Source organism: Nocardioides imazamoxiresistens (assembly GCF_032378595.1).
Lineage (GTDB): Bacteria > Actinomycetota > Actinomycetes > Propionibacteriales > Nocardioidaceae > Nocardioides > Nocardioides imazamoxiresistens.
The window spans coordinates 153,465-265,324 of the sequence record NZ_JAVYII010000006.1 but is presented as its reverse complement, the minus strand read 5'-3'; the positions used below and the strand labels follow the sequence as shown (position 1 = coordinate 265,324).

Here is a 111,860-nt window from a genome sequence, read left to right as displayed (position 1 = left end):
CGACCCTGCACGCCGAGATGCTCGGCAAGGCCCTCGACGCCTACGCCGCACCCGGTCACAAGAACGCCAACCCCGACGAGGCGGACCGGTTCACGACCGGGACCCCGTCGCCGCTGCGCCGAGGGGAGGCGTTCGTCGAGCTCATCGAGGCCCTGGACGCCCGCGACCTGCCCGAGGTGGGCGGCACGAACGCCACCGTCGTCATCAATCTCGACCTCGACGCCCTCCTGCGCGACCTCGGCGTCGCCACGCTCGACACCGGCGGACGGATCAGCGCCGCCGAAGCCCGCCGGCTCGCCTGCTCGGCCCATCTCGTGCCGGCCGTCCTGGGCGGTGCCAGCGAGATCCACGACCTCGGCCGAGCGCAGCGCTATCACTCTAAGGCCCAACGGCTCGCCATCGGCCTGCGCGACAGGACCTGTGTCACCGACGGCTGCGACCGCCCAGCCCACCAGTGCCAGGTCCACCACTGGACCCTCTGGTCCGCCGGCGGTGGCACCTCGACGAAGGACGCCGGACTCCTCTGCGGCCACCACCACCGCACCGTCCACGACCCCCACTACGAGACCCGCCGCACCCGACACCCCCTCGGCCACACCACCGTCAGGTTCGTCCGACGGCCCTAGACACCACGCGCCCGGCCTCGCCTTCGTCGAGCTCGACCTCGACCTCGACGCCTGCGTCGCTCCCGTTCGGTCCCGAAGCACAGCCGGAGTTCCGCGCGCCGGCGGGTCGAGCCGGGTCTTGCCGCGTCACTGCGGGCCGATCCACCACTCGAGCAGCGCGTCCAGGTCGCCGTCGGGTCGCAGCGCGAAGCCGTAGCAGAGGCACTCCTCGTCCTCCCAGTAGACGTACGCCCGGTCGGCCTGGCGGTAGTGGATCCAGGCGCCCGGCACGTCGCCCGGCGAGCCCGGCCGCATCCAGACGTCGACGGTGCCGTCGCGGTCGGCGCGCGCCGCGGTGAGGATGCTGTTGCGGTACGCCTCTTGCGCCTGGGCGTCCGCCGAGCGCACGAGGAAGACCACGAGGGAGCCGTCGGCGCTCGCGCACCGGTTCTCCTCGAGCTCGCCCGGGTCGAAGTGCTGGCCCCGGACCGCGCACGAGGCGAGGTCGAGCGAGTCGTCGCGGGTGAAGTCCTCCGCCAGCTGCGCGACGCCCTCGTCCTCGATCGCGTCGGGGTACTCCACCGCCGACCCCGCGCCCTCGAACACACCGACCAGCGACTCCAGCGCGTCGACCGGCTCGAACGACAGCTCCGCGCTGCTGCCGGGGGCGTAGGTGCCGACGAGGTGCACCGACTGCAGCGCCTCGACGTCGTCCCACCACACCTGCACCGCGCCCGTGCGGACGTCCTGGAAGCTCCAGAACACCCCCGCGTCCTGCGCGCTGTACCGCGTGCCGATCTCGTGGTCGACGACCTCGTCGCGGCCGTCCTCGAGCGCCGCCTCGTCCTCGTAGGTCACGAGCGTCGCCGTCGCCTCGTCGGCGTCGCCCGGGTCGCTCACCACGCAGGCGAGCCGGCCGGACTCGCCGCCGGCGGCGTCACCCTCGGCGCACTCCGCGAGCGAGTCCCCCAGCCGTGGGCCCAGCGCGGCGTACGCCTCGACCCCCTCGGCGTCCGGGGAGCCGGAGGAGGTCGAGCCCGACGACCCCGACGCCCCAGGGTCCTGTCCCCCGGCGTCGTCGCGCGCCAGCAGGTACGTCGCCACGCCGCCGGCCGTCACCAGCACGACGGCGAGCGCGGCCGCGAGCACCCAGCGGAGCCGGTCGCCGCGCGGCCGGGTCGCGGGCGACCGGGGATCCGGTCGGCGGGCCGCCCAGGACGGTGCGGGTGGCCCGGTGGGCGCGGGCGGCGGCACGACCACGGCGCCGGTCCACGTCGAGGCGCCCAGGGAGCCGCGCGCCGCGGCGTACCGCTGCACGGTCGGCTCCTCGAGCCACCCGGCGGCGTACGCCAGGGCGGCGCACGCCCACGCCGGACCGGCGGGGTCCCGACCCACCCCCGGGCCGAGCGCGCGGGCGAGGTCGGCCCCGGCGGCGTCGACGGCCGCCTCCGCCGGACGGCCGCGTCGCACCTCCGCCCGCAGCCGCGCCATCGTCCGGTGCCGTGCCGCCTCGACGACCAGCGCGACGTCCGCGGCCGCCATCGCGTCCTCGTCGAGCAGGTCGTCGAGCAGCGCGCGCAGCGTCGGGGCGTCGTCGAAGGCGGCGAGACCGATCTGCTGCGCGAACCGGCGCAGCTGCTCGTGGGACGGCAGCACGCGGCACTGCCTTCCCCGGCCCCGGCGGATCCACACCCGGGGCCGGGGAGGCGCTCACGGCACGAGGATCGCGCGGCCCCGCACGCGCCCGGCGTCGAGGTCGCCGACGGCGGTGGCGAAGTCGTCGAGCGCGTACTTCTGCGTGTGCAGCGTGACCGCCCCGCGCGCGGCCAGCGCCATCAGGTCCTGGAGGTCGTCGTAGGAGCCCACGAGGTTGCCGATGACGTTCTTCTCCGCCGAGACCAGGTCGATGGTCGGGACGTCGACGTTCTCGCCGTAGCCGACCACGTGGTAGTCGCCGGCCTTCCGCGTCATCGCGATGCCCTCCGACGTCGAGCCGCCCTCGCCCACGAAGTCGAGCACCACCTCGGCGCCCGCCCCGTCGGTCAGCTCCAGCACCTGCTCGACGTGGCCGCCGTCGGCCACCACCCCGTGGTCGGCGCCGACGGCCAGGGCCAGCTTCACGGCGTCGGGGTTGCGGTCGACGACGACGATCTCCGCCGGCGCGAGCGCCCGCAGCACCTGGATGCCGATGTGGCCCAGACCCCCGGCGCCGATGACGACGCACCGGTCGCGCGGGGTCAGTCGCCGCGCCGCCTTCGCCGCGGCGTGGTACGCCGTCAGCCCGGCGTCCGCGAGCGCCGCGACGTCGGCGGGCTCGAGCGCGTCGTCCAGCTTCACCACGGAGCGGGCCGAGGTGCGCAGGTACTCCGCGTACCCGCCGTTCGTGTCGATCCCGGGGAACTGGTTGGTCGCGCAGTGCACGTCGTCGCCGGACCGGCAGGCGCGGCACAGGCCGCAGGTGATGAGGGGGTGCACGATCACCTTGTCGCCCTCCGCCACGTTCGTGACCGCGCTGCCGACCGCGTGCACCCAGCCGGCGTTCTCGTGCCCGATCGTGTAGGGCAGCGTGACCTGGGACTTCTCGGCCCACTGACCCTCGAGGATGTGCAGGTCCGTGCGGCACACCCCCGCGCCGCCGATGCGGACGACGACGTCGAAGGGCCCCTGCGGCTCGGGCACCGGCACCTCGGTCATCTGCAGCGGCTGGTGGTAGCCGACCACCTGGACGGCGCGCATCGTGCTGGTCATGCGGAACGCTCCTGGATCTCGGAGAGGGGGATGAAGGTGGTCGCCGACCCGTGGTCCGGGTCGTCGGCACGGTCGGTCTGGTCGACCTCGGAGCCGGGGTAGCGGGTGCGCAGCAGCCCGCGGCAGAAGTGCGCGTTGCCGTCCACCGAGATGCGCGTGGAGCGCGCCCGGCGCAGGGCCAGCGGCACCTGGTCGGTCGCCGGCTCGACACCGTGCTCGTCGACCAGGACGCGCGCGTCCCGGTGGTTGCCGAGACCCACGGCGCGGCGGCGGCGGTGCAGCGCGGCCGTCAGGTCGTCGTCGGGCAGGTCGCGCAGGCGGACCTCGCCGACCGCCGCCACGGCGAGGTCGGGGTCGGCGCGCAGCAGCGCGGTCAGGCAGCGTTCGAGGGCGGCCGTGTGCGCCTTGACCCGGAAGGTCCGCCTCAGGTCGTCGAGGTCGCGCTCCGCCTCGTGACCGAACGTGCCGCGGTAGCCGGCGTCGGCGGCGAGCCCGGCGTTGATGATCGGCGAGTCGTGGTGGTCGTCGAGCTCGACGACCACCTCGGCGGCGCCGGGCAGCGCGGTGACGACGTCCTTGGCGTCGGAGGCCATGAGGTACGCGAAGTTCGGCGAGCAGAACGACGTCGGCAGCCGCAGGTGCACCTCGACCCGTCCGCTGGTGGCGTCGACGTCGACGCTGCGCACGAAGCCGAGGTCGGTGATCGGCTCGTCCAGCTCCGGGTCGAGGACGACATCGAGCGCCCGGCGCACGTCGACCTCGGCGAGGGTGAGGGTGGCCGCCGACATCACGCGACCGCCGTGGCCTCGACAGGGGCCTGCGGGCCGGCCGGCTCGGGCAGCCGCAGGTGCTCGGGCACCTCGATGTCGTACATGGCGGCCGCGTTGAGGCCGAGGATCTTCTTGCGCTGCTCGGTGGTGATCGGTGCGTACTCGCCCTGCATGTCCTCGGGGATCTGGAAGTCCACGAAGCGCTCCACCAGCCACCGCGGCGTCCACAGGCCGTAGTCCGAGGAGAACTGGATGCGGTTCTCGTCGAGCCAGTACAGGAGCTCGCCGATGATCTGGGCGAAGTAGCGCGGCCGGGTGTGCATGAACGGGATCGCGACCGCGAGGCCGGCGTGCACGTTGGGCTCCTGCGTGGCGATCCAGCAGAAGTCCTCGAGCCGGGGCAGCCCGCAGTGCTCGACCACGAAGTTGAGGTCGGTGTAGTCGCTGGCCACCTTGTCGACGTCGGCGACGTCGAACGCGTCGCGGTCGAGCGGGCGGATGGTCGGGCCCTTGTGGATGTGGATGTTGCGGATGCCCAGGGCCAGGCACTCCTCGAGGTAGCGCCGCGACCAGGGGTCGTCGAGCTTGTAGCCGCGGGACTCGCCGTGCCACTCGGCCGTGTAGAGCTTGACCCCCTTCAGGCCGAAACGCTCCGCGTCGAGCCGCAGCTGGTCGAGGCCCGTCTCCCCGTTGCGGGGGTCGAAGTGGTGGTTGTACGTCAGCCGGTCCGGGTGGGCCTGGGTCAGCGCCCAGGACTCCTCGGTCTGCCCGAAGCCGTTGCGGTAGAACTCGCCGAGGTGAGCCGGCTGGAAGATCGCGTGGTCCACGTGGCCGACCTCGAAGAGGTCATGCACCAGCCGCTCGCCGCCGTAGTACAGGTACTCCTCGTAGGTCCACACCTCGCTCTCGGGCGAGAGGTTGCGGTGGTAGTCGTAGAAGCAGTCGATGAACTGCTTGCCATGGATGTTGCGCTGGTTCTCCGGCCGCGCGTCCCACAGGGCCACGTGGGCGTCGACGATGAAGTAGTCCTCGCCGTCCTTGCTGTACACGATCGTCCTCCGTCCTCCCGTGACCTGCGTCACGGATCGCCCCGACGCTAGGGCGGGCGGGAGTCGGCGGGAGGGGGTCGCGCGTCTCAATGTGACACGCCCCGGCGTCTCAATCTGAGACGCCCGCGCGGCGGCACCGAGAGGCGGCGGATGTAACGTGGATCACCCGCCCACCGCCCTTGGAGGCACCGTGGAGACCCCCGGACGATCGCCCGAACGGCACGCTCCGCGCACGGACCACGCCGTCGGCTCGCCGGCCACCACGGCGCCGGGTCGCCTGCGCGCCTCCTGGCAGCGCAGTCACGACTACGGGGTGCCCGCCGACGAGGTCCAGCCCGTCTTCGCCGGCACCAGCGAGCAGGAGTCGCTCTTCGTCGAGTGCGGCCGGGAGGTGCTCGCCGACCTGCACCGCACCCTCGCCGCCGAACCGGTCAGCCTCATGCTCACCGACGCCGACGGCCTCGTGATCAACCGGCTCAGCGGCGACGTCGAGCTGCTGCGGGCCCTCGACCGCGTCCACCTGGCCCCCGGCTTCTCCTACGCGGAGCGGGACGCGGGCACCAACGGCCTCGGGCTCGCGCTGGCGGACCGCCAACCCAGCCTGGTGCGGGCCGAGGAGCACTACTCGCTCAGCCTGAGCGGCTACACGTGCGCGGCCGCCCCGGTCCTCGACCCGCTCAGCGGGCGGCTGGAGGGCAGCGTCAACCTGACCACCTGGTCCCGGTCCTCCCACGAGCTCCTGCTTGCGCTGGCCCAGTCCGCGGCGAGCAGCACCGCGGCGCTGATGCTGGCCCGCGCGCACGGGCGGCGGGGGCGCCCCGCCCCGCGGGGCACGGTCTTCCGGGTGGAACCACCGCGCCTGGAGCCCGGGAGCGGACGTCTCGACGACCTGTCCGGGGCGTGGCGCGACTCCCTGGCCCAGGCCGCGGCCGCGCTCGCCGCCGAGCACGTGCTGGTCGTCGTCGGCGAGCCGGGGTCGGGGCGCACGACGCTCGCCGCGCAGGCCCAGCGCTCCCGGCGGGGTCGCGACCGCATCCTCGCCGCGAGCGTGCCCGAGCCGCACGACGTCGGGGCGTGGCTCGCCCTGTGGACCCCCGAGCTCGCCAAGGCCGACACCTCGGTCGTGGTGCGCGACGTCGACGCCCTGCCGGCCTGGGCCGCCGAGCGGCTCGTGACGATGTTCGCGGCGGGCACGCCGGTGGCCGTGACCGTCGAGCAGTACGCCGACCTGCCCGCCGCCATCGGCGCGCGGCCGCACGCCGTGGTGCAGGTGCCGGCGCTGCGCGAGCGGCCCGACGACGTGCTGCCGCTCGCCCACCACGTCGCACGACGGGTGCGCGGGCGGGAGGTGCCCCTGTCCCCCGCCGCGGCTGCGGCGCTACGGGCGTACGCCTGGCCCGGCAACGTCCGCGAGCTCGCCGAGGTGGTGCGCGACGCGGTCGTGCGCGTCGACGTCGTCGACGTCCAGCACCTGCCGCCGCACGTCCTGTCCTCGCCGGGGCGCCGGCTCTCGCGGATCGAGTCGTTCGAGCGCGACGAGATCGTCCGCGTGCTGACGACCCCGGGGATCACCATGGCGGACGCGGCGAGCCGCCTGGGCATGAGCCGGGCCACCGTCTACCGCAAGGTCGCCCAGTACGACATCCGCGTGCCACGCCACCCCTGAGCGTCGACGGCTCAGCGGCCGCGCGGCGGTCCCTTCACCAGCAGGTGCGCCCGCGCGACCCGCAGGCGCAGGCCGACCTGCAGCTCGACCGTCCCGCCGGGGGCGACCGCGCGCTCGAGGTCACCGGCGTACACGGCCGTCCACGGCTCGTCGCCGACGTTGCGCAGGCCCCACCGGTCGGGGTCCTCGGGGTGCACGACCACCCGTCCGACGACGTCGCTGTCGTGGGCGGCGAGGGCGGCGTCGGCGACGTGGTCGGTGCGCAGCGTCGCGAGCGGGCTCAGCGCCACGGTGCGGCTGCGCCCGACGGCCAACCGCATCCGCGGCACCACGGTCGCGTCGCAGGTGCGGCAGGTCCGCCCCGGCTCGTCGGGGTCCCAGAAGCAGGTCGTGCCGCACCCTGCGCAGGCGACCAGCAGGTCGCGCAGCTGGTCCATCGCCCGCACCCACTCGCCCTCGGTGACCCGCTCCAGCGGGGCGCGGGCGCCGGCGACGAACGCGCGCTCGCACAGGTCGAGCAGCAGCCGCGGGTAGATCCCCGCGTACGTGCGGACCAGCTCCGGCGGCCGGTTGTCGTCGCGCGACGGGTCGAGGCAGTAGACGGGGTCGGTGCCGAAGTGCCGCGTCAGCCAGCCCTGGTCGCGCAGGCCGGACCCCGTGCGCTCACCCTCGAACGGGTGCCCCATCATCAGCGTGTAGAAGATCAGCACGGCCAGCGAGTGCCGGTCGGTGTCGGTGGAGGGCAGGGTGGCGTACGCCGGGTCCGCCACGACCTCAGGGGCCATGAAGAACGGCGTTCCCAGGACCCGTCCGCCGCCGTCGTCGACGCTCACGTTGTCGTTGTCGCAGACCAGGGTGTCCCCGGTGGCCGGGTCGAAGAAGACGTTGCCGAACGAGATGTCGCGGTAGACCAGGCCGTGGGCGTGCAGCTTGAGGAACGCGAGCGCGAGCTGGCGGCAGATCACCAGGGTCGACGCGAACGTCACCTCGAGCGGCTCGCCGTCCGGGCCGCGGCCCGAGAGGAGGTGGGTGAGCTCCAGGTAGTGCGGCGCCCGCAGCGGCATCACGTACCCGAACCCGTCGCGCTCCGGCGAGCGCGCGATGGCGATCGGCCACAGGAAGCGCGGGTGCGGCGGCCCGGTCTCGACGAGGGCGCGGACGTCGCGGTACTGCTCCGCGGTCGCGCTGTGCGGGTGGTACCACTTCAGCGCCAGGGTCTCGCCGTCGTCGGTGCGCACCTCGTGCACGACGCCCTGGCCGCCCCGGCCGATGAGCCGCACGACCCGGGCACGGCCACGCCGCGCGACCTCGATCTCCGCCCCGTCGGCCAGCACCCGCGACACCTCCCCCGCCCGCAGCGCAGGGTATATCGTCGCGCGGGTGACCGACCGGCTCGGCGGCGCGGTCGGCCGCCGACCGCTGCACCTCGTCCTCGTGCTCGACCTCTCCGGGTCGATGCGCCGCGGGGGCCGCATCCAGGCCCTCAACACGGCGCTGCGCGAGGTGCTCCCCCGCCTGCGCGACGAGGCGCGCGCCAACCCCCACACGCGGCTGCTCGTGCGCGTGCTCGGCTTCGCGACGCAGCCGTGGTGGGTGCTCGCGACGCCGACGCCCGTCGAGGAGCTGACCTGGCAACCGCTCGAGGCCGTGCCCCAGGGCCTCACCGAGCTCGGCTCCGCGCTCGTCCTGCTCGCGGACGCGATGGCCGACCTCGACGCCGAGGCGGCGAGCGGTCACGGCGCCTACCCGCCCGCGATCGTGCTGGTCTCCGACGGCAGGCCGACCGCGACCACCGGCACCGACGTCGCGACGGGGATGGCGCGCCTGCTCGCCACCCGTGCCGGCGCTGGCGCGGTCCGCCTCGCGCTCGGGGTCGGCCGCGACGCCGATCTGCCGAGCCTGCGGCGCTTCATCGGCGACGACGAGGTCCCGGTGCTGCGCGCCGACAACCCCGAGCAGCTCGTCGAGTGCATGGCCTGGGCCTCCCGCGCGGCCAGCCGCGGCGCCTCCATGCCGGCGCTGACCTCGACGGGGATCTCGGTGCTGCCGCCGGAGCTCACCGGCGAGGACGTCTGGGGCTCCGCGTGACCTGGCGCGCCGTGGCCGCCACGCGGCGCGGCGCCTCGCACGTACGCCGCGACCTGCCCAACCAGGACGCCCACCGCACGTGGACCGACGGCACCGCCACGGTCGTCGCCGTCGCCGACGGCCACGGGGCGGCCCGGCACGCCCGCTCGGACGTCGGGTCGCGCCTCGCGGTGGACGCCGCGGTGGCCGCGCTGCGGGCGTACCTGACCGAGGTGGAGCCCGCCGGGACCGCGGACGTGCACCACCACCTCGTCACCGTCGTGGGCCCGGAGCTCGTCACGCGCTGGCGCGAGGCCGTGGCCGAGCACGCCGACCGGCACGACGGGCGGCAGGACGCGCAGCAGGACGCGCAGCAGGACGCGCAGCAGGACGCGGCGGCCGACGGCGCGGTGGACGTCCTCGCCTACGGCTCAACCGTGCTCGCGCTGGTCGCCACGCCGAGCTGGGTCGGGGCGCTGCAGCTCGGCGACGGCGAGGTCGTGCTCGTGGACCGCGGCGGTGCCGCCCGCCGCCCGATGCCGCTCGACCCGCTGCTCGACGGTGCGACGACCACGTCGCTGTGCCAGGACGACCCGCTGGCCTCCCTGCGGTACGCCGTCGTCCCGGCCGCCGAGGTCGACCTCGCGCTCGTGTGCACCGACGGGTTCGGCGTCAGCCGCGTCGACGGCCCGGACTGGTGGCGCCCCGTCGGCGAGCAGCTGGCCCACCACGCCGCGACCGGAGGGGCGGACCACGTCGCCGAGCGGCTGCCGGGCTGGTTGGAGGAGCCCGCCGACGTCGGGGGCGACGACGTGACCGTCGGGATCGTGCTGCGTTCCCCCGCTCAGCCCGACGAGCGCTCGGCGTAGTCGGCGGCCGCCGCGTAGACGGCGTCGACGTAGGCCTGGTCGTGGTTGTAGGAGAAGACGGCCGCGGCCCACCCCTCGGCGGTGGCGAGGTCGTGGCCGTCGTGGCACAGGTAGCGCGCCGCCGCGTACGCCGCGTCGTCGACGTCGTTCGGGTCCATCGTGCCGTCGGCGTCGCCGTCGGAGCGCCAGCGCGCCCAGGTCGAGCCGATGAACTGCATGGGGCCTACCGCGTGGTCCCACTCCTCGTCGCCGTGGAACTCGACGAGGTCGGGGTGGGCGGGCAGGGCCGCGAACCCACCCGTGCCGTCGAGGGCCGGTCCGACGATCGGCGGCAGGGCGCGCCCGTCGAGGTGCAGGACCGCGCCGTCGATGGTGCCGTGGCGCGACTCGACCCAGCCGATCCCGGCCAGCGTCGACCACCCCATCGAGCAGGCGGGGTCCTCGTCGTTGATCCGCAGCTCGGCCACCGCGTAGGCGTTGAGGGCCGTCGGCGGGATCCCGGTGCGGGCCGCGACGTCGGCGGTCCAGGCGGCGTCGACCACCGGCACGGACGTGGCGCCCGCGGGCACCAGCGGGGAGGCCTCGCTCACCGGCGGCACGTTGCCGCCCAGCGCCGACGGACCGCGCCGGGGCTCGACGACGGCGTCGTCGCGCTGCAGCCACCACGCCCCGCCCAGGCCCACGGCCGCGACGGCGGCGAGGACCGTCACGACCGCGAGGGGCCGGCCGCCGCCGGCGGGCCTGCGGGCAGCGGGCCTGCGGGCGGCGGGTTTGCGCGCGGCGGGTTTGCGCGCGGCCGGCTTGCGGGGTGCCGGCTTGCGGGGTGCCGGCTTGCGGGACGCCGGCTTGCGGGGCGCCGGCTTGCGGGGCGTGGGCCGGCCGCTCACGTCGCGACGGCGGCCAGCACCCGGGCGGCGAGCTCGGGCCGCGCGACGACGAGGTCGGGGAGGTAGACGTCGGGCTGGTTGTAGCGCAGCGGGCTGCCGTCGAGCCGGCTCGTGTGCAGACCGGCGGCCCGGGCGACGGCCACCGGGGCGGCCGAGTCCCACTCGTACTGCCCGCCCGCGTGCACGTAGACGTCCGCGACGCCGCGCACCACCGCCATCACCTTGGCGCCGGCCGAGCCGAGGGGCACGAGGTCCGCGCCGAGGGCCTCGGCTACCCGGTGGGCGACCTCGGGCGGGCGGGTGCGGGACACGACGACCCGCGGGGCGCCCGCGCGGGCCGCGGGGAGCACCGGCGGCGCGCCGGTGCTGAAGGTCTGCTCGAGCGCGGCCTGCGCGACGGCGCCGGCGACCAGCTCGCCGCGCTCCCACAGCGCCACGTGGACGGCCCAGTCCTCGCGGGGCGGCTCGCCGTACTCCCGCGTGCCGTCGAGCGGGTCGACGATCCAGACCCGCTCGGCGTCGAGCCGGGAGCGGTCGTCCTTGCCCTCCTCGGAGAGCACCGCGTCGTCGGGACGCTCCTGCGCCAGCCGCGCGACGATCAGCTCGTGGGCGCGGCGGTCGCCGGCGTCCTTGAGGTCCGTCGGGTCCCAGCTCTCGGCGACCGCCCGGACCCGGAGGTCGAGCAGCAGCTCCCCGGCGAGGTCGGCGAGCTGGGCGGCGAGGGCGTGGTCGTCGTTCGGCACGGGCCGAGCCTAGGCGAGCGGGCCCGCCGCCGTCCCGGGTCCCTCAGCCCAGGTCGTCGGCGAGCACGCGCAGCAGCTCGTCGGCCGCGCGCCCGGACCCGACCTCCCCCGCCGCGGCCAGCGCGAGGCGACGGGCGGCCATGTCGAGGAGGAACAGGCGCGTCGTCAACGGCCCCGTCGCGACCTCGCCGCGCCGCTGCGGGCGCGCCTCGGCGAGCAGGTCCGCGGCGGCGTCGGCGGCCGCCTGCCCCCGCACGCTGGTCGCGCGGGCGTAGAACCAGTTGTGGCGGTCGAGCGACAACGGCGCCCACTGCTCGCCGTACTCCCAGTCCCAAACCGTCAGCCGCCGTCCCTGCCACGCCGGCGCCCAGCCGAGGTTCCACGACGACCAGTCGCCGTGGCGCAGGCCGTGGGCGAGCACCTCGGCGCCGTGCCGGGCGCGGTAGCCCACCACCAGCCGGCGCAGCCGCTCGGCGTCGGCCACCAGCGACAGGTCCCGGTGCGGCCCGTCCCGCAGGTCCTCGGCGACCCGCTGCAGCCGCACCAGCCACGGCGAGGCGGCCAGCGCGAGGTCGCAGCGCGGGTTCGCGGCGACCAGGGCGTCGAGCGCCGGCCAGGTCGCGTCGGGGTCCGCGGACGAGACCGGCGCGACGTCGGGGCGCAGCGGCTCCGTGCCCAGCACCGTGACGTCCCCGGAGCGCAGCCACAGCCGGCGCCGCGGCACCTGCACGGCCGCGGGCACGGCCCGGGTCGCACGGTCCAGCGCGTCGCGCTCGCGGGCCAGCGCGGCGGCACGCGCCGGTCCCGCGCCCAGCTTGAGGAACAGCAGCGGCGTGCCGTGGCGGTCCACGGCGAGCACCGTGGGGCGGGGCGCGCCGTCGCGCTCGAGCACCGCGAACGTCAGGTGCACCTCGGCCTCGGGGCGGCGCAGCGACCGGGCCACGCGTCCGCGCAGGTGCAGCAGGTCGGCCTCGGCGACCACCCGGGCCGCCGGACGGGGCCGCCGCAGCAGGTAGCTCGAGGCCACCGCCGACCGCGCGAGCCGGCGCGCCGGCGCCCGCAGCCGGTTGCCGTAGAGCAGCACCCGGCGCCGCGCCCGCGGGGACAGCGCGTCCGAGACGACGTAGCGCACGCGCCCGGCGAAGCGCACCAGCTCGTACGCCTCTCCCCCGGCCACCGCGGGACTTCCGACGGCCTCGATCGCGCACCCGCCGCCGTGGGCGGCGGGCCACACGACGCCGGCGACGTCGCTCCACGTGCGGTCCCGGGTCACGGGGCTCATCCCGCCCCGAAGCGCACGAGGTTGGCCTGCTGGCGACCCTGGGCCCACGTGAAGCCGCCGCCCATGACCAGGTAGTGACCGTCGGTGGCGAGGCTGCGCGAGAGGAGCAACGAGTCGGGGTCGTTCGACGTCCCGTTGGTGAGGACCTGGAAGCCCGACTTCACCCGCCCGGTGCTGCGGTCCAGCACGTGCATGGCCACGTAGCGCCTGGGGTTGGTCTCCCCGAAGCCGCCGGCCCGGCTGCAGTCGTGGGCGTGCGAGGCCACGTACAGCTCCTGGCCCACGGCCAGCACGTCGAACGTGTCGCCGTAGCACTGGGAGTACCACTGCCGCGTCCCCGTCGTGGTGCTGATCGCGGAGACGCCCTCGCGCCGGTCGGCCGAGCCCGAGTAGTCGTCGCGTCCCGCCAGGTAGAGGGTGGTCCCGACGACCTGCAGGGTGGTCGCCCAGTTGTAGGGCGCGAGCAGGTAGTCGCTGCGGAACGAGCCGACGTTGCGGCCGTCGGTCGCGTCCACGGCCGCCACGCCCTGGTAGCTCGCGCCGTTCATCCGCCGGAACGGCCCGCCGACGAAGACGCGGGAGCCGTCCGAGGAGACGGCCAGGGCGGTGATCCGCAGCGCCTCGTTCTGCACCGGCAGGCTCGCGACCGGCGCCCACGGCGTCACCGCGTTCGTCGTGAGGTCGAACGCGGCGAGGCGGTCACGGGCCTGCCAGCTGGCGACGCTGAAGGCGCCGCCCACGTAGAGCCGTCGCCCGTCGGGCGAGAACGCGAGCGAGCGGACGGTGCCGTTGACGCCGTTCCAGCCCACCTGGCCGAGGAACGCCCCGGTGGCCGCGTCGAAGCGGGCGAGGTGCTCGGCGCGCTTGCCGTCGACGAGGTTGAAGTCACCGCCGACCACGAGCGTGCGCCCGTCGGGCGAGACCGCCATCGCGTGCACGGTGCCGGGCGAGCCGTCCCAGTCGTTCGTCAGGCGCGGCGCGAACCCGGCGATGCGGGCGCCCGTCGCGGGGTCGAAGGCCGCGAGCTGCGCCTGGTTCGTCTCCCCCGTGCCCGCCGGGCTGCCGGAGGGGCGGGTCGAAGTGAACGAGCCACCCGCGTAGATCCGGCCGCCGGCCATCTCGACCGTCCAGACCGGACCGTTCGTCTGCGCCATCGGCAGCGGCGCGTCCGAGAACGTCGTCGCCGCATGCGCCGCCGGCGCCCCCGTCATCTGGCCCACGAGCAGCGCGGCGAGCACCGCCGCCACCGCCCCGGCCCCGCGCCAGCGGCGCCCCTGCGTGCGTGTCATCGAACCTCTCCTCGTCCCGTTCTTCTGCGTCCCGTCCCGCACGGCCCTCACCACCACTCCCCGGTGCCGAGCAGCCGGGCCAGCTCGTGCGTGTGCGGCGCGAAGTGCTCGCGCAGCCGCTCCTGCGCGGCGGGCGGCAGGTCGGCGCCGGGCACGGCGTTGCGCCGCGTCGACGTGGGCGCGTGCACGTCCAGCCCGGCGAAGGACTGCACCCGGGCGAGGGTGGCGGCGGGGTCGGCGTACAGGTCCTCGCTGCGCAGCACCAGGACCTGCTCGGACCCGAACGTCTCCTGCCAGCGGCGCACCTGCGGGGCGTACTCGCCGCGGGCGCGGTAGGAGTACCAGTCCCAGGCCCGCGCGTAGTAGCGCGCGTCGGCCATGCGCTCGGGCTCGCCGGCCAGCCGGGCGTCCTCCGCGTCCAGCGCGGCGAGGAAGTCGAGGCGCTCGACCCCGGCCTTGACCCGCTCGCGGTAGTGCGAGTGGGCGCGCGCGACGGGGTCGCGCAGCAGCACGACGACGCGGGCGTCGGGCACCGCGTGCCGGGCCCGCTCGGCCACCCGCGGGTCCCACAGGTAGAGCGGGTCGGCCTCGACGGTGAACGCGCCGCCGTGGCGCGCGCGGTGCCGCTCGCGGGCGGCGACGGTCGGGAAGTGGCCCCGGTACCACGCCTCCGGCATCCCCTGGTGACGCGTGAACCAGTGCGGGCTCTTGATGTGCTGCGCGGCCGGCAGCATCGGCATCACCTGCGGGTGGGCCAGCAGCGCCGACCACAGGAACGTCGTGCCGCTGCGCTTCGCGCCGACGACGAGCAGGTCGGGGCCGGGGCGCAGCGCGGCGGTCGCGGCGCCGCCGAGGCGTACGCCCGCACCCACCGCCCGCTTGACAGGTCGCGGCGCGAGGGCCTTGGCGCGCCGCAGCACGCCGGAGTCGTCCAGGCTGCTCATGGGTTCCTCCCGGGGTGGGACGTCGGATCGGTCGTGGGATCGGTCGAGGGGCGCCGGCGGTGCGGGACCAGCCGGCGCAGTGCGGGGGCGAGGTCGAGCCGGTCGAGCTCGAGCCGTCGGCGCAGGGCGGCGAGGAGGGCCGCGTACACCACCGCGCCGACCGCGACGTGCGCGAGGAGCCAGCCGGCGGTGGGGGCGGCGAGGACGCGGACTGCGACGCCCGGGACCCCGAAGGCGAGGAGCGCGGCGCCGCCCGCGGCCAGGAGCTGGCGCCCCGGCAGCACGAGCGGCAGGTCGACGCCGCTGCGCAGCAGGCACAGCAGGGAGTCCAGGGTCAGCGCGACGGCCCAGGCCACGGCCGCGCCGAGCAGGCCCAGAGCGGGCACCAGGAGCAGGTTGAGCCCGATGTTGACCGCCAGCGCGACGCCGGTGTTGCGGGCCGTGGCGACGCTGCGGCCGGCCATCAGCAGGGCGGCGTTGACGTTGCCGAGCGCGACGTAGCCGAGCATCCCGAGCGCCATCACGCTCAGCGGCGTCGCCGCGACCGTGAACTCCGGCCCGACCAGCGCCAGCACGAGCGGGGCGTGGGTTGCCAGGAGCAGGAACAGCGGCCAGGACGCGAGCACCAGCCACACGGCGGTCACGCCGTAGACCTCGCCGAGCCCGCGGCGGTCCCCCCGCGCCCAGGCCGAGGCCATCGCCGGGGCGCTCTGCAGGCGCAGCGCCTCCATCGCCATGGTGCCGGTCGTGACGAACCGCGACGCCGCGGCCCAGGCGCCGGCGGCGGCCGGCCCCAGCAGGATCCCGACGATGATGACGTCGGCCCAGACCAGGCCCAGCTCCAGGCACGAGGCGACGCCGCGCGGCAGGTTGAACCCCCACAGCTCACGGGCCTCGTCGGCGCGGGAGGGCTCCGGCGCGGCGCTGCGGTCCGGGGACGCGGCGTCACGACGGCGCAGCGCGCGCACCAGGATCGCGACCGCGGCGGCGTCCATGAGCACCAGGGGCACCGCGTAGCTCAGCAGCAGCCAACCCGCCGGCGCGTCGGTCCACCACAGCGCACCCACGGCCAGCAGACGCGTGAGCGGCAGCGCGACCTGGTAGAGGCCCACGAAGGGCCCGACCGTGCCGAGCGAGCGGGTGCCGTTGAGGGCGGCCTGCCCGCAGGCAGAGACGACGAGGGTGCCGACGAGCACCCACAGGTACGCCGTGACCACCTGGCGGTCGGCCGCGGGGAACGTGGCCGCGAGGTCGTCCACGAGCACCGCCAGCGTCGCGGCGACCACGACGCTCCACAGCAGGACCGGCGTGAGGGTCAGGCGCAGCGCGAGCCGCGCCCGGTCCGGGCGCCCCAGGGCGAGGCGGGCCGAGAGCGCCCGCACGATGCCGGTGTCGCTGCCGGCCAGCGCGACGCCGTTGAGGATCATGAAGACGGCGACGGCCTGGAAGTACAGCCCGGCGGTGTGCGCGCCGAAGAGCCGGCCGACCACGATCGTCAGGGCGAAGCCCCCCACGGCCGCGACCAGCGACCCGACGAGGGAGACGGCGCCGCTGCGCGCGAGCTCGCGACGACCGCCGTCCGGGGACGGCCCCGCCTCCCGCGCCGGGCGCGCGACGACCTCAGACACCGCGGCCGCGGGCCTGCAGCGCCGCCTGGATGCGCCCGGCGCTGACGCCGGCGAGCACGAGGGCCGTCAGCGGCACCCGCGGCTCGCGCCGGTGGTCGGTCCACGCGCGGCGCATCCAGCGGCGGGCGCCGCGACGGTCGCCGACCGCCGCATGGGCGAAGGCGATCTGGCCGCTGATCCGGGCCCGGCCGCGCGGTGAGGCCGCGTACTCCGGGAACCGCTCGAGCAGCTGGGTGAGGGCGGCGGCGTTGGTGCGCCAGCGCGAGAAGAAGTACGAGCCGCCGTTCCAGTGGATGTCCGCCACCACGTCGGGCACCAGCCCGAGCGGGCCGGTGCGCGCCAGCCGCAGGAGCAGGTCGTAGTCCTCCGCGTAGCCGCCCGGCAGGGTCTCGTCCCAGGCGCCGGCCAGCGCCAGGGGACGCCGCCGGTAGAGCATCGCCGACGGGGCGAGCTCCATCACCCGGGAGTCGAGGAGGTCCTGCAGCAGCACCCGCTCCTGCGGGGCGCGCCGCACCACGTGGACGTCCCCGCGCACGACGCGCACGCTGCCGCCCACGGCGAGCAGGTCGGGCTCCGCGCGCAGCCGGGCCACCTGCGCCAGGAGCCGGCCCGGCAGCCAGACGTCGTCGTCGTCGCAGGTCGCCACGAGGTCGTGGCGGGCCAGCCCGAGGCCGGTGTTGCGGGCACCCGCGACGCCGGAGGCACGGTCGTTGGCCACGACCCGCAGCCGCTGCCGTGCCGGGTCGTCGGGACCCGGCACCTCGACGTCGGCGGGGTCGCGGCCGTCGTCGACCACGACGACGAGGTCGAGCTCGCCGGAATAGTTCTGCTCCCACACCGAGCGCACCGCGCGGGCCAGGGTGCGGTCGCGGTCGTGGGTGGCGATGACGACGCTCACGCCGGGGTTCTCGTGGGTCGGCTCAGGCACGCGACCCACCCCCGACCCGCACCAGGCCGAGCACCTCGACTTCGACCAGCTCCAGGTGCATCCGGGCCACGGCGACCGACTCGTCCGACCAGGCGCCGTCGCCGGTCACCAGGAGCACACCGCGGCAGGCCTCGAACTCGCGGCGCCAGCCGGCCAGGCTCGCGTCGACCTCCTCGATCTCCAGCCGGCCGTCCGCGCCGACCGCCCGCAGGGCCCGGCGCACGAGCTCGGTCGAGCGCTCGGGGGCGTCGGGCGTCGCGTACACACCCAGACGCAGCACGCCCGCCTCCGGGCCGGTGCCCCCGTTCCCCGGGCCGCCCGCGTCCTCGCGCTGCAGGATCCAGCGCACGACCGAGCGACCCAGCGGCGCGAGCGCCGCGTCGGTGGCGTCCAGGCGCAGCTCGCCGAGCACCGGCATCCGGGGGTCGGCGTGCTCGACGGGACCCGTCGGGGTCGCCGCGGCCGAGCCCGAGCCGCGCTCGCGGAAGCGGGCCAGGATGCCGCCCTCCGTCCTCGCCGCGGGCTCCTCCGGTCCCGCGGTCGGGGACGCGGAGGCGGTCACCGGGGTGGCCGGGGTGGCCGGGGTGGGCCGCTTCCCGGGAAGCGGCGGCAGCAGGGGCGCGCGGTCGGGCGCGGGGCCGCCGACGGGCGCGACGCGGTCGACGGGCTCGACGGCGACGTCCCTGCGCCGCACGAACCACAGGTACGCCGACACCGCACCCAGCACGAGCCCGCCCAGGCCGCCGGCGAGCAGGTGCGAGGGCGTGCCGAGCGAGGTCTGCCGCGCGGTGCCCTCGGCCCGGCCGGCGATCTTGCCGGGGTCCACGACCGTCTCCTCGAGCTGCACGCGCTCGGCGCGCAGGTCCTCGGCGCGCGGGTCGTCGTCGTCGAGCTGCTTGATCAGGGAGACGAGCAGCGTGTCGTGGCCCTGCCAGCGCTGCTCGGCCTCCTCCTTGGCCTGCCAGATGTAGACGAGGGCCGCCAGGTCGGCACCGCGCTCGGCGGCCGCGGGGTCGTCGTCGGTCCAGGTGAAGACCAGGTAGTTGCTGTTGGTCTCGGCCGTGACCGCCAGGCTGTCGGCGACGTCGTCGGCGTCGATGCCGCCGCCGATCCGGGCCGCCATCGCGTCGCGCACCGGAGCGGTGCCGGCGAGCGCGACCTGGTCCTCGGCCCAGAGGGTGTCGGGCCGGAAGTCGCCCACCGGCACCAGTCCCCCGCCGACGCGCACGGTGGTGGTCGCCTGGTAGACCGACGGGCTGGTCGCCGCGACGAGACCGCCGGCCACGACGCCGAGCACGAGGCCGACCACGAGGTGGCGCCAGCCCGTGCGCAGGGCCGTCCCGAGCGCGGGGAGGGTCCGCAGCCGGGAATCGTCGGTGCTGCGGTCGGCGCTGCGGTCGGTGGTGGCGTCGGGGCGGGGGGCCTCGTCCACGGGGTCACCCCCGCCCGGGGCGACGTCGGGCCTGACGTTCTCAGTCATCGTTCGTGACCAGCCTTCCTGCGAGGGAGTGGGACGGGAGCGTGGGTCGGCGGCGCTGCGTGCCGCACACGGCGAGCGCGAGCAGGGCCACCGCGAGGGGCACGGGCAGGACCTCGTAGAAGGCGATCTGCACGAGCAGCGCCGGCCCCAGGGCGTGCAGCCACACCTCGGGGGCGCCGCTCGCGGGCCGCGCGTGCCACCAGACGAGGAGGACGGCGAGCACGAAGAGGCCGAGCCCGACCAGGCCCTGGGAGACGAGGATCGTCCAGAGCTGGCCGTGGGTGCCGATGGAGACGTCGTTGCTGTCGGCGAGGCCCTCGGAGCTCTGCGGCGCGCCCCAGCCGAGCAGCGGCGAGCGCAGCGCGAGGTCCCAGGAGGCCTCGTAGAGGGTGGCGCGGGTGCTGGTGTTGCCGTACTCGAACCGGGCGGTCAACGCCCGGCGCAGCGGCTCCACGAGCACGACGGTCGCGCCGATCGCCGCGACCGTGGCGCCGACGGCGGCCACGGGACGCAGGTCGCCGCTGAGCGCGCGCTGGACGACGACCCACGCGAGCGCGACCCCGATCGTGATCCAGCACCCGCGGTTGAGCGAGACGAGCACCGGCGGGACGGAGGCCAGCAGGAGCAGGCCGAGCAGCACCTTCTCGCGGCGTCCGGCCGCCGTGACGAAGGCGTACATCCCGACCGGGAGGAGGATGCCGACGGCGGCGCCCCAGTCGTTCGTGTAGGCGAACAGGGGGCTCGGCCGCGGTGCGCCGTAGAGCTGGTCGTACTCCGAGAACTCCGGGTGGGTCAGCGACGTCAGGAACGGGTCGTCGATGCCGAGCGCGCGCAGGAGGGCCTCGAGGGGACTGGTGAACTCCAGGTTGCTGACGAGGATGCCCGGGTAGGCCAGCAGGATCGCGGCCGCCCAGAACGCGACGAGCCAGGTCACCACCCGGCGGGCCGGGTAGCCGTGGCGCAGCGCGTTCCACACCGCGATGCCGATGGCGACCACGGCGACGTAGAGCACGAGCCGCAGGCCGTACGCCATCGCGTAGCGCACCGTGGTCAGCGTCAGGCCGGAGGCGAGCACCCAGCCGAGGAAGAGCAGCAGCGCGCCGTAGCCGGGCGGCAGCACGATCGTGCGGCGGTTGAGCCACAGCCAGACCAGGACCGGCGCGGCCGCGAGCGCCCAGAACGGCAGCTGGACGCCGAGCGCCCACCACAGGGGGTAGCCCAGCAGCAGCACGGCCACCGGGCGCACCCCGGCGACCACTCCCGCTGCCGGCCCCGCTGCTGCACCGTCCTGGACCCGGGTCATGCCGCCGCCACCTCGCCGATCCGGCGCGCGGGCACCCCGGCGTACACCCCGCCCTCGGCCAGCCGGCCGGTCACGACCGCACCGGCCGCCACGACGCAGCGGTCCTCGACGACCGCCCCGGGCAGCACCGTGGTGCGCGCGCCGAGCCAGACCCGGTCGCCGATCCGCGTGGTCGCGTACTCCGACGACCGGTCGGCGCCCGCGTCGCCCACCCGGTGGGAGGCGGTCAGCACCATCACCTGGGGCCCGAGGTGGCAGCCCTCGCCGATCTCGACGCGGCCCCGGGCGACGTCGAGGTAGCAGTCGTGGTTGACGAAGGTGTCGCGGCCCACCGCGAGGTGGCGGCCGGTGATGCGCACGCCGGAGAAGACGTTGGGGGTACGCACGTCGAGGCCGGCCAGGCGGTAGATCGCCCAGCGCACGGGGCGCGGCACCAACGCGGACCCGGCGACGGACACGAGGACGAGGTGGCGCAGGCCCATGCCGAGGTCCAGGCGCAGGGCGGCGGCGAGGCGCCGCAGGCCGCTCATCGGCTCACCCGCGAGAGCAGGGCCCGGCGCACCGAGCGGATCCGCCGCACGCGCCGGCCCACGACGGGGTCGACGTGGTGCGCGAACCGCGCGGCCGCCGCGTGGGCGGAGGCGTCGCTCGCCACGAGCTGCGCCGAGGCCTCGAGGCTCTGCTCCACCCGCGCGAGCGCGTCGTCGCGGGAGGTGGCGAGCTGGACCATGCCGGCGCCCTCGGCGACCTCGGCGAAGCGCAGCTGGTGGCCGTCGACGTGCTCGCCGCGCTCGGGGTCGCGCGGCACGCAGACGGGCACGTGGCCGACGCGCCGCGCGTCCATGATCGTGCCCGGCCCGCCGTGGCACACGACGACGCCGGCGGCGCCGACCAGCTCGACCAGCTCGTCGTGGCCGAGGAACGCCCGGCCCTCGGCGACCGAGGGTGCGGCCGAGTGGCCGTGCTGCACGACGACGCGGGTCCCCGCCGCGGCGTGCTGGCGCGCGAAGGCGTCCATCCAGCCGACGAGACGGTCGAACGGGTGGTGGTCGGTGCCGACGAGGGCCACCACGAGGCCGCTCACAGCAGCGGTCCCACGACGACGGCGTCCGGGTAGACGTCGAGCTGGGTGTCCCACTGCACGACCCGACGGGTGGTGAACGGACCGCACAGGCGCCCCGTCATCGTGGGGCTGTCGACGCGGTCGTAGACCTCGACGAACACGGTCGGGACACGCATCAGCCACGCGACCACGAAGAAGGGCACGGCCACGCCCGCGCCGGCGCTCACCACGACGTCGGGGCGCTCGCGTCGCAGCACGCGCCAGGCGAGCGCGACGTTGCGCAGCAGGTTCGGCACGTTGCGCGTCGTCGGCGAGTACGACGTCACCACCCGCTCGTCGGCGAGGCGGTCCCGCACGTCGGCGGTGTCGGGGCACACCCACGTGCGTCGGCGCGGCCCCCACCACTCGCGCAGCGAGAGCAGCTGGGCGAGGTGACCGCCCTGCGTGCTCACCAGGAGGACGTGGTCGTCCGGCATCAGTACGCTCCCTTCGCCCGCACGACGGCGGACACGGTCCGGGCGCAGATGACGAGGTCACCCGCGACGGAGTGGTTGTCGGCATAGGCCACGTCGAGGTCGACCGCGACGGACCACGGGAGGTCCGAGCGGCCGCCGACCTGCCAGGGGCCGGTGAGCCCCGGCTTCACGGCCAGGCGGCGCCGGGCCTGCTCGTCGTAGGCGGCCACCTCGCCCGGCAGGGCCGGACGGGGGCCGACGAGCGACATGTCGCCGCGCAGCACGTTCCACAGCTGGGGCAGCTCGTCGAGCGAGGTGCGCCGCAGCCACCGGCCCACGCGCGTGACCCGCGGGTCGCTGCGCAGCTTGAACAGGGCGCCGTCGGCGTCGTTGCGCGCCGCCAGGCGTGCGCGCTGCGCCTCCGCACCCTGGTGCATCGTGCGGATCTTGAGCATGACGAACCGGCGTCCGTGCCGACCCACCCGCTCCTGGCGGAACAGGGCGGGGCCCCGGCTGTCGAGCCGCACCAGGACGAGCGCCCCGACGAGCAGCGGGGCGCTCAGAACCAGCAGGAGCGCGCCGAGCACCCGGTCGAGGACGGCGCCCGTCCAGCGCGTGGCGCGCGAGGGTCCGGGCGGGGTGACGCTGACCAGGGTGCGGCCGTACGCCCCCCGGGCGGCGCCGACGCGCACCCGACGACCGGCGATCCGGTCCAGCACGAGCACGACGGGCACGTCGGTGCCCTCGAGCCTGCGCGCCAGGGCGGCCAGGTCCGTGCGGGCCAGGAGGCCGGGCGCGACCGCCACGGCGTCGGCGCCGGCGCTGCGCACCAGGCGGGCGAGCACGTCGCGGTGCCGGTCGAGCGCGACGTCGACGGCCAGGGTCGCGACGACCTGCGCGCGACCCCGCAGCCGCACGGTCTCGGACGCGCGGGCGCCGACGAGCACGACCACCCGGGGCCGCCCGCGCAGGGCGTGGACCAGGAGGCGTACGCCCGCCACCACCGCGGCGAGGAAGCCGGCGACCAGGCAGACCTCCTCCACCGATCCCGGCACCGGCGTGAGCGCGAGGACGAGCGTCCCGGCGCCCAGGGCGGCGGCCCCGGTGGTCGGCAGCCCGGCGAACGGGCCCGAGCCGCCGTGGCGGGAGGAGACCACGAGCCACGCGAGTGCGACCACAGCTGCGAGCACCGGGCTCGCGCCCGGCAGCGCGACGGCAGCCGTGCCCGCGACCGCGACGGCGAGCAGCTCGAGCCGCGCCGACGCCCGGACGAGCGAGCGGCGCCACGGGTGGGCGGGCTCCGGCGGCACGGCCAGTGCCGCGGCGTGGGCCTGCTCCCCGGGCCCGGCGGCCTCGAGCGGAAGGGGCGTCACCGAGGTGCGCGGGAACGAGGGAGCCGGAGCGTTGCCGAGCAACCGGGCCACGAGCTCTCCTCCATCGACTTCAGGGTGGACTAGACCAGCGAGAACACTGTTCACAAATATGAACACCGTTGTCAAACGAGAACAGGGAAGTTTTACTTGGGGGCGGCATGTCGCGCGCCGGTGCGTGGTACTGGGGTCCCAGGACCAAGGTCGGGACCCCACAGGGAAGCCGAGGCTGAGTAGGGTGAGCGCAATGGACTCGGAAAGCGGACCTCAGAGCGCCCTGCCGCTCTCCGCGGGCGCGGCCGCCCGGGGGGCGGCGCTCCCCCGGCGCGAGCGGACCCGGCTGGCGACGACCGACGAGATCAAGGCGGCGGCCCACGACCTGCTGGCGCCCTCACCCGACGGTGGCGACCTGTCCCTGCGGGCGGTCGCGCGACAGGTCGGGATGACCCCCTCCGCCATCTACCGCTACTTCGAGTCGCGGGAGGACCTCCTCGAGGCCCTTGCCCGGGACGCGTTCGACTCGGTCTCGGCGACGCTCGCCGCCGCGGTCGAGGCCGACACGTCGGCCGGATCGGTCGACCGCGCCGTCGCCGTCGCCCACGCGTACCGCCGCTGGTGCCTGGAGCACCCCGCCGACTTCGGCCTGATCTTCCGCACCGACCGTCCCGACACGCGCGCGTCGGAGGCCTGGCGCGCCCACCTGCTCGAGTTCTACCGCGTCCCGTTCGAGGTGCTGCTGCGCGACATGGCCGCGGGCGAGGTCGCGATCACCCCGGGCGCAGCGACGCCCGCCGTCCGCGCGGACGTGCTGGAGGCGGCGCGCCTCGTCGCCCAGGACGCCGAGGTCATGCCGGAGATGGTCTCGCTGCTCGTCTCGCTGTGGGCGAGCGTGCACGGCTTCGTGTGCCTCGAGCTCTTCGGCCACGTGGGACTGCTCATGGAGGACGCCGACGCCGCGTTCGACCAGCACGTGCGCGCGGCGCTCGTCGCGGTCCGCCGCACCGGCTGAACCGGGCCCCGGGGCGGGCCGGCCGCCTCAGGAACGGGGCGAGCGGGGGAAGCCCATGGCCACCTGCACGGCGGCCGAGAGCGCGGCCTGCGCGTGGCGCAGGTCCGGGGAGGTCCGGTCGCCGAACAGCACCACCAGCCACTGCCGTGCGTCGAGGTCGTAGCCACCGGCGGCCACCAGCGTGACGACGCCGCCCCACGACTCCATCTCGGCGGCCATGCCGGCCGAGTCGCCGGCCCACGCCACGTAGGACCCGCCCTCGAGCAGGACGGCGGTCCGTTCGTCGCGCCACGTCACCTCGGGCACGGAGAGGACCTCGGCCAACCGGGCCGCCGGAGCACCCTGCACGCCGCGGACGTCGCTCGCGGCGCGCTGCAGGACACCGTCGACGGGATTCTGACCCACCCACCAGGCAGCGGCGCCGAGGTGACGCGAGAAGTGCCGGGCCACCGTCGTGAGCCGCTCGAGGACGGACGCGGCCACCAGCTCGTCGAGGGCGTGCAGCACCCGCTCGAGCGTGTCGGCGACGACCGCCGGGGCCAGCGCCTCGGGGCGACCCAGCGCTCCGTCGCGCACCATGTGGTCGAGCGCACCGACGATCCGTTCGGCGATCTCGCGCTCGTCGGGGGCGAAGGGACGTCCCGGGCGGGACAGGCACATCACCACTCCGTCGTCCCCGCCTCCGCGGCTGCGCACGACGATCTGCAGCTCGTCACCGCCGACGCTCAGGCCCGTGGCGGAGCCGTCCTCGAGACCGACGGCGCGCGGCGCGACGCTCACCTCGGTCACGTCGATCGCACCCCGCAGCGTCCGTTCGATCAGGTCGGTCCAGGCATCGCCGGACCGCCCGTGGTCGCGATCAACCATCGGGCTCTCTCCCCCCTACGTCCCTGTGACGAGCCCCCCGGCTCGCGCACCACCCACGGTGCTGCGGGCACACTGCCCACTCCGCCATGGTGCAACCACGTTCAACGACCGCCGAGGGGGAAGGTGCTGTCGACGTGACCGACGCCACGAGGCGTGCGAGGCGACGGGGTCAGGAGTTGAAGCGCTGCTGCGTGCGCTCGAGGCCGTCGCTGACGAGGGACTCGACGGCGTCGGCGGCGTCGCCGACCTGGAAGGGCAGCTCCTTGGCCTCGGCCCGGGAGTAGTCGGAGAGGACGAAGTCGGCGACGTCCTGGCGGCCGGGCGGGCGGCCGATGCCGGCCCGCAGCCGGTGGAAGTCGCCCGTGCCCAGGGACGAGCGCATCGACTTCAGTCCGTTGTGCCCGTTGTCGCCGCCACCCAGCTTGACGCGCAGGGTGCCGAAGGCGATGTCCAGCTCGTCGTGGATCGCGACGATCCGGGCGGGCGGGACCTTGTAGAAGGTGGCGAGGGCCTTGACCGGCCCGCCGACCTCGTTCATGTAGGAGCGGGGCTTGGCCAGCACGATCCGCGGCCCCGCGGCTCCCGGCAGGCCCACGCGACCCTCGACCACGTCCGCGCGTCCGGTCTTGTGCGCGCGGAAGGCCGCGCGCTGCCGGGAGGCGAGCTCGTCGACGACGAGGTAGCCGATGTTGTGCCGGTTGCCGGCGTAACGAGGGCCGGGGTTGCCGAGCCCGACCACGATCCAGACCTCGGCGGTCGGCGTGTCGGACATCGGCTTCCCCGGCCCTTCGTCGTCGTGCGGTGGAGGACTCAGATCACTCGGAGTCGGAGTCCTCGGAGGCGTCGTCCGAGGCGTCGGCGTCGGCGTCGGCCTCGGCGTCGTCGGCCTCGTCCTTCTCGATGCCGGCCTCGGCCTCGGCCTCGGACAGCTCGGCGTCGAGCTGCTCGGCGGTCAGCGCGGCGGTCACGTTGACGACGAGGACGTCGCCCTCGGTGACCAGCGTGCTGCCCTTCGGCAGGTCGAGGTCGGAGGCCTGGACCTGGGTGCCGGCCTCGGCGCCCTCGACCGAGACCTCGATCTGCTCGGGGATGTGCGTGGCCTCGGCCTCGAGCGTGACGGTGGCGTTCTCGGTGACGACGAGCGTCTCCGGAGCGGCCTCGCCGACGACGTGGACGGGGACGTCCACGGTGACCTTCTCGCCGCGCTTGACCGCGACGAAGTCGACGTGCTCGATCACGCGACGGATCGGGTCGACCTGGACGTGCTTGGTCAGCGCGAGCTGGTTCGAGCCGTCGATGTCGAGCTCCAGCAGCGCGTTCGCGCCACCGTGGCGCAGGGCCAGCATGGTCTGGTGGCCCGGCAGGGTCAGGTGGATGGGGTCGATGCCGTGGCCGTAGACGACGGCGGGGATCTTGTCGGCACGACGGATGCGGCGGGCGGCGCCCTTGCCGAACTCGGTGCGCTGCTCGGCGGCGATCTTCTCGCTGGACATGCGGGACTCCTCGAGGGTGGTGCTGGTGCGCCGTGGCGGCGCCAGGTCGGTCGGCCGCGGCGTGACAGCGCGGCGGACACGGGAGTCCGGCCGGCCCTGTCGATCACGGAGACCCGATGACGGGCTCCCTCGCCGAGGCAACCGCACAAGGATAGCGCCGTGCGTACGCACGGACCAATCGGCCGGACAGTGCCCCGTCAGCTGGACAGGCCGGTGATCGTGACCCGCACCGGGGGCGCCGCGAAGCGACCGACCTCGGCCACGACGTCGCACCCGGTCGAGGCGAAGCGGGCGTACAGGGCCTGCCCGGCCGTGACCTCCAGCGCGTCGCAGGCGTCGAGCCGCGGCAGGGTGCCCCCGGTCAGCTGGAGCAGCTCGGGCGAGGCCTGGGCGCCCGAGCTGAAGATGGCCGTCGAGCCGCCCGGGTGCTCCGCCTGCACGGTGACCCCCGCCCGCTGCTGCTGGCCGAGCGTCGTGGGCTGCACGAGCAGGGCGACGCCCTCCACCCGCTGGGCGGGGAACACCAGGTTGGTGTTCGTCGTGTCCGCGACCGCCGCTGCGAGCAGCTGCTCCGACGCGTCCTCCCACGACTCCAGCGCGGCGTCGGTGGTCCCGAGGTCGACGACGACGCCGGCCGTGACCTGCACCGTGCGCGACTGCGAGGGCACCGACACCGACCAGCCGCAGGCCTGCTGGACCCCCGAGCTGTTGGCGCTCACGCGCTGGGCGGTGGCGCCCTCCCACGTCACGTCGGAGGGGCAGGTCCCGGGCTCCTCCGCGCTGCCGGGCAGGAAGACGAGGACCGAGACCGCGACCCCGGCCGTCGCCGCGGCCCCCGTCGCGGTCGGCGGCGTGACGGCGAGGTCGACGTCGACCCTGGTCGCCGCCGGGTCGTAGACCGCGGACCGCGACACCACGAGCCCGCTCGGCGACGTCGTCGGCGGCGTGCCCACCCGCTGCAGGGGCAGGTCCGCGCGCAGCTCGGAGACCGCGGCGGTCGGGTCGGGGTCGTCCGAGCCTCCGGGCAGCAGGGCGAAGGCCGACACGGCGATCACCACCGCGGCCACCGCGGCGACGGCCGCGGCGATCCACAGGCGACGTCGGGCGGGATCGGTCGGGGCGGGGTCGGTGCCCGCGCGTGCCGGGAGCGCGTGGCGGCCGCCGGGCGCAGCCTCGGGCGAAGGCGCGGCGGAGGGCTCGGTGGAAGCCGCGGGGGGCGGCGCCGGGACGGGGGGCGTCTCGCGCGGCGCCTCGGGTGCGTACGCGGCGAACGGCGCGGCGAACGGCTTCGGCTCCGTGCCGCCCGGGGCGACGGCGTCGCCGGCCCCGCCGACGGCCGGGCTCGCGGCGTGCGGTCGCACGACGGTGCGCTGCGCGGTGTCCCAGGACTCGGGCTCGCCCTGCGGGGGGAGCGCCGGCGCGTCGAAGGCCTCGACGGGCAGGTCCCGCAGCGCCTGGGCCGTCGCGGCGGCGGACAGCCGCGTGGACGGATCCTTGGCCAGCATGATCGCGATGACGGTCCACAGCAGCGGGTGCACGGGCAGCCGCGGCGGGTCGACCGTGACGTGCCGGTTGCCGATCGTGTGCACGGTGCCCTTGCCCGCGAACGGCGTGCGGCCTCCGAGCAGCTCGTAGAGCAGGATGCCGACGGCGTACACGTCGGAGGCCTGGCTGAAGCGGCCGTACTGGAACAGCTCCGGCGGCATGTAGCCCGGCGTGCCGATCAGGCCGGTCGACTGCACCGTCGAGTCGTGGGCCAGACGCGCGATCCCGAAGTCCGAGAGCCGCACGCCCGTACCGTCACCCGGCACGCCGCCGACGAGCAGCACGTTGTCGGGCTTGATGTCGCGGTGCAGCACGCCCGCCGCGTGCGCGGCGGCGATCGCGTCCAGCACCTCGCAGGTCACGGCGACGGCCTCGGCGGCCGGCACCGTGCGGACCTCCTTGAGGTGGGCGCGCAGGTCGCGTCCCTCGACCAGGTCCATCACGATGCCGAGCTGGTCGCCCTCGACGACCAGGTCGCGCACCTGCACGATCCGCGGGTGGCGCAGGTTCAGCAGGATGGAGCGCTCACGCACGAAGCGCGTGACGATCTCGGTGTCGTAGGAGTACGCCTCGCGCAGCAGCTTGGCCGCGACGGGCGCGCCGGTGGTCCGGTCGACGGCACGCCACACCTCCCCCATCGCGCCCGACCCCAGACGCTCCAGCAGCTCGTAGCGGCTGCCGAGCGAGCGGCGTCCCTCGTGCTGGACCACTCACTCGCCGCCCGGAGCCGCGAACCAGTAGAGCCGGCCCCCCGCGGCGGGCGTCGCCGTGGCGGCGGGCCGCACCCCCGGGTCGTCGGTCGTCGCCGTCAGCAGCACGACCGAGGCGTCGGGCAGGGCCTGCGCGTCGGTGAAGTCCAGCGGGGCGCCGGCGAGCCCGGACGAGGAGTCCAGCGCCAGCCCGCCCAGGGCGTCCGCCACCGCGGCCGGCTCGGTCGTGCCGGCCTCCTCGACGGCGCGCACCAGCGCGACGACGGCGTCGTGGCTGGCGAGGTCGGCGGCGTCCGCGGTGGCGCCGAACGGCCCGTCGCCCAGCAGGTTCGCGACGTCGGTGTCGGCGGCCGCGGTGCGCAGGGCGGCGAAGTACGCAGCCGCGCTGTCGCCGGCGGTGCCCCCGGACAGGGTGGTGGCGTCGGTGGCGTCCGGCCCGGCCGAGAGGAACTGGCCGCCGAGGACGCCTCCCGCCTGGGCGAGCTCGGTCGCGAACGACGGCGCGAGGGCCTGGGGCGTGAGGGCCACGGGCAGAGCGTCGACGGTCCCCTGGGCCGCTCCGCCGCCGTCGCTCAGCGCCTGCACGGCGGCGGCCACCTGGGCCTGGGCCCGGGGCGGGCCGGCCACCACGACGCTGTCGACGGTCTCCGCGCGGGCCGCGGCCTCGATGCGACCGACCGCCGCGGCGAGCGCGTCGGACGTGGTGCTGAGGCTCTGGGCGCCCTCGACCCCGTCGACGAGTGCGCCGTCGACGCTCACGACGTAGGGACGGGTGAACCGCAGGTCGGCCAGACCCGCGGTGAGGGTGGCGCCGACGGCCGCCGGGGACGGCGCCGTGCTCCACGCGCCGGTCGGCAGGTCGCCCGGCGCGCCGTAGGGCAGCACCACCGGCAGGCCCTCCGCCGCCGCGGCCGCGACCGCGTCGACCACGTGGGGCCCGGTCGTGGCGAGCACGATCCCCGCCACACCGGCGTCGGCCAGCTCGCCGACCGCGTCGAGCGCCGTCGCGGCGTCGCCGCGGTCGTCGCGCACGACCAGCTCGAGCTCGCCGCCGCCCGCGCGTACGCGCTCGCGCGCGACCACCGCACCCTCGGCGGACGCGGCGAGGTCGCCGCCCTCCGCCGACGGCGCCCCGGTGCTGACGAGCACGCCCAGCGAGACCGGCCCGTCCACGTCCGCCAGCGCGCCGCCGAGGGCCACGGGTGCGGGTGCGACCGGGTCCTGCGGGTCGGGCGCCGGTGACGCGTCGTCCCCGTCGCCCGTGCAGGCCGACGCCGCCAGGGCCAGCGTCAGCGCGAGGGCCACGAGGCGCCCGGCGCGGCGGCGCATCAGCGACCGCCCACGTGGAACGTGAAGACCGTCCGGACCGTCCCCGCCGTCGCGTCGACGCCGTCGCGGGAGAGCTCGTCCTCGCGGTCCTTGGCCCGCAGGAACTGCTGCTGCGAGCGGTCGATCGCCCGCAGGTCCAGCGCCCGGCGGGCGCCGAACTCGGCGGTGGAGCCGTTGGCCTCCGTCACCTCGCCCAGCGAGCTCGACGCGGCGACCGAGTTGCGGCCGAGGGCGCCGATGATGCCGGCGCCGCCCGTGCCGTCGGCGGCGATCGGCGCGCCCAGCGCCGCGAGCACCCGGGCGAGGTCCGCCGCGAGGGACGCCTGGGTCCCGCCGAGGTCGGCCTGGGTGGCGCCGAGGTCGGCGGTGAGGGTGCGTCGTGCGCCGTCGAGTGTGCCGGTGAGCCGGTCGCGGGTGCCCTGCGTGCTGGCGGTCGCGTCGGCGTCGATCCGCTCGGCCTGGGCCTCGCCCGCCGCCTGGGCGGTGGTGCCGGTGGCGTCCAGCCCCGCGACGAGGTCGCCGAGGAAGCCGTTCAGGCTCCCCGTCGCGCGACCCCGGACGGACTCGAGCCCCCGGGCCGTGGTCACGAGCGAGCCGTCGGCGTCCGCGAACGACTGGTTGGCCGCGGCGACGTAGCCGCCCACGGCGGTCTCGGTCGCGTCGAGGCGGCACTGGGCGCGCTCCCACAGGGCGTCGAGGTCCTCGAAGGAGGCCGGGGTGCCCACCGGGGTGTCGCAGGTGCCGGTCGCGACCGGCGCGCCGACGATGCTCTCGACCGTGCCCGTGAGGGCGTCGAGCTGGCCGGCCAGACCGGCGAACGCCGCCGTGACGGCACCGTCGTCGGCGGTGGCCGCCTCGAGGGAGCCCACCACCGCGTCGAGGCTGCCGAGCAGCGGGAGCAGCGCGGCGTCGATCTCGGCCAGCAGGGCGGGCAGCGCGGACGTGCCGGTGCCGACCAGCGCGGCGACGGCACCCCACGCGTCCTCGACCAGGTCGAGGTCGGCGACCACGGACTCCGACTCCTCGGGGCAGACCTGCAGGTCGACGACGGAGGCGAGCAGGTCCAGGAGGTCCTGCGAGACTGTGCCGACCGGCGTGCCGCACACGAGGCCGAGGAGCGCATCGATCCCGGAGCGCAGCGAACCGCCCGGGCCGACCAGCGCGAGCTGCGCGGTGGCGGTGTCGGCGAGCTCGCCGATCCCGGCGGCGAGGCTTCCGTTGGCGGCCGTGAGGCCTTGCAGGGCGACGAGCTGGTCGCGCAGGTCGCCGAGCGCGCCCGTGGCTTCGGCGACGACGTCGTCGACGGCCGTCTCGACGCCGTCGACCCCGGCGCCGCCGATCCCGTCCAGGCTGGTGCCGACCGCGGCGACCGCGCTGCGCAGCCCGCCGATGGTGTCGACGACGTCGCCCAGCGCCGCGTCGGTCGAGACCTGCGCGTCGGTGACCGCGGTGGCGAGCCCGGCGAGCTCGGCGAGCGCGCCGTCGATGCCGCCCCGGGCGTCCGCGAGGACGCAGATGGCCGAGCGGCCCGCGCCGCTCGCGCAGCCGGCGCCGTCGACCTGGCTCAGGTCGCCGACCGACGCCCGCAGGTCCGCGACCAGGGTGGCGCGGCACTGCTCGGTCGCGCTGCCGTACGCGTCCAGGCTGCCCCGGATGCTCGCGAGCAGCCCCAGCAGCGTGTCGGCGGGCTCCAGGGCGCCGCCGCCGGTGCAGGCCGAGGGCGTTCCCGGCGTCGGGACGGCGCCCGGGCCGGCCGGCCCCGTGCCGAGGACGCCACGGATCTGCTCGAGCGAGTCGGCCAGCGAGGTGACCCCGTCCGCGCGAGCCGCGGAGATGGTGGCGTCGAGCGTGGAGGAGGCCGAGCCCAGCTCGCCGATGGTGCCGTCGATGCGCTGCTCGAGCGAGCCGCTGGCGGTCTCGAGGCCGGCGCGGGCGTTGGTGCCGAAGGAGGTGGCGGTGGCGCTCAGCGCGGTGCTGATCTCGTCCAGCGAGGTGCCGACCGTGTCGAGGGTGGCGTTGACGTTCGAGATGGTCGCCAGGGTCGCGAGCTGCAGCGTGCGGCTGCTGCCCGGGCGCTCCGCGAACGCGGAGGTCAGCAGGGCCTCGACGGACGGGTCGGTGACCAGACCGGGCTGGACGGCGAGGTCGAAGGTCGGGACCTCGAAGTCGTCGACGTCGAGGGCGAGCCGGAAGGTGGCGGTGGCGGCCAGCTGGGGCGGCGCGAGCAGCGCGGACCACTGCACGACCTGGGTGCCCTCGGCGTCCTGGCCGAGGACGCCGTTCGTGCCGGTGCCACCCGTGTCGCCCGTGCCACCGGTCCCGCCCGCGTCGCCGGTGACGACCCGGGTCGCGCCCGGCAGCGCGACGCCGCCGACGACCGTCAGGGGGCTGCCGATCTGGGCGTACTCGCGCACCCCGGCGCCGTTGGAGGTGTACTCCAGGGACTCGGTGCGCACGGTCGTGTTCTGCACCGTGACGTCGATCGTCAGCGGACCGGAGTAGCCGGCGAGGTCGGACAGGTCGGTGCCGGCCCCGTCGTCGGAGCGGTAGGACGTCAGCACGCGCACCGGGAGGTCGACCGACGAGGGCGCGAGCTCCTCGGTCTCCTGCTCGACCCGGCCGTCGGTGTCCGTGACCAGGGTGCTGCGCACCGCGGTCACGCTGCCGTCGTCCCCGATGGTGACGTCGACCGTGCGCAGGACGTCCGGCTCCGCGGCGGACGCGACCTGCGGCGCGGCCACCAGTCCCGCGGTCACGAGCGCCGTCACGGCGAGGGCCGCGATCCGCCGCCGGACCGGCGGGCGGGCGACGCGCGAGGACCTGTGGGAACCGGCCGACCGGTGACGTGGAGCCATGACCTACCTCGAGAGCTGCCCCCGGGCGGCGCTCCCCCGCGGGCCGTGGACGTTGTGCGGCGGGAGCAGCCTAAGGGCGGGCGACGCGAGCGGTGGTCGCTTCACCACTTTCGCTCAGGCGTGGCCCTCGAACATCGAGGTGACCGAGCCGTCCTCGAAGACCGCGCGGATCGCCCGGGCGAGCAGCGGCGCGATCGAGAGCACGGTGAGCTTGTCGAAGTGCTTGTCCTCGGCGAGCGGGAGCGTGTTGGTGAGGATGACCTCGGTGGCCGGGCTGTTCTTGAGCCGGTCCACCGCGGGGTCGGACAGGATGCCGTGCGTCGCCGCGATGATGACGCCCTTCGCGCCCTCGGCCATCAGCGCCTCGGCGGCCTTCACGATCGTGCCGCCCGTGTCGATCATGTCGTCGACCAGCACGCACATCCGGCCCTCGACCTCGCCGACGACGCGGTTGGCCTGCGTCTCGTTCGGGCGGTCGGTGCGACGGGTCTTGTGGATGAAGGCCAGCGGCACGCCGCCGAGGCGGGCCGACCAGCGCTCGGCGACCTTGATCCGGCCGGCGTCCGGGGAGACGACCGCGAGGTCCGACTCCGAGCCGTACTTGTCGCGGACGTAGTCGGCGAGGATCGGCAGCGCCATCAGGTGGTCGACCGGGCCGTCGAAGTAGCCCTGGATCTGGTCGGCGTGCAGGTCCACCGAGATGAGGCGGTCCGCACCGGCGGTCTTGAACAGGTCGGCGACGAGGCGGGCCGAGATGGGCTCGCGGCCGCGGTGCTTCTTGTCCTGGCGGCTGTAGCCGTAGAACGGCATGACCACGGTGATCCGCTTGGCCGAGGCGCGCTTGAGCGCGTCGACCATGATGAGGTGCTCCATGATCCACTCGTTGATCGGAGCCGTGTGGCTCTGGATCACGAAGGCGTCGCAGCCGCGGACCGACTCCTCGTAGCGCACGTACTTCTCGGAGTTCGCGAAGTCGTACATCGAGGCGGGCACCAGGCCGGTGCCGGCGAGCTCCGCGACCTGCTCGGCGAGCTCGGGGTGCGCCCGCCCGCTGAACACCATGAGGTTCTTCTCGGTCGTCAGCTTCATTCCGCTCACGGCGGTGCGCTCCTTGCTCGGGTGCGGGGGGACGGGCCGCGCCTCGCGGTCGGGCCCCGCAGATTCTCGCCTACGCCCGGGCCCGGGCCAACTCAGGGTCGCTGCGGTGGACGCCCCGGGGTCTCCCCCGCGTCCCCGGCGCCCGCCTCGGCCGCTGCGCGCGCCTGCGCGGTGCCCGGGCGGCGACGCTCGGCCCACCCCTCGATGGTGCGCTGCGGGCCGGCGGAGACGGCCAGCGCGCCCGGCGGGACGTCCTCGCGCACCACCGTGCCGGCACCCGTCCCGGCGCCGTCGCCGATGCTCACCGGCGCGACGAACGTGTTGTTCGACCCCGTCCGGGCCGCGCGTCCCACGACGGTGCGGTGCTTCGCGACCCCGTCGTAGTTGGCGAAGATCGTGCCCGCCCCGATGTTGGTGCCCTCGCCGATCTCGGCGTCGCCCACGTAGGACAGGTGCGGCACCTTGGCGCCGGCGCCCAGCACCGCGTTCTTGGTCTCCACGAAGGTGCCGACCTTGCCGTCGGCACCGATCCGGGTGCCCGGGCGCAGGTACGCGAACGGCCCCACGACCGCCCGCTCCCCCACCACGGCGAGCTGGCCGTGCGTACGCACCACGCGCGCACCGGCGCCGACCTCGCAGTCCTCCAGCGTGGTGTCCGGGCCGACGACCGCGTCCTCGGCGACCACGGTGGCGCCCAGCAGCTGCGTGTTGGGCAGGATCGTGACGTCGGGCGCGAGCACGACGTCGTCCTCGATCCAGGTGGTGTCGGGGTCCATGATCGTGACGCCGACCTCGGTCATCCAGTGGTGCAGGATCCGACGGTTCATCTCCTTGCCGAGCGCCGCCAGCTGCGCGCGGTCGTTGGCGCCCTCGGTCTGGCGCACGTCCTCGAGGCAGTACGCCCCCACCGTCAGGCCCGCGTCGCGCGCGAGGCCCACGGCGTCGGTCAGGTAGTACTCGCCCTTGGCGTTGTCGTTGCCGATCCGGCCCAGGGCGTCGGTGAGGAACCCGCCGTCGAAGGCCAGGATCCCGGAGTTGATCTCGGTGATCTCGCGCTGGGCCGCGTCGGCGTCCTTCTGCTCGACGATGGCCAGCACGTCGCCGTCGGCGTCGCGCACGATCCGGCCGTACCCGAAGGGCTCCGCGACCTCGCCGGACAGGATGCTGACGGCCCGCTCGGCCGCGTCGTGGTCGGCGACGAACGAGGCCAGGCTGTCGCCGCGCAGCAGGGGCGTGTCCGCGGTGAGCACGACCACGGTGCCGCTGACGCTCCCGCCGAGGGCCTCGACGGCCACCCGCACCGCGTGACCGGTGCCCTCCTGCGTCTCCTGCACCGCCAGCACGGCGTCGGGCACGAGCTCGCGCACGTGGGCGCCGACCTCCTCGCGCTGGTGGCCGACGACGGTGACGACCCGACGCGGGGCGACCGCCTGCGACGCCGCCAGGACGTGGCCGACCATGCTCCGTCCGCCCACCCGGTGCAGGACCTTCATGGTCTTGGACTTCATGCGGGTGCCGCCGCCGGCTGCCAGGACGATGACGGTGAGGTCGCTCATGGCGCCCCACCCTAGTGCGGGTCGGCCGCTCGGCCGACACCCGCGGACGACGGGCTCCCCGGGTTGGAATCGAACCAACGAAAAACGGATTCAAAGTCCGCCCGCCCGTGCCAGCAGAGCAACCGGGGACCGCGCGCGGACGCCGCCGTGCGCGGTCCCAGGGTAAGTGACGCTCCCGTAGGACGACGGACCTGGATAGGGTCGCGTCGTGGACCTGCCCGTGCTGCCACCCGTCCGGCCGATGCTCGCCAAGTCGGTCGCCGGCGTCCCCGACCCCGCCCGCCACCCGGGCGGGCTCTCGTTCGAGCCCAAGTGGGACGGGTTCCGCTGCCTGCTGTTCAAGGACGGCGACGAGGTGGAGCTGACCTCGCGCAACACCAAGCCGCTCACCCGCTACTTCCCCGAGGTGGTCGAGGCGGCGCGGCGCGAGCTGCCGGCGCGCTGCGTCCTCGACGGCGAGCTGTACGTCGCGACCGTCACGGAGGCAGGGACCCCCCGGCTGGGCTTCGAGCTGCTCCAGGAGCGGATCCACCCGGCCGCCTCCCGGGTCACGATGCTCTCCGGGACGACCCCGGCCGGGTTCGTGGCCTTCGACCTGCTCGCGCTGGACGACCGGGCGTACGTCGACCGGCCCTTCGCCGAGCGCCGCGCCGCGCTGGAGCAGGCCCTGGCCCACCTCGCCGGCAAGGCCGGCAGCAAGGGTGACGGCGCGGGCGCCGGGCTGACCGGCTGCCACCTCGTGCGCACGACCACCGACGCTGCCGAGGCGCAGCGCTGGTTCGAGCAGTTCGAGGGCGCCGGCCTGGACGGCGTGATCGCCAAGCCGCTCGCCGCGCCGTACACCGAGAACGGCCGCACCATGTTCAAGATCAAGCACGCCCGCACCGCCGACGTCGTGCTCGCCGGCCTGCGCGAGCACAAGACCTCCACGCCCGAGCGCCCGCTGCTGGGCTCGCTGCTGCTGGGGCTGCACGACGCCGACGGCACGCTGCAGCACGTCGGGGTGGCGGCCTCGTTCCCCGAGAAGCGGCGCGCCGAGCTCATGGAGGAGCTGGCCCCGCTCGTGTGCGACGTCGCCGAGCACCCGTGGGGCGCCTGGCAGGAGTGGGCCGTCGCCAACCCGGACCGCGTGCCCGGCACGCAGTCGCGCTGGAGCGCCGGCAAGGACCTGTCGTTCACCCCGCTGCGCCCCGAGCGGGTGCTGGAGGTCGGCTACGACCACATGGAGGGCCGCCGCTTCCGGCACACCGCCCAGTTCAAGCGCTGGCGGCCCGACCGCGAGCCCGCGTCCTGCGGCTACGACCAGCTCGACGAGCCCGTGGGCTACGACCTCACCACCGTGCTGACCCCGGTCGGCACCCGCACCGGATCCGACCCCGAGGAGTCCCGATGACCTACCACGTGGTGCTGCTCGTGGAGCAGCCCCTCTCCGAGCTGGACGCCCGCCAGGTGACGTCCCTGCACGTCGAGCTCGGCGAGGACGTCGTCTACGACGTGCTCCTGCCCGTCGACGACGCGGCCGAGCGGGTGGCGACCGCGGTCGGCACGCTGGGGTCGGGCGACATGCTCGGCACCCCCGCGACCGCGATGAGCGGCATCGACTTCGCCGAGCTGCACGAGCAGAGCGAGTCCGAGGCCCAGCAGGGCCTGGCCGAGACCCTGCGCCTGCTGCGCGCCGACGGCGCCGCCGCCCAGGGCGCCGTCGTCGACGACGACCCGATCGAGGCGCTGCGGGCCACGGTCGGCACGGTCGAGGCGAACGAGGTGATCGTGCTGACCACCTCGCACGCCGTGGCCGAGTTCTTCGGTGTGGACTGGACCTCCCGGGCGCGCCGCCACCTCGACGTCCCGGTGCTGCACCTGCTCGAGCACGAGACGTTCGACGAGCAGGCCGACGGCCACGGCGAGGGCGTCACCGGGCTCTGAGCCGACCTTCCGGGCCGTCCGCCGGGCTCACGCCTCGGCGTCGGTCCAGTTCGCCTCGTTCTTGCGGCTCGGCTGCACGCGCGGCGGCTCGCCGGGCATCTTGGGGTGGTCGGGAGGGAACGGCATCTCGACGGCGCCCTGCTCCTCGAACATCGCGAGCAGCGGCTCGATCGAGTGGGCGACGTCGTCGATGCCCTCCCAGGGGTCGCCGTCCGCGAGCCGCTCCGGCACGGTGAGCAGGTTGAGGGTGCGCGGGTCCGACAGGGCCGCCAGCTCCTCCCAGGTCAGCGGCGTCGAGACGGGCGCGCCGGGCTGCGGACGCAGGGAGTACGCCGAGGCGATGGTGCGGTCACGGCAGTTCTGGTTGAAGTCCACGAAGATCCGCTCGCCGCGCTCCTCCTTCCACCACGCCGTCGTGACCTGCTCGTCGCGACGCTCGAGCTCGCGGGCGAAGCCGATCGCGGCGTGGCGGACGTCCCCGAACTCCCACCGGGGCTCGATGCGCACGTACACGTGCACCCCGCGGTTGCCGGAGGTCTTGCACCAGCCGGTGATCCCGTGCTCGGCCAGAAGCTCGCGGGCCACGGCGGCCACGCGCGCGGCGTCGGTGAAGGTGGTGCCCGGCTGCGGGTCGAGGTCGATGCGCAGCTCGTCGGGCCGGTCGACGTCGTCGCGGCGCACGGGCCACGGGTGGAAGGTGATGGTGCCCATCTGCGCGCACCACACGGCCACGGCCGCTTCGGTGAGGCAGATCTCCCGGGCGGTGCGTCCCGAGGGGAAGGTGATCTCCACCGACTCGAGGTAGTCGGGCGCGCCGGTGGGCACCCGCTTCTGGTAGAAGGCGTCGGCCTTCTCCCCCGGGCGGCCCGTCGCCAGCGTGATCCCCGGCAGCACGCCCTTCGGCCACCGCTCGAGCGCGACCGGCCGGTCGCGCATGGCGCGGAGCAGGCCGTCGCCGACGTCGGCGACGTACTGCGCCACCTGCAGCTTGGTCAGCTCGGGGGTGGTGTCCGTCGCCGGGTAGACGACCCGGTCGGGGCTGGAGACACGCACGGCGCGCTCGCCCACCACCACCTCGGCCGCCGGGGTCTTGCTCGCCATGGGCCCAACGTAGCCGGGTCTGGCACGATGCGCGCGTGTCCGACCCGACCGCGCAGACGCTGCTGGTGGTGGGCCTCGTGCTGCTCGTCGTCGCCCTCGTCGCCGTGGCCGTGCTGGCGGTGCTGTGGTCGCGCGCGCGGCGCGCCGCGCAGGCCCTGGCCGTCGAGGTGGCCGGTCTGCGCGAGGAGCTGCAGCGGCCCCGCGGGCGCGGCGGTCAGCTGGTCGCGGCCCTGCCGGCGCCGCGCGAGGCGGTCCGCGCCGTGTGGGAGACCGTCGAGCGGGTCCGCGACCAGGGTGTGGGCGGCGCCCTGCGCTCGTCGGTGGAGGAGCTCGCCGGCTGGGCCCAGGTGGAACGGCCCGACCTCGTCCGGCTCGCCGCGCGCGACGGCCGCGTGGCCATCCTCTTCTCCGACATCGAGGGCTCGACCCCGCTCAACGAGAGCCTCGGCGACCGCGCGTGGGTGCGTCTCCTGGCGCGGCACGACCGCGTGGTGCGACGCGCGGTCGAGGCCCGCGGCGGTCAGGTCGTGAAGACCCAGGGCGACGGCTTCATGGTCGCGTTCGGTCCCGCCGACGACGCCGTTGCCGCGGCGTGCGCGGTGCAGCAGGCGCTCGAGGGTCGTGGCCGGCGCCGCGCCGAGACCCGGGTCCGGGTGCGGATCGGCATCCACCGGGGCTCCGTGCTGCACCGCGAGAACGACCTGTTCGGCCGCAACGTGGCGTACGCGGCCCGGGTGGCCGGCCTCGCCCGGGGCGGCGAGGTGCTGGTCAGTGACGCGGTGGCCACCGATCTCGTCGACCCCGCGCTGCGGGCCCGGCTGACCGAGCCGCGCGAGGCCGCGCTCAAGGGCCTCGAGGGCACCCACCTGCTGCACCGCGTGCGTACCTCCGACCCCTGAGCCGCGCCGGCTCGCACCGCGGCGCTGGTGCGCCGGCAGTACCGTGGGACCCATGGCTTACGAGGTGGAGAAGTCGGACGCCGAGTGGCGTTCGCAGCTGTCGGCGGACGAGTACGCGGTGCTGCGCCAGGCCGGCACGGAGCGGGCGTTCACGGGCACCTACACCGACACGGAGACCGTCGGGGTCTACCGCTGCAAGGCGTGCTCGACGACGTTGTTCGAGTCGGACACGAAGTTCCACTCCGGCTGCGGCTGGCCGTCGTTCTACCAGCCCGTGACGGACACGGTCGAGTACATCGAGGACAACTCCCACGGGATGCGCCGCGTCGAGGTCCGCTGCGCCACCTGCGGCTCGCACCTCGGTCACGTGTTCCCCGACGGCTACGGCACGCCCACCGGCGACCGCTACTGCATCAACTCGATCGCGCTCACGCTCGAGCCGCGGGAGGGCTGACCGGCATCCCCTGGCGTCGCCAGGCCGCGAACCCGCCGACGACGTCGGTGGCCGCGTGCAGCCCGAGCCGCTGCAGCGACTCAGCCGCCAACGACGACGTCGTCCCCTCGGCGTCGACCACCACGACCGGCAGGTCGTAGAAGGCGATCGGCAGCCGGGCGGCGCTGCGCGGGTCGAGCAGCCACTCCAGGTCGATCCGCTCGACGGCCAGCGGTCCCAGCCGCGGGTCGATGTCGCCCTGGGCGGCGCGCTGCGACTCCGGCCGCACGTCGACCAGCACGGCCGTCGACCACAGCGCGGCCTGGTAGGCCGCCCGCGGGCTGAGGCGCTGGAGGCGGGCGCGGGCCTCGGCGAGCATGTCGTCGACGCCGTCGAACCAGATCTCCTCGTAGCGAGGCAGGGCGAGCGTGCTCACAGCTGGACTCCCGCCTGCTCGACCCCGGTGACCTGGAGGCGGCCGCCGGAGGGGACGTAGCGCGTCATCGACACCAGCTTCGGGGCGTACGCGTGCACCGACAGCGCCGGCGCGTCGGACTCGTTGCGGACGTCGTGGACGTGACCGCCGGCGTACGCCCGCGCCTCGCCGCGACCGACGCGCCAGGCGGCCGGGTCGCCGAGCTCCCAGGTGTACTCGGTCAGCGAGCCGAGGAGCAGGGTGTACGCGCCGCGCGAGGCGCCGTGGTCGTGCCAGCCGGTGCGGTGGCCGGGCGGCCAGGTCAGCAGCCAGACCTGCAGGTCGGGGCTCGAGGTCAGCTCGAGCGACTGGCGCTCGGGGTGGTGGACGTCGACGAGCTGGTCGAGGCCGGGCTCCGCGGCGAGCTCGCGGAGCGTCTGGAGCAGCGGGAGGACGGCGAGGCCGTCACGGACGTGGGGGGCGGAAGGGGTGTGCACGGGTTCTCCTGAGGTGGAGGCCGACCGGCGCGGGGATCCCGGGCACCAGCCGGGAGCGCGACCGAGGTCGGCGGACGTGTGGGGTCGTCGAGGGCGTCGCGTTCAGCGACAGCGACAACAACGACACGTCTGGGGCACGGACCAATTCCTACCAGTCCGCTCGACCTGGTGGCTCCACCGTGTTCACATCGTGGGACCGACGGGCCGCAGCGCCGAGACCACCGCGACGTGACCGGGCCCGTGCTCGGCGTCGACCCGGTCCTGGAGCGTCCCGTCGTCGAAGACCACGTGCACCACGCCCTGACCGTCGACCGCTCCGGATCCGACGTGGCCGGGGAGCCGACCGACCTCACGCACCACCGCGGTCGCCCTCGCCTCGTCCCAGGGCTCGGCCGCGGGCGCCGGCAGGGCGAGGGCGCGGGGGCGGGGGCGGGGTGTCGCGTCGGGGTCATGGTGCTCCGACGGGGCGCCCGGCCGAACGGCTCCTCCGGGCTCAGGGCAGGCGGTCGAGGAGCTCGCGCACGGGGGTCAGCGCGCCGGTGTAGAACGGCACCTCCTCGCGCACGTGGCGCCGCGCGCCCGAGGCGCGCAGCTCGCGCATGAGGTCCACGATGCGCCCGAGGTCGTCGGCCTCGAAGGCGAGGATCCACTCGTAGTCGCCGAGCGCGAACGAGCTGACGGTGTTGGCGCGCACGTCCGGGTAGGGCCGCGCCATCTTGCCGTGCTCGACCAGCAGGGCGCGGCGCTCCTCGTCGGGCAGCAGGTACCACTCGTACGAGCGCACGAACGGGTAGACGCACACGTGCTGGCGCACCGTCTCGTCCGCGAGGAACGCGGGCACGTGGCTGCGGTTGAACTCCGCGGGACGGTGCAGCGCCAGCTGCGACCAGACGGGCTCGAGGCGGGCGCCGAAAGCGGTGCGGCGGAAGCGGTTGTACGCCGCCTGCAGCTTCTCGGAGGTCTCGGCGTGCCACCAGACCATCACGTCCGCGTCGGCGCGCAGGCCGGAGACGTCGTAGACACCGCGCACCACGACGTCGTCGCCGGCCAGGTCGGCGAACAGCTTCTCGACCTCCTTGGCCTCGCGGCGCCGCTTGGCGTCGGGGCCCAGCACCGTCGCGAGCCGGAAGACCGACCACATGGTGTAGCGGGCCGTCTCGTTGATCTCGCGCAGCTTCGCCGCGTTGGTCTTGAGGTGGGCCTGCGGGTCGTTGCCCTGCTCGGTGCCCTGGTCGGCGGGGGACGTCGTCGTCTCAACCTCGGCGCTCATGGGCCCCATTGTCCAGCACCGGGGCCACGCTCTCGACGGCCGTGTACGAGGAACCGATCACAGCCGGCACGCCCACGCCGTCGTAGGCCGCGCCCGCGACCGCCAGGCCGGGCACCCGGGCCAGGCCGCTGCGGATCCGCCGGACCCGGTCGAGGTGGCCGAGTCCGTACTGCGGCAGCCCGTCGGGCCAGCGCTGGACGTGCACGCCGCGCGGCTCGGCGCGCAGCCCGACGGCCGCGGCCAGGTCGTGGCGCGAGTCCGCGACCAGGCTCGCGTCGTCCCGCTCGAGGGCGCCGTCGCCGGCCCGGCCCAGCGAGGTCCGCAGCAGCGCGACCGGCCCCACGGGGGCGGCGGCGCCGGCGGCCCCGACCCAGTCCCACTTGGCGTAGGAGAACGTCGACGCCTTGATCCGCCGCTCCTCGACGGGGGGCACGAGGAACCCGGAGCCCTCCAGGCCCGCGGCGCCGACGTCGTCGGCGTCGAAGGCGAAGGTCACCACCGCGACCGACGCGGTGACCACCGCGGCCAGCTCGCGGGCCACCGTGGGCGCGACGGCCTCGAGCAGGCGGCCCGCGGCCGCCGGCGGCAGCGCGACCACCACGGCGTCGGCGGGCTCCGTCCCCGCGTCGGTGCCCACGACGAAGCCGCCGCCCGCGTCGTGGTGCAGCGTCCGCGCCGCGGTCCCGGTCACCACGCGTACGCCCCGGGCGACGAGGTCCGCCTGCAGCGCCGCCGGCAGGAGCGCCATGCCGCCCTCGAGGCCCGCGAACACGGGCCGGTCGTAGGTGGTGGGGATGGCGGCGGCCTGCTCCAGCAGCGATCCGCGGGCGGCGAACGCCAGCAGCTGCGGCACGGCCGCCCGGGCGGACAGCAGCCGCGCGTGCCCGGCGTACACCCCGCCCAGCAGCGGCTCGACGAGGAGGTCCGTGACCGCGGGCCCGAGCCGACGGTCGACGAGGTCGCCGACGGTGATGTCCTCCCCCGTCTCGACCGCCTCAGCGCCCAGCGTCGCCTCGGCGCGCACGCGCGCCAGCTCGTCGGGCGTGAGGATGCCGGCGGCCTCGAGCTGCTCGAGGTCGAGGGGTACGCCCATCAGGCTGCGCGGCAGGGGGCGCAGGGCTCCGCGGGTCCAGATCCGCGACGACGCCAGCGCCGGGTGGACCACGTCGAGACCGACGGCCCGGGCGAGGTCGACGCCTTCGGGCCGCCGCGCCAGCATCGCCTCGGCCCCCACGTCGACGGTGACCCCGGCGACCTCGGCGTGTCGCAGCTTGCCGCCGACCCGGTCGTCGGCCTCCAGGAGCACGACCTCGGTGCCGTCCTCGCGAGCGGCGAGACGGTGCGCCGCCGCCAGTCCTGCGATCCCGCCGCCGACCACGACCACCCGTGCCATGGCCCCAGCGTGCCACGGCGCGCCCCGCGGGCGACCGGCGGGCGCGGCCGACGGAACCGGATCGCGGGAGCGGCCGTCCCACCCCCATGAACGCCTCCTCGCTCCCGTCGCCGCGGGCCGCCGCCCGCGCACCCCGCCCGCCCCGCCGCGCCCGCCGCGCCCGCCGCGCCGCCCTCGTCCCGGTCCTCGCCGCCGCCGTCCTGCTCGGGGCGTGCTCCGCGGGTGACGACTCGCGCTCCACGTCCGACGACGCGGGCGGCTCCTCGCAGGCCGACCGCGGCGCCGGCACCGAGAGCGGGGCCGCACCTCCGCAGGAGGCGCCCGCCGCGCCGAGCCAGGGCCCGGGCGACGACGCGGCGGACGGCGCCGACTCCGGCGCCGACTCCGGTGCGGACGGGACCGAGCGGGCGCCGGGCGCCGACGCGCCGCGCGAGCCGGCCATCATCGCCACGGGCACCGTCGACCTCGAGGCCGACGACGTCGCCGAGGCCCGCCGCGACGTGCAGCGCGTCGCCGACGAGGCGGGCGGTCAGGTCGTCGGTGAGGAGACCACCACCGACGCCGACGGCGAGGCGGACGGCAGCCGTCTCGAGCTGCGCGTGCCCAGCGCCGTCTTCGACGAGACCATGACCGCGCTCGAGGGGGTGGCCGAGGTCGTCTCGGCGTCGCGCTCCCTCGACGACGTGACCACGCAGGTCGTCGACACCGAGGCGCGTGTGCGGGCCCAGCAGGCGAGCCTGACCCGCATCGAGGCCCTGCTCGGGGAGGCCGAGGACCTGGCCGAGATCGTGTCCATCGAGGCGGAGCTCACCCGGCGCCAGTCGGAGCTGGACGGACTGAGCGCCCAGCTGGCCTACCTGCAGGACGCGACGGCGTACTCCACCCTCACCGTCTACCTCGAGCGCACCGACGACGACACCGAGGAGCAGACGACGGACGACGACGGGTTCCTCGCCGGGCTGACCGACGGCTGGGACGCGCTCGCGTCCTTCGGCGGCGGCGTGGCCGTGGTGGCCGGCGTGCTGCTCCCCTGGGTCGGCCTCGCCCTGCTGCTGGCGCTGCCCGTGGCCGCGCTGGTGCGACGCCGTCGCCGCGGCCGCGTGACGGGTGACGCGACGTCGGCCGCGACCGCAACGACACCGGAGGCCGGCGCGGTCGGGACCGGCCTGCCGCCCCGACCCTGAGGCTCAGGCGCGGGCGCGCAGGGCCCGCTCGACCGCGGCGCCCACCTGGGCGGGGTCGGCACCGGCGCCGTCGAGCACGACCACGGTGGCGCCGTCGGCGCCGCCCCGGACCTCGAACAGCTCGCGCACCTGGGCCATCGCCCGGTTGAACGTCGCCCACGGGTCGGCGACCTCGCCGCGCAGCCACTGGCGCAGGACGGTGTTGTGGGCGGTCGTCACGCAGGCCGCCATCAGCTTGGCCTGCAGGTCGTCCGGCATCCAGGTGCGGATGTGGTCCCAGAACGCGTGCTGGTACTGCCGCAGGCCGGCGACCTCGCGGTCGCGCAGGCTCGGGACCGTGCGGGTCAGGTGGTAGCGGCGCACCGCCAGGTCGCCCTCATCGACGTAGTGGCGCAGCACCAGGCTGGTGGCCTCGAACACGGCGACCAGGCCGTTGGCCTCGGTCGCCGGCGAGGTGGCGAGGCGGGTACGCACCTGCTCGAGCAGCTCGTCGTGGTGCGGGAAGATGACGTCCTCCTTCGACCGGAAGGCCCGGAAGAAGGTGGTGCGCCCGACGCCGGCGCGCTCGGCGATCTCGTCGACGGTCGTGCCGTCGTAGCCCTTCTCGTCGAACAGGTCCAGGGCCGCGCGCTGCAGACGCGTGCGCACGGAGCCCGCGGCGCGCGACGCGGGCGAGGTGGAGGACCGGGGGTCCGGCATGGGCGACATCCTAGGAGAACGAGAACGCAGTACCCGCGATACGGTACTGGATACCAACTCGTGAGGAGGCACCATGAACGACCACACCCACCCGCAGGTCCGGAGGGTCGGCGTCGTCGGCTGCGGTCTGATGGGCGCCGGCATCGCCGAGGTCGCGGCACGCTCGTCCTACGACGTCGTCGTGGTCGAGTCGAGCCCGGAGCGCGCGGACGCCGGCCGCAGCCGCATCACCGCGTCCCTGCAGCGCGCCGAGGCCAAGGGCAAGATCGACAGCGCCGCGGACGTGCTCGACCGGATCCGGGTGACCTCCGACCTCGAGGACCTCGCCGACCGCGACCTGGTCGTCGAGGCGATCGTGGAGGACGAGGAGACCAAGACCGCCCTGTTCCGCGACCTCGACCGCATCGTCACCTCCCCCGACGCGATCCTCGCCTCCAACACGTCCTCGATCCCGATCATGAAGCTCGCGGTGGTCACGAGCCGCCCGACGCACGTGCTCGGCATCCACTTCTTCAACCCCGTGCCCGTCCTCAAGCTGGTCGAGCTCGTCCCCAGCCTCCTCACCGACGACGAGACCACCCAGCGCTCGCGGGAGTTCGCCACCAGCCTCGGCAAGGACCCGATCCTGTGCCAGGACCGCGCCGGTTTCGTGGTCAACGCGCTGCTGATCCCCTTCGTGCTCTCGGCGATCCGCATGTTCGAGTCCGGCTTCGCGACCGCGGAGGACATCGACCGTGGCCTGGTCCTCGGCGCCGCGCACCCCCAGGGTCCGCTCGCGCTCGCCGACCTCATCGGCCTCGACACGACGAAGGCCGTGGCCGAGTCGCTCTACGAGGAGTTCAAGGAGCAGCTGTACGCACCGCCGCCGCTGCTCGCCCGGATGGTCGAGGCGGGCCTGCTGGGCCGCAAGACCGGACGCGGCTTCTACACCTACGACAAGTGAGCGCCGCGATGTCCGGGACCGGCGACTTCGACCTGTTCCGCACCAGCGAGGACCACGACGACCTGCGTGCCGCCGTGCGCGACGTCGTCGAGGCCAAGGTCGCGCCGTACGCGGCCGAGGTCGACGCCGACGCCCGTTTCCCCCGCGAGGCCCACGAGGCGCTGGTCGCCGCCGACTTCCACGCCCCCCACGTGCCGGAGGCCTACGACGGGGTCGGCGCCGACGCGCTCGCCACCTGCATCGTGATCGAGGAGGTCGCCCGCGCCTGCGTCTCGTCCTCGCTGATCCCCGCGGTGAACAAGCTGGGCTCGATGCCGCTGCTGCTGGCGGGCTCCGAGGAGCTCAAGCAGCGCTACCTGCCGCCGCTGGCGCGCGGCGAGGCCCTGTTCTCCTACGGCCTGTCCGAGCGCGACGCGGGCTCCGACACCGCCTCGATGCGCACCCGTGCGACGGCGGACGGCGACACGTACGTGCTGAACGGCCAGAAGTCGTGGATCACCAACGCGGGCGAGTCCGAGCTCTACACCGTGCTCGCGGTGACGGACCCCGACGCCCCGCGCGGCAAGGGCATCAGCGCGTTCGTCGTCGAGCGCTCCGACGAGGGCTTCACCTTCGGCGAGCCGGAGAAGAAGCTCGGCATCAAGGGCTCCCCGACGCGGGAGCTGCTGTTCGAGGACGTGCGCATCCCGGCCGACCGGATGATCGGCGAGCCCGGCACGGGCCTGCAGCTCGCGCTGCGCACCCTCGACCACACCCGGGTCACCATCGGCGCCCAGGCGGTCGGCGTCGCGCAGGGCGCCCTCGACTTCGCCGTCGGCTACGTCAAGGAGCGACGCCAGTTCGGCAAGCACGTCGCCGACTTCCAGGGCATCCAGTTCATGCTCGCGGACATGGCCATGCAGCTGGAGGCCGCGCGCCAGATGGTCTACGTCGCCGCCGCGAAGTCGGAGCGCGACGACCCCGACCTGTCGTTCTTCGGCGCCGCCGCGAAGTGCTTCGCCTCCGACGTGGCGATGAAGGTGACGACCGACGCGGTGCAGCTGCTCGGCGGCTACGGCTACACGAGCGACTTCCCCGTCGAGCGGATGATGCGCGACGCGAAGATCACCCAGATCTACGAGGGCACCAACCAGGTCCAGCGGCTCGTGATGGCCCGGCAGCTGCTCAAGGGTTGACCTGGGGGCGCGGCGGCATGATGGCGGCGTGACGACGACCACAGCCGCCGCCCGAGCCCACACCGTCGACGGGGTGCTGCGCCGCAGCGCCGCGCGTACGCCCGACCGCACCGCGCTGGTGTTCGGTGCCGACGATCCCCGCACCTGGACCTACGCCCAGCTCGACCGGGCCGTCACCCACGCGGCCCGCGGGCTGCGCGAGCGCGGCCTCGACCGCGGCGACCGGGTGGCGGCGTACGGCACCAACTCCGACGCGTACCTCGTCGGCTACCTGGCCTGCGCCCGCGCCGGCCTGGTGCACGTGCCGGTGAACTACGCGCTCAAGGGCGAGGAGCTGGCGTACCTGCTCGGGCAGTCCGGGGCGCGGGCCGTGCTCGTCGACCCCGCCCTGCGAGCGGACCTCGACGCGGTGCTCGAAGACCTTTCGGTCGACCTCGTGCTCGCGCTGCGCGACGCCGACGACACCCTCCTGGCGCTGGCCACCGACCCCGGCGCCGACGCCGACGCGCCGGTGCTGCCCGCCGGCGAGGCGCCGGTCGCCGAGGACGAGCTGGTCCAGCTGCTCTACACCTCCGGCACGACCTCGCGGCCCAAGGGCGCGATGATGACGCACCGCGCGCTGCTGGCCGAGTACGTCTCCGCGATCACCGCTCTCGACCTCGGCCCCGACGACGACCCGCTGCACCCGATGCCGCTCTACCACTCGGCGCAGATGCACGTCTTCCTGCTGCCCTCCCTGGCCGTCGGCGCGACGAACCACCTCGTGGAGACGCCGGACGTGCCGACGCTGCTGCGCCTCGTCGAGGAGCGCGGTCTCGGCTCGCTCTTCCTCGCGCCCACCGTCTGGGTGCCGCTGGCGGGGCACCCCGACCTCGCCACGCGCGACCTGTCGTCGCTGCGCAAGGCGTTCTACGGCGCCTCGATCATGCCCGTGCCGGTCCTCGAGCGCCTGCAGCGGCAGCTGCCCGGCCTCGGGTTCTACAACTGCTTCGGCCAGTCCGAGATCGGCCCGCTGGCCACCGTGCTGCGACCCGAGGAGCACGCCGAGCGTCCGGACTCGTGCGGCCGGGCCGTGCTCAACGTCGAGCTGGCGGTCCTCGACGGCGACGGCGCGCCCGTGCCCGCCGGCGAGCAGGGCGAGGTCGTCTACCGCTCGCCGCAGCTGTGCGAGGGCTACTGGGACGACCCGACGTCGACGGCCGAGGCCTTCCGCGACGGGTGGTTCCACTCCGGTGACCTCGTCACCGTGGACGCGGCCGGCTACCTCACGGTCGTCGACCGGATCAAGGACGTGATCAACACCGGGGGCGTGCTGGTCGCCTCCCGCGAGGTGGAGGACGCGCTCTACACGCACCCCGACGTCGCGGAGGTCGCGGTCGTCGGGACGCCGGACGAGCGCTGGATCGAGGCGGTGACGGCGTACGTCGTGCTGCGCGACGGCGCCGCGGTCACGCCCGAGGCGCTCGTCGCCCACGCCCGGGAGCGGTTGTCGGGGTTCAAGACCCCGAAGCAGGTCCACCTCGTCGGCACACTGCCGCGCAACGCGTCGGGCAAGCTGCTCAAGCGCGTCCTGCGCGACGGACCGGCCTAGACGTCGCGGACGCCGGGCGTGCCGCGGTCACCGCGGTCGCCACCCTCGTCGAGGTCGTCGAGGTCGGGCCCGTGGTCCTGCTCGGCGTCCTGGTCGCGGCGCACGTTGCGCACGTGCCGCGTCATGCTCCACAGGAGCAGGCCGGTGGCCACGATCAGCCCGAGGAAGACGGCGAACCCGGTCCACCCCGCCTTGACGTCCTCCGGCTCGGGGCCCTCCTCGCGGTCGGCGGCGAGGACGAGCAGCGGCTGGAGCGCGTCGAGCAGGTGGTTCAGGTCGGACAGGGCGGTGGTCACCGGTCCATGATGACACCGGCGAACAGGTCGCTCTCGGGCACCTCGGTCGGGACGTGGGAGACGACCAGCTCGTAGTCCTCGGTGGGCCAGGCGTCCTGGGAGACCTCGAGCGGCACGGCGAACCACGCGCCGTCCGGGTCGATCTGCGTCGCGTGCGCCAGCAGGGCCTGGTCGCGCACGCCGAAGTACTCCGCGCACTCCACGCGGGTGGTGATCCGCGCGTCCCACTCGGGCTCGGGCTTCCAGGAGGCGAGCCGCTCCGCGTAGGGCGAGTCGAGGCCGCGCTTGACCATCTCGCTGTGCAGCGCCTCGGTGCGCGGACGGTTGAACGTGTGGTGGTAGTACAGCTTGTCCACCTGCCACGCCTCCCCCGCCTCCGGGAAGCGCTCCGGGTCGCCCGCGGCCTCGAACGCCGCGACGGAGACCTCGTGGCAGCGGATGTGGTCGGGGTGCGGGTAGCCGCCGCGCTCGTCGTAGGTCGTCATCACGTGCGGCTTGATCTCGCGCACGAGCCGCACCAGCCGCTCCACCGCGTCGTCGAGCGGCACGAGGCCGAAGCAGCCCTCGGGCAGCGGCGGCTTCGGGTCGCCCTCGGGCCAGCCCGAGTCGACGAAGCCGAGCCAGTGCTGGGTGATCCCGAGGATCTCCCGGGCGGCGTCCATCTCGGCGCGCCGGATCGAGCTGATGTCCGCCCACACCTCGGGACGGTCCATGCGCGGGTTGAGCACCGACCCGCGCTCGCCACCGGTGCAGGTGACGACGTGGACGTCGACGCCCTGGGCGACGTAGCGGGCGGTCGACGCGGCCCCCTTGCTCGACTCGTCGTCGGGGTGGGCGTGCACGTGCAGGAGACGCAGTCCGGCGAGGTCGGGCATGCGCCTCATCCTAGGTGGCGGACGGATGACACCATGGCCGGGTGACCCGTGGCCGCACCGCACCCGATCTCGCCGACCGCTACGGCCTCGCGCGCCCGGGTCGACGTCGCGCCGTGGTTGTGGCCTCCGCGGTCGTCGCGGTGCTGGCCGGCGGCTGGCTCGTCTGGACCGCGTGGTTCCACGGATCGCCCCAGGCGACCTCGCAGCTCGTCAGCTGGGAGGTCCTGGACGCCGAGCAGGTCGAGGTCAGCTTCGACGTCTCCCTCGACGAGGGCGTCGTCGCGCAGTGCCGGGTGGAGGCCCTCAACCGCAACAAGGCCGCGGTCGGGTCCGCGGTCGTGGTGGTGCCGACCGACGCCGGTGACGCCGACGGCGGGCGGATCACGACCACCTTCCGCACCACCTCCGAGGCCACGGCCGTCGACCTGGTCGGCTGCACGACCCCGGACCAGCGCCGCCCCCGCTGAGCCCCTGGCGTCCTGAGGCCCACGGGCTACACTGGCCGTTCTGTCCCTGCCCCGTCGTGATCGGACGCCAACGTCCGGACCCGGCGGGGCTTCGCACTACGACGATCGGCCGGGTGGGCCCAACGCCGCCCGGCCTTGCTGCTAGGAGAGGTACATGACGCAGTCCAGCGACACCGATGTCATCTGGCTGACGGCGGACGCCCACGAGAAGCTGGTGGCCGAGCTGGAGCACCTGAAGGGGCCCGCCCGCCAGGAGGTCGTGGACCGCATCGCCGCCGCCCGCGACGAGGGCGACCTCAAGGAGAACGGCGGCTACCACGCCGCCCGCGAGGAGCAGGGCAAGCTCGAGGGCCGCATCCGCCAGCTCGAGGACATGCTGCAGAAGGCTCAGGTCGGCGAGACGCCCGCGGACGACGGCATCGTCGAGCCCGGCATGCTCGTGACCTACAAGTTCGTCGGTGACGACGACGACGAGGCGGAGAAGTTCCTCCTCGGCGCGCGGGAGATCGAGCCGGAGAACCTCACCGTCTACTCCCCGCAGTCGCCGCTGGGCTCGGCCATCATCGGCTCGAAGCGCGGCGACACCGTCAGCTACGAGGCCCCCAACGGCAAGACGCTCGAGGTGCAGATCCTCGACGCCGTGCCGTACACCGGCTGACGGCTCCGCCTCAGCCCAGCTCCACCCGACGGCCCTGCTCGCGCAACCTGGCGAGCAGGGCCTCGGCGTGCGTGGGCCCACGCGTCTCGAGCTGGATGCGCACCAGCACCTCGTCGACGTGCAGCGACGGGGAGGTGCGCTCGTGGGCCACGTCCAGGACGTTGGCCCCCGCCGCGGCCAGCTCGGCGAGCAGCTCGGCGAGCCCGCCGGGCGAGTCCGTGACGGTCACGCGCAGGAACAGGTAGCGACCGGCGGCGGCCATGCCGTGCCGGATCATCCGACCCATCAGGAGCGGGTCGATGTTGCCGCCCGAGAGCACGGCGACGGCCGGGGTGCTCACCGCGCCCGGGTGCTCCAGCAGCGCGGCGACACCGGCCGCACCCGCCGGCTCGACGACCATCTTGGCCCGCTCGAGCAGGCCGACGAGCGCGCGCGAGATCGACTCCTCCGAGACGGTGAGCACCTCGTCGACGTGCTCGGTCACGGCCGCGAACGGCACCGCGCCCGGGCAGCCGACGGCGATCCCGTCCGCCATCGTGGTCATGGTCTCGAGCGCCCGGGGGCTGCCCGCCCGCAGTGACGCCGGGAAGGCGGCGGCGCCCTCGGCCTGCACCCCGACGACCCGCACGTCGGGTCGCTCCGCCTTGATCGCGATGCCGATGCCCGCGACGAGCCCGCCCCCGCCCGTGGGGACCAGCACCGTGGCGGCCCCGGGCAGCTGCTCCAGGATCTCCAGCCCGCAGGTGCCCTGACCGGCCACGACGTCGGGGTGGTCGAACGGGTGGATCAGCACGGCGCCGGTGCGCTCCGCGTACTCCCGCGCCGCGACCAGCGCGTCGTCGACGTAGCGCCCGGCGAACACGACCTCCGCGCCGTAGCCGCGGGTCGCCTTCTCCTTCGGGATCGGCGCTCCCTCGGGCATGAACACGCAGGCGCGGATCCCCAGCAGCTGGGCGGCCAGCGCGACGCCCTGCGCGTGGTTGCCGGCCGAGGCGGCCACCACGCCGGCCTCGCGCTCGGCGGCGGAGAGGCGCGCCATCCGCGCGTACGCCCCGCGGATCTTGAACGACCCGGTCCGCTGCAGGTTCTCGGCCTTCAGCCAGACCGGGCCGCCGACGAGGCCGGCGAGCCAGCGCGACTCCTCCAGCGGGGTGCGCGTCACGACGCCGGAGAGCATCGCGTACGCCTCCCGCACGTCGGCCAGCTGCACGCTCACGCCGGGGCACCACCCGTCGCCGGACCGGAGGCCGGGCCCGGGCGCTCCGGGGAGGGGCGTCGCGGCGTCTCCTCGAGCGCCTCGAAGTCGCCGAACGACCCGGGGTCGTCCTCGAACTCGTCGTAGTCGGCAGGCGGGTCGGCGTCGCCGCGGGCCCGGGCCTCCTCGCGCTCGCGCGCCTCGTCGGCGAGGTGCAGGACCACCGCATTGACCGCGGCGGCCAGCGGCACCGCGATCAGGGCGCCGGCGACGCCGGCCACGAGCACGCCGATGCCGATCGCGACGATCACGCCGAGCGGGTGCACCGAGACGAAACGGCCCATCAGGAAGGGCTGCAGGATGTGGCCCTCGATCTGCTGCACGAGGATGACACCGCCGAGCATCAGCAGCGCCGTCAGCGGGCCCTGCGCCACCAGGGCGACGAGCACCGCCGCGGAGCCGGCGATGGTCGCGCCGATCATCGGCACGAACGCGCCGATGAAGACGAGCACGCCGATCGCGGCGACCAGGGGCACGTCGAGGATCTTGGCCACGATCATGATGCCGATGGCGTCGGCCAGCGCCACGATCACGGTCGCGCGCATGAACTGCGTCAGCGAGACCCAGGCGACGCGCCCCGACGAGTCGAGCCGCTCGCGCGCGGCGCGGGGCGCGAGGCGCACGCACCACGACCAGATCCGGGGACCGTCGGCGAGGAAGAAGAAGGACGCGAACAGCACGATGAAGAAACCCGCGACGATGTGGGTCAGCGTCGTGCCGACCTCGGTCACCTGGCGCACCACGTCGCCGCTCTGGCCCTGGTCGGTGATGAACTGCTGGGCCTGCTTGATGTAGCCGTCGATCTGGCTGTCGCTGGCGTTGAGCGGCCCGTCCTTGAGCCACACGCGCACCTCGCCGAGACCGACGACGACCTTGTCGGCGAGGTCGGAGACGCCGTCGGCGATCTGCTGGCTGACGAAGGTGATCAGCAGCGCGACGAAGCCGAGACCGCCGAGCACGACCACCGCCGCCGAGAGCGCCGGGGGCACGCGCGCCTTGCGGCCCCACCGCACGACGGGGCTGCCCAGCGAGGCGACGAGCAGGGCGATCAGCAGCGGCAGCGTGACGACGCGGACGTGCCAGAAGGCCCACAGCAGCACGGCGCCGGCGGCGGCGATGACGAGGAAGCGCCACGCCCAGGCGGCCGCGAGGTCGACGCCCCACGGCACCTGGGCGCGGGCGAAGTTCGACCGGCCGGCCTGCAGCGGCAGGGGCGCGCTGCCGCCCACCATCCGGCGCTCGGCCCGCACGAGGGCCCACTGTGCGGCGACCTGCTCGCGGATGCGCTCGCCGAGACGGTCCTCGTCGTCGCCGCGGTCGGAGCGCTCGTCACGCTCCTCGCGGCGACGGGCCATCCGCTGCGCCAGGCGCCGGCGCCGCTCGCGGTTCTCCTCGCCCGCGTCCGGGTCCGGTCCTACCGTCGACCCGACGTCCGACCCCGCCCCTGCGCCCTGATCTGGCTGCTCCCCCACCGACTCCCCGTCCACCTGCTCACCGTACCGACGATCAGGTCGCCGACCGGGCAAGCGCGGCGTCGAGGTCGGCGACGAGGTCGGCACCGGTCTCGATGCCCACGCTGAGGCGCACCAGGTCGCCGGGGACCTCGAGGTCCGTGCCGACGACCGACGCGTGCGTCATCCGGCCCGGGTGCTCGATGAGGGACTCGACGCCGCCGAGGGACTCGCCGAGCGTGAAGAGCTCGGTGGCGGCGCACACGTCGAGCGCGGCCTGCTCGCCGGCCGCGAGGCGGAACGAGACGATGCCGCCGAAGCGCTTCATCTGCCGCGCCGCCACGGCGTGGCCGGGGTGGCTCTCGAGGCCGGGGTAGATCACCTCGGCGACGGCCGGGTGCGCGGCCAGGTGCGCGGCGACGAGCTCGGCGTTGTCGCAGTGGCGCTCCATGCGCAGCGCGAGGGTCTTGAGCCCGCGCAGCACGAGCCAGGAGTCGAAGGGCCCGGCGACCCCGCCGATGGAGTTCTGGAAGAACGCGAGCTGCTCGGCGACCTCGAGGTCGCGCACGACCAGCGCCCCGCCGACGACGTCGGAGTGCCCGCCGGCGTACTTCGTCGTCGAGTGCACGACGACGTCCGCGCCCAGGGTCAGCGGCTGCTGCAGGTAGGACGAGGCGAACGTGTTGTCGACGACGAGCAGCGCGCCGGCCTCGTGGGCCACGCCGGCCAGCGCCTCGATGTCGCCGATCGACAGGAGCGGGTTGGTGGGCGTCTCCACCCAGACCAGCTTCGTGCGGCCGGGGCGGACGGCGGCCCGCACGGCGTCGACGTCGGCGACCGGCGCCGGCGTGTGCTCGAGGCCCCACGGCCGCGCGACCTTGTCGACCAGGCGGTAGGTGCCGCCGTACGCGTCGTCCGGGATCACCATGTGGTCGCCCGGCCGGGCCAGGGCGCGGATCAGGGTGTCCTCGGCGGCGAGACCGGAGGCGAACGCGAAGGCGCGCTCCCCCTCCTCCAGCGCTGCGAGGTTGCCCTCGAGCGCGGTGCGCGTCGGGTTGCCCGAGCGGCTGTACTCGTAGCCGTTGCGCATCCCGCCGACGCCGTCCTGCTTGTACGTCGAGGTGGCGTAGATGGGCGGGATCACCGCACCGGTCGTCGGGTCGGGCTCGTAGCCCGCGTGGATGGCGCGGGTCTCGAAGCCGTGCTTGCCGTGCTGCTCGCTGGTCACGACGTCGAGCCTACGCGTCGGAAGAGGAGCGCCGCTTCCGGTGTTGGGCACGATGGACACCGACGTCGAGACCGCAGGAGGACCACCGTGTTCGGACCCAGCACCAAGACCACCCTGCCCAGCGCGGAGCAGGCGCTGAAGGGCCGCTCGGAGCCGTGGTTCACCCTCGGCGAGCACGTCGTGCTCGGCACGCCGGTCGTCACCGACGACGTCCCCGACGGGCTCGAGGTCGCGATCTTCGGCCTCGGGTGCTTCTGGGGCGCCGAGGAGATCTACTGGGCCAAGGACGGCGTCTGGTCGACCTCCGTGGGTTACGCGGGCGGGCACACCCCCCACCCGTCCTACGAGGAGGTCTGCAGCGGCCGCACGGGCCACACCGAGGCCGTGCGCATCGTCTTCGACCCGCAGCGGATCGCGTACGCCGACCTGGTCAAGGCCTTCTTCGAGGTCCACGACCCGACCCAGGGCATGCGCCAGGGCAACGACGTCGGGACGCAGTACCGCTCCGCGATCTACACCACGACGCCCGAGCAGGAGACGACGGCGCGCGAGCTGACGGAGGTGTACGCGGCCGAGCTGCGGCGCCAGCGCCTCGGCGACGTGACGACCGAGATCAAGCCGGCGCCCGCGTACTACTACGCCGAGCCCGCCCACCAGCAGTACCTGGCGAAGAACCCCTTCGGCTATCGCTGCCACGCCAACACGGGCGTGCGGTTCCCGCAGGTCTGACGCCGACGCCGCGGGCTCAGGCCGTGGCGCTGCCGGCGACGGTGGCGATCACGGTCTCGCCCGCGCGGACGCGCACGCCCTCGGCCACCGCGGGCTCGACGCCCTCGGGCAGCAGCAGGTCGACCCGCGAGCCGAACCGGATGAGGCTGACCCGCTCGCCGCGCACCACGCTGGCGCCCGGCCCGACGTAGGGCATGATGCGCCGCGCCGCGGCGCCGGAGAACTCCACCATCTCCAGCTCGCCGTGCGGCGTCGCGAGCGTCCACTCGAGACGCTCGTTGACGTGGGCGTCGTCGGCGAAGGCCAGCTTGTGCTCCCCCTCGACGTGGCGCTGGGTGAGCACCCGCGCGGCGACCGGCACCCGCGTCACGTGGACGTTGTAGAGCGCGAGGTAGGTGGAGACGAACCACCGGCCGTCGCGCAGCTCGACCTTGCGCACGAGACCGTCCGCCGGGGCCAGGAAGCCGTCACCGGCAGGACGCCGCTCGGGGTCGCGGAAGAACGCCGTGACCGCGCCGGCCAGGCCGAGCGCACCGACCCGCAGCACCGGACGCCGACGCAGCAGGAACGGCGGCAGCCAGGCGAGCGCGATCCACCAGGGCGTACCTCGAGCAGGTCTCAGAGCCATGCGGCTCAGTCTCGCAGCAGGGCCTCGGTGTCCCGCACGCCACCCCGCGCGCGCAGGCGCGGCCGACGCGGCCGCTCCGTGTCCGCGTCCGGTCCGTCGCCACCGGGCTCGTCGTCGCCTCGGCCGCGCGAGCGGGCCGCGAGCACGGGCAGCACGACGAGCACCAGCACCCAGATCGCCCCGACGAGCAGCGGCGGGTCGACCACGTCGAGCGCCCCGCAGACCACCAGCGCCCACGCGCCGACCGCGAGCGGCAGCATCTCCCGACCCTGGTGCGGGAACCGCAGGCACGACACCATCAGGTAGCCGACCACGGCGAGCAGGGCGCCGAGCAGCACCGGGTCCGAGGTCGTGTAGGCCGCCGAGACGACCAGCATCGCCCCGAGCGGCGAGGGCAGGCCGACGAAGTCGGTGTCGCCGCAGCGGACGGCGGAGAAGTCGGCCAGGCGCAGGAGGGCGGCGGCGAGGTAGACCAGGAAGCCGGCGACCACCACCGCGTACGCCCACCACTCCGTCGTCGTCTCCTGCCCGCCGACGGTCAGGCCGTCGACGACCGGGGGCTGCTGGGTGTCGATGGCCAGGGTGGCCAGCAGCATGGCGGGCACGAGGCCGAAGGTCAGGCCGTCGGTGAGCGAGTCGAGCTGCGAGCCCAGGGACGAGCCGCCGAAGACGCGGGCGGTGGCGCCGTCGAGGCTGTCGAAGACGGTGCCGAGCACCAGCAGCAGCGAGACGAGCTGCAGCGTCGACAGGCCCCACAGGGCGTCGGAGCTGGCCCCGACCTGGACGAGCACGAACACCGCCAGGGCGCCGCAGACGGCGTTGCCGAGCGTGAAGGCGTCAGGGACGCGAGGTCGCGAGATGCCCCACAGTCTCATCGTGTGACTCCTGGTCCGGTGCCGAGAACGACCCCACGGTAGGCGCTGGGAGGACGGTTCGTCCCATCCCGGCGACGATCGTCTCGACCACGACCGTGTCCGGCGCCCGTGCGCTGGGGTCGTCGGCGACCATGGAGGACGTGAGCGGCGAGGAGACACCGGAGACCCCGCAGGACCGTCCGGGCGCGCGTGGACGCGGGCGTGACGCCAGCCTGCCGCGCCGCACCCTGGGACGCACGGCCCGCCTGGCGGCCCTGCCGCTCGGGTACGCCGGGCGCAGCGCCGTCGGGCTCGGCAAGCGGATCGGCGGTCGCCCCGCCGAGGCGGTGACCGCGGAGATCCAGGAGCGCACGGCCGAGCAGGTCTTCCGCACGCTCGGGCGCCTCAAGGGCGGTGCGATGAAGTTCGGGCAGATGCTCTCGGTGCTGGAGGCCGCGCTGCCGGAGGACCAGATGGCGGCCTACCGCACCGAGCTCACCCGCCTGCAGGACGCCGCTCCCCCGATGCCGACGAGCGAGGTGCGCGCGCTGCTCGACGCGGAGCTCGGCGGTGCCGGGATCGACTGGCGTCGCCACCTCGTCTGGTTCGACGGCGGGCCCACGGCGGCCGCCTCGATCGGACAGGTGCACCGCGGGCGTTGGCGCGACGACCCCGACGACCCCGCCACGGAGCGCGAGGTCGCGGTCAAGGTGCAGTACCCCGGCGCCGAGGAGGCCATCGCCTCCGACCTGCGCCAGCTGTCCCGGCTCGCGCGCACGCTCGCACCGCTGCTGCAGGGCGTCGACGTGCGCGGCCTGGTCACCGAGCTGCAGGACCGGATGGCCGAGGAGCTCGACTACCGGCTCGAGGCGCAGGCGCAGGCGGTCTTCGCCGAGGCGTACCGCGACGACGAGCAGTACGTGGTGCCCGACGTGGTCGCGCACACCCGTCGGGTGCTGGTCACCGAGTGGCTCGACAGCGTGGGCTCCCTCGCCGGCGTGATCGCCGACGGCACCCCGGCCGAGCGGGACCACTACGGCCAGCTGCTCGTGCGGTTCATGTTCGACGGCCCGGTCCGCACCGGCCTGCTGCACGCCGACCCGCACCCGGGCAACTTCCGCATCCTGCCCGGCGCCGACGGCGCGCCCGGCCGGCTCGGCGTGCTCGACTTCGGCGCGGTGGCCCGTCTGCCGGAGGGCACCCTGCCGGCGGCCATGGGTCGGCTCATCCGGATCGCCGGCTCCGGCGACGTCGAGGCGCTCGCCGAGGGCCTGCGCGCCGAGGGCTTCGTGCGCCCGGGCGTGCGCGTCGACCCGGACCTGCTGCTCGCCTACCTCGCGCCGTTCGTCGAGCCGACGCAGGCGGAGGAGTTCACGTTCGACCGGGCGTGGCTGCGCGCGCAGTACGAGCGGTTGAACGACTTCTCCGACCCGACCACCGCGGTGGCGTTCAAGCTGAACCTGCCGCCCTCCTACCTGCTCATCCACCGGACCTGGCTCGCCGGCGTGGGCGTGCTGAGCCAGCTCGGGACGACCGCGAGGTTCCGCGAGATCCTCACCGAGTCGCTCCCGGGCTTCGCGGAGCACGCACCGGACTGACGGGACCGGCGGGGTGTGCCAGAGTGGCGCCCATGGGCACCTGGGGCACCGGACCGTTCCAGAACGACGGCGCGCTCGACCTGCTCGGCGACGTCGAGGACGGCACGTTCTCCTTCGACAACGTCGAGTGGGCCTTCGAGGAGGCCCACCTGGAGGCCGATGCGGGCGAGTTCGCGGTCGCGCTGCTGGAGATCGCCCTCGTGGCGCTCGAGGCGCACGACCCGACCGACGAGCTGGCCGAGGTCGACCTCGACGAGGTGCGCGCGACGCTGACCCCGAACCGGCTGCGCTGGCTGGTCCAGCAGGTCGAGCGCACGCTGTCGGAGGAGGGCTCGGAGAGCTACGAGCTCTGGGCCGAGGCCGACGAGGCCGACTTCGAGGCCTGGCGCAGCCGCACGCTGACGAGCCTCACCGAGCTGCGCGAGCTGCTCTGACGTCGCCCGCGGCCAGGCGCGCGTCGAGGAACTCCCACTCCAGCGCCGCCTTGTGGGCGGCCTGGGCGTTCGTCGACGCGCCGCCGTGGCCGCCCTCGACGTTCTCCCAGTAGGTCACGTCGGCACCGACCTCGGCCAGCCGCGCGGCCATCTTGCGCGCGTGGCCGGGGTGGACGCGGTCGTCGCGCGTCGAGGTGGTCAGCAGCACGGCGGGGTAGGTCACGTCCTCGCGCACGTGGTGGTAGGCCGAGATGGCCTCCACGAAGGGCCGGTCGGCCGGGTCGTCAGGGTCCCCGTACTCCGCCGTCCACGAGGCCCCGGCGAGCAGCTGCGGGTAGCGCAGCATGTCGAGCAGCGGCACCGTGCACACCACCGCGGCCACGAGCTCGGGGTAGCGCACCAGCATGTTGCCGACCAGCAGCCCCCCGTTGGACCCGCCCATCACGCCGAGCCGGTCGGGGGTCGTCAGGCCGGTCGCCACGAGGTCGCGCGCGACGGCGGCGAAGTCCTCGTACGCCTTGTGCCGGTTCTCCCGCAGGGCAGCCTGGTGCCAGCGCGGCCCGTACTCCCCGCCCCCGCGGATGTTGGCGACCACGTACGCCCGCCCGTCGCCGCGGGTGAGCCACGTGCGCCCGATGCTGCCGGAGTAGGACGGCGTCAGGGAGATCTCGAAGCCCCCGTAGCCGTACAGCAGGGTCGGCACGGGCCCGTCGCCCTCGAGCGCGCCGGCGGGCGCGACGACGAAGTAGGGCACCCGCGTGCCGTCGTCGGAGGTCGCGAACCGCTGCACCACCCGGTGGCCCGACGCGTCGAAACGCGCGGGGCTCGACCGCAGCGGCTCCGGCCGACCGGGCTCGCCGCTCGCGTGCAGGTCGACGAGGGCGAGGGTGGGCGGCGTCAGGTAGCCGCTGACGTCGAGCCACGCGCGGTCGCCGTCGGGTCCGTCGTCGGTCGCGTCGACGGCGCGGACCCCCACCGTGGTGTGGTCCGGCAGGCCGCTGGGCTCGTCGCGGGCCCACGGCGCGCCCGGGTCCTGCGGCGGCGTGAGCACCTCGACCCTCTGGGCGACGTCGTCGAGCACGGTGAGGACGACGCGGTGCCGGGTGCGGGTCCAGCCGGCCAGCGACGCGCTCGCGGTCGGCGTGAACAGGGGCACGAGGGCGACGCCGCCGGGTCCGTCGGCCAGGAACGTCGGCAGGTCGGCGGCGAGCAGGGAGCCGGCCGGGTGGGTCGGCCCGTCGGCCACGGGAGTCCAGTCCTCGCGCAGGTGCACGAGGAGGTGGTCGCGCCACACGGCCGGCTCGGCGGAGACCGGCACGTCGACGCGGGTGAGGTCCGTGCCGCTCAGCGGGTCGTCGAGCACGAACGTCTCGGAGGAGAAGAAGCCGATCATCCGGAACACGTACGCCCGCTCGTGCCCGGGCGTGGAGTCGTAGCCGGTGCCGACCGCGAGGTCGTCGACGCCGCCGGAGAACAGCACCTCCGCGTCGCCCACCGGGGTGCCGCGCCGCCAACGGCGGGCCGTGCGGGCGTACCCCGACCGCGTCAGCGACCCCGGCCCCGTGTCGGTCGCGACCAGCAGGGTGTCGGCGTCCACCCAGGACGCGCCGCCCTTGCCCTCCGGCCGCTCGAACCCGCCGTCGGCGGCGGGGACGAAACGGAGGGTGTCCAGGTCGAGCTCGCGGGTCAGGTCGGCGTCCGAGCCGCCGCGGGACAGGGTCACGAGGGCGCGCCGGTACGCCAGCGGGCCGTGGCGCAGCAGCTGCGCGCCGTGCCAGACCCAGGTCACGTCCTCGGCCGCGCTCAGGGCGTCGAGGTCGAGCAGCACCTCCCAGGCGGGGTCGTCGCCGCGGTAGGAGTCCATCGTCGTGCGGCGCCACAGCCCGCGCTCGTGCCGGGCGTCGCGCCAGAAGTTGTAGACGTGCTCGCCGGCCTTGGTGACCAGCGGGATCCGGTCGTCGGCGTCGAGGACCTCGCGCACCGCGTCGCGGGTCGCCGCGAAGGACGGCGACGTCGTCACCCGCTCCTCCGCCTCCGCGTTGCGGGCCGCGACCCAGTCGAGGGCGCGCTCGCCCGTCACGTCCTCGAGCCACAGGTAGGGGTCCACCCGGCGAGGCTAGCGAGGCCTCCCCCACGCCGTGCGAGGGTGGGTGCGTGCGCATCGTCTCGCTGCTGCCCTCGACGACCGAGATCCTGTTCGGGCTCGGTGCCGGCGACGACGTCGTCGGCGTGACCTTCGAGTGCGACCACCCGCCGCAGGCGCGCTCGCGCCGGGTCGTGTCGACCTCGACGATGCCCGCCGGGCTCACGCCGGCCGAGATCGATGCCCACGTCGCCGCGGCGCTCGAGCGGGGCGAGGACCTCTACCGGCTCGACGCCGACGCCCTCGCCGACCTCGACGCCGACCTCGTGGTGACCCAGGACCTGTGCGCCGTCTGCGCGGTGGACGTCGCCACCGTCGACGACGCCCTCGCCCACCTCGGCTGCCGCGCCGACGTGCTGACGGTGGACCCGCACACGCTCGAGGAGGTGCTGGCCTCCGTCGAGGTCGTGGGGCGCGCCGTCGGTCGGTCCGCGCGGGCCGGGGCCTGGGTGGGGGCGCTGCGGGCGCGGGTGGAGGACGTACGCCGCCGCGTCGCCGCCCCGGTCGGCCCGCGGCCGCGGGTCGTCGTGCTCGAGTGGACCGACCCCCCGTTCGCGCCGGGCCACTGGATTCCCGAGATGGTCGAGCTCGCGGGCGGCTCGTGCGTGCTCGGCGCCGCCGGGACGGTCTCGCGGCGGGTGACGTGGGCGGACGTCGAGGCGGCCCGGCCCGACGTCGTGGTGGTCGCCCCGTGCGGCTTCGACCGCGCAGGCGCCCAGGAGCAGGCGGACGCGCTGGTGGCGGCGGGACGGCTGCCCGCCGACGTGCTCGTGCACGCCGTCGACGCGGACGCGCACTGGGCGCGGCCCGGCCCCCGCCTGGTCGACGGCGTCGAGGAGCTGGCCGACGTGCTCCTCGGGTGGCGTCAGGGCGCGGGCGCCTCGACGTCGTCCCAGGCGTAGTCCATCTGGCGCGCCGTCGCGACCGCGAGGTCGCGCGAGGAGGTCACGGCGACGAGCTCGAGGGCCAGGTCGAGACCGGCCGAGATGCCGGCGGAGGTCCACACGTCGCCGTCGCGCACCCACCGCGGGCCGGCGATCACGTCGAGGTCCGGGTGGCGCTCCCGCAGGAGCGGCACGTCCTCCCAGTGCGTCGTGACCCGACGCGTGCCGCGGCCGGCCAGCACCCCGGCCTCGGCCAGCACGAACGCGCCGGTGCACACCGATGCGAGCAGCGGCGTCGTCCCCGCCTGCGCGGCGAGCCACGCCAGCGTGGTGGCGTCGGCCTCGACGGCGTCGGTCACCCCGCCGGGCACCAGCAGCAGGTCGAGCGGCCCGGCGGCGTCCAGGGTGGCGTCGACGCCGAGCCGCAGACCCGGGCGCGAGCGGACCGCGCGGTCGGTCGCGGCGAGCAGCGACACGTCGTACGTCGCGTCCTCGCCCCGGCGGGCCGCGACCCGGGCGGCGGTGGTGAAGACCTCGTACGGCCCGCAGGCGTCGAGGACCTCGACGTCGTCGAAGAGCAGGATCCCGATGTGCACGACCCCGATCCTCGCCCCCGGGTCGTCGACGCGATGAGCAGCACGACGGCCAGACGTGCGCGATCCGCTGCCAGGCTCAGCCGGCCCAGAACCCCCGGCCGAACCCACCGAACCCGCCGGACCCGCCGCTGCCGCCCCACGGCGAGCGGGCCGCGCGGTCGCCGAGGTAGGACCCGACGACCGCGGCGCCCAGGTCGTCGAGCTCGGGCGCCACGACGCGGCCGCCGGCACGGCGTGCCAGCGCGTCGAGGAACCGCGCGAGGCCCGGGTCCTCACCCAAGCGGAAGAAGGTGGTCTGGGCCCCCATCCGCACCACGTTGTCGAGCTCGGTCACGGTGCGGGCCAGGGTGACCGGGTGCGGCGGGTACTCGAACCACACGTCCCCGCTGCCCTCCAGGTGCGCCGTCGGCTCGCCGTCGGTGACGACGAGCAGCACGGGCTGCATGCCGGGGTGGCGTCGGAAGTGGCGCTGGGCGAGCAGCAGCCCGTGGTGGAGGTTGGTGCCCTTCTGCCAGATCGCGTCCAACGCGGTGAGCTGCTCGATCTCGAGCACCTCGGCGTGGCGCCCGAAGCCGACGAGCTCGAGGCGGTCGCCGCGGAACCGGGTCGAGACGAGCTGGTGCAGCGCCAGCGCGGTGCGCTTCATCGGCACCCAGCGTCCGTCCATGGCCATGGAGAACGACGTGTCGACCAGCAGGGCGACGGCGGCCTGGGTGCGCTGCTCGGACTCGACGACCTCGACGTCGCCGATCTCCAGGCGTACGCCCCGGGTGCCCGCCGCGCGGTCGCCCGTCGCCACCTCACGCCGCACGGCGTTGAGCACCGTGCGGGGCAGGTCCCAGGGCTCCGTGTCGCCGAACGCCCACTCGCGCGTGCCCCCGGTGGCATCGGCCGAGCCGCCGCCGGCGCGCAGCTCGCGCGCGCCCTGGCGTCCGGAGAGCCGGTCGGCGGCGTCGCGCAGCAGGGCGCGGCCGAGCTGGCGCATGGCCTTCGGCGAGAGGCGCAGCTGGCCGTCGGATCCGCGCTGCAGGTAGCCCGAGGAGCGCAGCGCCCGCTCGATCTCGGCCAGCGTGCGCGCGTCGACGGCCGCCTCGTCGCCGAGCTGGCGGGCCAGGGCGTCCAGGTCGACGTCGTCGAGCCGCGCACCGGCGTAGGACTGCTGCAGCTGCTCGGCCAGCGCGTCGAGCTCGGCGACGTCCTGCAGCACCCCGGTGCCGTCGCCGAGGCCCAGGCCCTCCCCGCCGCCGAACTGCTCCGAGCCCGACCAGTCCTCGCCCGGGCGCAGGCCCTGGAGGTTGCCGTCCAGACGGGCGAGCTGCTCGTTCAGCGCGGGCGAGCCGAAGGCCTGCTGGGAGAGCTCCATCAGCTCGGCGCGCTGCTCGGGGCTCATCGAGGCGAGCATCCGCTGCGCCGCGGCCGCCCGCGCGGCGAGGGCGTCGACGAGCTCCTCGACGGACCCGGGCCGCTCGGGGAAGAAGTCGCCGTGGCGCTCCATGAACCGCTCGAAGTCCTCGGTGGTGTCGTCGCCGCGGGCGTGCTTCTCCAGCAGGTCGTTGAGGTCGGCCAGCATCGCGGCGACGGCGGCACGGTCCTCGTCGGTCGCGCCCTCCATCGCCTGCTTCATGCCGGCGAACCGCTGGTCGAGCAGCTCGCGGCCCAGGAGGTCCTTGATCTGCTCGAAGGTCTCGCGCGCCTCGCTCGAGGCCCACTCGTAGGACGAGAGCTCGCTGACGGCCGCGGCGGGCGAGGCGGGCAGGCCGTCGAGCTGCAGCTGGCGCAGCACGCGGTCGCCGTCGTCCATGTCGACGTCGCGGGCGAGCTGGCCGCGCTCGGCCAGGACGGCCTTCTCCAGCAGCTCGGCGACCTCCCGCAGGGTGCCGTCGAGGTCGTGGCTCTCGAGCAGGTCGCGGCGCCGCTCGGCGATGCGTCGCGCGAGGTCGTCGAGGCCACGGCGGTCGCTGTCGCCGCGGCGCAGGTACTCCCGCATCGCCCGCTCCGGGGAGTAGCCGGCCATCACGTCCTCGCCGATGGCGTCGAGCGCCTCGGCGAGGTCGACGGGCGGGGCCAGCGGATCCCCGCCCTCGTAGCGCTGGTACCGGGATCCGCGGGTCATCAGTCGATCCCGTAGGTCGTCAGCCCGGTCGCGGCGTCCTTGCCGACCTTCCGGGCGAGGAACAGTCCCTCGAGCGCGAGCTCGACCGCGGCCGCGCGGGTGCCGGGGGTCGTCGCGCCGACGCGGGCCGCGACCGCGTCGTACAGGTCGCCCTCGCCGCCCTGGTCGGGCGGCAGCGGCGGAAGGGCGTCGAGCAGCTCGGCGGCGCTGACCTGCTCGCCGGTGGTCACCGAGCCGCCCTCCTCGAGCGCCGTGACCAGCGGGGCCAGGTCGAGTCCGCGCAGGTGCGTGCGCACCGTCTCGGCGGTCGAGGTCCGCAGCAGGTGCTCCAGCACGGAGCGTTCGCGGCCCTCTTCGCCCGACTCGAACTCGACCTTGCCGCCGAGCACGTCCACCGCGGTCTCGAGGTCGACGACCCGGGCGACGGCCTCCGGCTCGCCCTGGCGGGTGGCCCGGTGCAGCGCGGCGGCCGCGATGGTCTCCGCGCCCGCGATCGCGAACCGCGCCGAGACGCCGGAGCGCTGGTCGACCGAGGAGGACTCGCGCAGCGCGCGGGTGAACCGGGCCAGCACCTCCAGCAGGTAGTCCGGCACCTCGGCCACGAGCTCGGCCTCCTGGCGAACGACGGCGATCTCGTCGGCCAGCTCGGTCGGGTAGTGCGTACGGATCTCCGCGCCGAAGCGGTCCTTGAGCGGCGTGATGATCCGCCCGCGGTTCGTGTAGTCCTCCGGGTTGGCCGAGGCGACGACCAGCACGTCGAGCTCGAGGCGCACGACGTAGCCGCGGACCTGGACGTCGCGCTCCTCCATCACGTTGAGCATGGCGACCTGGATCCGCTCGGCGAGGTCCGGGAGCTCGTTGATCGCCACGATGCCGCGGTGGCTGCGCGGGATGAGGCCGAAGTGGATGGTCTCCGGGTCGCCGAGCAGGCGGCCCTCGGCGACCTTCATCGGGTCGACGTCGCCGATCAGGTCGGCCACGGAGGTGTCGGGGGTCGCGAGCTTCTCGGCGTACCGCTCGCTGCGGTGGCGCCACGCCACCGGCAGGTCGTCGCCCAGCTCGGCGACCCGGCGCCGCGAGGCGGCGGTCACCGGTGCGAGCGGGTCCTCGCCGAGCTCGGAGCCGTCGATGACGGGCAGCCACTCGTCCAGCAGCCCGACCAGGGTGCGCAGCAGGCGGGTCTTGCCCTGCCCCCGCTCCCCCAGCAGCACCACGTCGTGGCCGGCGATGAGCGCGCGCTCGAGCTGGGGCAGCACGGTGTCGTCGAGCCCGTGCAGACCGGGCCACGGGTCCTCACCGGCGGCGAGGCGGGCGAGCAGGTTGGCGCGCAGCTCGGCCTTGACGGTGCGCGGGGTGTAGCCGGTGGCCCGCAGCTCCCCGAGGGTCGCGACGGCGGGAGGGTCGGTGCGGGGGGTCGTCACACACCCACGCTAGACCCGGGTGCAAGCACCCGGCGCATGGTCGGCGCGACGGTACGCCGGGGGCTCGCGACCCTGCGCGGCGCACGGCCCGTGGGCCCGCCGGCGCCGGGGATGGCGCAGGCCACGAGCGCCGCCAGCACCATCGCGACCGCGATGAGGGCGAACCCGATCACGTAGCCGCCCTCGGCCGGCAGCCCGCCGACGCCGACGTGCGCGGTCACGACGCCGGCCATCACGGCCGAGCCCACCGAGCCGCCGATGCTGCGGATGTTGGCGTTCATGCCGGAGGCCACGCCGGTCTGCGAGGCCGGCACCGAGGCGATCACGACGCCGGCCAGCGAGCCGAAGACCAGCCCGTTGCCGAGGCCCTGCAGCGTCGTCGCGGCGACGATCTGCCAGACCTGGTCGTGCCACACGGCGATCGATCCGAAGGCCACAGCGGTCATCAGGGTGCCCGCCACGACCACCACCCGGGCACCGAGCCGCTTGACCAGCGGCGCCGTGGCGAAGCCGATGACGAAGCTGGCGATCGCCGAGGGCAGCAGGATGTGGCCGGACTCGGCGATCGTGGCGCCGAAGCCGTAGCCGGCCGACGACGGCGTCTGGAGGAACTGCGGCAGGAACCCGAAGCTGGAGAACATCCCGAAGCCCACGAAGCCGCCGACGACGTTCGACGTCCACACGCCCCGCTGACGCATCATCCGCATGTCGATCATCGGCACGCGTGCGCGGTTCTCGACGACGACCCAGCCGACGGCCAGCAGACCGGCCGCGACCAGCAGGCCGAGCACCGGCAGCGAGGCCCAGCCCCACTCGTTGCCACGGCTGATGCCGAGCAGCAGCGCCACGAGCCAGCCGGCCAGCAGCACGGCGGGCAGCAGGGGCAGCCGGGTGCGCTCGGCGACGGGCGAGGACGGCACGAAGAACGCCGTGGCCACGGCCGCGAGGGCCGTGACGCCCATCGGCAGCCAGAACAGCCAGGCGTACCCGAGGCCGTCGACGATCGGGCCCGCCACGACGATGCCCACGGCGAAGCCGACCGAGCCGAGGGCCGCGATCACGCTGAGGGCGGTCGTGCGGCTGCGCTCGGGGAACTCGTCGCGGATGATGCCGAACGACAGCGGCAGCACGCCGCCGCCGGCGCCCTGCAGCACGCGGGCGAGGATCAGCACCCAGATGTCGGTGGCCAGCGCGGCGACGAGCGAGCCGATGGCCAGCGCGGCCATCGTGACGACGAGCATCTTCTGCTTGCCGACGACGTCGCCCACGCGCCCCAGCAGCGGGGTGCAGATCGAGGCGGAGAGCAGGTACGCCGTGAGCACCCACGTCGCGGTGGACATGTCGGTGTCCATCTCGACGGCGATGAGCCCGAGCACGGGCACGACCATCGACTGCAGGAGGGTGAACGCGGAGACCGCGATCGCCAGCACGGCGAAGGTGACGGCCCAGTGCCCCCGGGGGCTCCGACGGCTCCGTCGCTGCTGCTCCTCCACCGACACCCGTGCTCCTTCTCGCCGCCGGACAGTTGCGATCTGCAACCATCTCCGGCGCCCACCGTATTCCCTCGACGGTGAGCCGGCCACATCCGAGCGGGCATGACGCGCGTTACGGTGCCGACGTGCCCGACCCGCTCGCCCGTCGTCCCTGCCCCTGCGACCCGGCGCGCGCCTACGACGCGTGCTGCGGACCGCTGCACCGCGGTGCCGAGCCGGCTGCGACGGCGGAGCGGCTGATGCGCTCGCGCTACTCCGCCCACGTGGTCGGCGGCCGGGTCGGCGCCGACCACCTGTTCCGCACCTGGCACCCGCGCACCCGTCCGGACGACACCGCGCCCGACCCCACGGTGACCTGGACGGGTCTGGAGGTCCTCGACGTCGTCGACGGCGCCGCGACCGACGACGAGGGCGTCGTCGAGTTCCGCGCCCACCACGAGGGCGGCGCGCTGCACGAGCGCAGCGCGTTCGCCCGCCGGGCGGGCCGGTGGGTCTACGTCGACGGCGTGCTGGAGCCCTGAGGGTCCTCGACGTCGACCCAGCTGGACCCGGCCGGCGCCGTCGACGCCGTGCCGGCGCTGAGGGCCGCCACGCTCGCGACCAGGTCGGCGGTCCGTGCGGGCGCCACGGCGACCCGCAGCGTCACGGTCGCGGCGTACGTCGTGTCGAGCACCACGACGCCGCGCGAGCGCAGGTCGCTCTCCAGCCGTCCCGCGTCGGCGTGACCGACCTCCACGTCGAGCAGGTCGCGTCGCTCCCGGCGTCGCACCCCGACGGCGTCGAGGCCGGCGCGGGTCGCGTCGCCGTACGCCCGCACCAGGCCGCCCGCGCCGAGCAGCACGCCGCCGAACCACCGCGAGACGACCACGACGACGTCGGCGACCTCGCGCCCCCGCAGGACCTCGAGCATCGGCGCCCCCGCGGTGCCCGACGGCTCCCCGTCGTCGCTGGCGCGCTGCACCGAGGAGCCCGCGCCCCACGGCCCCAGCGCGAGGGCCGAGCAGTGGTGCCGGGCGTCGGGGTGCGTGCGCCGCAGCTCCTCGACGAGCGACCGGGCCGCCGCCTCGTCCTCGACCCGCCGCACCGTGGCGAGGAACCGCGAGCGGCGCACCTCTGTCTCGGCCCGGCCGTCGCGGGCCGGGACCAGGTAGGCGTCAGGGCTCACGCGGCGCCGAGCTCCCGGCCTGGTCGTCGGTCACCTTCTCGAAGCTGACGGTGACTTCCTCGAACCCCTTGTGGCGCTGGGCGCGGGCGTACGCGGTGTAGGCGCGCTTGTCGGCCTCGGTCAGGTCCACCGCGTCGGTGAACGGGGTCAGGAGCGCGCGGGGGTAGAGCCGGCGCGCGAGCACCACGTTGATCTCGATCGCCACGACGACCAGGATCGAGGCGGCGTAGATGAGGCCCATCAGCCCGAGCACCAGGCCGAACGTCTGGTTCATGGCCGAGGTGCGGGCCAGGACCGAGGTCACGTACGCCGCGCCGGCGTACTGCAGCAGGTGCCACGTGACCGCGGTGAAGAAGCCGCCGGGCATCGCCGCCCACAGGCTGTGGTCGCGGGCGGCCGAGAGCCGGAACAGCCAGCTCATCACCAGTCCGGTGGCGGCGATCGTCGCCAGGCTGACCAGCACGCGGGCGAGGCCCTCGGAGCGGCCGAGCAGGTCGGTGCTGTTGCCGATCACCGACAGGGTCGTGACGCCGAGCACCGCCAGTCCCGCGATCAGCAGCAGGACCAGGCTGCGGAAGCGCTGCAGGAACGGGTTGCCGCGCTTGTTGCGCGGCACCGCCCACGCCGTGTTCATCGCGTTCTGCAGCGCCTGGCCCAGGCCGGTGGCGCCGTAGAGCGCGGCGAGCGAACCGACGACGATGGCCGCGACCGAGCCCTGCAGGCCCTCCGGGCGGCCGAGCTGGTCGCCGATGATCGGGAACGTGCTGAGCGTCGAGCTGAGCACCGTGTCCCGCAGCTCGGGCTGGCCCTGCAGCACGAAGCCGAAGATCGAGGTCGCCAGCAGCAGCAGCGGGAAGATGCCGAGGAAGGCGTAGAACGAGATGATCACGCCCAGGTAGGGACCCTGGTCGTCGAAGTACTTGTAGACCACCGCCAGCGGCGCCCCCAGGACCGGGTGACGACGCTGGAAGCGGTCGATCCTCCCGGCCAGGCCCACGCCGTGACCCTAGGGCATGCGCCCGGACTCAGCCCCAGAGACCGACGACCTCGCCGCCGATGCGCACGACGAAGCCGGCCACGACGACCACGAAGAACACCCGCACGAACCCGGCGCCCCGCGCGACGGCGGTGCGGGCCCCCACGTAGCTGCCGAGGATGTTGGCCACCCCCATCAGCAGCCCGACCCCCCACAGCACGGCGCCCTGCGGCACGAACACGAGCAGCGCGGCGACGTTGGTCGCCCAGTTGGCCAGACGCGCGTTCGCGGAGGCGGTCAGGAAGTCGTAGCCCACCAGCCCGACGAGGGCGAGCACGAAGAAGGAGCCGGTGCCCGGGCCGAGCGCGCCGTCGTACGCCCCCACCACCAGGCCGACGCCGCCCGCGGCGACGAGGTGGCCGCGGCGCTGCCAGCGCAGGGCCGTCTCGGCGCCGAGGGTGGGCTTGGCGAGGACGTACGCCCCGACCCCGACGAGCACCACGAGGATGATCGGGGAGAACGCCTCCTTGGGGATGAGCGAGGCCAGGCTCGCCCCGCCCGCGGAGCCCAGGAACGCCGCGAGCATCAGCGGCACGAACGTGCCGGGATCGGGGCGCACGCGGCGGTAGTAGGTCGCCGCGCTGACGGTCACACCCAGCGCGGAGGCCAGCTTGTTGGTCGCCAGCACCTCCACCGGGGAGGCGAACGGCAGGGCGATCAGCAGGCTCGGCAGCTGCACCAGGCCGCCGCCGCCGACGACGGCGTCGACGTAGCCCGCGACCATCGCCGCGAGCACGAGCAGCGCCAGCACCTGCCAGGCGAGGTCACCCACCGTGGGCGTCGCGACCGGCCCCGCCGCGGGTGAACCCGTGGTCGAGGGCCCACACCACCGCCTGGCTGCGGCGGCCCACCTCCGCCTTGCGGTACGCGTGGCGCAGGTAGGTCTTCACGGAGTTCACGCTCAGGTGCAGCAGGGCGGCGATCTCCGCGTTGCTGTGCCCGGCGACGACCAGGGCCAGCACCTCGGACTCGCGCTCGGTCAGGCCCGCGCGCTGGCCGGGCCAGCGGCGTACCCGCCCCTCGGTCGCGCGCCGGGCGCGGGCCCGGCGCAGGTGCGGCCCGCCGTCCTGCGCCTCGGCGGCCAGCGCCACCAGCACGTCGACGAGCTCGGTCGCCGCCAGCGACTTCGGCACGCACGCCACCGCACCCCAGTCGAGGGCGCGCTCGCGCGCCGCCTCGCCCTCGGCCCAGGTGAAGACCACGACGGGCACGCTGGGCGGGGCGACCTCCTCGAGCGCGACCGCGTCGACGGACTGGGCGAAGGTGTCGAACAGGACGATGTCCGCCTCGTCGCCGACCCGCCGCCCGGCGGCGACCTCGACCACCCGGACGCGGTCGGCGAACGGCTCGAGCATGCGGGTCAGCCCCGCGACCACGATCTCGTGGTCGTTGGCCAGGGCGAGCCGCAGCGGCAGCGGACTCATGCGTCCCCGCTCACGCTCGAGCCAGGTGGGCGAGGAGGTCCTGGCGGGTGACGACGCCGACCGGCTTGCCGTCCTCGTGGACCAGCACGGCGTCGGCCGAGCCGAGCAGGGTCACGGCGTCCTCGGCGCGCGCCGAGGCGCCGATGGTAGGCAGCGGCGCCGACATGTGGTCCTCGACCCGGTCCGTGAGGCGCGCGGCGCCCGTGAAGAGCGCGTCCAGCAGGTCCCGCTCCGAGACCGCGCCGGCGACCTCGGCCGCCACGACGGGCGGCTCGGCGCGCACGACGGGCATCTGGCTGACGCCGTACTCCTGCAGGATGTGGACGGCCTCGGCGATCGTCTCGTTGGGGTGCGTGTGCACCAGGTCGGGCAGCCGCCCGGACTTGCCGTGCAGGACCTCGCCGACCGTGCGGCCCTCGCTGGGCGCGAGGAAGCCGTACTGCCCCAGCCACTCGTCGTTGAACACCTTCGTCAGGTACCCGCGGCCGGAGTCGGGCAGCAGCACGACGATGACGGCGTCGCGGCCCTCCTCGGTGCCCTCGAGCTCGGCGGCCAGCTGGGCCGCCGCGAACGCCGCCATCCCGGCGGAGCCGCCGACCAGCAGCGCCTCCTCGCGGGCGAGACGGCGGGTGAACGAGAACGAGTCGGCGTCCGAGACCTCGATGACGCGGTCCGCGACGGAGCGGTCGTAGGTGTCGGGCCAGAAGTCCTCCCCCACGCCCTCCACGAGGTACGGACGCCCGGTGCCGCCGGAGTACACCGAGCCCGACGGGTCGGCCCCGATCACCTTGACCGCGGGATTCTGCTCCTTCAGGTAGCGACCGACGCCACTGATCGTGCCGCCGGTGCCCATCCCGGTGACGAAGTGCGTGATCCGCCCCTCGGTCTGGGCCCAGATCTCGGGACCGGTGGTCTCGTAGTGCGAACGCGGGTTGTGGGGGTTGGCGTACTGGTTCGGCTTCCAGGCGCCCGGCTCGGCGGCGAGGCGGTCGGAGACGTTGTAGTACGAGTCCGGGTGCTCGGGCTCGACGGCCGTCGGGCACACCACGACCTCGGCGCCGTACGCCCGCAGGACGTTGCGCTTGTCCTCGCTGACCTTGTCGGGGCACACGAAGACGCACTTGTAGCCCTTGGCCTGGGCGACCATGGCCAGGCCCACGCCCGTGTTGCCGGAGGTCGGCTCGACGATCGTGCCGCCGGGCCGCAGCTCGCCCGAGGCCTCGGCGGCCTCGATCATGCGGGTCGCGATGCGGTCCTTCACGGAGCCGCCCGGGTTGAGGTACTCCACCTTGGCCAGCACCAGCGGACCGGCGCCCGGCGTGGCCGGCGGTCGGTCGAGCACGCGGGAGAGCTGCACGAGGGGGGTGTCGCCGACGAGGTCCAGCACGGAGGTCACGAACTGCATGGCGGCAATCTAGGCCATCGCCCGTGACGGGTCGCCTAGGATGCTCCCCCGTGGGGAGAGCAGCAGCAGCCAGGAAGCTCGCGGCGGCCGCTGCCTACGGAGGAGGCGGGCTCGGCGCGGTCGGCGCGGGCCTGTACGGACTCCTCCGGTTCGAGGCGACGCTGGCGCGCAGGACCATCGGGGAGCCCCGGGAGGACCCTCCCCCCGTCTCGACCGGGTGGTACGGCCGCAGCCGCCCCGGCCCGGCCGTCAGGATCGCACTGCTGGGCGACTCCCTGGCCGCCGGCTACGGCGTGGAACGGGCGCAGCAGACGCCCGGCGCCCTGCTCGCCGCCGCCGTCGCCGCCCACGCCGACCGCCGGGTCTACCTGCGCAACGTGGCCGTGGTCGGCGCGAAGTCCAGCGACCTGCCCCCGCAGGTGGACCTCGCGCTGCCGGTCGAGCCGGACGTCGCGGTGATCATCGTGGGCGGCAACGACGTCACCCACACCATGAAGCCGTCCGAGTCGGTGCAGCACCTCGCCGAGGCCGTGCGCCGCCTGCGCTCCATCGGTTGCGAGGTCGTCGTGGCCACCTGTCCCGACCTCGGCACGCTCAAGCCCATCCCGCCGCCGCTGAAGCAGATCGCCCGGTCGTGGTCGCGCCGACTGGCGGCCGGACAGACCATCGCCGCGGTCGAGGAGGACGGGCGCACGGTCTCGCTGGGCTCGGTGCTCGGCCCCGAGTTCGCGTCCGCGCCGGCCCTGCTGTTCGGGCCCGACCAGTTCCACCCCTCCGCGTCCGGCTACGAGCAGATGGCGGCCGTGATCGTGCCGTCCGTGCTGGCCGCCGTGGGCGAGGTGCCCGAGAGCGAGCGGCTGCCCGCCGCCTTCCGCGGCGAGCGGGTCCTGCCCATCGCGCAGGCGGCCATCGAGGCCGTCCGCACGCCCGGCACGGAGCTCGGGGGCACCGAGGTCGCGGGCAACCGGCGCGGCGTGCGCGGACGGTGGGTGGAGCTGCGCCACCGACGCCGGCGCGAGGAGACCGACCGCAGCGGGCCCGAGGGCGAGGACGACGACGAGACCGTCGCCGAGGGCGCGACCACGGGCTGAAGCCGGCCCACGACGAGCGACGGCGCCGCTCCCCGAGGGGAGCGGCGCCGTCGTCCTGTCCGAGACGTGCGTGCGGGCGCGGCCCGCCCGCGGTCAGTCCTGGCTGAAGATGGCCAGCAGACGGAGCAGGTTCGTGTAGATCCACACGAGGCTGACCGTCATGGCGAAGGCCGCACGCCACGACTCGCGCTCGTCGATGCCGTTCGCGATCCCCTGCTCGACGAAGTCGAAGTCGAGGATCAGCATGAAGACACCGAGCACGAGACCGACGACCGCCGTGATCATGCCCAGCGCGCCGAAGCCGAACAGCCCCGTGTTGACGCCGAACATGCTGAGGACCAGCGAGATCAGGCCGAGGCCGACCATGCCGAACATCGCGGAGACCACGAAGATCCGGAACTTGTCGCCGACGCGGATGTTGAGGATCTTGTACGCCGCCAGCGTGCCCGCGAAGGCCGCGAAGGTGCCGAACACGGCACCCGTGACGACACCGCCGCCGAACTGGACGTCGAACAGCTTGCTCAGCGCTCCGAGGGCGACACCCTCGACCGCAGCGAAGCCCAGCACGAGGGCCGGGCTGATCACGCGCTTGAACGAGTTGACCAGCGACAGGACGAAGGCGAGGCCGGCGCCGAGCATCGCGACGAGCGCGATGGTGCCGAGCGCCCCCGTGTCACGGGCGATCTCGCTCTCGCTGGGCGTGAGGATCCACGTCGCCAGGGCGACGAGGATGACCGTGCCGATCGAGAAGGCGCCCTTCTGGACCACCGAGTCGATCGTCATCCGGGCCGCGGGCGGCGTCGGACCGGTCGCGCGGCTCATGTCCCACGTCGACGGGTCCCCGAAGCCGGCGCCCTGCTGGTTGCCGTAGGGGTTGCCGTAGGCCTGGTTGCCGGCGTACGTCTGCTGGTTGCCGTAGCCGTTCGACCCGTTGAACTCGGCCGAACGCCTGAACACCGGGTTGTTGCTCTGCATGCGAGTCACTCCTCGACGAGATGTTCGCCGCTTGCGGCGGCGGAGTCCGTGGATGGGAAATCGTACGGGCTCTCGACCTACCCAACGCGCGCCGGGCCCCGTTCGTTCCCGTCGCGGCGCTGCAGACCCGCAGATCAGCCCGCGCGCGAGCTGCGTCGGACGGTCAGGTAGCCCAGCAGGACGAAGACGAGCGTGAGCCCGCCCAGCACCGCGAGGTCGAGCACGAACTGGTCGGCGGCCGACGTGTAGAGCACGTCGCGCTCCCCGCTCTCCAGCAGCGTGCCGTCGCCGGTCTCCTGGGCCCGGTTGAGGTCGACCGAGGACGCGGCCGCCGCGTACCCCCAGCGCGCCGGGGCCAGCCACGACAGCTGCTCGAGCACCGCGCGCCCGTTGACCGCGATGATCGCGCCCGAGAACACCAGCTGGGTCATCACCACGCCGATCACCGCGGGCATGCCCTGCTCCGAGCTCGAGAGCAGACCGGACAGGGCGAGACCGAGGATCGCGACGGAGGCGCAGGTCGCGCCGACCGCGAGCGCGATCTCGAACCAGCCGAGCCCGAAGACGCCGCCGTCGTCCGGGCCGTCGAGGCCGACCGTGCCCACGAAGGCGACCACCACGCCCTGGAAGAAGCAGAGCACGCCGTAGACGGACACCTTGCTGACGAGGTACGTGCCCGGCGAGAGCCCCACCGCGTACTCGCGTTGGAAGACCGCCTTCTCGTTGACCAGCGCCCAGATCGTCATCACCGCCCCGATCAGGGCGGAGGCGACGATCAGCACCGTCAACCGCTGCGTCACCTCGCTGGGGTCGTAGCGCTGCGAGTTCTCGTCGAGCGTCGAGCTCAGCCCGAAGCCCGCGTCGCCGACCGCGAGCCGGCTCAGCGCCCCGATCAGCGGTGGCGTGAGCAGCAGCATCGCCAGCAGCATCTTGTCGGAGGCGACCACCGCCAGCGTGCGCTTGACCAGCGTCGCGAACTGCAGGCCGAACGACTGGCGCGGCGGCGACGGCAGCGGGGCGTTCGCGAGCACGGGCTGGGCGCCCGTGTGGGTGCGCCCCGGAGGCGGCGGCGGGATGCGGCGCCACAGGTCGGGGTCGTCGAGGAGGTCGAAGACCTGCGGGTAGTCGGTGCACCCGAAGTGGCGCAGCACGCCGCTCGGAGGACCGAAGTAGGCCACCCGACCGCCCGGCGCCAGCACGAGCACGTTGTCGCACACGTCGAGGGCCAGCACCGAGTGGGTCACCACGACCACCACGCGACCCTCGTCGGCGAGGCCGCGCAGCTGGTGCATGACGTCGCGGTCGAGGCCCGGGTCGAGGCCCGAGGTGGGCTCGTCCAGGAAGAGCAGGGGCGGGGCGGTCAGCAGCTCGGTCGCGATCGAGACGCGCTTCTTCTGCCCGCCGGACAGCTGCGTGCCGATCCGGTTGTCGACCTGGCGCTGCAGCTGCATCTGCGCCACGACCTGGTTGACGCGCTGGTCGCGCTCCGCCTTGGTCGTGTCGGGGGGCAGGCGCAGGCGCGCGGCGTACGACAGGCCCTGGCGCACCGTCAGCTGCGGGTGCTGGATGTCCTGCTGCGGCACCAGGCCGATCTGGTGGCGCAGCTGGTCGTAGTGCGTGTAGAGGTCGTGGCCCTGCCAGATCACGTTGCCGTAGGTCGCCGGCTTCGTGCCGGTCAGCGCGCCGAGCGTCGTCGACTTGCCGGAGCCCGACGGGCCGATCACGGCGGTCAGCGACGCGGGCCCGAGCTCGAGCGAGAGCCCGTCGATGAGCCGGCGGCCGCCCTTGACGACGGTGGTCAGGTTCTCCACGACGAGGGTCAGGTCGGAGCGCGTGTTGCGGGCGACCAGCTGGTCGCCGGTCCACGTGAACGTCCCGTTGCCCAGGATCACCTCGTCGCCGGGGCGCAGGGGCACGGCGCCCTGCAGCCGCTGGCCGTTGACGAACGTGCCGTTGAAGCTGCCCAGGTCACGCAGCACGACCGTCGGGCCCAGCTCGATGGCCGCGTGGCGCCGCGACATCAGCGGGTCGTCGATGACGACGTCGCACGCCTGGTTGCGGCCCAGGACGATCGTCTGGCCCATCCGCAGGTTGCCGGGCAGCAGCGGCTGTCCGTGGCCCATCTGGCCGGGCGGCGTCTGGTGGGCCGACATCGGGCCGGCGGGGCCACCCGCCATGGTGGGTTCGTAGCCGAGCGGAGCCGGCCCCGGCTGCGGGGGTCCCGCCGGGGGGCGGCCGGGGCCGGCGACGGGCGGGCCCGTCGGCGGGCCGGCCGGGCGCGGTGGGCCGGTGGGTGGGCCGGCGGGAGGGCCGGTGGGTGGGCTGGTGGGCGGGCCGGCGGGCGCACCCCGGTACGCCGGGGGCGGCGGAGGCGCCGCAGGGGACGGAGGGCCGCCGGCCGGCGAGCCGGCCGTGGCGCCCACCTCGAGCTGCATCGCGACGCCGCGGTTGCCGCCGACCATCACCTGCAGCGACTGGCCGGGGGCCAGCGGCAGGGTGCCGACCCGCTGACCGTCGACGAGCGTGCCGTTCGTGCTGCCGAGGTCGGCGAGCCACCACGCGCCGGCGTCGAAGTAGATCTCGGCGTGGCGTCGGGAGACGTCCCCGTGCGAGAGGGCGAAGGTCGACGCCTGGTCGCGGCCGATCGTCACGGTGGTGCCCGGCCCGAAGGACTGCGACCGACCGCCGATCCCCAGCCGCAGCGTCGGTCCCTGCTGGTCCGGACCCGTCACGAGATCAGTCCCCTCTGATCGCCGGAAGCACCCTGGTCTCAGGGGCCGATGTCGGACGCAACCGTAGACCACACGGCGGCGCCCGCGGCCGACCACCTCGCGACGGTCTCGACGATCTCGGTGGCGGCCGGTCCCCCCGACTCGCGGGTCACGTGCAGGCCGGGCACCGACCAGCCCTCCTCGTGCAGCTCGCCGTGGGAGGGCCGCAGCGCGAGGTCGGCCTCGACGAGCATGCCGCGGTCGAGCAGCGAGTCGCCGGCCGCCGCCACCCGCTCGGCGCCGACCCGGCGTGCGACCTCCGCGACCGCGGCCTCCTTCGTCACCCCCGGGGGGATCAGGTACACCTTGCGTCCCTGCACCGACACCTGCCAGCCGCCCCACGCGGCGACGCCGGCGACCTCGTCGTACCAGCCCTGCGGCGTGAGCGCCGGGTCCACGACCGCGTAGAAGAAGACCCCCTCGGCGTCGCGCACCTTGAGCACCCAGGGATGGCGCCACAGGCCCTCCGCCGCACGCCGCACGTCGGCGTACGACTCCCCCGCGCGCATCCGCACCACCGTCTCGGCCGCCCAGTCGCCGCACGGCTCGCCGTCGACGAGCAGCACGGCGCCGTTGGTGGTCACCGCGTGCTCGACGCGTACGCCCGCCAGCTGGATGCGCTCGTACTGGGCGCGGGTGCGCGTCGTGGTCGGCACGAAGGCGACGTGGTCGGCCAGCGGTCGCAGCGCCGCGAGCGCGGCCGGGTCGGCGAAGCTGGTCGGCTGGCCGTCGTACACCTCGACGAGCACCGGTTCGGCGACGGGACGGCCCAGCTGCAGCGCGCCGGCCGAGTAGATCAGCGTGCGGTCGAGGTCGGAGGCGAAGAGCGTGGTCACGAACCGTCCTGCTCGGTCGGGCGGATGATCCCCACACAGCTGTAGGGGAGGTCGGGCACCTCGACGACGGGCACGCCGCGGTCGGCGGCGAGCAGCCGCACGTGTCGCAGGTCGGCCTCGCGCCCGGGGCGGACGACGACGCGCCACGGCACCCGGCGCAGCAGCACGCGCGTGGTCTCGCCGACGCCGGGCTTGACGAGGTTGACGCTGGGCAGGCCGTGGTCGGCCTGCAGCTTCTCGGCGGCCGCCCAGCCGGACCAGGTCGGCGTGCGGTCCGCCGCCTGCAGCCGCGCGGCCTCGGCGACCCCGGCGGACTCGACGTCGGCGAACGTCGACTCGACGGCGTCGAGGTACGCCACCGAGACGTCCTCGGCGGCCAGCTCCGCGTAGAACTTGGCGCCGTGGAAGTCGTCGGGACCCACCAGCTCGGCGTTGAGCACGGTGCGCGAGACCAGGCCCGAGACCGTGCTGTTGAGGCAGGCCGACGGGATCAGGAAGTCGTCGCGGGTGCCGAACAGCTCGACGCACTCCCCCGGGTCGGCGAGGACCGCGAGGTCCGGGGCGAACCCCTCCTCCCCGAGCCGCAGCACGTCGTTCGCGTCGGCGACGGCCGCCGCCAGCTCGCGGGCGATGGCGCCCTTGCCGGTCCAGCCGTCGACGACCAGCACCCGCCGGGGGTCGTAGCGGTCGGCGATCCAGCGCAGCGCGGTGAGGTCGAGACCGCGGTCGCGCACGATGCTGACCGCGTGGTGCGGCCAGTCCCAGCCGTGCCGCCGGGCCCACCGGCGCATCAGGATCCCGATCGGGGTGCCCGCGCGGGCGAGCGAGACGAGCACCAGGTCGTCGCGGCCCCGCACCCGCCGGCTCAGCTCGCTGACCGTCACGACGGCGGCACCGACCCGGTCGGCCACGCCGGCGAGCTGCTCGGCGTACAGGTCGCGGTAGGCGTCGTCGGGCCGGTACTCGGTCGGCAGGGACTCCGCGTAGTGGGCCGCTCCCGACTGGATGGCCCGCTCGCGTTCCTCCCGGCCGCCCTCGAGAGCGACGTGCGAGAGGTCCTGGAGCAGCCAGCCCACCTCGTCCGCGGCGTAGGACCCGAACTCGGGCCCGTGCAGCGGGCCGGGGCCGGGGGTGACGACCGGCAGGACGACGGGCAGCACGACCGGGGCGTGGGGCGCCAGCGCGGCCAGCAGGCCGTCGTGGCCCCGGGTGGCGGCGGTGGCGGCGGGTCGGTCGAGCACGACGACCACGGCGGCCCAGGGCCGGGCAGCGACGTTGTAGGCGAACCGGTCGGCCTCGCCGTAGCCGTCCGCGTCGCGGTCGTGCGCCACGAACCGCACGCCGGAGCGCACCGCGTAGCCCTCGACGTCGCGCACCTGCACGGGGCTGCGGGTGGTGGTCGAGAAGTACGCCCCCACCCCCGCCCGTCGCAGCGCGTCGGCCACGAGCAGCGGTGCGTACATCAGCTCCTCCGTGCCGAGCACCAGCACCTCGCCGTCGGCGGGGACCCCCCGCTCGGCGAGCGCGTCGCGCACGTCGGTCGCCACCCGGGCGGCCGCAGCGGAGGCCGCGACGTCGTCCTCGGGACCGAAGCCGTGGCGCGCCGACTCGCGCACGCCGACCGGCCAGGCGTCACCCGGGTCGGGGACGGGCACGCCGGCGACCGCGGTCGGCGTGCCCCGCGTCGCCGTGCCCAGGGTCAGCGGCTCCGGTGCGGCGATCTGCGGCAGCTCCTCGGGCAGCTCGACGCTGCCCGAGGCCAGCGCCACGACGTCGATGCTCACGCCGAGCTCGGCGGCGACCGCGGCGATCTGCTCGCGGTCCTCGGCCCGCCGGGCGTCGACGAGCGCCGCCACGACGTACGCCTCGCGGGGCGCCACCGCGTGCAGCGCCCGGATCGTCGCGAGAGCCGTGCGCCCGGTGGTCAGCTCGTCGTCCACGAGGACCGCCGGGCCACCGGAGCGCAGCAACGCGGCGTCAGCCGGCACGACGAGGTGCCGGGTCGCGTGGGAGTGCGACTCGTCGAACTCGAGGTGCGACGTCGCGCCCCGCACCCGACGCCGCGTCGAGTGCAACGACGGCAGCCGCAGCGCGCGGGCGACGAGGTGTCCGAGGGCGGTGGCCGTCTCCGCGTACCCCAGCACCAGGCCCTCGCCGGCGCCGACCCGGGCCGACAGCGCGACCACCGTCTCGTCGAGGGCGGCCAGGTCGGCCCCGGCTCCTGCGGCAAGCAGGGCCCGCGGGGCCTCGAGCAGGTCGGGGTCGAGACGCCCGAGGCGCGCGGCGGTCTCGAGCCCCAGCAGGGCGCCGGCCGCCCGCACGAGGCGGGGGTCGGTGGGCACGTGCTTGGCCAGCACGGTGGAGACCAGCAGGTGCGGGCGCCGGGGGTTGATCCGCAGGGCCATACCGACCAGCGAGGGCAGCGGGACCGGACCGCCGCCGTCGAGGACGCGGACCCCGAGGTGCTCCGCGACCCAGGTGCCGTCCCAGCCCGCGCCGGCGTCGGTGGCGCTCACAGGCGCACGCTCGCCTCGAGCAGGTCCACGAAGGAGACGTCCTCGGCGGCGACCCCGAACGCGCGGGCCCGCAGGAGGGTCGCCCGCGCCCAGGCGGTGTGCGGAGCCGCCTCGTTCATCTTGTTGCCGTAGCGCGAGGCCGCCACTCCCCCGCCCCGCTGCGCCCGAGCGATGTCCAGGGCGTCGGCGTGGTCCTCCTGGGTCACGACGCTCAGCGCGTGCACGGCAGCCACGTGGGTGGGGTGGATGACCGTCTTGCCGGTCAGGCCGTTGGCCTGGTCGAGGGCGATCTCCCGGATCAGACCGTCCAGCCCGCGGCTGATCAGGCTGCGCCGCAGGACGCGCTCGGCGCGGGCGGTGAACGGGGTCTCGCGCAGCTGCGGCTTGAACATCCGCTCGCCGTTGTCGAAGTGCTCCCACACCGGGCCCGTGACGACGTGGCCGGTGCCGTCGCGCCGACCCAGGACGTTGACGATGTCGCCGATCACGGACGCCAGCGGCGCGACGTCGTACGCCGTCACGTCGGGCGGTCGCCGCAGCCCCAGCATGGACGACAGGTCGGTCGCGCCGATCCGCACCGCGAGGACCTCGGCGGGGTGCCGCGCGAGGAGCTCCCGGGCGCCGAGCAGGGTCTCCAGACGGGTCTCGAGGGCGAACACCTCGGGCGACTCGATGACCGGCATCACCCACAGCCGACCGCCGGTGCGCCGGGAGGCGTCCGCCACCGCGTCGAGGTAGGCCGAGGAGGCGGCGGTGAACTTCGGCACCACCACGCCGTCCAGCTGGTCCGCCAGCGGCCCGAGGGCGTCGACGAGGCGCGCCACCTGCTCGGGGCGTCGCACGCGCACGAAGACGAGCGGGTGCGGCTGGCCGGACTCGAACAGGATCCCGAGCTGGTGCGCGAGGTTCTTCTCGGCGAAGTCGACGTCGACGTCGGCGATCGCGTCCTCCAGGCACAGCACGGAGCAGACGACCCCGCGCCCCGCGGCCTTGACCAGGTCGCGCTCGATGGTCGGCCGGGTGCCCGGCGTGTAGAGCGTCGCACCGAGCGCGACCGCGAGCAGCTCGCGGTCGCTGGTGCGGTCGAACTCCTCGGGCTGCTGGCTGAAGAGCCGCTCCCTCAGGTCCGCGTCGAGGTGGGCGAAGTGCCGCACGACGACCTCCTTCCCTCCCCGCTCCGCGGTCCCCCCGCGGCGCGTGGGAAGGATACGACCCGAGCCACAACCCGAGGCGCCGCAGAACCAGCGTTCACCTGGGGTTCGGGCGCCGTCCTCCTGGCTAGGCTGGCGGGCATGGTGATCTCGTTGCAGAAGGGTCAGACGGTCTCCCTCGAGAAGAGCGGGGGCGGCAGCCTGACGGTCGTGCGGATGGGGCTGGGCTGGGACGCGGTGACCCGGCGCGGCCTGTTCCGCTCGAAGCAGGCCGAGATCGACCTCGACGCCACGGCGGTGCTCTACGACGGGCGCGGCGGCGTGGTCGACCAGGTGTGGTTCCAGCAGCTGCGCAGCAAGGACGGGTCGGTCGTCCACACGGGCGACAACCGCACCGGCGCGGGTGACGGTGACGACGAGTCCATCCGCGTCGACCTGGCCGCGCTGCCGGCGCAGGTCACGACCATGGTCTTCGTGGTCAACTCCTTCACCGGCCAGGACTTCTCGCAGATCGAGAACGCGTTCTGCCGCCTGGTCGACGAGACCACCGGCGAGGAGCTGGCGCGCTACGACCTCTCCGCGTCGGGCACGCACACCGCCCAGGTGATGGCCAAGGTGACCCGGATGACGTCGGGCTGGTCGATGACGGCCATCGGTGCCGTGGCCCACGGCCGCACCTTCCGCGACCTGCTGCCCGCGATCGCGCCCCACGTCTGAGGCGGCCGGGCCCGCGCCCCGGATCGTCGCCTCAGCGACGCTGGGAGGCCCGGAAGTCGGCGACCAGCGCGTCGACGCCGGCGTGCAGCCGGTCCATCCGCGTGACCAGCTGCCAGTAGTCCGGGTGTGGTGCGTCGAGCAGGCCCTCCAGGGCCACGAGCTCGTGCGCGAGCGCGTCCAGCCGCCCGCCCCACGGCTGCGGCGAGCCCCGTCGTAGGAGCAACCTGGTGTCGCGCAGCGCGAACCGGGCGCGCTCGAAGAGCTGCTGCGGGTCGCTCTTGACCTGGCGGAGCCGTTCGAGGCGGTGGCGGGGCGCGTCGACGAGGTCCGAGGCGGCCTTCACGGCGTCCTCGACGTTGGTGAGCTCGGTCAGCGCGGCGGTCGTCTCCCCGTCGGCGTGCAGCCGACGCAGCCGGTCCAGCGACTCGCGGGCCGTGGCGACGTGGGCATCCAGCTCGTCCTCGGCGTCCGCCAGGTCCTTCCAGCTGGCGAAGGAGAACTCGCGGCGCAGGCCCGACATGAACTCGCCGGTCCGCTCCGCGCGCGTCGAGACCGCGTCGATGCGGGTGCCGAGCGACGGGATCCGGGTGGCGAGGGTCGCCAGCCGCTGCGGGACCTCCGTCGCCAGGGTCCGCGCCTGGCCGGCGAGCCGCTCGACGACCCCGGCGGGCTCCTCGACGGCGTCGGGACCCAGGCGGTCGGCGATCTCGACCAGCTTGCGCACCGCGACGCGGGCACGAGCCAGCGACGCGTCGGCCTCCGGCACGTCGACGCCGGCGTCGTGCATCGCGTGCCAGGCCTGCTCCGCGGCCGCCACCGCGGCCTGCGCGGCGGCCACCCTCCGCTCGACGGTGGCCCGGACCTCCGCGAGCCTGCCGAGCTCGGCGCCGTAGGAGTCGACGAACCGCTCCATCTCGTCGGCGAGCCCGCGCAGCGGGGCCGTGCCCTGCTCGAACGCCGTGGTGGCGGCGTGGACGCGGTAGGGGTCCAGCTCCTCGACGGGGTCGTGCTGGTCGAGGAGCGCGAGGTAGTCCCCGACGGCGGCGTGGGCGCGGTCGTCGAGCCGCTTCCACCCCGGCACCACGCCGGTCGAGCGGGCACGGTCCGGCAGCATCGCCGCGTAGGAGGCCACCGTGCCCCCGACGTCGCGCTGCAGCTGGTCGACGCGGAAGAACTGCTCCTGCAGCAGGCCCCGCGCCTCCTGTGCGCGCTCGAGCGCGCTCGGTCCCCCGCCGCGACGTCGGCGATCCGGCCACGACGAGCTCATCGGTGCCCGCTCCCCGGGCTCCGGCGGATCGTGCTCAGCTCGCGTTCACCCCGAAGTCCTGGACGATGCCCAGCAGGCCCGAGGCGTAGCCCTGGCCGACCGCGCGGAACTTCCAGTCGCCGTCGCGCAGGTAGAGCTCGCCGAAGACCATGGCGGTCTCCGTGCTGGCGTCCTCGGTCAGGTCGAAGCGCGCCACCTCGCTGCTGCGCACCGCGTCGACGACGCGGATGAACGCGTTCGTCACCTGCCCGAAGTTCTGGCCACGCGTGTCGGCGTCGTGGATCGAGACCGGGAACACGATGCGCTGCACGTCGGCGGGCACCTGGGTCAGGTCCACCTCGATGCTCTCGTCGTCGCCGTCGCCCTCGCCCGTCAGGTTGTCCCCGGTGTGCGTCACCGAGCCGTCGGGCGAGGTCAGGTTGTTGTAGAAGACGAAGTGCTGGTCGCTCAGCACCTTGCCGCTCGCCCCCAGCAGCAGGGCCGAGGCGTCGAGGTCGAAGTCCGCGCCCGTGGTGCTGCGGACGTCCCAGCCGAGGCCGATGCTCAGCTTCGTCAGCGGCGCCCCGGCCGCCTTCGCGAGCGAGACGTTGCCGCCCTTCTGGAGCGTGATCCCCATCGTCCTCGTGCCTCCTGCTTCGTCCTGGTCGCGTCGCGTCCGAGCCTAGTCGGGACGACGAAGGCGGCGGGCACGACCTTCCCGCACCGACCTAGCGTCCGCCGTAGGCGATGCCGGCGCGCTCGAGGCGGTCGCGTCCGCCGTCGAGCGCCGTCAGCACCCACACGCCGTCCGGCGTCACCGTCACGGTGTGCTCGAAGTGCGCGGCCGTCGAGCCGTCGCGCGTCACGACGGTCCAGTCGTCGTCCAGCGTGTCGTTGGCCTGGTCCCCGAGCACGACCATCGGCTCGATGGCGATCGCGAGACCCTCCGTGATGCGCAGCCCCTTGCCGGGCCGTCCCAGGTTGGGCACGTCCGGCGGCTGGTGCATCGCCGTGCCGATGCCGTGACCGGTGAAGTCCTCGACGATCCCGTACGCACCGGCCCCGCGCACGTGCGACTCCACCGCGTGCGAGACGTCGCCGATCCGACCGCCCAGGCGGGCGGCCCCGATGCCCGCCCACAGGGCGTCCTCGGTGACCCGCAGCAGCTCGGCGACCTCCCGGCGTACCTCTCCCAGCGTCACCGTGACGGCCGCGTCGCCGTGGTAGCCGTCGACGATCGCGCCGCAGTCGATCGAGACGACGTCGCCCTCGCCCAGCACCCGCGGACCGGGGATCCCGTGCACGACCTCGTCGTTCACCGAGATGCAGGTCGAGGCCGGGAAGCCCTGGTAGCCCAGGAACGACGGCGTCGCGCCGTCGGCGCGGATCAGCTCCTCCGCGACCGCGTCCAGCGCGGCCGTCGTCATCCCCGGGCGCACCGTGTCGCTCAGCGCAGCGAGCGTGCGTCCGACGACCAGACCGGCCCGACGCATCGCGTCGAGCTGGCCCGGCGTCTTGAGCTCGACACCACGTCGCAGCAGTGCCACGGGTCGACCGTCAGGCGCTGACGCCGTCGAGCGCGGCGGCGATGCGCTGCCCGACCTCGCCGACCTCGCCGACACCGTCGACGCTGACCAGCAGCCCGCGCTCGGCGTAGACCTCGATCAGGGGCGCCGTCTGCTCGGCGTAGACCTCCTGGCGGTGACGGATCACCTCTTCGGTGTCGTCGCTGCGTCCGTCGGTCTGCGCACGACGCACCAGGCGTGCCACGAGCTCGTCCTGGTCGGCGGTCAGCACCAGCACGCGGTCCAGCGACTCGCCCAGCCCGGCGAGGATGTCGTCCAGCTCGTCGACCTGCGCGAGCGTGCGCGGGTAGCCGTCCAGGAGGAACCCGTCGGCCGCGTCGGCCTGCCCGAGCCGGTCGCGCACCATGTTGTTGGTGACCGAGTCGGGGACGTAGTCGCCCGCGTCCATGTACGACTTCGCCTCGAGACCCAGGGGCGTGCCCTGGGAGACGTTGGCGCGGAAGATGTCGCCGGTCGAGATCGCGGGGATGCCGTAGCGCGTGCCGATCGCCGTGGCCTGCGTGCCCTTGCCGGCCCCGGGGGGACCCATGATGAGAAGTCGCATCAGCGGAGGAATCCTTCGTAGTTGCGCTGCTGGAGCTGCGACTCGACCTGCTTCACCGTGTCGAGAGCGACGCCGACCATGATGAGGATCGACGTGCCGCCGAACGGGAAGTTCTGGCTCGCCCCGATGAGGGCGAACGCGATGAGCGGCACGAGGGAGATCAGACCGAGGTAGAGAGCACCCGGCAGCGTGATGCGGGACAGGACGTAGGACAGGTAGTCCTCGGTCGGCTTCCCGGCCCGGATCCCGGGGATGAAGCCGCCGTACTTCTTCATGTTGTCCGCCACCTCCTTCGGGTTGAAGGTGATGGAGACGTAGAAGTACGTGAAGAAGATGATGAGGGCGAAGTAGGTCGCCATGTACAGCGGGTGGTCACCCTGCACGAAGTGCTCGTTGATCCACGCCACCCAGCCCGCGTCCGACGTCGCGTTGAACTGCGCCGCCATCGCCGGCAGGTACAGCAGCGAGCTGGCGAAGATGACGGGGATGATGCCGGCCTGGTTGACCTTGAGCGGGATGTAGGTGGAGCTGCCGCCGAACATCCGCCGGCCGACCATGCGGCGGGCGTACTGCACCGGGATGCGGCGCTGGGCCTGCTCGATGAAGATGACGCCCGCGACCAGCGCGAGACCCACCACCATCACGATGGCGAAGGTGCCCCAGCCCTGGGTGGTGCGCACGTTCCACAGCGCGCCCGGGAAGGTCGCGACGACCTGGCAGAAGATGAGGATCGACATGCCGTTACCGATGCCGCGGTCGGTGATGAGCTCGCCGAGCCACATGATGACCGCGGTGCCGGCCGTCATCGTGACGACCATGACCAGGAAGGTGAGGCGGCTGTCCTCGTTGTGCAGCAGGGGCACGTCACAGCCCTGGAGCAGCTGACGGCTGCGGGCCAGGGCGACGATGCCCGTCGCCTGGAGCACGGCGAGCGCGAGGGTGAGGTAGCGCGTGTACTGCGTGATCTTCGCCTGGCCGGACTGGCCCTCCTTCTTGAGGGCCTCCAGCCGCGGGATCACGACCACCAGCAGCTGCAGGATGATGCTCGCGGTGATGTACGGCATGATCCCGAGCGCGAAGATCGTGAGCTGCAGCAGCGCCCCGCCGGAGAAGAGGTTGATCAGGGAGTAGAGACCCTGGCCCTCGATCTGGCTGATGCAGGACTGCACGTTGTCGACGTGGACGCCCGGGGCCGGGACCTGCGAGCCCGCGCGGAACAGCACGACGACGAACATCACGAACAGCAGCTTGCGCCGCAGATCCGGAGTCCGGAAAGCGTTGGCGAAGGCGCCCAGCACGAGATCCTCTTTCTTCTGCGGCACACGGCCCTGCGAGCCCTCTGTCCGAGAGCCGGGCCAGAGCCTAACAGCGGGTTCGTTGCAGTCAGGTTGGTGGGACGACGAAAGGGTGGTGCCGTGCCCCAGGGGCTCGGCACCACCCTCGCGTCAGTGGCGTACGGTCACGCGCCGGCGACGGCGATGCTGCCGCCGGCCGCCTCGATCTTCTCCTTGGCGGAGGCCGAGAACGCGTTCGCGGTCACCTGGACCGCGACCGAGATCTCGCCCGTGCCGAGGACCTTGACCGGCTCGTTCTTGCGCACGGCGCCCTTGGCGACGAGGTCGGCCACGGTGACCGTGCCGCCCTCGGGGAAGAGCGCGCCCAGGCGGTCCAGGTTCACGACCTGGAACTCGACCTTGAACGGGTTCCGGAAGCCCTTGAGCTTCGGGAGGCGCATGTGGATCGGCATCTGCCCACCCTCGAACGCCACCGGAACCTGGTAGCGAGCCTTCGTACCCTTGGTACCGCGGCCCGCGGTCTTGCCCTTCGACGCCTCACCGCGACCGACACGGGTCTTCGCGGTCTTGGCGCCCTTGGCCGGACGCAGGTTGTGGATCTTGAGCGTCATGTCAGTCGACCTCCTCGACGGTCACGAGGTGACGGACGGTGTTGACCATGCCGCGGATCTCGGGACGGTCGTCCTTGACGACGACGTCACCGATCCGCTTCAGGCCCAGCGAACGAAGGGTGTCGCGCTGGTTCTGCTTCTGGCCGATGCCCGACTTCTTCTGCTCCACCTTGAGGCGCGCCATCACTGCGTCACCCCAGCGGTGGCCGGCGCCTCGGCGCGGGCCTTGAGCAGCGCCGCCGGGGCGACGTCCTCGACCGGCAGGCCGCGGCGAGCCGCCACGGCGTCCGGCTCCTCGAGCAGACGCAGGGCCTCGACCGTCGCGTGCACGATGTTGATCTGGTTGGACGAGCCGAGCGACTTGCTCAGGACGTCGTGGATGCCGGCGCACTCGAGAACGGCGCGCACCGGGCCACCGGCGATGACACCGGTACCGGGGGCCGCCGGGCGCAGGAAGACGACGCCAGCCGCCTTCTCGCCCTGGACCGGGTGCGGGATGGTGCCCTGGATGCGGGGGACGCGGAAGAAGGCCTTCTTCGCCTCCTCGACGCCCTTCGCGATCGCCGCGGGCACCTCCTTGGCCTTGCCGTAGCCGACACCGACCATGCCGTCGCCGTCACCGACCACGACGAGGGCCGTGAAGCTGAAGCGACGACCACCCTTCACGACCTTGGCGACACGGTTGATCGCGACGACTCGCTCGATGTAGGCGGTCTTGTCGGCGCCGCCACCACGGCGATCGTCGCGGCCGCGACGGTCTCCGCCCTGGCGCTCGCCGCCGGCGCGTCCGCGCTGGGGTCCGCTCATGAGACTTTCCTCTTCTCTCTCTGGCTTGTCTTCGCGATCAGAAGGTCAGGCCACCCTCGCGGGCACCGTCCGCGAGGGCCGCGACGCGACCGTGGTACTTGTTGCCGGCGCGGTCGAAGACGACCGCGTCGACACCGTTCGACTTGGCGCGCTCGGCGACGAGCTCGCCGACCCGCTTCGCCTTGGCCGTCTTGTCGCCCTCGAGGGAGCGCAGCTCCGCCTCGAGCGAGGACGCCGAGACGAGGGTCTTGCCGACCACGTCGTCCACGACCTGCACGGTGATGTGCTTCGCGCTGCGGGTGACGACCAGCCGCGGACGCTCCGCCGTGCCGGCGACGCGCTTGCGACCCCGGACCTGGCGGCGCAGACGGGACTTGACCCGCGCGGCGGTGTGCTTGTTGTGCTTCAGCGAGATGGCCATCGTCACTTACCAGCCTTTCCGACCTTGCGGCGGACCTGCTCGCCGGCGTAACGGACACCCTTGCCCTTGTAGGGCTCGGGCTTGCGGAGCTTGCGGATCTTCGCGGCGGTCTCACCGACCAGCTGCTTGTCGATCCCCTGCACGCCCAGCTTCGTGGGGCCCTCGACCGTGAACGTGATGCCCTCGGGGGCGTCGAACGTGATCGAGTGGCTGTAGCCGAGCTGGAACTCGAGCTGCGTCGGGCCCTTGCTGAGCACGCGGTAGCCGACGCCGACGATCTCGAGCTTCTTCTCGTAGCCGTCGGTCACGCCGGTCACCATGTTGGCGACCAGGGTCCGGGTCAGGCCGTGGAGCGAGCGGCTCTCACGCTCGTCGTCCGGACGCTTGACCTCCAGGACACCGTCCGACTTCTCGACGGTGATCGGGGCGGCCACGTTGTGGGTCAGGGTGCCCTTGGGGCCCTTGACCGTCACCAGCTGGGCGTCGATCGCGACGTCCACACCCGACGGTACCGTGATGGGGAGCTTGCCAATGCGCGACATGCTTCGTCTCTCCTCTCTCGGTCTCTCGTCACCAGACGTAGGCGAGGACTTCCCCACCCACGCCCTTCTGGTTCGCCTGGCGGTCGGTCAGCAGGCCCTGGCTCGTCGAGATGATCGCGACGCCCAGGCCGCCGAGGACGCGCGGCAGGTTGGTGTGCTTGGCGTAGACCCGCAGGCCCGGCTTGCTGATCCGGCGGACGCCGGCGATCGAACGCTCGCGGTTGCGGCCGTACTTCAGCGTGACCGTGAGGGTCTTGCCGACGGCGGGCTCGCCCGTCTTCGGGTCGACGTTGTCCGCGACCTCGAAGGAGGTCACGTAGCCCTCCTGCTTGAGGATCTCGGCCAGGCCCGCCTTGATCTTGCTGTACGGCATCTCCACGGAGTCGTGGTACGCCTGGTTGGCGTTGCGCAGACGCGTGAGCATGTCTGCGATCGGGTCAGTCATCGTCATGGCCACAAGGCCTTTCTCCACCGTGGTTTCGCACCGCGTGCGCGGGGCGACCTACAGCGACTCGTGCTTGAACAGAGGTGGGAGCGAGTGGTGCGCCGGAGGCGCAGGTCACCAGCTGGACTTGGTCACGCCGGGCAGCTCGCCCCGGTGCGCCATCTCGCGCAGGCAGATCCGGCACAGGCCGAACTTCCGGTAGACGGCCTTGGGCCGGCCGCAGCGCTGGCAGCGCGTGTAGCCGCGGACCGCGAACTTGGGCTTGCGGGCGGCCTTGACCTTCAGCGACGTCTTCGCCATGTCAGTTCTCCTTGAAGGGGAAGCCGAGCTGCTTCAGCAGCGCGCGACCCTGCTCGTCGTTCGTCGCGGTCGTGACGACCGTGATGTCCATGCCGCGCGAGCGGTCGACCTTGTCCTGGTCGATCTCGTGGAACATGACCTGCTCGGTCAGACCGAAGGTGTAGTTGCCCCGGCCGTCGAACTGCTTCGGCGAGAGGCCGCGGAAGTCGCGGATGCGCGGGAGCGCGAGCGACAGCAGACGGTCCAGGAACTCCCACATCCGGTCGCCGCGCAGCGTGACGTGCGCGCCGATCGGCATGCCCTCGCGCAGCTTGAACTGCGCGATGGACTTGCGGGCCTTCGTGACCTGCGGCTTCTGGCCGGTGATCGCGGTGAGGTCGCGGATCGCGCCCTCGATCAGCTTCGAGTCGCGAGCGGCCTCGCCGACACCCATGTTGACCACGATCTTGGTCAGGCCGGGCACCTGCATGACGTTGGCGATCTCGAACTCGCTCTTGAGCGCGGGGAGGATCTCCTCGCGGTAGCGCGCCTTCAGGCGCGGCTTCGGAACCTCAACGGTGGTCTCGGTCATCTCAGATCTCCTCGCCGGTCGTGCGCGAGACGCGGACGCTGCGCTGCGCGGCGTACTCCGAGCCGTCGGCCCGGCGCTTCGTCACCTCGACGCGCTTGAAGCCCACGCGGGTCACGCCGTCACCGTCGACCAGCATCACGTTCGAGACGTGGATCGGGGCCTCGGTCGTGATGATGCCGCCGGTGGCGTCGCCGCCCTGCGGCGCGGCCTTGGTGTGCTTCTTGACGCGGTTGACACCCTCGACGATCACGCGCTCCTCCTCGCGGAGGACGCGGATGACCTTGCCCTGGGCACCCTTGTCCTTGCCGGCGATCACCTTGACGGTGTCGCCCTTCTTGATCTTCAGCTTCGCCATGGTTCAGAGCACCTCCGGCGCCAGCGAGATGATCTTCATGAACTTCTTCTCGCGCAGCTCGCGGCCCACGGGGCCGAAGATGCGCGTGCCACGGGGCTCGCCGTCGTTCTTGAGGATCACCGCTGCGTTCTCGTCGAAGCGGATGTACGAGCCGTCCGGGCGGCGGCGCTCCTTGACGGTGCGCACGACGACGGCCTTGACGACGTCACCCTTCTTGACGTTGCCGCCGGGGATCGCGTCCTTGACGGTGGCGACGATGACGTCGCCGATTCCGGCGTAGCGCCGACCCGAGCCGCCGAGCACACGGATGCAGAGGATCTCCTTGGCACCCGTGTTGTCGGCGACCTTGAGTCGCGACTCCTGCTGGATCATCTTCTCTCCTGGTTGTCGTGCCGGTTCTCCCGCTCACGCGGAGAGGGAGCCTGGCCGAACTGGTGGGGTTCTGGTTTCGCCGGGAGGCGAGAGGTCACTTGGCCTTCTCGAGGATCTCCACGACGCGCCAGCGCTTGGTGGCGGACAGCGGGCGGGTCTCCATGATGAGGACCCGGTCGCCGGTGCCGCACGCGTTGGGCTCGTCGTGAGCCTTGAGCTTGCTCGTGCGACGCAGGACCTTGCCGTAGAGGGCGTGCTTCACACGGTCCTCGACGGCGACCACGACGGTCTTGTCCATCTTGTCGCTGACGACGATGCCCTCGCGCACCTTGCGAGCGCCACGCGCGGGCGCGGTGTTCTCGGTCTCGGTGCTCATGCGGCGCCGTCCTTCGTGATCTCGTCGTTGTCCGGAGCCGTGCGGATCCCGAGCTCACGCTCGCGCAGCACGGTGTAGATCCGGGCGATGTCCTTCTTGACCGTCCGCAGACGGCTGTTGTTCTCGAGCTGGCCGGTCGCCGCCTGGAAGCGGAGGTTGAACAGCTCCTCCTTCGCCTCACGCAGCTTCTCGGTGAGCTCGCTGCCGTTGAGCTCCTCGAGCTCGTAGGCCTTGCTGACCTTCGCCATCAGAATTCACCTGCCTCGCGGGTCACGAAGCGGCACTTCATCGGGAGCTTGTGCATCGCGCGACGCATGGCCTCGCGAGCGACCTCCTCAGAAACACCGGAGAGCTCGAACATGACACGGCCGGCCTTCACGTTGGCGACCCACCACTCGGGCGAGCCCTTGCCGGAACCCATGCGGGTCTCGGCCGGCTTCTTGGTGAGCGGGCGGTCGGGGTAGATGTTGATCCACACCTTGCCGCCACGCTTGATGTGACGGGTCATCGCGATACGCGCCGACTCGATCTGGCGGTTGGTCACGTAGTGACCCTCGACCGCCTGGATACCGAAGTCGCCGAAGTTCAGCGACGTCCCGCCCTTGGCAACACCCCGACGCTTCGGGTGGTGCTGCTTGCGGTGCTTGACACGACGGGGCATCAGCATGGGATTCAGCCCTCCGTAGCTGCCGGCGCGGCAGCGGTCTCGGCGGGAGCCGAGGCCGGAGCCTCGGTGCCCTCGGCGGCGGCGTTGTCGCGGCCCGAGCGCGTCGGACGGTCGCCGCGCGAGCCACGGCCCGGACGGTCCCCACCACGCGACGGACGGCCGCCACGGCCGGGCGCACCGGCACGGGCCGCAGCCTGCGCCTCACGCTCGGCGCGGGTGCCCGCGACCTCGCCCTTGTAGATCCAGACCTTCACGCCGATGCGGCCGAAGGTCGTGCGCGCCTCGTAGAAGCCGTAGTCGATGTCGGCCCGCAGCGTGTGCAGCGGGACGCGACCCTCGCGGTAGAACTCGGTGCGCGACATCTCGGCGCCGTTGAGGCGGCCGGAGCACTGGATCCGGATGCCCTTGGCACCGGAACGCATCGAGGTCTGGATGGCCTTCTTCATCGCGCGACGGAACTGCACGCGACCGCTGAGCTGCTCGGCGACGCCCTGGGCGACCAGCTGCGCGTCGATCTCGGGGTTCTTGACCTCGAGGATGTTCAGCTGCACCTGCTTGCCCGTGAGCTTCTCGAGCTCGCCGCGGATGCGGTCGGCCTCGGCGCCACGGCGGCCGATGACGATGCCCGGACGCGCGGTGTGGATGTCCACGCGGACGCGGTCGCGGGTGCGCTCGATCTCGACCTTGGAGATGCCGGCGCGCTCCATGCCCTTGCTGAGCAGCTTGCGGATCGCGACGTCCTCGCCGACGTACGACTTGTAGAGCTTGTCGGCGTACCAACGGCTCCGGTGGTCGGTCGAGACGCCGAGGCGGAAGCCGTTCGGGTTGATCTTCTGACCCATCAGGCAGACCGTCCCTTCTTCTTCGTGCCGGCCACCGCGTCAGCGGGCTGAACGGCGAGGGTGATGTGGCTCGTGCGCTTGTTGATGCGCGTGGCCCGACCCTGGGCACGCGGACGCCAACGCTTCATCGTCGGACCCTCGTCGACGAGGGCGACCGAGATGACCAGGTCGGCGGCCTTGAGGCCCTCCGTGGTCTCGGCGTTCGCGACGGCCGAGGCCAGGACCTTGGCCACGGTCTCCGAGGCGGCCTGGGGCGCGAAGGCCAGGACGGCCTGCGCCTCGGCGACCGGGAGGCCACGGACCAGGTCGACGACCCGGCGCGCCTTCAGCGGCGTGATGCGGACGAAACGGGCGCTGGCGAAGGCACCCGGCTGGTCGCCGAGGATCGTGTCCCGGCGGGCGCTGGTGCGCCGACGCTCGGTGGTGCTCATCGACGACGCCCCTTCCGGTCTTCCTTGACGTGCCCGCGGTAGGTGCGGGTCGGGGCGAACTCGCCCAGCTTGTGGCCGACCATCGAGTCGGTCACGAACACAGGGACGTGCTTGCGCCCGTCGTGCACGGCGATCGTGTGACCGATCATGTCCGGCACGATCATCGAGCGGCGCGACCACGTCTTGATGACGTTGTGGGTGCCCTTCTCGTTCTCGACGTCCACCTTCTTCTGAAGGTGGTCGTCGACGAAGGGGCCCTTCTTCAGGCTGCGAGGCATCTCGTTACTTCCCTATCGACTTGTCCGCGCTCAGCGCTTCTTGCCGGACTTGCGGCGACGGATGATCTGGGCGTCGCTGGCCTTGCGCTTGCGCGTGCGGCCCTCGGGCTTGCCCCAGGGCGAGACCGGGTGGCGACCACCGGAGGTCTTGCCCTCACCACCACCGTGCGGGTGGTCGACCGGGTTCATGACGACACCACGGACGGTCGGGCGCTTGCCCTTCCAGCGCATGCGGCCGGCCTTGCCCCAGTTGATGTTCGACTGCTCGGCGTTGCCGACCTCGCCGACCGTGGCGCGGCAGCGCACGTCGACGAAGCGCATCTCGCCGGAGGGCAGGCGCAGCGTGGCGCGCGAACCCTCCTTGGCGACGAGCTGGGCCGAGTTGCCGGCCGAGCGCGCGATCTTCGCACCGCCGCCGGGGCGGAGCTCGATGCAGTGGATCGTCGTGCCGACGGGGATGTTGCGCAGGGGCAGGTTGTTGCCGGTCTTGATGTCCGAGTTCGGACCCGACTCGACGACGATGCCCTGCGTGAGGCCCTTGGGCGCCACGATGTAGCGCTTCTCGCCGTCCAGGTAGTGGAGCAGCGCGATGCGCGCGGTGCGGTTGGGGTCGTACTCGATGTGAGCGACCTTCGCCGGCACGCCGTCCTTGTCGTAGCGACGGAAGTCGATGATGCGGTACGCACGCTTGTGACCGCCGCCCTGGTGCCGGGTGGTGATCCGGCCCTGGTTGTTGCGGCCGCCCTTCTTGGGCAGCGGGCGCGTCAGCGACTTCTCCGGCGTGGTGCGGGTGACCTCGACGAAGTCGGCGACCGAGGCGCCACGACGACCGGGCGTGGTCGGCTTGTACTTACGGATAGCCATAGTCAGTCCTTGTCTCGGGAGGGTCCGGTCAGGAGACCGGGCCTCCGAAGATGTCGATGGAGTCACCCTCGGCGAGGCTCACGATCGCGCGCTTGGTGCTCTTGCGCTTGCCGATGCCGTACCGCGTGCGACGCGTCTTGCCCGGGCGGTTCAGGGTGTTGACCGAGGTCACCTTCACGCCGAAGACCTTCTGGACCGCGATCTTGATCTCGGTCTTGTTCGCGTCCGGGTGCACGAGGAACGTGTACTTGTTCGCGTCGAGCAGGCCGTAGCTCTTCTCGGAGACGACCGGCGCGAGCAGGATGTCGCGCGGGTCCTTGTTCAGGGCGCTCACTTCGACTCCTCCTTGGTGCCGGCCGTGCGGGCGACGAACAGGTCGTACGCCTCGGCCGTGAAGACGACGTCGTCGGAGACGATGACGTCGTAGGTGTTGAGCTGGTCCTCCGCCACGATGTGCACGGCGGGCAGGTTGCGCAGGGACAGCCACGTGGTGGTGTCCTCGCGGCCGACGACGACGAGGATCCGGCGACGGTCGGAGAGCGACGCGAGCGCGGCCTTGGCGGCCTTGGTCGACGGCGCGTCGCCGGTGACGAGGCTCTCCACGACGTGGATGCGGCCGTTGGCGGCCCGGTCCGAGAGGGCACCGCGCAGGGCGGCGGCCTTCATCTTCTTGGGCGTGCGCTGGTCGTAGCTGCGCGGCGTCGGGCCGTGGACCGTGCCACCGCCGACGAACTGCGGCGCGCGGGTCGAGCCCTGGCGGGCGCGGCCGGTGCCCTTCTGCTTGTAGGGCTTGCGACCACCGCCGCGCACCTCCGCGCGCGTCTTGGTCGAGTGCGTCCCCTGGCGGGCCGCGGCCTGCTGGGCCACGACGACCTGGTGGATCAGCGGGACGTTGACCTCGACGCCGAACACCTCGGCGGGGAAGTCGACGGCGACCTTCTTGACGTCGCTCACTTGCTGGCCTCCTTCTTGGCGGCCGAGCGGAGCACGACGACGCTGCCCTTGGGGCCGGGGACGGCACCCTTGAGGAGGACGAGGCCCTTCTCGGCGTCCACGGCGTGGACCGTGACGTTCTGCGTGGTGACGGTGGCGCCACCCATGCGACCGGCCATCCGCGTGCCCTTGAAGACACGACCCGGCGTGGCGCAGGCGCCGATGGAGCCGGGCTTGCGGTGGTTGCGGTGCGCACCGTGCGAAGCGCCCACGCCGGAGAAGCCGTGACGCTTCATGGTTCCGGCGAAGCCCTTGCCCTTGCTGGTGCCCGTCACGTCGATCTCGTCGCCCGCGGCGAAGACGTCGGCCACGGCGAGCTCCTGGCCCGGCGTGTAGGTGCCGGCGTCGGCCGTGCGGATCTCGACGACGTGGCGGCGCGGCGTCACGCCGGCCTTCGCGAACTGGCCGGCCTGCGGCTTCGTGACCTTGCGGGCCTCGATCTCGCCGAATCCGACCTGGATCGCGTTGTAGCCGTCGACGTCCGGGGTGCGGACGCCCGCGACGACGTTGGTCGCGGCGGCGATCACGGTCACGGGGACGATGCGGTTGTTCTCGTCCCAGGTCTGGGTCATGCCGAGCTTCGTGCCCAGCAGGCCCTTGACGTTGCGTTCGATGGTCATGGCTCTGTTGTCTCCGTCCTGCCCGAACTCAGAGCTTGATCTCGATGTCGACACCGGCAGGCAGGTCGAGCCGCATGAGCGAGTCCACCGTCTTCGGGGTCGGGTCGATGATGTCGATGAGACGCTTGTGGGTACGCATCTCGAAGTGCTCGCGGCTGTCCTTGTACTTGTGGGGCGAGCGGATGACGCAGTAGACGTTCTTCTCCGTCGGCAGCGGCACAGGGCCGGCGACCTTCGCGCCCGTACGGGTGACCGTGTCCACGATCTTGCGCGCCGAGGTGTCGATGACCTCGTGGTCGTAGGCCTTGAGCCTGATGCGGATCTTCTGTCCCGCCATAGGTCTCTCTCGTCCTTCTCGTTCGTACCCGTGGCCGGGCACCGCGTGCTGTCGTCTCACGACGCCGCCCCGGGTGGGGCCTCGCCGCCGGCTGCTCCGACCTCCGCCACCTCCGACCCACGCGGTCGGGCGTGTCGCGGACTCCGGACGCATCTCTGCGCGGAGCGCGACAGGACCGGGGTCCTGCGGTGACGTTGTTCGGTACCCGACCGGTTCGTCGGGATGGATCGGGCCTCCTGCGCGGCGGGGAACCAGCCACGACCACTGCACGCAGACCGGGCCGAGACGGCCCGGAGGGAGACGCGATTCAGAGATCAAGGTGGTGCCACGCCCCGGCGACCCGCCGGAGCAACCTGGACATCTTGGCAGACGTGCACCGGCGACGCCAAATCGGGTCCGGCCACGTTCCGGGCCCCGCCCCTAGTAGGGTGCGGGCGACCGCTGGGAGCCGGCCCCGACCGCTCCCCCACCGAGTGACGGGGGCTCGATGTCGCGTTCCGCGCCCGACGTGCCGCCCGCGCCGGGCGCAGCAGTGGGCCCCACCCGAGCACCCTCACCGTACGCCCGCGAGCTCGCGGCCCTCACGGGGCTCACGCCCGAGGCGGCGGAGCACGCGGGCGCGCTGCACGAACGGCGGCTCCTCCACCACCAGCCGGGGCCCGTCCCGTTGCGCCCCCTCGCGCTCGGGGACGTCCTCGACATCGCCTTCGCCGTCCTGCGGCGCAACCCGGTCGCCACCCTCGGCGCGGCGCTGGTCGTGAGCGCCGCGGCCGTCCTGGTCCCCGTCCTCGTCGCCCTGCTCGGCGGCTGGGGAACGGACGCGCTGACCTCCTCGGCCCCCGACGCCGCGTTGGCGCAGCTGATGGAGTCGGGCGTGGTCCTGGTCGGCAACGCGGCGCTCGGGGCCGTGGGCGGCACGCTGCTCGGCGGTCTGCTCGCCCACGTCGTGCACGCGGCCGCCGTCGGGCAGCTGATCACGCTCGACGAGGCCTGGCGACGCACCCGCGGCCGGCGCTGGGCCATGCTGGGGGCCGCCGTCGTCCTGGGACTGGCCGTGCTGGTCGGGCTCGGGGCCTACGTCGCGCTGTTCTGGGCCGTGACGCTCGGCGGCTCGGTCGGTCTCACCCTGCTGTTCGGACTGGTCACCGTGCCGCTCGTCGTCGCCCTGCTCGTCTGGGCCTCGGTGCGCGTGGGCCTGCTGACGGTGACCGTGGTGGCCCTCGAGCGCCTCGGCGTCGCTCGGGCGCTGGCCCGGTCGGCCCGGCTGACCCGACGCAGCTTCTGGCGCCTGTTCGGCATCCTCGCGCTGACCAGCCTCGGCGCCACCGTCGCGACGTACCTGCTGGCCGTCCCGCTGGTGGTCGTGGCCGAGGTCGCCCCGTCGGTGGCCGGCGGGGTCGGCACCTACCTCGCCGCAGGGGCGTACGCGCTCGCCACCGTGGTGCCCTCCGCCATCGCGACCGCCTACGTCACCTGCGTCGGCGCGGTGCTCTACCTCGACCTGCGCATGCGCACGGAAGGCTACGACGTGGCGCTGCGCTCGGGCCTGGACGCGGCCGGGGCTGCGCGGTGAGGGCCGAACCGCCGCTCGAGCCCACCCCGGGCGAGGCGCGCGAGCTGCTGCGCGAGGAGCTCGACCACCCGGCGTACACCGAGAGCGACCTCCTCGAGCGCATCCGCTCGTGGCTCGCCGACCTCTTCGAGGCGGGCGCCGAGCCCGCCTCGCAGGCCTCCCAGCTTCAGACGGTCCTCTCGATGGTCGCGCTCGTGCTCGGCGTCGTAGCGATCCTGTGGCTGCTGACGCGCCTGCGTCGCGACGGGTCGCCGGCTGCGGGCCGTCGCACGCTCTTCGGCGAGGAGGTCGTCCCGGCCGTCGAGCTGCGCCGTCGCGCGGAGCAGGCGCTGGCCGAGGGCCGCCACGAGGCGGCCGTGGTCGACGGCTACCGCGCGCTCGCCCTGCGCCAGATCGAGGGCGACCAGATCGACGACCTGCCGGGCAGCACCGCGCGCGAGGTCGCGGTCCAGCTCGCCGAGGCGTACGGCGACCGCGCGCGCGACCTGCACGGCGTCGCCCAGCTGTTCGACGCGGTGCTCTACGGCCACCGCGGCGCCAGCCGGGAGCAGGCCGAGCAGGTCCTGCGGCTCGACGACGGCCTGCCGGGCGGGGTGCGGCGATGACGGCCACCGACGTCACGACCACCACCGACGTCCCCGACCGCACCGACGGTCGGCCCGCGCGGCCCCGTCGTCGGCTCGTCGTGGTCGCGACGCTCGGGCTCGCCGTGGTCGTCCTGCTGGTCGGGGCGCTCCTCCTCACTCCCGCCGAGGGCGGCCAGGGCCGCCTCGATCCCGACGACGCGACCCCCGAGGGCGGTCGGGCCCTGGCGCGCGTGCTGGCCGACCAGGGCGTCGAGGTGGTCGTGGCCCGCGACGCCGCGGCGCTGGACGCCGCCGACGTGGACGAGGGCACCGTCGTGCTCGTCAGCGGCGTGGACGCTCTCGGCCCCGACGGCGCCCGGGGCCTGCGGCGAGCGGGCGCCGCCCGGGTGCTGGTGGACGCTGCGCGCCTCGGCGCCGGCGACCTCTTCGGCGTCGACGACGGCGGCGTCAGCTTCCCCGACGGCCCCGTCGCGGCGGGCTGCTCCGCCGGCCCCGGCGCGGACCTCGCCGGGCTGGAGGTCGAGATCGACTCCGGCCGCGGGTTCCGGCGGGTCGACGGGTGCTTCGGGACCGAGGCCGGTGACCTGCTGGCCGTCGACGGCGACGTCGTGCTGCTGGGCATGTCCGACGCCCTCACCAACGGCCAGGTGCTGCGGGCGGACAACGCCGCGGTGGCGCTGCGGCTGCTGGGCGCCGAGGACCGCCTCGTCTGGTACGTCCCCGACGCCGCCGACCTCCAGGGCACCGACGACCAGGTCGGGCTCGAGGCGTTCCTGCCGCCCTGGCTCGGCCCCACGGTCGCGCTGACGGTCGTCGTGCTGCTCGCGACCGCCTGGTGGCGCGGGCGCCGCTTCGGCCCCCTGGCCGTCGAGCCGATGCCCGTGGTCGTCCGGGCCACCGAGACCACGGCGAGCCGGGGACGGCTCTACCACCGCAGCCACGACCGCGCCCACGCGGCGCACGCGCTGCGCGAGGCCACCCGGGCCCGCGTGGCCTCCCACCTCGCCCACCCGCGGGGCACGCCGACGCACGTGCTCGTCGGCGAGGTCGCCGCGCGCACCGGGTGGCCCGCCGCGACCGTCGGTGCCCTGATCGACCCCCAGTACCGCGTTCCGGCCGACGACGCCGGCCTGATGGCCTTCGCCCAGCAGCTCACCGACCTGGAGAGAGAGGTTCGCCGCAGATGAGCGAGACCCCCGACCACCCGTCCGTCCCGACGAGCGGTCCCGCCGTGCCCGCCGGTGGTCCCGCAGCGCCGGCAGGCGCTCGCGGGGATGCCGACGTGCGCGGCCGGCTCGACGCCGTGCGCCGCGAGGTGGCCAAGACCGTCGTCGGGCAGGACGCCGCCGTGTCCGGGTTGATCGTGGCGCTGCTGTGCGGCGGGCACGTGCTGATGGAGGGCGTGCCGGGCGTCGCCAAGACCCTGCTCGTGCGCACGCTGGCCGGCGCGCTCGACGTCGACACGCGCCGGGTGCAGTTCACCCCCGACCTGATGCCCGGCGACATCACCGGCTCCATGGTGATCGACAGCTCGGGCGGCGAGCTCGTCTTCCGCGAGGGCCCGGTCTTCACGAACCTCCTCCTCGCCGACGAGATCAACCGGACGCCCCCGAAGACGCAGTCGGCGCTGCTGGAGGCCATGGAGGAGGGACAGGTCTCGGTCGACGGCGTCTCGCGCCGGCTGCCGACCCCGTTCCTGGTGGCGGCCACCCAGAACCCGGTGGAGTACGAGGGCACCTACCCGCTCCCGGAGGCGCAGCTCGACCGCTTCCTGCTCAAGGTGGTCCTGCCCGTGCCCGACCGCGGCGCCGAGGTCGAGGTGCTGCGACGTCACGCCGGGGGCTTCGACCCGCGCGACGTGGCCGGCGCCGGGGTGCGGGCCGCGGCCGGACCGGACGACGTCGTCGCGGCGCAGGCTGCCGTGCGTACCGTCGCGGTGGCCGAGGAGGTCCTGGGCTACGTCGTCGACATCGCCCGCGCGACGCGCCAGTCCCCCTCGCTCGAGCTGGGTGTCAGCCCCCGCGGCGCCACCGCGCTCCTGCGCACCGCGCGCGCGTGGGCGTGGCTCCAGGGCCGCGACTTCGTGACCCCCGACGACGTGAAGGCGCTGGCCCACGCGACCCTGGCGCACCGCCTCGCCCTGCGGCCGGAGGCCGAGCTCGAGGGCGTCCAGGTCGGCCAGGTCCTCGCGACCGCGATCGGGTCGGTCCCGGTGCCCCGGTGACCCTCACCGGCCGCGTCCCCCTCCTCCTCGCCGTCGGCGTGGTGCCGCTCGTGCTGCGCCCGGGGCTCGACACCCTGTGGGCGTGGGTGGCGGTGGTGGCGGCGCTCGTGGTCGTCGACGTGGTCCTCGCTCCCCCGCCGGCCTCGCTGGAGGTCGCTCGCACCGCGACCGCGGGCGTACGCCTCGGCCAGGCCACCAGCACGCTGCTCGTCGTGCGGGCCGGCCGCCGCAGGGTCCGGGGCGCGCTGCGCGACGCCTGGCAGCCCAGCGCCGGCGCCGACGGCAACCGCCACGCGCTCGACCTGCCCGCCGGCGGGCGGGTCCGGCTGCGCACGGCCCTGCACCCGGTACGCCGGGGGGACCTGCGCGCGGTGGGCGTCACGGTGCGTACGCGCGGGCCGCTCGGCCTCGGGCTGCGCCAGCAGACCCGCACCGTCGACGGTCACGTGCGGGTCCTCCCGCCCTTCACCTCGCGCAAGCACCTGCCCAGCCGCCTGGCCCGGCTGCGCGAGCTCGACGGGCGCTCGGCGCTGCGGGTGCGTGGTCAGGGCACGGAGTTCGACTCCCTGCGCGAGTACGTGCGCGGCGACGACGTCCGCTCCATCGACTGGCGCGCCAGCTCGCGCACCCGCAAGGTGGTCGTGCGGACGTGGCAGCCCGAGCGGGACCGCCGGATCGTGATCGTCCTCGACACCTCGCGCACCTCTGCGGGCCGCGTCGCCGGCGTCCCCCGGCTCGACGCCGCGATGGACGCGGCGCTGCTGCTCGCCGCGCTGGCGGCCCGGGCGGGCGACCGGGTCGACTTCCTCGCCGGCGACCGCGTCGTGCGGCGGCGGGTCCGCACCACCGGCGGCACCCAGGTGGCCCACACGCTCTCGGAGGCGATGTCCGAGCTCGGGCCCGTGCTCGCGGAGGCGGACTGGCGCTCCCTGGCCGGCGCGGTGCAGCAGCTCGGCCGCCGCCGGGCGCTGGTGGTGCTGCTGACCCCGCTGGAGCCCGCCGCCCTCGAGGAGGGGCTGCTGCCCGTGCTGCCCGTCCTCACGCGGCACCACCGCGTGGTCGTCGCCTCCGTGCGCGACCCGGCGCTGACGGCGCTCGCGGCCGACCGCACCGATCTCGCCGCGGTGTACGGCGCCGTCGCCGCCGAGCAGACCTCGGCGCGCCGTCAGGCGACCTCCGACCTGCTCGTCGCGCTCGGGGCCGACGTCGTCGACACCGACGCGGAGCGGCTGCCGCCGGCGCTCGCCGACCACTACCTCGCGCTGAAGGCCCGCGGGCTGCTCTGAGGCGCCGGTCCGCGCTCAGGCCGCGGTCGCGAGCGTGTCGCCCCGCAGGTCGCGCGCCACGTCGCCGTCGTGGCCCTCGGCGACGGCGCGGCGGCCGAGCACGAAGACGTACGCCATGAACGCCAGCCAGGCCACGGCACCGATGCCGATGCGCACCGCGGTCGGCAGGGGCGACGGGGTCACCACGGCCTCGAGGAACCCGGAGACGAGCAGGACGACCACCATGCCGAGGGCGACCGTCATGGCGGTCCGCCCCTCCCGGGCCATCGACTGCCCGCGGGTCAGGCCTCCGGGCTCGATCCACGACCAGAACAACCGCAGCCCCACTCCTCCGGCGACGAACACCGCCGTCAGCTCGAGCATCCCGTGCGGCAGGATCAGGCCCCAGAAGTCACCGGCGTACCCGTGCCGGGTCATCAGCGCGCAGGCGAACGCCACCGCGAGCACGTTGTTGACCAGCAGCGCCACCACCGGGACCCCGAGCACCCCGAACGCCAGGCACAGCGCCGCGACCCAGGAGTTGTTGAGCCACACGCGGCTCCCGAAGCTCGTGGCGGCGTACTCGCTGTAGTAGCCGGCGAAGTCCTCCTCCACGTACTGCTGCACCATCGCGGGGTCGGTGAGCGCGTCCTCGACCTGGGGGTTGGCCAACAGCCACAACACGGCCACCGCGAAGAGCGCGGCGCACAGCACCAGGGTCGTGCCCCACCACCAGCGCAGCCGGTAGAGGGCCGCCGGGAAGCGGTGGGTGAAGAAAGTGGCCACGGCGCCCCACGTGGTGGTGCGCGTGCCGGACGCGCGGTTGCGCGCGCGCAGCAGGACCGTCGAGAGGAACGCGACCACCTCGGCGTCGGGCGCCGCGGAGCGGACCACGCTCAGCTGCGTGCCGACGCGGTCGTAGAGCTCCATCATCTCGTCGACGTCGGCGCCCGACAGCTTCCGGGCGCGCGTGAGCTGGTCGAGCCGGTGCCACTCCCGCGCGTGGGTCACGGCGTACGCGTCGAGGTCCACGCGCTCAGCCTATGCTGAGCGGCGATGACCGTGACCCCGTCCCGCACCGGCGATCCCCGTCCGGGACCCCGCCCCGACCTGCGACCCGGCCTCCGCCCGGGGGTCCGGCCCTGGCCGCGCAGCTCCCGGGTGGGCGATCCCGGCGACCTGGCCTCGGTCGGCTCGGACGACGTCGTCAGCGCCGACGCCGTCGCCCTCGAGGTGCCGCCCGCCGGCGTCGGGGTGCGGGCGCTGTCCGCGCTGCTCGACGTCCTGACCGTCCTCGTCGTGACGCTGGTGCTCTACATGGTGCTCAGCATCGCGACGCTGAGCACCGACCCGGCGCTGCTCGCGGCCGCTGGCATCCTGGCGACCGTGCTGGGTCTCGTGGCCTACCCGACGGCGATCGAGACCCTGACCCGCGGGCAGTCGGTCGGGCGGCTCGCGATGGGGTTGCGCGTCGTGCGCGACGACGGCGGGCCGGTCTCGTTCCAGCACGCGCTGACCCGAGCGTTGGTCGGTGTCGTGGAGATCTTCACCTTCTTCGGGGGCCCGGCCTTCCTGACCGCGCTGGTCAACCCGCGCGGCAAGCGTCTCGGTGACCTCGCGGCGGGCACCTACGTGGTGCGCGACCGCGCCCGGCTGGCGCTCCCCCTGCCACCCTCCATGCCCCCCGAGCTCGCGGCCTGGGCCGCGACGGCCGACCTCGCGCCTCCCCCGCCGCACCTGACGCTCTCCGTGCGCCAGTTCCTCGCCCGGGCGCACACCTTCGAGCCCCGCGCCCGGCACCTGCTCGCCCTGCGGCTGGCCGACCGGCTGACCGCGTACGTCGCACCGTTGCCGCCCCCGGGCACCCCGCCCGAGCGGTTCTGCTGCGCCGTCCTCGCCGCGCGCCGCGAGCGCGACCTGGGCCGCCTGCACGCCGAGGAGCAGAACCGGTTGCGGCTGCTGCGGCGCCGGGTTCGCTGACCTGCCGCGACGCTCCTCGACGGTCGCCGCACGCGACAGCGCCGCCGTCCGCACCCGAGACGGGCGGACGGCGGCGCCGTGGGAGCCGTGAGCCGAGGCTCAGGGAGTGTGCAGCAGCAGGTTCGGGGAACCGGCCGGGTCCGCGATCGCGTCCGGCGTCGCCGCCGAGAGCAGCGCGTCCGTCACCGCAGCCGGGCTGGCCGACGGCGAGGTCTCCAGGTACAGCGCCGCCGCGCCCGCCACGTGCGGCGAGGCCATCGACGTGCCCGAGATCGTGTCCGTGCCCCCGTCGAGCCACGCCGAGGTGATGTCCTCGCCGGGCGCGATGATGTCGACGCAGTCACCGAAGTTCGAGAAGTACGCCAGGTCGTCGGTGTCGTTGCTCGCCGCCACCGTGATGGCCGAGTCCGCACGCGCCGGGGAGCTCCCGCACGCGTCCGACGACTCGTTGCCCGCAGCCACCGCCGTGGTCACGCCCGCACCGGTCAGGCGGTCGATCGCCTCGTCGGTCGCCAGGTCGGCCGGGCCGCCCAGGCTCAGGTTCGCCACGCTCGCGCCCGACGCGTTCTCCGCGACCCAGTCGATGCCGGCGATCACGCCCGAGTTCGACCCCGAACCGGAGCAGTCCAGCACCCGCACCGCGACCAGGTCCACGTCCTTCGCGACGCCGTAGGTCTCGCCGCCCACCGTGCCCGCCACGTGCGTGCCGTGGCCCTGGCAGTCCTCCGTGCCGTTGCCGTCGCCGATCGCGTCGTAGCCCGACGACACCCGGCCGCCGAACTCCGGGTGCGACGACTCGATGCCCGTGTCGATCACGTACGCCGTCACCCCCGCGCCCGTCTGGTCGTAGGTGTAGGAGCCGTCCAGGGGCAAGGAGACCTGGTCGATCCGGTCGAGGCCCCACGTCGCACCCGTCTGGGTGTCGGTGGCGGCGAGCTCGGCCACGGTGACGACCCCGTCCTGCTGGACGAACGCCACGTTCGGGTCGTTGCGGACCTCGGCCAGCTCCGCGGTGGTGAGGTCGGCCGCGTAGCCGCCCAGGGCGTCGTAGGTCTCCACCACGTCGCCGGTCGACTGCGAGCTGCGGACGTCGGCGGAGGACGTTCCGTCCTCGAAGAACACGACGTAGCGGCCGGCGACGGCGTCGCCCTCGGCGGTGTAGAGCGGCGCGACGTCGTCGACGCCGGTCGCCGCGGTGGCGGCTCCTGCGCCGGAGACCACGGCCAGTGCGCCGGCGGCTCCGGTGGCGGTCGCCGCCAGCACTCCGGTCAGCGTGGTGCGCTTGGGGTTGCGCATGTGTCCTCGTTCCTCCCTGCGGCCGCACGGCGCGGCCGTCGTTCGGCACCGTCCCGAGACGGACAGTGAGCGGCTCTCGAGCGTGCCGCCGTCGATGACACTAGGCAGCGCGCGAGGTGCCTGAGAAGGGTGCGAGGACCTTCCACATTTGACGTTGGGCGCCGCACGGCGCCGGCGGGTCAGCGACGCACGTAGCGCAGGTCGGTGATGACGCGGTCGACGGCGACTCCCTTGCGCTCGAACTTCGTCACGGGGCGCTCGGCCCAGCGCTCCACCGCTCCTCCGTCGAGGGCGGGCTCGGCGTCGAGCACCTCCTGCATCTGCTCGGCGTACTCCGCCCAGTCCGTCGCGAGCCGCCACGTGCCCCCGGGCCGCAGCCGGGACGCCACGAGCGCCGCGTGGGGCGGGGTCACCAGACGACGCTTGTGGTGGCGCTTCTTGGGCCACGGGTCCGGGAAGAACGTCCAGACCTCCGCCAGCGAGCCGGGCGCGACCCGGTGCTCGAGGAACCACACCGCGTCCACGCTGCAGAACCGCACGTTCCGCGCACCGGCGGCGGCGACGAGGCCGAGCGCGTGCGCGACGCCCGGACGCCACACCTCGAGGCCGAGGACGTCGTACGTCGGACGCGCGGCCGCCAGCGCCGCCGTGGCCTCCCCGATGCCCGGACCGATCTCGACGACGAGGCCGTCGCGCTCAGCGTCCGTGCGACCGAACCAGGCGTCGAGGGAGAAGTCGTCGGCGTCCACGTCGGCGTCGGGGATCACCCAGCCCTCGTGGTGGGCGTCCCAGGACTCCTGCTGGCTGGGGGTGAACCGGCTGCCGCGACGCGAGTACGTCAGCACCTCCCGCACGCGCCGACCGTCCGGCGTCGTCTTGAGGTGGGGCCGCGCGGGCGGCAGGTGGGGCTCGGGGCCGGTCATGGGGTCCTTCCGGGCGGGTCGACGAGGTGCGTACGCACGGCGAAGGCCCCGCTCCCTGACGGGAGCGGGGCCTCGCTGTCGTGCAGGTGCCGTCAGCCGACGGCGGTGATCACAGCGACAGGGTCACTTGGTGATCTTGGTGACGCGGCCGGCGCCGACCGTGCGGCCACCCTCGCGGATGGCGAAGCGCAGACCCTCGTCCATCGCGATGGGCTGGATGAGCTCGACCGACATCTCGGTGTTGTCACCCGGCATGACCATCTCGGTGCCCTCGGGCAGCGTCACGACGCCCGTCACGTCCGTGGTGCGGAAGTAGAACTGCGGGCGGTAGTTGTTGAAGAACGGCGTGTGACGGCCGCCCTCCTCCTTGGAGAGGATGTAGACCGACGCGTCGAAGTTCGTGTGCGGGGTCGTCGTGCCCGGCTTGATCACGACCATGCCGCGCTCGATGTCCTCGCGCTTCGTGCCGCGGAGGAGCAGACCGACGTTCTCGCCCGCCTGGCCCTCGTCGAGCAGCTTGCGGAACATCTCGACGCCCGTGACCGTCGACTTCTGCGCCTTCTCGCGGATGCCGATGATCTCGACCTCCTCGTTCACCTTCACGATGCCCCGCTCGATACGGCCGGTGATGACCGTGCCGCGACCGGTGATCGTGAAGACGTCCTCGACGGGCATGAGGAACGGCTTGTCCGTCTCACGCTCAGGGGTCGGGATGTAGTCGTCGACCGCCTGCATGAGCTCGGCGATCGAGTCGCCCCACTTCGCGTCGCCCTGGAGCGCCGGGAAGGCCGCCACGCGCACGACCGGGATGTCGTCGCCCGGGAACTCGTACTCGGACAGCAGCTCGCGGACCTCCATCTCGACGAGCTCGATGAGCTCCTCGTCGTCCACCATGTCGCACTTGTTGAGCGCGACGACGAGCGCCGGGACGCCGACCTGGCGGGCGAGCAGCACGTGCTCACGCGTCTGGGGCATCGGGCCGTCGGTGGCCGCCACGACCAGGATCGCGCCGTCCATCTGCGCGGCACCCGTGATCATGTTCTTGATGTAGTCGGCGTGACCGGGGCAGTCGACGTGCGCGTAGTGGCGCGCCTCGGTCTGGTACTCGACGTGCGCGATCGAGATCGTGATGCCGCGCTGACGCTCCTCGGGAGCCTTGTCGATGTCCTCGAAGGCCGAGGCGGCGTTCAGGTCGGGGTGCTTGTCGTGCAGGACCTTGGTGATCGCAGCGGTCAGCGTCGTCTTGCCGTGGTCGATGTGACCGATGGTGCCGATGTTGACGTGCGGCTTGGTCCGCTCGAACTTCGCCTTAGCCACTGGGGGCTCCTCCTGGTGTGGTTGTTACTTGACTCGTGGGGGTGGTGCTGCGTACGTGCCGAGGATCGGGGGCGTCAGCCCTTACTCGCCCCGGACCTTCTTGATGATCTCGTCGGCGACGTTCTGGGGAACCTCGGCGTACGAGTCGAACTCCATCGAGTACGACGCCTGGCCGGAGGTCTTGGACCTCAGGTCGCCAACGTACCCGAACATCTCGGAGAGCGGGACGAGGGCCGCGACGACCATGTCGCCGTGGCGCTCCTCCTGCGTCTGGATCTGGCCACGACGCGAGTTGATGTCGCCGATGACGGTCCCGAGGAACGTGTCCGGGGTCGTCACCTCCACGGCGAACATCGGCTCGAGCAGGACCGGCTTCGCCTGGCGGCAGGCCTCCTTGAAGGCCTGGATGCCGGCGATCTTGAAGGCGAGCTCGGAGGAGTCGACGTCGTGGTAGGCGCCGTCCTCGAGCGAGACCTTCACGTCGACCATCGGGTAGCCGGCCAGGATGCCGAACTGCATGGCCTCCTGCGCACCCTGGTCGACCGACGGGATGTACTCGCGGGGCACGCGGCCGCCGCTGACGTTGTTCGCGAACTCGTAGCCCGCGCCCGTGCCCGTCTCCGGGTCGATGCTGGGCTCGATCGAGATGACGACCTTCGCGAACTGACCCGAACCACCGGTCTGCTTCTTGTGCGTGTAGCTGTGGTTCTCCACCTTGCGGCGGATGGTCTCGCGGTAGGCCACCTGCGGCTTGCCGACGGTCGCCTCGACGCGGAACTCGCGCTTCATGCGGTCGACGAGCACGTCCAGGTGGAGCTCGCCCATGCCGGCGATGATCGTCTGGCCGGTCTCCTCGTCCGTCTTGACGGTGAAGGTGGGGTCCTCCTCCGACAGACGCTGGATGGCGACGCCCAGCTTCTCCTGGTCGCTCTTCGTCTTGGGCTCGATCGCGACCTCGATCACCGGGGCCGGGAACGTCATCGACTCGAGGACGACCTGGTTGCCCGGGTCGGACAGGGTCTCGCCCGTGGTGGTGTCCTTGAGGCCCATCACGGCGACGATCTGGCCGGCGCCGACCGACGCGATCTCCTCACGCTTGTTCGCGTGCATCTGGTAGACCTTGCCGATCCGCTCCTTGCGGCCCTTGACCGAGTTGACCACGGTCGCGCCGGCCTCGAGCTTGCCCGAGTAGACGCGGACGAAGGTCAGCTTGCCGAGGTGCGGGTCGGAGGCGATCTTGAACGCCAGGCCGGCGAACGGCTCGGAGTCGGCCGGCTTGCGCGCGATGACCGTCTCCTCGTCGCCCGGCTTGTGGCCCTCGATGGCCTCGACGTCGAGCGGCGACGGCAGGTACTTCACGACCGCGTCGAGCAGGGGCTGCACGCCCTTGTTCTTGAAGGCCGTGCCGGTGAGCACCGGGTTGAGCTTGTCGGCGAGGGTGGCGCGACGGATCGCGGCCTCGAGCTCGTCGACGTTGAAGACGTCGCCCTCCTCGAGGTAGCGCTCCATGATGTCGTCGTCGGCCTCGGCCAGCGTCTCGACGAGCTTCTCGCGCCACTCGGCGGCCTGGTCGGCCAGCTCGGCGGGGATCTCCTCGACGGCGTAGTCCTCACCCATGGTCGTCTCGCCGCGCCAGGTCAGCGCGCGCATGCCGACCAGGTCGACGACGCCCAGGAAGTCCGACTCGGCGCCGATCGGGATCTGCAGCACGAGCGGGGTGGAGTTGAGGCGCTCGACGATCATGTCGACGCAGCGGAAGAAGTCCGCGCCGGTGCGGTCGAGCTTGTTGACGAAGCACATGCGGGGCACGGCGTACTTGTTCGCCTGTCGCCACACGGTCATCGACTGGGGCTCGACGCCCGCGACGCCGTCGAACACCGCGACCGCGCCGTCGAGGACGCGCAGCGAGCGCTCGACCTCGACGGTGAAGTCGACGTGCCCGGGGGTGTCGATGATGTTGATCTGGTGGTCCTTCCACCAGCAGGTCGTCGCGGCCGACGTGATCGTGATGCCGCGCTCCTGCTCCTGCTCCATCCAGTCCATCGTGGCGGCGCCGTCGTGGACCTCACCGATCTTGTAGCTGATGCCGGTGTAGAACAGGATCCGCTCGGTGGTGGTGGTCTTGCCGGCGTCGATGTGCGCCATGATGCCGATGTTGCGGACCTTGGTGAGGTCCGTGGTGATGTCGACAGCCACTGAAGTCAGTTCCTAACGAAGTGTGGGCTGGATGCGGGGGCGGTGGAGGACCGCTGCCGGCGCCCCGAACGGGTCGGGACGCCGGCGGGCGGTCACCAGCGGTAGTGCGCGAAGGCCTTGTTCGACTCGGCCATCTTGTGCGTGTCCTCGCGCTTCTTCACAGCGGCGCCGAGGCCGTTGCTCGCGTCGAGGATCTCGTTCATGAGGCGCTCGGACATCGTCTTCTCGCGACGGTCCTTCGCGTAGCCGACGAGCCAGCGCAGCGCCAGCGTCGTGCTGCGGTTCGGCTTGACCTCGATCGGCACCTGGTAGGTCGCACCGCCGACGCGGCGGGACTTGACCTCGATGGCCGGCTTCACGTTGTCGAGCGCACGCTTGAGCGTGACGACCGGGTCGGTGCCGGTCTTCTCGCGGCAGCCCTCGAGGGCCGAGTACACGATGCGCTGGGCGACCTGCTTCTTGCCGTCGACCAGCACCTTGCTCACCAGCTGCGAGACGAGCGGCGACCCGAAGACCGGGTCGACGTCGATCGGACGCTTCGGGGCGGGACCCTTGCGCGGCATCAGCCCTTCTCCTTCTTCGCGCCGTAGCGGCTGCGCGCCTGCTTGCGGTTCTTCACGGCCTGCGTGTCGAGCGCGCCACGGATGATCTT

Annotated in this window: 115 protein-coding genes, 1 tRNA gene and 1 pseudogene (1 of these 117 only partly in view); 28 read left to right on the top strand and 89 right to left on the bottom strand. The window is 74.0% G+C overall.

Going from position 1 to position 111,860, the window contains the following annotated elements; all coding sequences use genetic code 11:
- A protein-coding gene (locus RDV89_RS15080; RefSeq protein ID WP_315734135.1) for an HNH endonuclease signature motif containing protein crosses the window boundary here: on the top strand, positions 1–626 show its 3' portion. Its footprint begins 535 nt before the window's first position; 626 of the gene's 1,161 nt are visible here — the last part of the coding sequence; its start codon lies off the left edge, out of view; its stop codon occupies positions 624–626.
- A gap of 126 nt (positions 627–752) precedes the next feature.
- Here the strand turns inward: RDV89_RS15080 and RDV89_RS15075 are convergent, their stop codons facing one another.
- The 4 genes from RDV89_RS15075 to RDV89_RS15060 are packed head-to-tail and all read right to left on the bottom strand — an operon-like array spanning position 753 to position 5,172.
- Positions 753–2,261, bottom strand: coding sequence for a hypothetical protein (locus RDV89_RS15075; protein ID WP_315734133.1), 1,509 nt, complete (start codon positions 2,259–2,261; stop codon positions 753–755).
- 54 nt (positions 2,262–2,315) lie between these two features.
- On the bottom strand, positions 2,316–3,353 hold the full coding sequence (locus RDV89_RS15070) for an NAD(P)-dependent alcohol dehydrogenase (RefSeq protein ID WP_315734131.1): 1,038 nt from the start codon (positions 3,351–3,353) through the stop codon (positions 2,316–2,318).
- On the bottom strand, positions 3,350–4,141 hold the full coding sequence (locus RDV89_RS15065; RefSeq protein WP_315734129.1) for a metal-sulfur cluster assembly factor: 792 nt from the start codon (positions 4,139–4,141) through the stop codon (positions 3,350–3,352). Before RDV89_RS15065 ends, RDV89_RS15070 begins: the two co-directional genes overlap by 4 nt.
- Complete coding sequence (locus RDV89_RS15060) at positions 4,141–5,172, bottom strand: amidohydrolase family protein (protein WP_315734127.1); 1,032 nt, start codon at positions 5,170–5,172, stop codon at positions 4,141–4,143. Before RDV89_RS15060 ends, RDV89_RS15065 begins: the two co-directional genes overlap by 1 nt.
- Positions 5,173–5,362: 190 nt before the next feature.
- Here RDV89_RS15060 and RDV89_RS15055 point away from each other — a divergent pair, with 190 nt between their 5' ends.
- Complete coding sequence (locus tag RDV89_RS15055) at positions 5,363–6,838, top strand: AAA-type ATPase lid domain-containing protein (RefSeq protein WP_315734125.1); 1,476 nt, start codon at positions 5,363–5,365, stop codon at positions 6,836–6,838.
- A gap of 11 nt (positions 6,839–6,849) precedes the next feature.
- On the opposite strand, the gene RDV89_RS15050 is transcribed toward RDV89_RS15055, so the two are convergent.
- Positions 6,850–8,172 carry a protein kinase domain-containing protein gene (locus RDV89_RS15050; protein ID WP_315734123.1) on the bottom strand — a complete coding sequence of 441 codons (1,323 nt, stop codon included), beginning with the start codon at positions 8,170–8,172 and terminating at the stop codon, positions 6,850–6,852.
- A 46-nt stretch (positions 8,173–8,218) separates the two neighbouring features.
- On the opposite strand from RDV89_RS15050, the gene RDV89_RS15045 reads away from it, so the two are divergent.
- Positions 8,219–8,926: a vWA domain-containing protein gene (locus tag RDV89_RS15045; RefSeq protein WP_315734122.1), complete on the top strand. Its 708-nt coding sequence runs from the start codon at positions 8,219–8,221 to the stop codon at positions 8,924–8,926.
- The gene (locus tag RDV89_RS15040; protein WP_315734120.1) at positions 8,923–9,774 is read left to right on the top strand and encodes a PP2C family serine/threonine-protein phosphatase; all 852 of its coding nucleotides are present in this window, start codon (positions 8,923–8,925) and stop codon (positions 9,772–9,774) included. The genes RDV89_RS15045 and RDV89_RS15040 overlap by 4 nt, the downstream gene beginning before the upstream one ends.
- On the opposite strand, the gene RDV89_RS15035 is transcribed toward RDV89_RS15040, so the two are convergent.
- The 13 genes from RDV89_RS15035 to RDV89_RS14975 form a co-directional block, all read right to left on the bottom strand.
- The gene (locus RDV89_RS15035; RefSeq protein WP_315734118.1) at positions 9,750–10,484 is read right to left on the bottom strand and encodes a lysozyme family protein; all 735 of its coding nucleotides are present in this window, start codon (positions 10,482–10,484) and stop codon (positions 9,750–9,752) included. The genes RDV89_RS15040 and RDV89_RS15035 overlap by 25 nt on opposite strands.
- 173 nt (positions 10,485–10,657) lie before the next feature.
- The gene (locus tag RDV89_RS15030) at positions 10,658–11,404 is read right to left on the bottom strand and encodes a 3'(2'),5'-bisphosphate nucleotidase CysQ (protein ID WP_315734116.1); all 747 of its coding nucleotides are present in this window, start codon (positions 11,402–11,404) and stop codon (positions 10,658–10,660) included.
- A gap of 43 nt (positions 11,405–11,447) precedes the next feature.
- Positions 11,448–12,677, bottom strand: coding sequence for a hypothetical protein (locus RDV89_RS15025; RefSeq protein ID WP_315734115.1), 1,230 nt, complete (start codon positions 12,675–12,677; stop codon positions 11,448–11,450).
- A gap of 5 nt (positions 12,678–12,682) precedes the next feature.
- Positions 12,683–13,975, bottom strand: a complete 1,293-nt coding sequence (locus RDV89_RS15020) for a WD40 repeat domain-containing protein (protein ID WP_315734114.1) — start codon at positions 13,973–13,975, stop codon at positions 12,683–12,685.
- A gap of 47 nt (positions 13,976–14,022) precedes the next feature.
- Positions 14,023–14,919: a sulfotransferase family protein gene (locus RDV89_RS15015; RefSeq protein WP_315734112.1), complete on the bottom strand. Its 897-nt coding sequence runs from the start codon at positions 14,917–14,919 to the stop codon at positions 14,023–14,025.
- Positions 14,916–16,547: a lipopolysaccharide biosynthesis protein gene (locus RDV89_RS15010; protein ID WP_315734110.1), complete on the bottom strand. Its 1,632-nt coding sequence runs from the start codon at positions 16,545–16,547 to the stop codon at positions 14,916–14,918. Before RDV89_RS15010 ends, RDV89_RS15015 begins: the two co-directional genes overlap by 4 nt.
- Entirely contained in the window at positions 16,540–17,475 is a 936-nt protein-coding gene (locus RDV89_RS15005; protein ID WP_315734109.1) for a glycosyltransferase family 2 protein, read from the bottom strand. Before RDV89_RS15005 ends, RDV89_RS15010 begins: the two co-directional genes overlap by 8 nt.
- Positions 17,468–18,955 carry a YveK family protein gene (locus RDV89_RS15000; RefSeq protein ID WP_315734107.1) on the bottom strand — a complete coding sequence of 496 codons (1,488 nt, stop codon included), beginning with the start codon at positions 18,953–18,955 and terminating at the stop codon, positions 17,468–17,470. Before RDV89_RS15000 ends, RDV89_RS15005 begins: the two co-directional genes overlap by 8 nt.
- Positions 18,948–20,258 carry an O-antigen ligase family protein gene (locus RDV89_RS14995; protein ID WP_315734105.1) on the bottom strand — a complete coding sequence of 437 codons (1,311 nt, stop codon included), beginning with the start codon at positions 20,256–20,258 and terminating at the stop codon, positions 18,948–18,950. Before RDV89_RS14995 ends, RDV89_RS15000 begins: the two co-directional genes overlap by 8 nt.
- The gene (locus RDV89_RS14990; RefSeq protein ID WP_315734103.1) at positions 20,255–20,788 is read right to left on the bottom strand and encodes an acyltransferase; all 534 of its coding nucleotides are present in this window, start codon (positions 20,786–20,788) and stop codon (positions 20,255–20,257) included. The genes RDV89_RS14995 and RDV89_RS14990 overlap by 4 nt, the downstream gene beginning before the upstream one ends.
- Positions 20,785–21,342, bottom strand: coding sequence for a glycosyltransferase (locus tag RDV89_RS14985; protein ID WP_315734102.1), 558 nt, complete (start codon positions 21,340–21,342; stop codon positions 20,785–20,787). The genes RDV89_RS14990 and RDV89_RS14985 overlap by 4 nt, the downstream gene beginning before the upstream one ends.
- Positions 21,339–21,797 carry a UDP-N-acetylglucosamine--LPS N-acetylglucosamine transferase gene (locus RDV89_RS14980; RefSeq protein WP_315734100.1) on the bottom strand — a complete coding sequence of 153 codons (459 nt, stop codon included), beginning with the start codon at positions 21,795–21,797 and terminating at the stop codon, positions 21,339–21,341. The genes RDV89_RS14985 and RDV89_RS14980 overlap by 4 nt, the downstream gene beginning before the upstream one ends.
- The gene (locus RDV89_RS14975; RefSeq protein WP_315734098.1) at positions 21,797–23,200 is read right to left on the bottom strand and encodes a sugar transferase; all 1,404 of its coding nucleotides are present in this window, start codon (positions 23,198–23,200) and stop codon (positions 21,797–21,799) included. The genes RDV89_RS14980 and RDV89_RS14975 overlap by 1 nt, the downstream gene beginning before the upstream one ends.
- A gap of 193 nt (positions 23,201–23,393) precedes the next feature.
- On the opposite strand from RDV89_RS14975, the gene RDV89_RS14970 reads away from it, so the two are divergent.
- The gene (locus RDV89_RS14970; protein ID WP_315734096.1) at positions 23,394–24,155 is read left to right on the top strand and encodes a TetR/AcrR family transcriptional regulator; all 762 of its coding nucleotides are present in this window, start codon (positions 23,394–23,396) and stop codon (positions 24,153–24,155) included.
- Between the two features lie 27 nt (positions 24,156–24,182).
- Here RDV89_RS14970 and RDV89_RS14965 read toward each other — a convergent pair whose 3' ends face one another.
- From RDV89_RS14965 to RDV89_RS14925, 9 genes are all read right to left on the bottom strand, one after another.
- A complete protein-coding gene (locus RDV89_RS14965; RefSeq protein ID WP_315734094.1) occupies positions 24,183–25,022 on the bottom strand; it encodes a hypothetical protein in 840 nt (279 codons plus the stop codon).
- Between the two features lie 169 nt (positions 25,023–25,191).
- Entirely contained in the window at positions 25,192–25,794 is a 603-nt protein-coding gene (pth, locus tag RDV89_RS14960) for an aminoacyl-tRNA hydrolase (protein ID WP_315734092.1), read from the bottom strand.
- A 43-nt stretch (positions 25,795–25,837) separates the two neighbouring features.
- Positions 25,838–26,515: a 50S ribosomal protein L25/general stress protein Ctc gene (locus RDV89_RS14955; protein ID WP_315734090.1), complete on the bottom strand. Its 678-nt coding sequence runs from the start codon at positions 26,513–26,515 to the stop codon at positions 25,838–25,840.
- A 197-nt stretch (positions 26,516–26,712) separates the two neighbouring features.
- Entirely contained in the window at positions 26,713–28,770 is a 2,058-nt protein-coding gene (locus RDV89_RS14950) for a serine/threonine-protein kinase (RefSeq protein ID WP_315734088.1), read from the bottom strand.
- On the bottom strand, positions 28,771–30,099 hold the full coding sequence (locus RDV89_RS14945) for an ABC transporter substrate-binding protein (RefSeq protein WP_315734087.1): 1,329 nt from the start codon (positions 30,097–30,099) through the stop codon (positions 28,771–28,773).
- A complete protein-coding gene (locus RDV89_RS14940) occupies positions 30,099–32,867 on the bottom strand; it encodes a hypothetical protein (protein ID WP_315734085.1) in 2,769 nt (922 codons plus the stop codon). Before RDV89_RS14940 ends, RDV89_RS14945 begins: the two co-directional genes overlap by 1 nt.
- Positions 32,868–33,068: 201 nt before the next feature.
- Entirely contained in the window at positions 33,069–34,052 is a 984-nt protein-coding gene (locus RDV89_RS14935) for a ribose-phosphate diphosphokinase (RefSeq protein ID WP_438823284.1), read from the bottom strand.
- 92 nt (positions 34,053–34,144) lie between these two features.
- Positions 34,145–35,608, bottom strand: coding sequence for a bifunctional UDP-N-acetylglucosamine diphosphorylase/glucosamine-1-phosphate N-acetyltransferase GlmU (glmU, locus tag RDV89_RS14930; protein ID WP_315734083.1), 1,464 nt, complete (start codon positions 35,606–35,608; stop codon positions 34,145–34,147).
- A 54-nt stretch (positions 35,609–35,662) separates the two neighbouring features.
- A tRNA-Gln gene (locus RDV89_RS14925) sits at positions 35,663–35,737 on the bottom strand.
- A 79-nt stretch (positions 35,738–35,816) separates the two neighbouring features.
- Here RDV89_RS14925 and RDV89_RS14920 point away from each other — a divergent pair.
- Both RDV89_RS14920 and RDV89_RS14915 read left to right on the top strand, forming a co-directional pair.
- Positions 35,817–37,001: an ATP-dependent DNA ligase gene (locus RDV89_RS14920; protein ID WP_315734081.1), complete on the top strand. Its 1,185-nt coding sequence runs from the start codon at positions 35,817–35,819 to the stop codon at positions 36,999–37,001.
- Positions 36,998–37,534 carry a hypothetical protein gene (locus RDV89_RS14915; RefSeq protein WP_315734079.1) on the top strand — a complete coding sequence of 179 codons (537 nt, stop codon included), beginning with the start codon at positions 36,998–37,000 and terminating at the stop codon, positions 37,532–37,534. Before RDV89_RS14920 ends, RDV89_RS14915 begins: the two co-directional genes overlap by 4 nt.
- Before the next feature lie 27 nt (positions 37,535–37,561).
- Here RDV89_RS14915 and RDV89_RS14910 read toward each other — a convergent pair whose 3' ends face one another.
- A complete protein-coding gene (locus RDV89_RS14910; protein ID WP_315734078.1) occupies positions 37,562–38,635 on the bottom strand; it encodes a DNA polymerase domain-containing protein in 1,074 nt (357 codons plus the stop codon).
- A gap of 35 nt (positions 38,636–38,670) precedes the next feature.
- On the opposite strand from RDV89_RS14910, the gene RDV89_RS14905 reads away from it, so the two are divergent.
- On the top strand, positions 38,671–39,534 hold the full coding sequence (locus RDV89_RS14905; RefSeq protein WP_315734076.1) for an adenylate/guanylate cyclase domain-containing protein: 864 nt from the start codon (positions 38,671–38,673) through the stop codon (positions 39,532–39,534).
- Between the two features lie 52 nt (positions 39,535–39,586).
- Positions 39,587–39,988: a peptide-methionine (R)-S-oxide reductase MsrB gene (gene msrB / locus RDV89_RS14900; protein WP_315734074.1), complete on the top strand. Its 402-nt coding sequence runs from the start codon at positions 39,587–39,589 to the stop codon at positions 39,986–39,988.
- Here the strand turns inward: msrB and RDV89_RS14895 are convergent.
- The 5 genes from RDV89_RS14895 to hemG form a co-directional block, all read right to left on the bottom strand.
- The gene (locus tag RDV89_RS14895; protein WP_315734072.1) at positions 39,963–40,403 is read right to left on the bottom strand and encodes a rhodanese-like domain-containing protein; all 441 of its coding nucleotides are present in this window, start codon (positions 40,401–40,403) and stop codon (positions 39,963–39,965) included. The two genes, msrB and RDV89_RS14895, sit on opposite strands and share 26 nt — an antisense overlap.
- Positions 40,400–40,879: a cysteine dioxygenase gene (locus tag RDV89_RS14890; RefSeq protein WP_315734070.1), complete on the bottom strand. Its 480-nt coding sequence runs from the start codon at positions 40,877–40,879 to the stop codon at positions 40,400–40,402. Before RDV89_RS14890 ends, RDV89_RS14895 begins: the two co-directional genes overlap by 4 nt.
- 183 nt (positions 40,880–41,062) lie before the next feature.
- Entirely contained in the window at positions 41,063–41,239 is a 177-nt protein-coding gene (locus tag RDV89_RS14885; protein ID WP_315734068.1) for a hypothetical protein, read from the bottom strand.
- A gap of 133 nt (positions 41,240–41,372) precedes the next feature.
- Positions 41,373–42,149, bottom strand: a complete 777-nt coding sequence (hemQ, locus tag RDV89_RS14880; protein WP_315734066.1) for a hydrogen peroxide-dependent heme synthase — start codon at positions 42,147–42,149, stop codon at positions 41,373–41,375.
- A complete protein-coding gene (gene hemG, locus RDV89_RS14875) occupies positions 42,133–43,542 on the bottom strand; it encodes a protoporphyrinogen oxidase (protein ID WP_315734064.1) in 1,410 nt (469 codons plus the stop codon). The genes hemQ and hemG overlap by 17 nt, the downstream gene beginning before the upstream one ends.
- 86 nt (positions 43,543–43,628) lie before the next feature.
- Here hemG and RDV89_RS14870 point away from each other — a divergent pair, with 86 nt between their 5' ends.
- Positions 43,629–44,726 (top strand): DUF4349 domain-containing protein, encoded by a 1,098-nt coding sequence (locus RDV89_RS14870; RefSeq protein WP_315734062.1) that lies wholly within the window; start codon positions 43,629–43,631, stop codon positions 44,724–44,726.
- Positions 44,727–44,729: 3 nt separating this feature from the next.
- Here the strand turns inward: RDV89_RS14870 and RDV89_RS14865 are convergent, their stop codons facing one another.
- Positions 44,730–45,425, bottom strand: coding sequence for a TetR/AcrR family transcriptional regulator (locus tag RDV89_RS14865; RefSeq protein WP_315734061.1), 696 nt, complete (start codon positions 45,423–45,425; stop codon positions 44,730–44,732).
- Positions 45,426–45,498: 73 nt separating this feature from the next.
- Between RDV89_RS14865 and RDV89_RS14860 the strand changes: the two genes are divergently transcribed.
- The 3 genes from RDV89_RS14860 to RDV89_RS14850 are packed head-to-tail and all read left to right on the top strand — an operon-like array spanning position 45,499 to position 49,134.
- Positions 45,499–46,368 (top strand): 3-hydroxybutyryl-CoA dehydrogenase, encoded by an 870-nt coding sequence (locus tag RDV89_RS14860; RefSeq protein WP_315734059.1) that lies wholly within the window; start codon positions 45,499–45,501, stop codon positions 46,366–46,368.
- Positions 46,369–46,376: 8 nt separating this feature from the next.
- On the top strand, positions 46,377–47,543 hold the full coding sequence (locus tag RDV89_RS14855) for an acyl-CoA dehydrogenase family protein (RefSeq protein WP_315734260.1): 1,167 nt from the start codon (positions 46,377–46,379) through the stop codon (positions 47,541–47,543).
- Positions 47,544–47,571: 28 nt separating this feature from the next.
- Positions 47,572–49,134, top strand: coding sequence for a fatty acyl-CoA synthetase (locus RDV89_RS14850; RefSeq protein WP_315734057.1), 1,563 nt, complete (start codon positions 47,572–47,574; stop codon positions 49,132–49,134).
- Here the strand turns inward: RDV89_RS14850 and RDV89_RS14845 are convergent.
- Entirely contained in the window at positions 49,131–49,430 is a 300-nt protein-coding gene (locus RDV89_RS14845) for a hypothetical protein (protein ID WP_315734055.1), read from the bottom strand. The genes RDV89_RS14850 and RDV89_RS14845 overlap by 4 nt on opposite strands.
- The gene (gene mca, locus RDV89_RS14840) at positions 49,427–50,305 is read right to left on the bottom strand and encodes a mycothiol conjugate amidase Mca (RefSeq protein ID WP_315734053.1); all 879 of its coding nucleotides are present in this window, start codon (positions 50,303–50,305) and stop codon (positions 49,427–49,429) included. Before mca ends, RDV89_RS14845 begins: the two co-directional genes overlap by 4 nt.
- 41 nt (positions 50,306–50,346) lie before the next feature.
- Here mca and RDV89_RS14835 point away from each other — a divergent pair, with 41 nt between their 5' ends.
- Positions 50,347–50,772 carry a DUF4307 domain-containing protein gene (locus tag RDV89_RS14835; RefSeq protein ID WP_315734051.1) on the top strand — a complete coding sequence of 142 codons (426 nt, stop codon included), beginning with the start codon at positions 50,347–50,349 and terminating at the stop codon, positions 50,770–50,772.
- Between the two features lie 154 nt (positions 50,773–50,926).
- The gene (greA, locus tag RDV89_RS14830) at positions 50,927–51,430 is read left to right on the top strand and encodes a transcription elongation factor GreA (RefSeq protein WP_315734049.1); all 504 of its coding nucleotides are present in this window, start codon (positions 50,927–50,929) and stop codon (positions 51,428–51,430) included.
- Positions 51,431–51,440: 10 nt separating this feature from the next.
- Here the strand turns inward: greA and ilvA are convergent, their stop codons facing one another.
- The 3 genes from ilvA to RDV89_RS14815 are packed head-to-tail and all read right to left on the bottom strand — an operon-like array spanning position 51,441 to position 55,364.
- Complete coding sequence (gene ilvA, locus RDV89_RS14825; RefSeq protein ID WP_315734047.1) at positions 51,441–52,646, bottom strand: threonine ammonia-lyase; 1,206 nt, start codon at positions 52,644–52,646, stop codon at positions 51,441–51,443.
- Positions 52,643–54,172 (bottom strand): AI-2E family transporter, encoded by a 1,530-nt coding sequence (locus RDV89_RS14820; protein ID WP_315734045.1) that lies wholly within the window; start codon positions 54,170–54,172, stop codon positions 52,643–52,645. Before RDV89_RS14820 ends, ilvA begins: the two co-directional genes overlap by 4 nt.
- 19 nt (positions 54,173–54,191) lie before the next feature.
- The gene (locus RDV89_RS14815) at positions 54,192–55,364 is read right to left on the bottom strand and encodes a cystathionine gamma-synthase (RefSeq protein ID WP_315734043.1); all 1,173 of its coding nucleotides are present in this window, start codon (positions 55,362–55,364) and stop codon (positions 54,192–54,194) included.
- A gap of 87 nt (positions 55,365–55,451) precedes the next feature.
- Here RDV89_RS14815 and msrA point away from each other — a divergent pair, with 87 nt between their 5' ends.
- Complete coding sequence (gene msrA / locus RDV89_RS14810; protein WP_315734041.1) at positions 55,452–56,093, top strand: peptide-methionine (S)-S-oxide reductase MsrA; 642 nt, start codon at positions 55,452–55,454, stop codon at positions 56,091–56,093.
- Positions 56,094–56,109: 16 nt separating this feature from the next.
- Here the strand turns inward: msrA and RDV89_RS14805 are convergent, their stop codons facing one another.
- Entirely contained in the window at positions 56,110–56,721 is a 612-nt protein-coding gene (locus tag RDV89_RS14805; RefSeq protein ID WP_315734039.1) for a phosphatidylserine decarboxylase, read from the bottom strand.
- Between the two features lie 5 nt (positions 56,722–56,726).
- Complete coding sequence (locus RDV89_RS14800; protein ID WP_315734037.1) at positions 56,727–57,596, bottom strand: CDP-alcohol phosphatidyltransferase family protein; 870 nt, start codon at positions 57,594–57,596, stop codon at positions 56,727–56,729.
- A 140-nt stretch (positions 57,597–57,736) separates the two neighbouring features.
- Here RDV89_RS14800 and RDV89_RS14795 point away from each other — a divergent pair, with 140 nt between their 5' ends.
- Both RDV89_RS14795 and RDV89_RS14790 read left to right on the top strand, forming a co-directional pair.
- On the top strand, positions 57,737–59,173 hold the full coding sequence (locus RDV89_RS14795) for an ABC1 kinase family protein (protein WP_315734035.1): 1,437 nt from the start codon (positions 57,737–57,739) through the stop codon (positions 59,171–59,173).
- Between the two features lie 32 nt (positions 59,174–59,205).
- Complete coding sequence (locus tag RDV89_RS14790; protein WP_315734034.1) at positions 59,206–59,607, top strand: DUF4259 domain-containing protein; 402 nt, start codon at positions 59,206–59,208, stop codon at positions 59,605–59,607.
- Here the strand turns inward: RDV89_RS14790 and RDV89_RS14785 are convergent.
- On the bottom strand, positions 59,582–61,714 hold the full coding sequence (locus tag RDV89_RS14785) for a prolyl oligopeptidase family serine peptidase (protein WP_315734033.1): 2,133 nt from the start codon (positions 61,712–61,714) through the stop codon (positions 59,582–59,584). The genes RDV89_RS14790 and RDV89_RS14785 overlap by 26 nt on opposite strands.
- 47 nt (positions 61,715–61,761) lie before the next feature.
- Between RDV89_RS14785 and RDV89_RS14780 the strand changes: the two genes are divergently transcribed.
- Positions 61,762–62,652 (top strand): ABC transporter substrate-binding protein, encoded by an 891-nt coding sequence (locus RDV89_RS14780; protein ID WP_315734031.1) that lies wholly within the window; start codon positions 61,762–61,764, stop codon positions 62,650–62,652.
- Here RDV89_RS14780 and RDV89_RS14775 read toward each other — a convergent pair.
- The 4 genes from RDV89_RS14775 to RDV89_RS14760 all read right to left on the bottom strand — a co-directional run bounded on the left by RDV89_RS14775 (position 62,616) and on the right by RDV89_RS14760 (position 68,263).
- Complete coding sequence (locus RDV89_RS14775) at positions 62,616–63,230, bottom strand: DJ-1/PfpI family protein (protein ID WP_315734029.1); 615 nt, start codon at positions 63,228–63,230, stop codon at positions 62,616–62,618. The genes RDV89_RS14780 and RDV89_RS14775 overlap by 37 nt on opposite strands.
- A 76-nt stretch (positions 63,231–63,306) precedes the next feature.
- Positions 63,307–65,343, bottom strand: a complete 2,037-nt coding sequence (locus tag RDV89_RS14770) for a vWA domain-containing protein (RefSeq protein ID WP_315734027.1) — start codon at positions 65,341–65,343, stop codon at positions 63,307–63,309.
- Positions 65,343–66,764 carry a sigma 54-interacting transcriptional regulator gene (locus tag RDV89_RS14765; protein ID WP_315734026.1) on the bottom strand — a complete coding sequence of 474 codons (1,422 nt, stop codon included), beginning with the start codon at positions 66,762–66,764 and terminating at the stop codon, positions 65,343–65,345. The genes RDV89_RS14770 and RDV89_RS14765 overlap by 1 nt, the downstream gene beginning before the upstream one ends.
- Positions 66,761–68,263 (bottom strand): MFS transporter, encoded by a 1,503-nt coding sequence (locus tag RDV89_RS14760; protein ID WP_315734024.1) that lies wholly within the window; start codon positions 68,261–68,263, stop codon positions 66,761–66,763. Before RDV89_RS14760 ends, RDV89_RS14765 begins: the two co-directional genes overlap by 4 nt.
- Before the next feature lie 119 nt (positions 68,264–68,382).
- Between RDV89_RS14760 and RDV89_RS14755 the strand changes: the two genes are divergently transcribed.
- Entirely contained in the window at positions 68,383–68,778 is a 396-nt protein-coding gene (locus tag RDV89_RS14755; RefSeq protein WP_315734022.1) for a YchJ family protein, read from the top strand.
- On the opposite strand, the gene RDV89_RS14750 is transcribed toward RDV89_RS14755, so the two are convergent.
- The 5 genes from RDV89_RS14750 to RDV89_RS14730 are packed head-to-tail and all read right to left on the bottom strand — an operon-like array spanning position 68,751 to position 73,287.
- Positions 68,751–69,422 (bottom strand): IMPACT family protein, encoded by a 672-nt coding sequence (locus tag RDV89_RS14750; RefSeq protein WP_315734020.1) that lies wholly within the window; start codon positions 69,420–69,422, stop codon positions 68,751–68,753. The two genes, RDV89_RS14755 and RDV89_RS14750, sit on opposite strands and share 28 nt — an antisense overlap.
- Positions 69,412–70,419, bottom strand: a complete 1,008-nt coding sequence (locus tag RDV89_RS14745) for a YihY/virulence factor BrkB family protein (RefSeq protein ID WP_315734019.1) — start codon at positions 70,417–70,419, stop codon at positions 69,412–69,414. Before RDV89_RS14745 ends, RDV89_RS14750 begins: the two co-directional genes overlap by 11 nt.
- 28 nt (positions 70,420–70,447) lie before the next feature.
- On the bottom strand, positions 70,448–71,230 hold the full coding sequence (locus RDV89_RS14740) for a TSUP family transporter (protein WP_315734017.1): 783 nt from the start codon (positions 71,228–71,230) through the stop codon (positions 70,448–70,450).
- Positions 71,223–71,882: a helix-turn-helix transcriptional regulator gene (locus RDV89_RS14735; protein ID WP_315734015.1), complete on the bottom strand. Its 660-nt coding sequence runs from the start codon at positions 71,880–71,882 to the stop codon at positions 71,223–71,225. Before RDV89_RS14735 ends, RDV89_RS14740 begins: the two co-directional genes overlap by 8 nt.
- 10 nt (positions 71,883–71,892) lie before the next feature.
- Positions 71,893–73,287: a cystathionine beta-synthase gene (locus RDV89_RS14730; protein WP_315734013.1), complete on the bottom strand. Its 1,395-nt coding sequence runs from the start codon at positions 73,285–73,287 to the stop codon at positions 71,893–71,895.
- Positions 73,288–73,337: 50 nt separating this feature from the next.
- On the opposite strand from RDV89_RS14730, the gene RDV89_RS14725 reads away from it, so the two are divergent.
- Positions 73,338–74,378, top strand: a complete 1,041-nt coding sequence (locus tag RDV89_RS14725; RefSeq protein WP_315734011.1) for an SGNH/GDSL hydrolase family protein — start codon at positions 73,338–73,340, stop codon at positions 74,376–74,378.
- A gap of 93 nt (positions 74,379–74,471) precedes the next feature.
- Here the strand turns inward: RDV89_RS14725 and RDV89_RS14720 are convergent, their stop codons facing one another.
- From RDV89_RS14720 to RDV89_RS14700, 5 genes are all read right to left on the bottom strand, one after another.
- Positions 74,472–75,353, bottom strand: coding sequence for a Bax inhibitor-1/YccA family protein (locus tag RDV89_RS14720; RefSeq protein ID WP_315734009.1), 882 nt, complete (start codon positions 75,351–75,353; stop codon positions 74,472–74,474).
- A 134-nt stretch (positions 75,354–75,487) separates the two neighbouring features.
- On the bottom strand, positions 75,488–78,085 hold the full coding sequence (locus tag RDV89_RS14715) for an FHA domain-containing protein (protein ID WP_315734007.1): 2,598 nt from the start codon (positions 78,083–78,085) through the stop codon (positions 75,488–75,490).
- A gap of 38 nt (positions 78,086–78,123) precedes the next feature.
- The gene (locus RDV89_RS14710; RefSeq protein WP_315734005.1) at positions 78,124–78,960 is read right to left on the bottom strand and encodes an HAD family hydrolase; all 837 of its coding nucleotides are present in this window, start codon (positions 78,958–78,960) and stop codon (positions 78,124–78,126) included.
- A complete protein-coding gene (locus RDV89_RS14705; protein WP_315734003.1) occupies positions 78,957–81,476 on the bottom strand; it encodes a phosphoribosyltransferase in 2,520 nt (839 codons plus the stop codon). Before RDV89_RS14705 ends, RDV89_RS14710 begins: the two co-directional genes overlap by 4 nt.
- Positions 81,473–82,630 carry an HpcH/HpaI aldolase/citrate lyase family protein gene (locus RDV89_RS14700; RefSeq protein WP_315734001.1) on the bottom strand — a complete coding sequence of 386 codons (1,158 nt, stop codon included), beginning with the start codon at positions 82,628–82,630 and terminating at the stop codon, positions 81,473–81,475. Before RDV89_RS14700 ends, RDV89_RS14705 begins: the two co-directional genes overlap by 4 nt.
- 138 nt (positions 82,631–82,768) lie before the next feature.
- On the opposite strand from RDV89_RS14700, the gene RDV89_RS14695 reads away from it, so the two are divergent.
- Complete coding sequence (locus tag RDV89_RS14695; protein ID WP_315733999.1) at positions 82,769–83,344, top strand: TerD family protein; 576 nt, start codon at positions 82,769–82,771, stop codon at positions 83,342–83,344.
- 31 nt (positions 83,345–83,375) lie between these two features.
- Here the strand turns inward: RDV89_RS14695 and RDV89_RS14690 are convergent, their stop codons facing one another.
- From RDV89_RS14690 to rpsJ, 26 genes are all read right to left on the bottom strand, one after another.
- Positions 83,376–84,611, bottom strand: coding sequence for a hypothetical protein (locus RDV89_RS14690; RefSeq protein ID WP_315733997.1), 1,236 nt, complete (start codon positions 84,609–84,611; stop codon positions 83,376–83,378).
- Positions 84,612–84,645: 34 nt separating this feature from the next.
- Entirely contained in the window at positions 84,646–85,227 is a 582-nt protein-coding gene (locus tag RDV89_RS14685; RefSeq protein ID WP_315733996.1) for a TerD family protein, read from the bottom strand.
- Between the two features lie 91 nt (positions 85,228–85,318).
- Positions 85,319–86,137 (bottom strand): type I methionyl aminopeptidase, encoded by an 819-nt coding sequence (gene map, locus RDV89_RS14680; RefSeq protein ID WP_315733994.1) that lies wholly within the window; start codon positions 86,135–86,137, stop codon positions 85,319–85,321.
- Between the two features lie 10 nt (positions 86,138–86,147).
- A complete protein-coding gene (locus tag RDV89_RS14675) occupies positions 86,148–86,720 on the bottom strand; it encodes an adenylate kinase (RefSeq protein WP_315733992.1) in 573 nt (190 codons plus the stop codon).
- Positions 86,720–88,018 (bottom strand): preprotein translocase subunit SecY, encoded by a 1,299-nt coding sequence (secY, locus tag RDV89_RS14670; protein WP_315734258.1) that lies wholly within the window; start codon positions 88,016–88,018, stop codon positions 86,720–86,722. The genes RDV89_RS14675 and secY overlap by 1 nt, the downstream gene beginning before the upstream one ends.
- A gap of 161 nt (positions 88,019–88,179) precedes the next feature.
- A complete protein-coding gene (rplO, locus tag RDV89_RS14665; protein ID WP_315733990.1) occupies positions 88,180–88,626 on the bottom strand; it encodes a 50S ribosomal protein L15 in 447 nt (148 codons plus the stop codon).
- A gap of 1 nt (position 88,627) precedes the next feature.
- Complete coding sequence (gene rpmD, locus RDV89_RS14660; RefSeq protein WP_315733988.1) at positions 88,628–88,810, bottom strand: 50S ribosomal protein L30; 183 nt, start codon at positions 88,808–88,810, stop codon at positions 88,628–88,630.
- Positions 88,810–89,433 (bottom strand): 30S ribosomal protein S5, encoded by a 624-nt coding sequence (gene rpsE, locus RDV89_RS14655; RefSeq protein WP_315733986.1) that lies wholly within the window; start codon positions 89,431–89,433, stop codon positions 88,810–88,812. The genes rpmD and rpsE overlap by 1 nt, the downstream gene beginning before the upstream one ends.
- A 37-nt stretch (positions 89,434–89,470) precedes the next feature.
- Positions 89,471–89,854 carry a 50S ribosomal protein L18 gene (gene rplR / locus RDV89_RS14650; RefSeq protein WP_315733984.1) on the bottom strand — a complete coding sequence of 128 codons (384 nt, stop codon included), beginning with the start codon at positions 89,852–89,854 and terminating at the stop codon, positions 89,471–89,473.
- A 2-nt stretch (positions 89,855–89,856) separates the two neighbouring features.
- Positions 89,857–90,396: a 50S ribosomal protein L6 gene (gene rplF / locus RDV89_RS14645; protein ID WP_315733983.1), complete on the bottom strand. Its 540-nt coding sequence runs from the start codon at positions 90,394–90,396 to the stop codon at positions 89,857–89,859.
- Between the two features lie 28 nt (positions 90,397–90,424).
- Complete coding sequence (rpsH, locus tag RDV89_RS14640; protein ID WP_315733981.1) at positions 90,425–90,847, bottom strand: 30S ribosomal protein S8; 423 nt, start codon at positions 90,845–90,847, stop codon at positions 90,425–90,427.
- Positions 90,848–90,955: 108 nt separating this feature from the next.
- Entirely contained in the window at positions 90,956–91,141 is a 186-nt protein-coding gene (locus tag RDV89_RS14635) for a type Z 30S ribosomal protein S14 (RefSeq protein ID WP_010831721.1), read from the bottom strand.
- A 1-nt stretch (position 91,142) separates the two neighbouring features.
- The gene (rplE, locus tag RDV89_RS14630; RefSeq protein WP_315733975.1) at positions 91,143–91,712 is read right to left on the bottom strand and encodes a 50S ribosomal protein L5; all 570 of its coding nucleotides are present in this window, start codon (positions 91,710–91,712) and stop codon (positions 91,143–91,145) included.
- Between the two features lies 1 nt (position 91,713).
- The gene (rplX, locus tag RDV89_RS14625; RefSeq protein ID WP_315733973.1) at positions 91,714–92,067 is read right to left on the bottom strand and encodes a 50S ribosomal protein L24; all 354 of its coding nucleotides are present in this window, start codon (positions 92,065–92,067) and stop codon (positions 91,714–91,716) included.
- A gap of 3 nt (positions 92,068–92,070) precedes the next feature.
- Positions 92,071–92,439, bottom strand: coding sequence for a 50S ribosomal protein L14 (gene rplN, locus RDV89_RS14620; protein ID WP_011757324.1), 369 nt, complete (start codon positions 92,437–92,439; stop codon positions 92,071–92,073).
- 94 nt (positions 92,440–92,533) lie between these two features.
- Positions 92,534–92,815, bottom strand: coding sequence for a 30S ribosomal protein S17 (rpsQ, locus tag RDV89_RS14615; RefSeq protein ID WP_315733957.1), 282 nt, complete (start codon positions 92,813–92,815; stop codon positions 92,534–92,536).
- Complete coding sequence (gene rpmC / locus RDV89_RS14610) at positions 92,812–93,063, bottom strand: 50S ribosomal protein L29 (protein WP_315733955.1); 252 nt, start codon at positions 93,061–93,063, stop codon at positions 92,812–92,814. The genes rpsQ and rpmC overlap by 4 nt, the downstream gene beginning before the upstream one ends.
- Positions 93,063–93,482: a 50S ribosomal protein L16 gene (rplP, locus tag RDV89_RS14605; RefSeq protein WP_315733953.1), complete on the bottom strand. Its 420-nt coding sequence runs from the start codon at positions 93,480–93,482 to the stop codon at positions 93,063–93,065. The genes rpmC and rplP overlap by 1 nt, the downstream gene beginning before the upstream one ends.
- 5 nt (positions 93,483–93,487) lie before the next feature.
- Entirely contained in the window at positions 93,488–94,324 is an 837-nt protein-coding gene (gene rpsC, locus RDV89_RS14600; protein ID WP_315733951.1) for a 30S ribosomal protein S3, read from the bottom strand.
- Positions 94,324–94,755, bottom strand: coding sequence for a 50S ribosomal protein L22 (gene rplV / locus RDV89_RS14595; protein WP_315733950.1), 432 nt, complete (start codon positions 94,753–94,755; stop codon positions 94,324–94,326). The genes rpsC and rplV overlap by 1 nt, the downstream gene beginning before the upstream one ends.
- Entirely contained in the window at positions 94,752–95,033 is a 282-nt protein-coding gene (gene rpsS, locus RDV89_RS14590) for a 30S ribosomal protein S19 (protein ID WP_315733948.1), read from the bottom strand. Before rpsS ends, rplV begins: the two co-directional genes overlap by 4 nt.
- 30 nt (positions 95,034–95,063) lie before the next feature.
- Complete coding sequence (rplB, locus tag RDV89_RS14585; protein ID WP_315733946.1) at positions 95,064–95,897, bottom strand: 50S ribosomal protein L2; 834 nt, start codon at positions 95,895–95,897, stop codon at positions 95,064–95,066.
- A 28-nt stretch (positions 95,898–95,925) separates the two neighbouring features.
- Entirely contained in the window at positions 95,926–96,231 is a 306-nt protein-coding gene (rplW, locus tag RDV89_RS14580; RefSeq protein WP_315733944.1) for a 50S ribosomal protein L23, read from the bottom strand.
- Positions 96,228–96,851: a 50S ribosomal protein L4 gene (rplD, locus tag RDV89_RS14575; RefSeq protein WP_315733943.1), complete on the bottom strand. Its 624-nt coding sequence runs from the start codon at positions 96,849–96,851 to the stop codon at positions 96,228–96,230. The genes rplW and rplD overlap by 4 nt, the downstream gene beginning before the upstream one ends.
- Positions 96,848–97,510 carry a 50S ribosomal protein L3 gene (gene rplC / locus RDV89_RS14570; RefSeq protein ID WP_315733941.1) on the bottom strand — a complete coding sequence of 221 codons (663 nt, stop codon included), beginning with the start codon at positions 97,508–97,510 and terminating at the stop codon, positions 96,848–96,850. The genes rplD and rplC overlap by 4 nt, the downstream gene beginning before the upstream one ends.
- A 28-nt stretch (positions 97,511–97,538) precedes the next feature.
- Positions 97,539–97,847: a 30S ribosomal protein S10 gene (rpsJ, locus tag RDV89_RS14565; protein WP_008360994.1), complete on the bottom strand. Its 309-nt coding sequence runs from the start codon at positions 97,845–97,847 to the stop codon at positions 97,539–97,541.
- Between the two features lie 487 nt (positions 97,848–98,334).
- Here rpsJ and RDV89_RS14560 point away from each other — a divergent pair, with 487 nt between their 5' ends.
- Genes RDV89_RS14560 through RDV89_RS14540 form a run of 5 tightly spaced genes read left to right on the top strand, consistent with a single transcriptional unit; the run spans position 98,335 to position 103,517 of the window.
- Positions 98,335–99,420: a hypothetical protein gene (locus RDV89_RS14560; RefSeq protein ID WP_315733909.1), complete on the top strand. Its 1,086-nt coding sequence runs from the start codon at positions 98,335–98,337 to the stop codon at positions 99,418–99,420.
- Positions 99,417–100,025 (top strand): DUF4129 domain-containing protein, encoded by a 609-nt coding sequence (locus tag RDV89_RS14555; protein WP_315733907.1) that lies wholly within the window; start codon positions 99,417–99,419, stop codon positions 100,023–100,025. Before RDV89_RS14560 ends, RDV89_RS14555 begins: the two co-directional genes overlap by 4 nt.
- Positions 100,022–101,194, top strand: a complete 1,173-nt coding sequence (locus tag RDV89_RS14550; RefSeq protein WP_315733905.1) for a DUF4350 domain-containing protein — start codon at positions 100,022–100,024, stop codon at positions 101,192–101,194. Before RDV89_RS14555 ends, RDV89_RS14550 begins: the two co-directional genes overlap by 4 nt.
- Positions 101,191–102,231, top strand: a complete 1,041-nt coding sequence (locus RDV89_RS14545; protein ID WP_315733903.1) for an AAA family ATPase — start codon at positions 101,191–101,193, stop codon at positions 102,229–102,231. Before RDV89_RS14550 ends, RDV89_RS14545 begins: the two co-directional genes overlap by 4 nt.
- Positions 102,228–103,517, top strand: a complete 1,290-nt coding sequence (locus RDV89_RS14540) for a DUF58 domain-containing protein (RefSeq protein WP_315733901.1) — start codon at positions 102,228–102,230, stop codon at positions 103,515–103,517. The genes RDV89_RS14545 and RDV89_RS14540 overlap by 4 nt, the downstream gene beginning before the upstream one ends.
- Before the next feature lie 15 nt (positions 103,518–103,532).
- Here the strand turns inward: RDV89_RS14540 and RDV89_RS14535 are convergent, their stop codons facing one another.
- Positions 103,533–104,528: a stage II sporulation protein M gene (locus RDV89_RS14535; protein WP_315733899.1), complete on the bottom strand. Its 996-nt coding sequence runs from the start codon at positions 104,526–104,528 to the stop codon at positions 103,533–103,535.
- 24 nt (positions 104,529–104,552) lie between these two features.
- Between RDV89_RS14535 and RDV89_RS14530 the strand changes: the two genes are divergently transcribed.
- Positions 104,553–105,476: an RDD family protein gene (locus RDV89_RS14530; RefSeq protein WP_315733897.1), complete on the top strand. Its 924-nt coding sequence runs from the start codon at positions 104,553–104,555 to the stop codon at positions 105,474–105,476.
- 99 nt (positions 105,477–105,575) lie between these two features.
- Here RDV89_RS14530 and RDV89_RS14525 read toward each other — a convergent pair whose 3' ends face one another.
- The 6 genes and pseudogenes from RDV89_RS14525 to RDV89_RS14500 all read right to left on the bottom strand — a co-directional run.
- The gene (locus RDV89_RS14525; protein WP_315733895.1) at positions 105,576–106,772 is read right to left on the bottom strand and encodes a S8 family peptidase; all 1,197 of its coding nucleotides are present in this window, start codon (positions 106,770–106,772) and stop codon (positions 105,576–105,578) included.
- A 179-nt stretch (positions 106,773–106,951) separates the two neighbouring features.
- Complete coding sequence (gene trmB, locus RDV89_RS14520; RefSeq protein ID WP_315733893.1) at positions 106,952–107,695, bottom strand: tRNA (guanosine(46)-N7)-methyltransferase TrmB; 744 nt, start codon at positions 107,693–107,695, stop codon at positions 106,952–106,954.
- Positions 107,696–107,818: 123 nt separating this feature from the next.
- Positions 107,819–109,012 carry an elongation factor Tu gene (gene tuf, locus RDV89_RS14515; RefSeq protein WP_315733891.1) on the bottom strand — a complete coding sequence of 398 codons (1,194 nt, stop codon included), beginning with the start codon at positions 109,010–109,012 and terminating at the stop codon, positions 107,819–107,821.
- Between the two features lie 81 nt (positions 109,013–109,093).
- Complete coding sequence (gene fusA / locus RDV89_RS14510; protein WP_438823290.1) at positions 109,094–111,157, bottom strand: elongation factor G; 2,064 nt, start codon at positions 111,155–111,157, stop codon at positions 109,094–109,096.
- A gap of 143 nt (positions 111,158–111,300) precedes the next feature.
- Complete coding sequence (gene rpsG / locus RDV89_RS14505) at positions 111,301–111,771, bottom strand: 30S ribosomal protein S7 (protein ID WP_315733888.1); 471 nt, start codon at positions 111,769–111,771, stop codon at positions 111,301–111,303.
- Positions 111,771–111,860: pseudogene (locus RDV89_RS14500) on the bottom strand (30S ribosomal protein S12); the annotation flags it as partial. The pseudogene RDV89_RS14500 and the gene rpsG, both read right to left, overlap by 1 nt.

Excerpts from the sequence above, each read along its gene's own strand:
- RDV89_RS15070 (WP_315734131.1), bottom strand. The coding sequence starts at position 3,353 with ATGACCAGCACGATGCGCGCCGTCCAGGTGGTCGGCTACCACCAGCCG.
- RDV89_RS15065 (WP_315734129.1), bottom strand. The coding sequence starts at position 4,141 with ATGTCGGCGGCCACCCTCACCCTCGCCGAGGTCGACGTGCGCCGGGCG.
- RDV89_RS15020 (WP_315734114.1), bottom strand. The coding sequence starts at position 13,975 with ATGACACGCACGCAGGGGCGCCGCTGGCGCGGGGCCGGGGCGGTGGCG.
- RDV89_RS15015 (WP_315734112.1), bottom strand. The coding sequence starts at position 14,919 with ATGAGCAGCCTGGACGACTCCGGCGTGCTGCGGCGCGCCAAGGCCCTC.
- RDV89_RS15000 (WP_315734107.1), bottom strand. The coding sequence starts at position 18,955 with ATGACTGAGAACGTCAGGCCCGACGTCGCCCCGGGCGGGGGTGACCCC.
- RDV89_RS14995 (WP_315734105.1), bottom strand. The coding sequence starts at position 20,258 with ATGACCCGGGTCCAGGACGGTGCAGCAGCGGGGCCGGCAGCGGGAGTG.
- RDV89_RS14990 (WP_315734103.1), bottom strand. The coding sequence starts at position 20,788 with ATGAGCGGCCTGCGGCGCCTCGCCGCCGCCCTGCGCCTGGACCTCGGC.
- RDV89_RS14980 (WP_315734100.1), bottom strand. The coding sequence starts at position 21,797 with ATGCCGGACGACCACGTCCTCCTGGTGAGCACGCAGGGCGGTCACCTC.
- RDV89_RS14970 (WP_315734096.1), top strand. The coding sequence starts at position 23,394 with ATGGACTCGGAAAGCGGACCTCAGAGCGCCCTGCCGCTCTCCGCGGGC.
- RDV89_RS14965 (WP_315734094.1), bottom strand. The coding sequence starts at position 25,022 with ATGGTTGATCGCGACCACGGGCGGTCCGGCGATGCCTGGACCGACCTG.
- pth (WP_315734092.1), bottom strand. The coding sequence starts at position 25,794 with ATGTCCGACACGCCGACCGCCGAGGTCTGGATCGTGGTCGGGCTCGGC.
- RDV89_RS14955 (WP_315734090.1), bottom strand. The coding sequence starts at position 26,515 with ATGTCCAGCGAGAAGATCGCCGCCGAGCAGCGCACCGAGTTCGGCAAG.
- RDV89_RS14945 (WP_315734087.1), bottom strand. The coding sequence starts at position 30,099 with ATGCGCCGCCGCGCCGGGCGCCTCGTGGCCCTCGCGCTGACGCTGGCC.
- glmU (WP_315734083.1), bottom strand. The coding sequence starts at position 35,608 with ATGAGCGACCTCACCGTCATCGTCCTGGCAGCCGGCGGCGGCACCCGC.
- RDV89_RS14915 (WP_315734079.1), top strand. The coding sequence starts at position 36,998 with ATGACCTACCACGTGGTGCTGCTCGTGGAGCAGCCCCTCTCCGAGCTG.
- RDV89_RS14910 (WP_315734078.1), bottom strand. The coding sequence starts at position 38,635 with ATGGCGAGCAAGACCCCGGCGGCCGAGGTGGTGGTGGGCGAGCGCGCC.
- msrB (WP_315734074.1), top strand. The coding sequence starts at position 39,587 with ATGGCTTACGAGGTGGAGAAGTCGGACGCCGAGTGGCGTTCGCAGCTG.
- hemQ (WP_315734066.1), bottom strand. The coding sequence starts at position 42,149 with ATGAGCGCCGAGGTTGAGACGACGACGTCCCCCGCCGACCAGGGCACC.
- hemG (WP_315734064.1), bottom strand. The coding sequence starts at position 43,542 with ATGGCACGGGTGGTCGTGGTCGGCGGCGGGATCGCAGGACTGGCGGCG.
- RDV89_RS14870 (WP_315734062.1), top strand. The coding sequence starts at position 43,629 with ATGAACGCCTCCTCGCTCCCGTCGCCGCGGGCCGCCGCCCGCGCACCC.
- RDV89_RS14865 (WP_315734061.1), bottom strand. The coding sequence starts at position 45,425 with ATGCCGGACCCCCGGTCCTCCACCTCGCCCGCGTCGCGCGCCGCGGGC.
- RDV89_RS14860 (WP_315734059.1), top strand. The coding sequence starts at position 45,499 with ATGAACGACCACACCCACCCGCAGGTCCGGAGGGTCGGCGTCGTCGGC.
- RDV89_RS14855 (WP_315734260.1), top strand. The coding sequence starts at position 46,377 with ATGTCCGGGACCGGCGACTTCGACCTGTTCCGCACCAGCGAGGACCAC.
- mca (WP_315734053.1), bottom strand. The coding sequence starts at position 50,305 with ATGCCCGACCTCGCCGGACTGCGTCTCCTGCACGTGCACGCCCACCCC.
- greA (WP_315734049.1), top strand. The coding sequence starts at position 50,927 with ATGACGCAGTCCAGCGACACCGATGTCATCTGGCTGACGGCGGACGCC.
- RDV89_RS14805 (WP_315734039.1), bottom strand. The coding sequence starts at position 56,721 with ATGGCTCTGAGACCTGCTCGAGGTACGCCCTGGTGGATCGCGCTCGCC.
- RDV89_RS14800 (WP_315734037.1), bottom strand. The coding sequence starts at position 57,596 with ATGAGACTGTGGGGCATCTCGCGACCTCGCGTCCCTGACGCCTTCACG.
- RDV89_RS14790 (WP_315734034.1), top strand. The coding sequence starts at position 59,206 with ATGGGCACCTGGGGCACCGGACCGTTCCAGAACGACGGCGCGCTCGAC.
- RDV89_RS14770 (WP_315734027.1), bottom strand. The coding sequence starts at position 65,343 with ATGACCCGCGGATCCCGGTACCAGCGCTACGAGGGCGGGGATCCGCTG.
- RDV89_RS14735 (WP_315734015.1), bottom strand. The coding sequence starts at position 71,882 with ATGAGTCCGCTGCCGCTGCGGCTCGCCCTGGCCAACGACCACGAGATC.
- RDV89_RS14730 (WP_315734013.1), bottom strand. The coding sequence starts at position 73,287 with ATGCAGTTCGTGACCTCCGTGCTGGACCTCGTCGGCGACACCCCCCTC.
- RDV89_RS14720 (WP_315734009.1), bottom strand. The coding sequence starts at position 75,353 with ATGCAGAGCAACAACCCGGTGTTCAGGCGTTCGGCCGAGTTCAACGGG.
- RDV89_RS14695 (WP_315733999.1), top strand. The coding sequence starts at position 82,769 with ATGGTGATCTCGTTGCAGAAGGGTCAGACGGTCTCCCTCGAGAAGAGC.
- RDV89_RS14690 (WP_315733997.1), bottom strand. The coding sequence starts at position 84,611 with ATGAGCTCGTCGTGGCCGGATCGCCGACGTCGCGGCGGGGGACCGAGC.
- RDV89_RS14685 (WP_315733996.1), bottom strand. The coding sequence starts at position 85,227 with ATGGGGATCACGCTCCAGAAGGGCGGCAACGTCTCGCTCGCGAAGGCG.
- RDV89_RS14675 (WP_315733992.1), bottom strand. The coding sequence starts at position 86,720 with ATGCGACTTCTCATCATGGGTCCCCCCGGGGCCGGCAAGGGCACGCAG.
- rplO (WP_315733990.1), bottom strand. The coding sequence starts at position 88,626 with ATGACGCTCAAGATCCACAACCTGCGTCCGGCCAAGGGCGCCAAGACC.
- rpmD (WP_315733988.1), bottom strand. The coding sequence starts at position 88,810 with ATGGCGCGCCTCAAGGTGGAGCAGAAGAAGTCGGGCATCGGCCAGAAG.
- rpsE (WP_315733986.1), bottom strand. The coding sequence starts at position 89,433 with ATGAGCGGACCCCAGCGCGGACGCGCCGGCGGCGAGCGCCAGGGCGGA.
- rplR (WP_315733984.1), bottom strand. The coding sequence starts at position 89,854 with ATGGCCATCTCGCTGAAGCACAACAAGCACACCGCCGCGCGGGTCAAG.
- rplF (WP_315733983.1), bottom strand. The coding sequence starts at position 90,396 with ATGTCGCGCATTGGCAAGCTCCCCATCACGGTACCGTCGGGTGTGGAC.
- rpsH (WP_315733981.1), bottom strand. The coding sequence starts at position 90,847 with ATGACGATGACTGACCCGATCGCAGACATGCTCACGCGTCTGCGCAAC.
- RDV89_RS14635 (WP_010831721.1), bottom strand. The coding sequence starts at position 91,141 with ATGGCGAAGACGTCGCTGAAGGTCAAGGCCGCCCGCAAGCCCAAGTTC.
- rplE (WP_315733975.1), bottom strand. The coding sequence starts at position 91,712 with ATGACCGAGACCACCGTTGAGGTTCCGAAGCCGCGCCTGAAGGCGCGC.
- rplX (WP_315733973.1), bottom strand. The coding sequence starts at position 92,067 with ATGGCGAAGCTGAAGATCAAGAAGGGCGACACCGTCAAGGTGATCGCC.
- rplN (WP_011757324.1), bottom strand. The coding sequence starts at position 92,439 with ATGATCCAGCAGGAGTCGCGACTCAAGGTCGCCGACAACACGGGTGCC.
- rpsQ (WP_315733957.1), bottom strand. The coding sequence starts at position 92,815 with ATGAGCACCGAGACCGAGAACACCGCGCCCGCGCGTGGCGCTCGCAAG.
- rpmC (WP_315733955.1), bottom strand. The coding sequence starts at position 93,063 with ATGGCGAAGGTCAGCAAGGCCTACGAGCTCGAGGAGCTCAACGGCAGC.
- rplP (WP_315733953.1), bottom strand. The coding sequence starts at position 93,482 with ATGCTGATGCCCCGTCGTGTCAAGCACCGCAAGCAGCACCACCCGAAG.
- rpsC (WP_315733951.1), bottom strand. The coding sequence starts at position 94,324 with ATGGGTCAGAAGATCAACCCGAACGGCTTCCGCCTCGGCGTCTCGACC.
- rplV (WP_315733950.1), bottom strand. The coding sequence starts at position 94,755 with ATGAGCACCACCGAGCGTCGGCGCACCAGCGCCCGCCGGGACACGATC.
- rpsS (WP_315733948.1), bottom strand. The coding sequence starts at position 95,033 with ATGCCTCGCAGCCTGAAGAAGGGCCCCTTCGTCGACGACCACCTTCAG.
- rplB (WP_315733946.1), bottom strand. The coding sequence starts at position 95,897 with ATGGCTATCCGTAAGTACAAGCCGACCACGCCCGGTCGTCGTGGCGCC.
- rplC (WP_315733941.1), bottom strand. The coding sequence starts at position 97,510 with ATGACCATCGAACGCAACGTCAAGGGCCTGCTGGGCACGAAGCTCGGC.
- rpsJ (WP_008360994.1), bottom strand. The coding sequence starts at position 97,847 with ATGGCGGGACAGAAGATCCGCATCAGGCTCAAGGCCTACGACCACGAG.
- RDV89_RS14560 (WP_315733909.1), top strand. The coding sequence starts at position 98,335 with ATGTCGCGTTCCGCGCCCGACGTGCCGCCCGCGCCGGGCGCAGCAGTG.
- RDV89_RS14550 (WP_315733905.1), top strand. The coding sequence starts at position 100,022 with ATGACGGCCACCGACGTCACGACCACCACCGACGTCCCCGACCGCACC.
- RDV89_RS14545 (WP_315733903.1), top strand. The coding sequence starts at position 101,191 with ATGAGCGAGACCCCCGACCACCCGTCCGTCCCGACGAGCGGTCCCGCC.
- RDV89_RS14530 (WP_315733897.1), top strand. The coding sequence starts at position 104,553 with ATGACCGTGACCCCGTCCCGCACCGGCGATCCCCGTCCGGGACCCCGC.
- RDV89_RS14525 (WP_315733895.1), bottom strand. The coding sequence starts at position 106,772 with ATGCGCAACCCCAAGCGCACCACGCTGACCGGAGTGCTGGCGGCGACC.
- trmB (WP_315733893.1), bottom strand. The coding sequence starts at position 107,695 with ATGACCGGCCCCGAGCCCCACCTGCCGCCCGCGCGGCCCCACCTCAAG.
- fusA (WP_438823290.1), bottom strand. The coding sequence starts at position 111,157 with ATGGCGCACATCGACGCCGGCAAGACCACCACCACCGAGCGGATCCTG.
- rpsG (WP_315733888.1), bottom strand. The coding sequence starts at position 111,771 with ATGCCGCGCAAGGGTCCCGCCCCGAAGCGTCCGATCGACGTCGACCCG.